This is a genomic window from Streptomyces sp. ST2-7A, from assembly GCF_021390475.1.
Classification (GTDB): domain Bacteria; phylum Actinomycetota; class Actinomycetes; order Streptomycetales; family Streptomycetaceae; genus Streptomyces.
The window spans coordinates 1-115,343 of the sequence record NZ_JAJUWS010000013.1 but is presented as its reverse complement, the minus strand read 5'-3'; the positions used below and the strand labels follow the sequence as shown (position 1 = coordinate 115,343).

87 protein-coding genes, 3 tRNA genes and 1 pseudogene (1 of these 91 running past the window's edge) are annotated in these 115,343 nt (G+C 73.1%); 28 read left to right on the top strand and 63 right to left on the bottom strand.

What is annotated here, in order from left to right; translation table 11 throughout:
• Positions 1 to 23, bottom strand: the beginning of a protein-coding gene (locus LZF96_RS10675) for a hypothetical protein (RefSeq protein ID WP_233869375.1). Its footprint begins 673 nt before the window's first position; only the first 23 of its 696 coding nucleotides appear in the window; it begins with the start codon at positions 21 to 23; its stop codon lies beyond the left edge, outside the window.
• A 300-nt stretch (positions 24 to 323) separates the two neighbouring features.
• On the opposite strand from LZF96_RS10675, the gene LZF96_RS10670 reads away from it, so the two are divergent.
• Both LZF96_RS10670 and LZF96_RS10665 read left to right on the top strand, forming a co-directional pair.
• Positions 324 to 2,270, top strand: a complete 1,947-nt coding sequence (locus LZF96_RS10670) for an ABC transporter ATP-binding protein (RefSeq protein WP_233869372.1) — start codon at positions 324 to 326, stop codon at positions 2,268 to 2,270.
• 189 nt (positions 2,271 to 2,459) lie between these two features.
• Positions 2,460 to 2,837 carry a transferase gene (locus tag LZF96_RS10665; protein WP_308294181.1) on the top strand — a complete coding sequence of 126 codons (378 nt, stop codon included), beginning with the start codon at positions 2,460 to 2,462 and terminating at the stop codon, positions 2,835 to 2,837.
• 119 nt (positions 2,838 to 2,956) lie between these two features.
• Here the strand turns inward: LZF96_RS10665 and LZF96_RS10660 are convergent, their stop codons facing one another.
• From LZF96_RS10660 to LZF96_RS10610, 11 genes are all read right to left on the bottom strand, one after another.
• Positions 2,957 to 6,013 carry a BTAD domain-containing putative transcriptional regulator gene (locus tag LZF96_RS10660; RefSeq protein WP_233869369.1) on the bottom strand — a complete coding sequence of 1,019 codons (3,057 nt, stop codon included), beginning with the start codon at positions 6,011 to 6,013 and terminating at the stop codon, positions 2,957 to 2,959.
• A gap of 83 nt (positions 6,014 to 6,096) precedes the next feature.
• Entirely contained in the window at positions 6,097 to 6,660 is a 564-nt protein-coding gene (locus LZF96_RS10655) for a TadE/TadG family type IV pilus assembly protein (RefSeq protein ID WP_233869366.1), read from the bottom strand.
• Positions 6,657 to 7,094, bottom strand: coding sequence for a TadE/TadG family type IV pilus assembly protein (locus tag LZF96_RS10650; protein WP_233869364.1), 438 nt, complete (start codon positions 7,092 to 7,094; stop codon positions 6,657 to 6,659). The genes LZF96_RS10655 and LZF96_RS10650 overlap by 4 nt, the downstream gene beginning before the upstream one ends.
• A gap of 24 nt (positions 7,095 to 7,118) precedes the next feature.
• On the bottom strand, positions 7,119 to 7,580 hold the full coding sequence (locus tag LZF96_RS10645; RefSeq protein ID WP_267940734.1) for a TadE family protein: 462 nt from the start codon (positions 7,578 to 7,580) through the stop codon (positions 7,119 to 7,121).
• A 25-nt stretch (positions 7,581 to 7,605) separates the two neighbouring features.
• Positions 7,606 to 7,917 (bottom strand): Flp family type IVb pilin, encoded by a 312-nt coding sequence (locus LZF96_RS10640; protein WP_233869358.1) that lies wholly within the window; start codon positions 7,915 to 7,917, stop codon positions 7,606 to 7,608.
• Positions 7,918 to 7,964: 47 nt separating this feature from the next.
• Positions 7,965 to 8,912, bottom strand: a complete 948-nt coding sequence (locus LZF96_RS10635; protein WP_233869355.1) for a type II secretion system F family protein — start codon at positions 8,910 to 8,912, stop codon at positions 7,965 to 7,967.
• Entirely contained in the window at positions 8,909 to 9,997 is a 1,089-nt protein-coding gene (locus LZF96_RS10630) for a type II secretion system F family protein (RefSeq protein WP_233869352.1), read from the bottom strand. The genes LZF96_RS10635 and LZF96_RS10630 overlap by 4 nt, the downstream gene beginning before the upstream one ends.
• 13 nt (positions 9,998 to 10,010) lie before the next feature.
• Positions 10,011 to 11,312 carry a CpaF family protein gene (locus LZF96_RS10625; RefSeq protein WP_233869349.1) on the bottom strand — a complete coding sequence of 434 codons (1,302 nt, stop codon included), beginning with the start codon at positions 11,310 to 11,312 and terminating at the stop codon, positions 10,011 to 10,013.
• A complete protein-coding gene (locus tag LZF96_RS10620) occupies positions 11,309 to 12,331 on the bottom strand; it encodes a hypothetical protein (protein ID WP_233869346.1) in 1,023 nt (340 codons plus the stop codon). Before LZF96_RS10620 ends, LZF96_RS10625 begins: the two co-directional genes overlap by 4 nt.
• A gap of 253 nt (positions 12,332 to 12,584) precedes the next feature.
• Positions 12,585 to 13,226, bottom strand: a complete 642-nt coding sequence (locus LZF96_RS10615; protein ID WP_233869343.1) for a hypothetical protein — start codon at positions 13,224 to 13,226, stop codon at positions 12,585 to 12,587.
• Positions 13,227 to 13,793: 567 nt separating this feature from the next.
• Positions 13,794 to 18,623 carry an FtsK/SpoIIIE domain-containing protein gene (locus tag LZF96_RS10610; RefSeq protein ID WP_233869340.1) on the bottom strand — a complete coding sequence of 1,610 codons (4,830 nt, stop codon included), beginning with the start codon at positions 18,621 to 18,623 and terminating at the stop codon, positions 13,794 to 13,796.
• A 456-nt stretch (positions 18,624 to 19,079) separates the two neighbouring features.
• Between LZF96_RS10610 and LZF96_RS10605 the strand changes: the two genes are divergently transcribed.
• The 6 genes from LZF96_RS10605 to LZF96_RS10580 all read left to right on the top strand — a co-directional run bounded on the left by LZF96_RS10605 (position 19,080) and on the right by LZF96_RS10580 (position 24,066).
• Positions 19,080 to 19,379 carry a WXG100 family type VII secretion target gene (locus tag LZF96_RS10605; RefSeq protein WP_233869337.1) on the top strand — a complete coding sequence of 100 codons (300 nt, stop codon included), beginning with the start codon at positions 19,080 to 19,082 and terminating at the stop codon, positions 19,377 to 19,379.
• A gap of 139 nt (positions 19,380 to 19,518) precedes the next feature.
• The gene (locus tag LZF96_RS10600) at positions 19,519 to 19,980 is read left to right on the top strand and encodes a hypothetical protein (protein ID WP_233869333.1); all 462 of its coding nucleotides are present in this window, start codon (positions 19,519 to 19,521) and stop codon (positions 19,978 to 19,980) included.
• Positions 19,977 to 20,123, top strand: a complete 147-nt coding sequence (locus LZF96_RS10595) for a hypothetical protein (protein WP_233869330.1) — start codon at positions 19,977 to 19,979, stop codon at positions 20,121 to 20,123. Before LZF96_RS10600 ends, LZF96_RS10595 begins: the two co-directional genes overlap by 4 nt.
• Positions 20,124 to 20,692: 569 nt before the next feature.
• A complete protein-coding gene (locus tag LZF96_RS10590; RefSeq protein WP_233869327.1) occupies positions 20,693 to 20,848 on the top strand; it encodes a hypothetical protein in 156 nt (51 codons plus the stop codon).
• The gene (locus LZF96_RS10585) at positions 20,845 to 22,701 is read left to right on the top strand and encodes a hypothetical protein (protein ID WP_233869324.1); all 1,857 of its coding nucleotides are present in this window, start codon (positions 20,845 to 20,847) and stop codon (positions 22,699 to 22,701) included. Before LZF96_RS10590 ends, LZF96_RS10585 begins: the two co-directional genes overlap by 4 nt.
• A gap of 252 nt (positions 22,702 to 22,953) precedes the next feature.
• Positions 22,954 to 24,066, top strand: coding sequence for a hypothetical protein (locus LZF96_RS10580; RefSeq protein WP_233869321.1), 1,113 nt, complete (start codon positions 22,954 to 22,956; stop codon positions 24,064 to 24,066).
• 36 nt (positions 24,067 to 24,102) lie between these two features.
• Here LZF96_RS10580 and LZF96_RS10575 read toward each other — a convergent pair whose 3' ends face one another.
• The 3 genes and pseudogenes from LZF96_RS10575 to LZF96_RS10565 form a co-directional block, all read right to left on the bottom strand.
• Positions 24,103 to 29,091, bottom strand: a complete 4,989-nt coding sequence (locus tag LZF96_RS10575; protein WP_233869318.1) for a DNA repair ATPase — start codon at positions 29,089 to 29,091, stop codon at positions 24,103 to 24,105.
• 118 nt (positions 29,092 to 29,209) lie between these two features.
• Positions 29,210 to 31,303 (bottom strand): annotated as a pseudogene (locus tag LZF96_RS10570) (hypothetical protein); the annotation flags it as partial.
• 107 nt (positions 31,304 to 31,410) lie between these two features.
• Positions 31,411 to 32,055: a hypothetical protein gene (locus LZF96_RS10565; protein ID WP_233869315.1), complete on the bottom strand. Its 645-nt coding sequence runs from the start codon at positions 32,053 to 32,055 to the stop codon at positions 31,411 to 31,413.
• A gap of 528 nt (positions 32,056 to 32,583) precedes the next feature.
• On the opposite strand from LZF96_RS10565, the gene nhaA reads away from it, so the two are divergent.
• Positions 32,584 to 33,963, top strand: a complete 1,380-nt coding sequence (gene nhaA / locus LZF96_RS10560) for a Na+/H+ antiporter NhaA (RefSeq protein ID WP_233869312.1) — start codon at positions 32,584 to 32,586, stop codon at positions 33,961 to 33,963.
• 212 nt (positions 33,964 to 34,175) lie between these two features.
• Complete coding sequence (locus tag LZF96_RS10555) at positions 34,176 to 34,457, top strand: heavy-metal-associated domain-containing protein (RefSeq protein ID WP_374203189.1); 282 nt, start codon at positions 34,176 to 34,178, stop codon at positions 34,455 to 34,457.
• A gap of 1,014 nt (positions 34,458 to 35,471) precedes the next feature.
• Here the strand turns inward: LZF96_RS10555 and LZF96_RS10550 are convergent.
• The 5 genes from LZF96_RS10550 to LZF96_RS10530 all read right to left on the bottom strand — a co-directional run bounded on the left by LZF96_RS10550 (position 35,472) and on the right by LZF96_RS10530 (position 43,203).
• Positions 35,472 to 36,794, bottom strand: a complete 1,323-nt coding sequence (locus LZF96_RS10550; RefSeq protein ID WP_233869306.1) for a citrate synthase — start codon at positions 36,792 to 36,794, stop codon at positions 35,472 to 35,474.
• A 374-nt stretch (positions 36,795 to 37,168) separates the two neighbouring features.
• Complete coding sequence (locus LZF96_RS10545) at positions 37,169 to 39,394, bottom strand: ATP-dependent RecD-like DNA helicase (RefSeq protein WP_233869303.1); 2,226 nt, start codon at positions 39,392 to 39,394, stop codon at positions 37,169 to 37,171.
• 569 nt (positions 39,395 to 39,963) lie between these two features.
• On the bottom strand, positions 39,964 to 40,800 hold the full coding sequence (locus LZF96_RS10540; protein ID WP_233869300.1) for a sugar phosphate isomerase/epimerase: 837 nt from the start codon (positions 40,798 to 40,800) through the stop codon (positions 39,964 to 39,966).
• Positions 40,797 to 41,966, bottom strand: a complete 1,170-nt coding sequence (locus LZF96_RS10535) for a dihydrodipicolinate synthase family protein (protein ID WP_233869297.1) — start codon at positions 41,964 to 41,966, stop codon at positions 40,797 to 40,799. The genes LZF96_RS10540 and LZF96_RS10535 overlap by 4 nt, the downstream gene beginning before the upstream one ends.
• A 61-nt stretch (positions 41,967 to 42,027) precedes the next feature.
• Entirely contained in the window at positions 42,028 to 43,203 is a 1,176-nt protein-coding gene (locus LZF96_RS10530; RefSeq protein WP_233869294.1) for a Gfo/Idh/MocA family protein, read from the bottom strand.
• Positions 43,204 to 43,517: 314 nt separating this feature from the next.
• Here LZF96_RS10530 and LZF96_RS10525 point away from each other — a divergent pair, with 314 nt between their 5' ends.
• Both LZF96_RS10525 and LZF96_RS10520 read left to right on the top strand, forming a co-directional pair.
• Positions 43,518 to 44,687, top strand: coding sequence for a LacI family DNA-binding transcriptional regulator (locus LZF96_RS10525; RefSeq protein ID WP_233869291.1), 1,170 nt, complete (start codon positions 43,518 to 43,520; stop codon positions 44,685 to 44,687).
• 193 nt (positions 44,688 to 44,880) lie between these two features.
• A complete protein-coding gene (locus LZF96_RS10520; protein ID WP_233869288.1) occupies positions 44,881 to 45,408 on the top strand; it encodes an NUDIX hydrolase in 528 nt (175 codons plus the stop codon).
• Positions 45,409 to 45,459: 51 nt separating this feature from the next.
• Here the strand turns inward: LZF96_RS10520 and LZF96_RS10515 are convergent, their stop codons facing one another.
• The gene (locus LZF96_RS10515) at positions 45,460 to 45,669 is read right to left on the bottom strand and encodes a DUF397 domain-containing protein (protein WP_233869285.1); all 210 of its coding nucleotides are present in this window, start codon (positions 45,667 to 45,669) and stop codon (positions 45,460 to 45,462) included.
• On the bottom strand, positions 45,666 to 46,547 hold the full coding sequence (locus tag LZF96_RS10510; protein WP_233869282.1) for a helix-turn-helix transcriptional regulator: 882 nt from the start codon (positions 46,545 to 46,547) through the stop codon (positions 45,666 to 45,668). The genes LZF96_RS10515 and LZF96_RS10510 overlap by 4 nt, the downstream gene beginning before the upstream one ends.
• Before the next feature lie 261 nt (positions 46,548 to 46,808).
• Here LZF96_RS10510 and LZF96_RS10505 point away from each other — a divergent pair, with 261 nt between their 5' ends.
• Together LZF96_RS10505 and LZF96_RS10500 are read left to right on the top strand one after the other, a co-directional pair.
• The gene (locus tag LZF96_RS10505; protein WP_374203188.1) at positions 46,809 to 47,198 is read left to right on the top strand and encodes an ATP-binding protein; all 390 of its coding nucleotides are present in this window, start codon (positions 46,809 to 46,811) and stop codon (positions 47,196 to 47,198) included.
• Positions 47,199 to 47,381: 183 nt separating this feature from the next.
• Positions 47,382 to 47,594, top strand: coding sequence for a hypothetical protein (locus LZF96_RS10500; protein WP_233869276.1), 213 nt, complete (start codon positions 47,382 to 47,384; stop codon positions 47,592 to 47,594).
• Between the two features lie 55 nt (positions 47,595 to 47,649).
• Here the strand turns inward: LZF96_RS10500 and LZF96_RS10495 are convergent, their stop codons facing one another.
• The 6 genes from LZF96_RS10495 to LZF96_RS10470 all read right to left on the bottom strand — a co-directional run bounded on the left by LZF96_RS10495 (position 47,650) and on the right by LZF96_RS10470 (position 53,436).
• A complete protein-coding gene (locus LZF96_RS10495; protein ID WP_233869273.1) occupies positions 47,650 to 48,114 on the bottom strand; it encodes an NUDIX hydrolase in 465 nt (154 codons plus the stop codon).
• A gap of 287 nt (positions 48,115 to 48,401) precedes the next feature.
• Positions 48,402 to 49,670 (bottom strand): FAD-dependent monooxygenase, encoded by a 1,269-nt coding sequence (locus LZF96_RS10490; protein ID WP_233869269.1) that lies wholly within the window; start codon positions 49,668 to 49,670, stop codon positions 48,402 to 48,404.
• The gene (locus tag LZF96_RS10485; RefSeq protein ID WP_233869266.1) at positions 49,648 to 50,757 is read right to left on the bottom strand and encodes a 3-dehydroquinate synthase II; all 1,110 of its coding nucleotides are present in this window, start codon (positions 50,755 to 50,757) and stop codon (positions 49,648 to 49,650) included. Before LZF96_RS10485 ends, LZF96_RS10490 begins: the two co-directional genes overlap by 23 nt.
• Positions 50,729 to 51,571: a 2-amino-3,7-dideoxy-D-threo-hept-6-ulosonate synthase gene (locus LZF96_RS10480; protein WP_233869263.1), complete on the bottom strand. Its 843-nt coding sequence runs from the start codon at positions 51,569 to 51,571 to the stop codon at positions 50,729 to 50,731. The genes LZF96_RS10485 and LZF96_RS10480 overlap by 29 nt, the downstream gene beginning before the upstream one ends.
• Complete coding sequence (locus LZF96_RS10475; protein WP_233869260.1) at positions 51,568 to 53,193, bottom strand: class I adenylate-forming enzyme family protein; 1,626 nt, start codon at positions 53,191 to 53,193, stop codon at positions 51,568 to 51,570. The genes LZF96_RS10480 and LZF96_RS10475 overlap by 4 nt, the downstream gene beginning before the upstream one ends.
• A gap of 87 nt (positions 53,194 to 53,280) precedes the next feature.
• Complete coding sequence (locus LZF96_RS10470) at positions 53,281 to 53,436, bottom strand: thiazolylpeptide-type bacteriocin (protein WP_233869256.1); 156 nt, start codon at positions 53,434 to 53,436, stop codon at positions 53,281 to 53,283.
• Positions 53,437 to 53,742: 306 nt separating this feature from the next.
• Between LZF96_RS10470 and LZF96_RS10465 the strand changes: the two genes are divergently transcribed.
• A complete protein-coding gene (locus LZF96_RS10465) occupies positions 53,743 to 55,401 on the top strand; it encodes a bifunctional 3-(3-hydroxy-phenyl)propionate/3-hydroxycinnamic acid hydroxylase (protein ID WP_233869253.1) in 1,659 nt (552 codons plus the stop codon).
• 115 nt (positions 55,402 to 55,516) lie between these two features.
• Here the strand turns inward: LZF96_RS10465 and LZF96_RS10460 are convergent, their stop codons facing one another.
• The 8 genes from LZF96_RS10460 to LZF96_RS10425 form a co-directional block, all read right to left on the bottom strand.
• Entirely contained in the window at positions 55,517 to 56,254 is a 738-nt protein-coding gene (locus LZF96_RS10460) for an ABC transporter permease (RefSeq protein ID WP_233869251.1), read from the bottom strand.
• Positions 56,255 to 56,268: 14 nt separating this feature from the next.
• Positions 56,269 to 57,126 carry an ABC transporter ATP-binding protein gene (locus LZF96_RS10455; protein ID WP_233869248.1) on the bottom strand — a complete coding sequence of 286 codons (858 nt, stop codon included), beginning with the start codon at positions 57,124 to 57,126 and terminating at the stop codon, positions 56,269 to 56,271.
• Positions 57,127 to 57,221: 95 nt separating this feature from the next.
• Complete coding sequence (locus tag LZF96_RS10450) at positions 57,222 to 58,331, bottom strand: thiopeptide-type bacteriocin biosynthesis protein (protein ID WP_233869245.1); 1,110 nt, start codon at positions 58,329 to 58,331, stop codon at positions 57,222 to 57,224.
• A gap of 98 nt (positions 58,332 to 58,429) precedes the next feature.
• Complete coding sequence (locus LZF96_RS10445; protein WP_233869242.1) at positions 58,430 to 59,938, bottom strand: hypothetical protein; 1,509 nt, start codon at positions 59,936 to 59,938, stop codon at positions 58,430 to 58,432.
• Between the two features lie 16 nt (positions 59,939 to 59,954).
• Positions 59,955 to 61,886, bottom strand: a complete 1,932-nt coding sequence (locus LZF96_RS10440; protein ID WP_233869238.1) for a TOMM precursor leader peptide-binding protein — start codon at positions 61,884 to 61,886, stop codon at positions 59,955 to 59,957.
• A complete protein-coding gene (locus LZF96_RS10435; protein WP_233869233.1) occupies positions 61,883 to 63,628 on the bottom strand; it encodes a hypothetical protein in 1,746 nt (581 codons plus the stop codon). Before LZF96_RS10435 ends, LZF96_RS10440 begins: the two co-directional genes overlap by 4 nt.
• Positions 63,625 to 66,177, bottom strand: a complete 2,553-nt coding sequence (locus LZF96_RS10430) for a lantibiotic dehydratase family protein (protein ID WP_233869230.1) — start codon at positions 66,175 to 66,177, stop codon at positions 63,625 to 63,627. Before LZF96_RS10430 ends, LZF96_RS10435 begins: the two co-directional genes overlap by 4 nt.
• The gene (locus tag LZF96_RS10425; RefSeq protein WP_233869226.1) at positions 66,174 to 67,259 is read right to left on the bottom strand and encodes a hypothetical protein; all 1,086 of its coding nucleotides are present in this window, start codon (positions 67,257 to 67,259) and stop codon (positions 66,174 to 66,176) included. Before LZF96_RS10425 ends, LZF96_RS10430 begins: the two co-directional genes overlap by 4 nt.
• A gap of 270 nt (positions 67,260 to 67,529) precedes the next feature.
• Here LZF96_RS10425 and LZF96_RS10420 point away from each other — a divergent pair, with 270 nt between their 5' ends.
• Complete coding sequence (locus tag LZF96_RS10420) at positions 67,530 to 68,168, top strand: class I SAM-dependent methyltransferase (RefSeq protein WP_233869223.1); 639 nt, start codon at positions 67,530 to 67,532, stop codon at positions 68,166 to 68,168.
• A 37-nt stretch (positions 68,169 to 68,205) separates the two neighbouring features.
• Here LZF96_RS10420 and LZF96_RS10415 read toward each other — a convergent pair whose 3' ends face one another.
• Positions 68,206 to 69,177 (bottom strand): aldo/keto reductase, encoded by a 972-nt coding sequence (locus LZF96_RS10415; RefSeq protein ID WP_233869219.1) that lies wholly within the window; start codon positions 69,175 to 69,177, stop codon positions 68,206 to 68,208.
• Positions 69,178 to 69,250: 73 nt separating this feature from the next.
• The gene (locus tag LZF96_RS10410; protein WP_233869216.1) at positions 69,251 to 70,702 is read right to left on the bottom strand and encodes an NDP-hexose 2,3-dehydratase family protein; all 1,452 of its coding nucleotides are present in this window, start codon (positions 70,700 to 70,702) and stop codon (positions 69,251 to 69,253) included.
• Between the two features lie 180 nt (positions 70,703 to 70,882).
• Between LZF96_RS10410 and LZF96_RS10405 the strand changes: the two genes are divergently transcribed.
• From LZF96_RS10405 to LZF96_RS10380, 6 genes are all read left to right on the top strand, one after another.
• Positions 70,883 to 72,037: an aminotransferase class I/II-fold pyridoxal phosphate-dependent enzyme gene (locus LZF96_RS10405; protein ID WP_233869213.1), complete on the top strand. Its 1,155-nt coding sequence runs from the start codon at positions 70,883 to 70,885 to the stop codon at positions 72,035 to 72,037.
• 5 nt (positions 72,038 to 72,042) lie between these two features.
• Positions 72,043 to 72,783, top strand: coding sequence for a bifunctional 2-polyprenyl-6-hydroxyphenol methylase/3-demethylubiquinol 3-O-methyltransferase UbiG (locus tag LZF96_RS10400; protein WP_233869210.1), 741 nt, complete (start codon positions 72,043 to 72,045; stop codon positions 72,781 to 72,783).
• 64 nt (positions 72,784 to 72,847) lie between these two features.
• Complete coding sequence (locus LZF96_RS10395) at positions 72,848 to 73,915, top strand: glucose-1-phosphate thymidylyltransferase (RefSeq protein WP_233869207.1); 1,068 nt, start codon at positions 72,848 to 72,850, stop codon at positions 73,913 to 73,915.
• Complete coding sequence (rfbB, locus tag LZF96_RS10390; protein WP_233869204.1) at positions 73,912 to 74,874, top strand: dTDP-glucose 4,6-dehydratase; 963 nt, start codon at positions 73,912 to 73,914, stop codon at positions 74,872 to 74,874. Before LZF96_RS10395 ends, rfbB begins: the two co-directional genes overlap by 4 nt.
• Before the next feature lie 84 nt (positions 74,875 to 74,958).
• Positions 74,959 to 76,239, top strand: coding sequence for an activator-dependent family glycosyltransferase (locus tag LZF96_RS10385; RefSeq protein WP_233869201.1), 1,281 nt, complete (start codon positions 74,959 to 74,961; stop codon positions 76,237 to 76,239).
• Positions 76,240 to 76,389: 150 nt separating this feature from the next.
• Positions 76,390 to 76,998: a response regulator transcription factor gene (locus LZF96_RS10380; protein ID WP_233869198.1), complete on the top strand. Its 609-nt coding sequence runs from the start codon at positions 76,390 to 76,392 to the stop codon at positions 76,996 to 76,998.
• A 199-nt stretch (positions 76,999 to 77,197) separates the two neighbouring features.
• Here LZF96_RS10380 and LZF96_RS10375 read toward each other — a convergent pair whose 3' ends face one another.
• Positions 77,198 to 81,007, bottom strand: a complete 3,810-nt coding sequence (locus LZF96_RS10375) for an ABC transporter ATP-binding protein (protein ID WP_233869405.1) — start codon at positions 81,005 to 81,007, stop codon at positions 77,198 to 77,200.
• A 969-nt stretch (positions 81,008 to 81,976) separates the two neighbouring features.
• Here LZF96_RS10375 and erm point away from each other — a divergent pair.
• Positions 81,977 to 82,789, top strand: a complete 813-nt coding sequence (gene erm, locus LZF96_RS10370; protein WP_233869195.1) for an ErmE/ErmH/ErmO/ErmR family 23S rRNA (adenine(2058)-N(6))-methyltransferase — start codon at positions 81,977 to 81,979, stop codon at positions 82,787 to 82,789.
• A gap of 59 nt (positions 82,790 to 82,848) precedes the next feature.
• On the opposite strand, the gene LZF96_RS10365 is transcribed toward erm, so the two are convergent.
• Positions 82,849 to 83,931 carry a DUF2332 domain-containing protein gene (locus LZF96_RS10365; RefSeq protein WP_233869192.1) on the bottom strand — a complete coding sequence of 361 codons (1,083 nt, stop codon included), beginning with the start codon at positions 83,929 to 83,931 and terminating at the stop codon, positions 82,849 to 82,851.
• Positions 83,932 to 84,078: 147 nt separating this feature from the next.
• Positions 84,079 to 84,381, bottom strand: a complete 303-nt coding sequence (locus LZF96_RS10360; protein WP_233869189.1) for a helix-turn-helix domain-containing protein — start codon at positions 84,379 to 84,381, stop codon at positions 84,079 to 84,081.
• A gap of 114 nt (positions 84,382 to 84,495) precedes the next feature.
• On the opposite strand from LZF96_RS10360, the gene map reads away from it, so the two are divergent.
• A complete protein-coding gene (gene map / locus LZF96_RS10355; RefSeq protein WP_233869185.1) occupies positions 84,496 to 85,263 on the top strand; it encodes a type I methionyl aminopeptidase in 768 nt (255 codons plus the stop codon).
• Positions 85,264 to 85,300: 37 nt separating this feature from the next.
• Here the strand turns inward: map and speB are convergent, their stop codons facing one another.
• Positions 85,301 to 86,344 carry an agmatinase gene (gene speB / locus LZF96_RS10350; protein WP_233869183.1) on the bottom strand — a complete coding sequence of 348 codons (1,044 nt, stop codon included), beginning with the start codon at positions 86,342 to 86,344 and terminating at the stop codon, positions 85,301 to 85,303.
• A gap of 145 nt (positions 86,345 to 86,489) precedes the next feature.
• On the opposite strand from speB, the gene LZF96_RS10345 reads away from it, so the two are divergent.
• On the top strand, positions 86,490 to 87,314 hold the full coding sequence (locus tag LZF96_RS10345; RefSeq protein WP_233869402.1) for a phosphatase: 825 nt from the start codon (positions 86,490 to 86,492) through the stop codon (positions 87,312 to 87,314).
• Positions 87,315 to 87,438: 124 nt separating this feature from the next.
• On the opposite strand, the gene tesB is transcribed toward LZF96_RS10345, so the two are convergent.
• From tesB to LZF96_RS10325, 4 genes are all read right to left on the bottom strand, one after another.
• On the bottom strand, positions 87,439 to 88,329 hold the full coding sequence (gene tesB / locus LZF96_RS10340) for an acyl-CoA thioesterase II (RefSeq protein WP_233869179.1): 891 nt from the start codon (positions 88,327 to 88,329) through the stop codon (positions 87,439 to 87,441).
• 122 nt (positions 88,330 to 88,451) lie between these two features.
• On the bottom strand, positions 88,452 to 89,609 hold the full coding sequence (locus LZF96_RS10335) for an acyl-CoA dehydrogenase family protein (protein WP_233869176.1): 1,158 nt from the start codon (positions 89,607 to 89,609) through the stop codon (positions 88,452 to 88,454).
• A gap of 324 nt (positions 89,610 to 89,933) precedes the next feature.
• Positions 89,934 to 90,007: transfer RNA gene (locus LZF96_RS10330), tRNA-Met, on the bottom strand.
• 109 nt (positions 90,008 to 90,116) lie between these two features.
• The gene (locus tag LZF96_RS10325; RefSeq protein ID WP_233869173.1) at positions 90,117 to 90,536 is read right to left on the bottom strand and encodes a Fur family transcriptional regulator; all 420 of its coding nucleotides are present in this window, start codon (positions 90,534 to 90,536) and stop codon (positions 90,117 to 90,119) included.
• A 179-nt stretch (positions 90,537 to 90,715) separates the two neighbouring features.
• On the opposite strand from LZF96_RS10325, the gene LZF96_RS10320 reads away from it, so the two are divergent.
• Entirely contained in the window at positions 90,716 to 92,179 is a 1,464-nt protein-coding gene (locus tag LZF96_RS10320) for a catalase (protein WP_233869170.1), read from the top strand.
• Positions 92,180 to 92,407: 228 nt separating this feature from the next.
• Here LZF96_RS10320 and LZF96_RS10315 read toward each other — a convergent pair whose 3' ends face one another.
• The 8 genes from LZF96_RS10315 to LZF96_RS10280 form a co-directional block, all read right to left on the bottom strand.
• Positions 92,408 to 92,797: a cyclic nucleotide-binding/CBS domain-containing protein gene (locus LZF96_RS10315; RefSeq protein ID WP_233869167.1), complete on the bottom strand. Its 390-nt coding sequence runs from the start codon at positions 92,795 to 92,797 to the stop codon at positions 92,408 to 92,410.
• Positions 92,798 to 93,300: 503 nt separating this feature from the next.
• A complete protein-coding gene (gene hisN, locus LZF96_RS10310) occupies positions 93,301 to 94,101 on the bottom strand; it encodes a histidinol-phosphatase (RefSeq protein WP_233869164.1) in 801 nt (266 codons plus the stop codon).
• Between the two features lie 109 nt (positions 94,102 to 94,210).
• Entirely contained in the window at positions 94,211 to 95,254 is a 1,044-nt protein-coding gene (gene rsgA, locus LZF96_RS10305; protein WP_233869160.1) for a ribosome small subunit-dependent GTPase A, read from the bottom strand.
• Between the two features lie 11 nt (positions 95,255 to 95,265).
• Positions 95,266 to 96,759: a 3-phosphoshikimate 1-carboxyvinyltransferase gene (locus LZF96_RS10300; RefSeq protein WP_233869156.1), complete on the bottom strand. Its 1,494-nt coding sequence runs from the start codon at positions 96,757 to 96,759 to the stop codon at positions 95,266 to 95,268.
• Between the two features lie 244 nt (positions 96,760 to 97,003).
• Complete coding sequence (locus LZF96_RS10295) at positions 97,004 to 97,729, bottom strand: M50 family metallopeptidase (RefSeq protein WP_233869153.1); 726 nt, start codon at positions 97,727 to 97,729, stop codon at positions 97,004 to 97,006.
• Positions 97,730 to 97,869: 140 nt separating this feature from the next.
• Positions 97,870 to 97,942: transfer RNA gene (locus LZF96_RS10290), tRNA-His, on the bottom strand.
• Positions 97,943 to 98,077: 135 nt separating this feature from the next.
• Positions 98,078 to 98,680 carry an oligoribonuclease gene (orn, locus tag LZF96_RS10285; protein WP_233869151.1) on the bottom strand — a complete coding sequence of 201 codons (603 nt, stop codon included), beginning with the start codon at positions 98,678 to 98,680 and terminating at the stop codon, positions 98,078 to 98,080.
• A gap of 317 nt (positions 98,681 to 98,997) precedes the next feature.
• Positions 98,998 to 100,383: a helix-turn-helix domain-containing protein gene (locus tag LZF96_RS10280; RefSeq protein WP_233869148.1), complete on the bottom strand. Its 1,386-nt coding sequence runs from the start codon at positions 100,381 to 100,383 to the stop codon at positions 98,998 to 99,000.
• 756 nt (positions 100,384 to 101,139) lie between these two features.
• Here LZF96_RS10280 and LZF96_RS10275 point away from each other — a divergent pair.
• Positions 101,140 to 101,664, top strand: a complete 525-nt coding sequence (locus tag LZF96_RS10275) for a universal stress protein (protein WP_233869145.1) — start codon at positions 101,140 to 101,142, stop codon at positions 101,662 to 101,664.
• Between the two features lie 454 nt (positions 101,665 to 102,118).
• On the opposite strand, the gene glmS is transcribed toward LZF96_RS10275, so the two are convergent.
• From glmS to LZF96_RS10240, 7 genes are all read right to left on the bottom strand, one after another.
• The gene (gene glmS, locus LZF96_RS10270) at positions 102,119 to 103,939 is read right to left on the bottom strand and encodes a glutamine--fructose-6-phosphate transaminase (isomerizing) (RefSeq protein ID WP_233869141.1); all 1,821 of its coding nucleotides are present in this window, start codon (positions 103,937 to 103,939) and stop codon (positions 102,119 to 102,121) included.
• Positions 103,940 to 104,038: 99 nt separating this feature from the next.
• Positions 104,039 to 104,314 carry a hypothetical protein gene (locus tag LZF96_RS10265; RefSeq protein ID WP_233869138.1) on the bottom strand — a complete coding sequence of 92 codons (276 nt, stop codon included), beginning with the start codon at positions 104,312 to 104,314 and terminating at the stop codon, positions 104,039 to 104,041.
• A gap of 221 nt (positions 104,315 to 104,535) precedes the next feature.
• Entirely contained in the window at positions 104,536 to 105,495 is a 960-nt protein-coding gene (locus LZF96_RS10260) for a DUF4429 domain-containing protein (RefSeq protein ID WP_233869135.1), read from the bottom strand.
• Positions 105,496 to 105,621: 126 nt separating this feature from the next.
• A complete protein-coding gene (locus tag LZF96_RS10255; RefSeq protein ID WP_233869399.1) occupies positions 105,622 to 106,788 on the bottom strand; it encodes an acyl-CoA dehydrogenase family protein in 1,167 nt (388 codons plus the stop codon).
• A 2-nt stretch (positions 106,789 to 106,790) separates the two neighbouring features.
• Positions 106,791 to 107,873 (bottom strand): hydroxymethylglutaryl-CoA lyase, encoded by a 1,083-nt coding sequence (locus LZF96_RS10250; RefSeq protein WP_233869134.1) that lies wholly within the window; start codon positions 107,871 to 107,873, stop codon positions 106,791 to 106,793.
• Positions 107,870 to 110,056: a biotin carboxylase N-terminal domain-containing protein gene (locus tag LZF96_RS10245; RefSeq protein WP_233869133.1), complete on the bottom strand. Its 2,187-nt coding sequence runs from the start codon at positions 110,054 to 110,056 to the stop codon at positions 107,870 to 107,872. Before LZF96_RS10245 ends, LZF96_RS10250 begins: the two co-directional genes overlap by 4 nt.
• Before the next feature lie 83 nt (positions 110,057 to 110,139).
• Positions 110,140 to 111,756: a carboxyl transferase domain-containing protein gene (locus LZF96_RS10240; protein WP_233869131.1), complete on the bottom strand. Its 1,617-nt coding sequence runs from the start codon at positions 111,754 to 111,756 to the stop codon at positions 110,140 to 110,142.
• 113 nt (positions 111,757 to 111,869) lie between these two features.
• Between LZF96_RS10240 and LZF96_RS10235 the strand changes: the two genes are divergently transcribed.
• Complete coding sequence (locus tag LZF96_RS10235) at positions 111,870 to 112,595, top strand: TetR/AcrR family transcriptional regulator (RefSeq protein WP_233869129.1); 726 nt, start codon at positions 111,870 to 111,872, stop codon at positions 112,593 to 112,595.
• Positions 112,596 to 112,728: 133 nt separating this feature from the next.
• Here LZF96_RS10235 and LZF96_RS10230 read toward each other — a convergent pair whose 3' ends face one another.
• Together LZF96_RS10230 and LZF96_RS10225 are read right to left on the bottom strand one after the other, a co-directional pair.
• The gene (locus LZF96_RS10230) at positions 112,729 to 114,486 is read right to left on the bottom strand and encodes a tetratricopeptide repeat protein (protein WP_233869127.1); all 1,758 of its coding nucleotides are present in this window, start codon (positions 114,484 to 114,486) and stop codon (positions 112,729 to 112,731) included.
• A 561-nt stretch (positions 114,487 to 115,047) separates the two neighbouring features.
• Positions 115,048 to 115,121: transfer RNA gene (locus LZF96_RS10225), tRNA-Met, on the bottom strand.
• Positions 115,122 to 115,343 lie beyond the last annotated feature (222 nt).

The following is a 115,343-nucleotide window of genomic DNA, read 5'->3' as shown; positions in this document are numbered from 1 at the left end:
GCGCGCTCCGGGAGAGACAACATGCTCCTGCCATACCCATTCGGAACGCCCCGCCAACTGTCCCCGGCGGGAAATCCGGGTCGGTTTCCGGTCGGAAAACATCGCCGGCGTGTTCCCAACCCATCCATGGGAGACGGTGGTTGGGCGGAGCGCGGGCGAGCTCCGGCTCAACCCCGGAGGGCCGGACGGCGTCCCCGGGTACGCGGGGCCGGCCCGACGGTTGTCGGTGCCGCCCCCCATGATGGGGATCACCGCGCCCGGGCGAACCGGGCCGGGAGGGACGGAGTACGGCCGGCGCCGGGCGCCGTCCGAGGAGGTCGGCGATGAGCGGTACGACGACAGCGGGGTCCGACCGGGGCATCCGTTCCGAGGAGGAGCCGGCCGGGCCGGGGGCGGGGAAGCCGGCCGGGCGGCGCCCCGAGGGCGAGCCGGCCCCGTGGCGGGTGCTGCTGGGCCACGTGCGGCCACACCGTCGCGCCCTGGCCCTGGGCGCCCTGCTCTCGCTGATCACCGGGGCCACCGGGCTGGCGCTCCCGCTGGTCGCCAAGTCCCTGATCGAGAACCTCTCCGCCGAGCGGGCGATCACCGGCGCCCTGGTGGCGATGACCGTCCTCGTACTGGCCAACGCGGTGATCGGCTCGCTGGGCGGCTACGTGCTGCAGCGCACCGCCGAGTCGGTGGTGCTGGACTCCCGGCGCACCCTCGTCTCCCACCTGCTGCGGCTGCGGATCGGCGCGGTGGACCGCAGCGAACCGGGCGATCTGCTGGCCCGGGTCACCTCGGACACCACCCTGCTGCGGTCCGTCACCACCGACTCCCTCATCGGCTTCGGCACCGGCGGTCTGACCCTGGTGGCGACGGTGGTGCTGATGGCGGTGGTGGACGCGCCGCTGCTGGGTGTGACCCTGGGCGTGATCGCGCTCGCCGCGCTGGTGATCGGGGTGATCGTGCCGCGCATCCACCGGGCGAGCAAGCGCGCACAGGAATCGGTGGGTGTGATGGGGGCCACCCTGGAGCGCGTGCTGGGCGCGATGCGCACGATCAAGGCGTCGGGTGCCGAAGCCCGTGAGGAACGGGTCGTGCACGAGGCCGCCGAGGCGTCCTGGCGGGAGAGCGTGCACGCCGCCAAGTGGTCGGCCCTCGCGGGGAACACGGCGGGTCTGGCGATCCAGGCCGCGTTCATCACGGTGTTGGCGGTGGGCGGTGCCCGGGTCGCCTCCGGGGCGATCGACGTGGCCACCCTGGTGGCCTTCCTGCTGTACGTGTTCTACCTGATGGCACCGATCCAGCAGTTGGTCGCGGCGGTGACCCGCTACCAGGTGGGCGCGGCGGCGATCGACCGGATCGGCGAGACCCGACGACTGCCGGTCGAACCGGCCCCCGCCCCGACGACATCGGCCGACGGCGCGGGCGACACGAGTGACGGGACCGGGGCCGGCCCCGCCTCGCTCCGCTTCGACGGGGTGCGCTTCCGCTACTCCGAGGAGCTGCCGGAGGTGCACCACGGCATCGACCTCGACATACCCGCGCGCGGGATGACGGCCTTCGTGGGGCCCTCGGGGGCGGGCAAGACCACGCTGTTCTCGCTGATCGAGCGCTTCCACGAGCCGAGCGCGGGACGAATCCTGCTGGACGACACCGACCTGCGGGAATGGGATCTGCACCGGCTGCGGGCCGCCATCGGTTACGTGGAGCAGGACGCCCCGGTGCTCTCCGGCACCCTGCGGGACAACCTGGTGCTGGGCCACCCCGACGCCGGGGAGGAGGAGATCCGCGAGGTGCTGCGCACCGCCCGGCTCGACGCGCTGGTGGCGAGGCTGCCGGAAGGGCTGGAGACCCGGGTGGGCCACCGGGGCACCCGCCTCTCCGGCGGGGAGAGGCAGCGGGTGGCGATCGCCCGGGCGCTGCTGCGCCGGCCGCGCCTGCTGCTGTTGGACGAGGCGACCTCGCAGTTGGACGCGGTGAACGAGGCCGCGCTGCGGGGGACGGTCGCATCCGCCGCCGACACCACCACCGTGCTGGTGGTGGCCCACCGGCTGTCCACCGTGATGGCGGCGGATCGGATCGTGGTCCTGGACGCGGGCCGGGTGCGGGCGGTCGGCACCCACACCGAACTGGTCGCCGGGGACGGCCTCTACGCCGAGTTGGCCGCCACGCAGTTCCTCGACGGCTCGGAGGGCTCCGCCGGCCCGGACACCCCGGAGGCCGGACCCGACAACGGCCCGGCGGCCGGGGCGCCGCCGGTTCCCGATCCCCCGGGCAGCCGGTGACCGGTCCACCGCTCCCGCCCCGCGTGGCGGCGGCGCCGGGGAACGCCGCCGCCACGGGGTTCGGGCAGCGCCGTGATCCCGGGGTGGGGCGGCTGCTCGCCACACCCGCCGCCGCGAAACCCGACGACGCCGCCACGCAGAGCGGCACCGGCGCCGGAGTGGGCACCGCCCGGCCGCACGACGGCCTCGGTGCCGGCGCGCCCGGTCACCGTGGAGCGGGATGAGGGGTCGGCCCGTCGGGTCGCCGATCTCTTCGCGGACGACGGGCGCGTCGAGGTGATAGCCGGGGACCGGCGACTACTCGAACGGCACGCCCCGTTCGATGCCTTCTTCCGCGACGGCGGGGGCGAACGGGACGCCTCGGGGCGGGTCGTCGACCCGCTCGCGCCGGGCGGTCTCCTCGTCATGGACGACTTCACGCCCTCGTCGCGTTGGCCGCCCCTTTTCGGCGGCGAGGTGGACGGACTCCGCCTCCGCCGCCTCACCCATCCGGAGTTGACCGCGACCGAGGTGTTCACCACCCCGGACGCCTCGGCGATCGTCGCGGCCCGGCGCCCCCGGCCCTGACGGGTTCACCGGCTCGGACGCGCCCTCCGGCGTTCGGGGCGGGTCGGCGGTCCGCCGGGGCCGCGAGGAGCTCGGACCCCGGCGGACGACACAGCGTTGGCGTCGGGAGGCCGTCGGTCTCAGGAGACGGCGTTGTCCTCGACCCGGCGGCCGGGCAGGAACTCGTCCATCAGGGCCCGGGTACGGGCCGGCAGCGGCTGATCGGCCCCGAAGAGCTGCGCGTGGTGGGCGGTGAGCCAGTCCGCCGCCCCCTCCAGCCACTCCCGGTTGCCGGTGGCGTGCGCGGCGCGCAGCAGCTCGTTCCACAGCCGCTCGTCGGTCGGCGCGGCGGCCAGCGCCGAGCGGACCGCCAGGTACGCCTGCTCGCCCTTCCCCGCCGCCAGCTGCTCCTCGGCCAGGCCGAGCGCGATACCCGCGACGAGCAGCGGGTACTGCGCGTCGACGATCTCGTGGTCGAGCCAGGCGTACCCGCCCTCCGCGCGCTGCCCGTCCAGCAGCGGGCCGCGGGCCAGGGCGAGGGCGTCGGTGAGCCGGCGGGCGCGTTCGACGGCGCCGGGGCGGCCGGCGTGGTGGTGGAGGGTGCGCAGCACGTCCCAGTCGGAGACGACCCGGGCGGAGAGGGTCAGCCGACCGTCGGGGGCGGTCGCCAGGCGGGGCGTTCCCTCCGCGTCCTCGCCCAGCCATTCGCCGAGTCGGGCGAGGAAGGCGTCGTGGACGTCCTCGGAGACGCCGCGCGGCCACAGCGCCGCCGCCATCACCCGGGGGTGCACGCCGCCCCGGTGCAGCAGGAGCAGGGCGAGCGCCTCGCGCAGCCGGTCCGCGCGCTCGGGCTCCGGCTCGGGGAGACCGGTGACGGTGTAGCCGCCCATGATCTCGGCGTAGACCTCGGGCTTGCCCCGGGAGGTGAGGTCCACGGTGAAGACGGGTCCGGGGGCGTGCCCGGCGGTGCCGGCGGCGGGCGTGCCGCCCGCGCGGTCGTTCCCGTCGGCGCCGTCGCCGGCGGCGAGGCCGGCGAACAGCTCGACGACCGCCGCCCGCCCGGCGGCGGGGAGCAGTTGGGCGGTCAGTTCCAGTCCCATGTCGGGCTCCTTGAGCAGGCCCTCGTCGGTGACCTCGAACTCCCAGGCCAGGCCGGGCAGGTCGGGCCGGTCGGAGGTCACCAGGTAGCCGATGCCCAGGGGCGCGGAGACCGAGGCGAGCGCGCCCAGGCGCTCCGCCTCGTCCTCGGTGGGCTCCACCCCGACGACCACCAGGTGCGGGGCCCAGTGGTGGCGGCGGGAGGGGCCGGTGCGGCCGGTGAGGATGCTGTCCTGTCCGGTGTGACCGAGGTTGGCGTGGCGGAGGTGGGTCTCCGTCTCCATGACCTCCAGCAGGCCGGCGATGTCCTCCAGGTGACGGACCCGGGTGGGGGCCAGGGCGGTCATCTCGGCGCCGAAACCGACCAGGGTCACGGTCATCCGGTCCGACCAGCCGTTGGTGGCCAGTTCCGCGGCGACCGAGCCGAGCACGGCCTCCCGGTCCCGGGGGGCGCCGAGCACGGAGACGATGCCGGGCACGGCCTCCAGGTTCAGCAGCAGACGGATGCCGTCTCGGGTACCGAGGCTGACCAGGCCGGGGTAGGGGGCCTCCGCCGCGGGCTCCGGGTCGCCGGGGCCGACGGGGAGCCGGGAGCGCTCCAGCGTCCAGTAGGTGTCGCTCTGGCCGGACTGCCAGGGGGCCGGCGGGTCACCGGCCGGGTGCGCGAGCTGGAGGTGGAGTTCGTCGGCGCCGAGCCACGCGGCGTACACGGCGGGCAGGGTGCGGCCCTCGGCGTCCAGGCTGTCGGACAGGCCGCGCAGCGCCCGGTCCAGGAAGACGACGGCGCCGGGGTCGGCGCCCGCCAGGAGCGCGTCGCGGGCGTTGGTCGCGGCGGGGGTCACCGGCTCCAGGTCGTCGCCGACGCCCCGGTTCAGCGTGCCCGCGGCGGCCTGCCACAGGGCCTGGCGACGGGCCCGGCCGAGTGCGACGAGGAGGCCGGCCGCCAGCAGCGGGGCGGCCATCAGGGCGTCGGACAGGCCGCGGCCGGAGTCCCCGGGGTCGGCGGTGCCCGCGTCGTCGACCCGTTCGGCGGGGACCACGGCGTGTTCGGTCTCCCCGCCGCCGGCGGGTTCCCCGGCACCGGGGCCGGTCCAGTCGGAGTGGTCGGCCGCGGGATCGGGTACCGGCGAGGGCTGCGGGTCGTCCCCGGCCCCGCCCGGTGCGCCGGCGTCGGCTCCGGCGTCCCCGGCCCCGGTGTCGGCCGCGGTGTCGCCGGTCTCGCGGTAGTCACGGAACTCGTCGGCCTCGTCGTCCGACATCCCGTCCAGGTCGACGGGGGCCTCGACGAGTTCGCCGCCGGTGGCGTCGGCCGGCATCTCCAGGATCCAGCCGGGTCGGATCAGGCTGGCCTCGGTGAGCCGGGAACCGTCGGGCTGGACCCGGTCCCGGTTGAGCTCGTAGATCTCCTTGTAGCGCAGCCCGTCGCCCAGGTGACGCTCGGAGATGCCCCACAGGGTGTCGTGGTGACGGCCCTCGGGGGGCTGGATGCGGTAGTACTTCGTGGCGTCCGCCGCGTCGGCTTCCTCGCCGCCGTCCTGTTGGGGGATGGCCATGGCACGGTCGGCCTCGGTGATGCCGGGGGCGCGCTCGGCGCGTTCCTGTCCGGGGGTCTGCTGGGCCTCGACGACGGCGGCGGGGCCGCCGGGGTGGTGCCGGTCGAGATCGGCGCCGATGGCGCCCGGGCCCGGGGCGAAGCCGGCGGCGGCCGAGCCCAGGAGCAGCAGCGCGCCGACCAGTTGCCGGGCCAGCAGCTGCCCGGGGCCGGCGCCGGGCACCCGGCGGGGCAGGCCCACTCCGGAGAGGGCGGCCCGCATCTCGACGATCACGCAGGCGGTGAACTGCGCCCAGGCGATCCACACCAGGACGCCCAGCACGTTGAGGAAGACCTCGGTACCGATCTCCCGGGTGAGCATCTCCCAGTTCGGGGCGGTGGTGGGCAGCGGCCAGCCGATGAACCACGCCAGGGAGAGGGGCACGCCGACGACCATGACGGCCAGGGCCAGGAAGGCGGCGATCGCCTTCAACCAGTCGCCGGCGGAGCGACCGACCCGCACGTGGACGGGCCGGGGGCCGCTCCCGGTGGAGGTGCTGCGCGCCATGTGGTCTGCTCCCGTGGGTGGGTTCGGTGCCGGGTCGTTTCGGGGGCCGGAGTCGTTTCGGGGGCCGGGGGGCCGGCCGGGGGTCAGGGGGCCGGCGGGGCGCCGGTGTCGGCGTACGCGGTGGCTCTGCCCTCGGTGGTGAGCGTGTTGAAGAGGACGCCCGCGAAGACCGGTCGGTAGGTCACCACGACGTACACGGTCACCGCGTCCTCCGCCTCCCTCTCACAGTTGCGGTGGGCGACGGACGCGCTGGTCAGCCGGATCGCCCCGACGAACTCGGTGACGCGCGCGTCGCAGTTGTCGAAGTTGATGCCGACCGCGGCGCCGGAGCGCAGCGCCTCCTCGTCGAGGTCCTGGGCGGCGTAGCGGGCGGCCTGCTCGGCGATGTCCATGGCGCGTTCGCGCTGGGCGATGGCCATGCCGCCGTCGACGATGAAGGCGGCGAGCCCGAGGACGACGACGGCGAAGAAGACCGTGATGACCGCGCCCGACCCCCGGTCGGCCCGGGCGGTCCCCGGCGCGTCGTTCCGCGCGCCGGCGGAACGGGCCGGGACTCCGGGACCGGCCGGGTCTCGGTGGGCCGGGTGTCGGTGGGCCGGGTGTCGGCGGGCCGGGTGTCGGCGGGCCGGGTGTCGGCGGACGCTCATCCGGACCTCCGGTAGGGGTCGATGGGCGAGGCCGAGGTGCTGGAGACACTGGTCGTGACGGGCAGCCCGAGCATCGCCAGCGCGCGCACCCGGCAACTGACCTCCACGGTGTAGAGCGAGCCCGGTTCGTGGCCCGAGCCGGTCGGGCGCACCCGCACACTGCCGGGCACGCAGATGTCCCCCAACTGGTCGCCGACCACGGAGTTCGAGGCGCTCGCGGCCTCGCCCGTGGTGCGTTCCAGTGAGCCGGCGCGGGCGGCGTCGCGCGCCGCGCCGTCCACGGCGTTGCGTCCCGAGACCATCTGCCCCAGCGCGACGAGCACCAGGACGAAGGTGATCATCAGCGGCGCCAGCAGCACCATCTCCACGGCCGTGACCCCCCGGTCGTCCGACCGGCGGGTCGGCCGGTCCACCGGCTTCCCGCCGGAGGTCACCGGTGTGTTCCCCCGTCGCACGACTCACCCCCCGTCCGGCACGAAGCGTTCGACCGGTCCCTCGGAGACCGCGGTCACTCCCAACGACATGCCGGGCATGATCGTCGGCACGTTCCCGGTGACCGTCACCCGGACCGTGTACTCGGCCGGCCGCTCCACGTCCACCAGCGGACGGCCGTCGAACAGGCCGCGCCCGAGCTGGTCGATGTACTCGTGGGACTTCTCCCTCGCGGAGCCGATCCAGGTACCGGGGTTGGCGTCGGCCTCGGCCCGCGCGGTGCGCGCCCCCGCCTGCGCGGCGGCCTTCGCCACGTGCTCGGCGAAGGAGTAGAGCGCGAACTGCACCGCCGCGAAGATCATGAAGAACATGAGCGGGGTGAGCACCACGAACTCGATCGCGGACGCCCCCCGGTCGTTCCCGGAGCGTCCCACGACCCCGCCCCGGTCGGCGCCGGGGCCCAGTCTGCGCCGCACCCCGGCGATCATCGCTTCGACTCCGCGCACGACCGGGTCAGCAGTTCTGGGTGTCCTGGACGCCCGCGATGCAGTCGCTGACGTCGCTCGCGCGGCCCTGGAGCGCGGACATGATGATCCGGCCGATGCCGGCCACCAGGCCCACCACGATGGCGGCGATGATGACCCACTCGATGGCCGAGGCGCCCCGGTCCAGCTCCCCCGAGCGGACCCGGCGGTACCGGAGCGTCAGGGAGGCCAGCAGGTATCCCACCACGGGGTGGGCGAAACCGGCGGGGCGACCGCCCCGACCGCCCCCGGTGTCGGTGTCGATTCCGGTGTCGGTGTTCGTCATGTCGTTCCGTCGCATATCGATCGTTGTCCTCTCGCAAACCCTCGGTCGGCCCCGACGCGGCGTCAGATGCCGAAGACCCGCATTCCCGCCGGGAACACCAGGAAGATCAGGAAACCCACGCACAGCAGCAGCTGCGCGACCAGCATGGACTGCGACTTCTCCCCCGCGCTCCCCTCGATCTCGGCCAGTTCGCGATTGCGCATGGTCTCGGCGCGCGCCGCCAGGGAGGTGCGCACCTTGGCGCCGTCGTCGGCGACGAGCGCCAGGGAACTCGACAGGTCCCGCAGTTCCTCCACCCCGACCTCTTCGCCGAGGCGCCCGAGGGCCTGCCACTGGCTCAGGCCGGTGATCCGGGCGTCGGACAGGGCGGTGCGGATCCGCACCAGCGCCCAACTGTCGCTCACCTCGGAGGCGGCCTTCAACGCCTCGGGCAGACCCCGGCCCCCGGCCAGGCTCATGGAGACCAGGTCGAGGTAGGCGGCGATCACCCGGCGGAAGTCCTTGCGCCGGGCGACGGCGTCCCGGCGGACCTCCACGTCGGGCAGGAAGAAGAAGCCGAGCGCGCAGACCAGTGCCAGCCACAGCGGGATGAAGGGGCTGCTGCCGAAACCCAGCATCCAGATCACCCCGAACAGGAACGGCCCGAAGAACAGCCCCAGCGCCGCCATGACGACCTTGGTCGCCAGGAACTCCTCCCAGCCGCGTTCCAGCAGCGCCAGGTCGGCGCGGAGCGAACGCTGTTCCCAACCGCGCCTGCGGTACGCCTCGGAGAGCTGCCGGCCGGCGTTGGCCCGCAGTTCGTCCAGCCGGGAGGGGCGGGCCGGTTCGGCCGTGCCGGGGCGGGCGGCGGGGTGGAAGCCCCCGCCGGCTCCCCGGTGACGCAGCGCGTCCACCCGGGCGATCGTGGAGACCGCGCCGCGGCGGGTCGGCACCATGGCGCGGACCAGCACGTACAGGCCGAGGCCGAAGACCGCCCCGACGATCACCGGGCCGGTGATGTCCGTCGTCACGTCCGGGCCCCCCTTCCGTCCCGCCCCTCGCGACGGGGGGTCCCGTCCGAGGGTCGCCATCCGGTTCCGGTGCCGGCGGTATCGCCCGCCGCGCCCGCGCCGGCCCCCGTTCCGGCCCTCGCGCGGGAGCCCCGTCCGGGCAGCCGGCCGAAGCCGGGCAGCGGGGCCTGGTCGGTGCGACGGTCGGCGGCGGGGACGTTCGCCGCCCGTCCGGCGCCCGCGCGTCCGGTCATGAACCGCTCGGGCACCTGGATCTTCGACAGGCTGCGCATCCACCAGAACCCGAGACCGAACAGCAGGCAGACCACGCCCAGCACGGCCTGCCCCAGCGGGTCGCCGTAGGGCTCCACGAAGGAGGGATTGAAGATCGCCAGGCCGAGCGGGAAGAGCACGCTGACGGCGACGACGATCTGCACGCTGCGCCGGGTGGAGGCGCGCTGGGCCATCACCCGCTGTCGCATGTCCACCTCCTCGCGGGCCGAGCGGGCCAGCGCGCCGAGCACCTCGCGCAGACCGGGGCCGCGCAGCCGCGCGTTGAGGATGAGCGAGGCGATGATGATGTCGGCGGAGGAGTCGTCGAGTTCGTCGGCGAACTCCTGGAGCGCGTCGGAGAGCGGCATCCGCGAGCGCAGCCGGTCCACCAGGTTGTTCAGCGGCTCGCGCAGCGCCGGGGCGGCGGCCCGGGCGGAGGCGGGGATGGCCTGTTCGAGGCCGACGGCCCCGGCGATGGTGTCGCGCAGCGACTCCGTCCAGGAGGCGAGCGCCTCGACCCGCCGCATCGCGGCGCGTTCCTCGGCGGCGCCGCCGAAGAGCCGGTCCCAGGTGTAGACGAGCAGGGCGGTGGCCAGGGCGGCGACCGGCCAGCGGGTGAACAGCAGCACCAGCAGGGACAGCAGCGCGGCGATCATGGTGCGCCGCCCCAGGAAGCGGGCGACCTCGGCACGTCGCCGTTCGGCCCGCTCGCGCTCCTCCATGCTCTTGGGCGGGAAGCCGCGCACCGCCGCGACCAGCAGGGCCAGGCCGCCGCCGACCGCCACGCCGGCGGCCAGCGCGGCGAGGAAGCCCGGGTCGAGGAATCCGCTCATCGGCACGACGCGTTCACCCCCACATTCCGTGGTAGCCGTGTTGGGCCAGCTCGTCGGCGCAGGAGATCGCCGCGGCGGCGCGCGGCACGCCGTCGGGCCCCTCGGCGAAGACCTCGCTGGAGAGCACCCGGCCGTCCACGCCGTTGACCTCGCGCACCGAGGTGACCAGGCGGCGCAGGGTGCCGCCGCGCCCGTAGAGGTTGCGGCGCTGGATGAAGACCACGAAGTTGACCGCGCCCGCGATCAGCATCTGGCTGGCCTCGATCGGCAGGCGCTCGGCGGCTTGGAGGGCGTAGGTGGAGATCCGGTTGAAGACCTCCTGCGAGCTGTTGGCGTGGATGGTGGACAGCGAGCCGTCGTTGCCCTGCGACATCGCGTTGAGCATGGTGACGATCTCGTCGCCGAGAACCTCGCCGACGATGACCCGGGAGGGGTTCATGCGCAGCGAGCGGCGGACCAGTTCGGCCATGGAGATCGAGCCCTGGCCCTCGGAGTTGGGCAGGCGTTCCTCGAAGGCCACCACGTTGGGGTGGAGTTCGGCGAACTGGTCGAGCCCCAGCTCCAGCGCGCGCTCGACGGTGACCAGGCGCTCCTCGGCCGGGATCTCGTTGGCCAGGGCGCGCAGCAGGGTGGTCTTCCCGGCGTTGGTGGAGCCGGCGATCATGATGTTCTTGCGGGCCCGTACGGCGGCGGACATGAAGCTGCCGATCTCGGGGGTGACGGTGCCGTTGCCGATCAGGTCGGCGAGGAAGACCTTGCCCAGCCGGGCCCGGCGGATGGACAGCGCGGGTCGGCGGGTGACGTCCATGACGGCGGAGAGCCGGGAACCGTCGGGCAGCCGCAGGTCCAGCTGGGGGTTGGCGGAGTCGAAGGGACGCGAGGACAGGCCGGAGTAGGCGCCCAGGACCTGGATGAGTTCGACGAGTTCCTCGTCGCTCTCGGCGACCGGATCGCCGCGCGACTCCCGGCCGTCGGCGTAGCCGATGAAGACCTGGTCGCAGCCGTTGATGTCGATGTTCTCGATGTCGGGATCGTCCAGGAGGGGTTGCAGCCGTCCGACGCCGAACAGCGCGGCGTGCACGGCGGCGGCGTACGCCTCCTCGGACCGCGCGTCCAGCGGCGGGCGGCCCTGGGAGATCTCCTCGCGGACGTACTCCTCGAGGACCTGCGCGATGACCGCGCGGGCGTAGTGCCGTTCGTCCTCGGGGGTCATCGCCCGTAGGCCGCTCGTCTGGTCGGCGCGGCGCTGCTCGGCGAGCCGGTCGCCGCTCTCCTGGCGGAAGCGCTTGACGAGTTGGTGGTTGACCTCGCTCATCGGCCCGCCCCCGGTTCGACGGGACGGGGACCGGTCGGGCCGGCGGCCGGCGGGTAGCCGTAACCGCCCGCCGGGGCCGCCGGACCGGGCGGGAAGACGGGGTTCGGGCCGGGCGGGGGCGTGCCGGTACCGGGGGGCATCGCGGCGGGGGCACCGGCCGTCGGGCCACCGGGATGGGGCACCGGCGGCCGACCGCCGGGGCCGCCCGCCGGGGTGAGCTCGGCGTGGAAGACGCGGTGCAGGTCGGCGACGACCTTGCGCGCCGAACGGATCAGCAGCGAGCGGTCCAGACGACCACGCCGCCGCCCCGCCAACTGCTCGGCTCCGGCGGGATCGTCGGCGACCAGGCCCACCACCCGGGCGGGGGCGCCCGCCCCGGAGAGCATCTCGTTGACCTCGCCGGCGAGCCGGTGGCCGCGCTGCGGGTCGGCGACCAGCACCACGCCGAGGCGGGGCAGCCCGGTGTGGGCCGGGCCGGTGCGCCCGCCGTGCAGCTTGTTGCCCAGGGCGATGACGCGGTCCCGGGCCCGGGCCAGGTGCTCGGGGGCGGCGCCGGTGACGACCAGCAGGAGCGTGGCGTGCTGGACGAGCGCGGCGGTCGGGGAGTCGGCTCCGAGCCGTCCGCAGTCGGCGATCACGTCGGCGGCGGCCTCGGGGTGGGGGGACCCGGCGAGGTCGGCGAAGGCCCGGCCGAGGGTGCCCCACTGTCCGGTCAGTCCGGCGGCCTGCTCGGAGGTGCCGAGGCCGACGATCACGTCCAGGCCGCCGGCGACCCGCTGCGAGTGATCCCACAGCTGCTCGGCGGCGATGCCGCGACGGGCGGTGGCGGCGAGGGAGAGCAGACCGGTGCCGGGGTCCAGGGGGCCGCCGTCGGCACGGGAGGCACGGTAGACGAGGTCGCCGCCGGCCGGGTCGGTCTCGGCGAGCAGCACCCGTCGCGGCCACAGCGCGGCCAGGGCGACCGCCGCGGTGGTGACGCCGGGCGCCCCCTTGTCCGCGGCCAGTGCGATCAACGCCATCTGTCTTCTGCCCCTCGTGTTTCGGTGCGGGTCGTTCCGTCGTGCCTCCGCCGCCGGTGCCACCCGCCGGGACCGGGTCGGCCGCTCACCCGGCCCGGGCTCCCCCGCCGGCCCCCGGGTCGGGGAGCCCCGGACCGGAGTCGGGGCTCCCGGATCGGACCGGGGTCGGGTGCGGCTCGATCGGTTCGGGCTCGGTTCGGGCTCGGGTGGGGTCGGGTGCGGATCGATCGGTTCGGATCGGGAGGTGCCGGAATCAGGAGGTGCCGGAGGGGACGATGACCAGCGACACGTCCCCGCCCGAGGCGGCCCGGGCCAGGTCCGGCGCCTCGCCGCGGTTCACCCGAAGGGTGACGGCGAGGTTGTTGCGGCCGGCGACGTCGGACTCGCCGAAGATGTTCTCGACCTTCACCCGCTCGGCGATCACCGTCTCACGGGCGGCGGACTCGTCCCCGGTGCGCTCGTCGCCCACCCAGTAGGCGGCCACCGTGTCACCGGCCTTCAGCCCGGAGGGGAACTGCCCGGCGCGCAGCGAGACACCGACGATGACCTCGTCGCTGCCCAGCGTCTCGTCGGTGGTGAGCATCTCGCCGACCAGCAGGGTGCCGGCGACCAGGTCCACCCCCGGCCGGTAGTCGTCGGCCAACATGCCGCGCTGGCCCCAGCGCACGTAGGAGACGGCCTCGTCCTCGGCCACGAGCACCGGCGCCATCGCGGAGTCGGGAATGGGCTGTCCGGCGGGCACCCGCTCGGTGATCTTGATGACCTCGATCCGGTCACCGGCGCGCAGCACCAGCGTGGCGGCACCGAGGGCGCCGATGAGGATCAGCAGGACCGCCAGGGCGGCGAGGGCGGGCTTGCGTTCGCGCGGAGGCGTCGGCAGGCGATCGGCCGGCATCGGTGCCCCCGTCGTGACGGGCCTGTTCGCATGCGCGGCAGCCCGGTCCCGGGTCTTCACGCCACCACCCCCGCGGTCGACTCGCGCCCCGACGGGCGCTTCGGGGTTCGCGGGCACCGGGTCGGGCCCGTGAACCGTGTCTCGGTTGTTCTCGTGTCCTCGTCCCCGGCGGGATCACCCCGCGCGTCCCCGGCGCCCGGTCCCCGACGCGGTCGGTGCCCCGTACGGTCGATCGGTGTCGGAGGTCGCCCACCCGTGCGGCACACCGGACGCGGTCGGTCTCCCGGACGCGGCGGGGGTCGGATTCCCCGATTCCCCTCGTGGCCACCCCTGTCGGGCGGACAGGACGCTCGAACGGTATCAGCCGCCCGAGTGGCGCTACAACGACAGGGCCGTCACACCCGTGCAACAACCATTCACCGCGCGGTGATCGCCCGGCGCCCCCGACGGCCGCGCCGGGACGCCGTGTCCGGCCCGTCCAAAACAGGTTCCGGGAGCACCGGCGTCGACCGGGCGCCGACCGGGGGAGGGCGGGTCGGGATCGCGTCCGGTCCCGCCCTCCCCCGGTCATCCCGGCACCGGCAGACGGACCGTCATCGGTATCCCGTCACCCAGATGGAGGATCCCGCTGCCCGGCTGCGGACGTTCCACCGCCACGCTGCGCGCCAGCTTCGCGCCGATCAACTCGCCGTGTCGGTGCGTCTGCGGGGAGAGCAGCAGGCCGCGGCGGGCCTTCTTGACCTCCGCCTGCCAGCCGCTGAAGCCGCTGCACACATCGGCGGCGTCACCGCCGAGCACCGTGCAGATGCCGCGTTCGCTCCCGCGCACCACCATGGCGCGCAGTTCGTCCTCGGCGTCGCGGGTACGGCGCAGTTCCTCCGCGTCGTCCATCATGAAGACGATCGGCTCGGCGGGTGAGGCGGAGGCCACCGCCGCGGCCACCTCCTCGTTGGTGATCTTGGTGCCGCGCAGCACGGACAGCACGCCCTCCTCACCCTCCAGCGCCTCCAGCGGCGACTGCCGCGGCGTGGAGAGCACCAGGCGGACGCCGTTGCGCAGGAAGGAGCGGGCCATGTGCATCAGCACGGTGCTGCGGCCGGACTTGGCCGGTCCCGCGACGACGAAGGACGGCAGGCCGCCGGCCATGTCGGGGCCGAAAGCCGTCAACTCGTCGCCGCCCACGCCGACCAGCGCCCACAACCGCGACCCGGAGGTCTCCGGGTCGCGCATCCCCCAGGCGTCCGCGAAGGTGAGGTTGGCCGGCAGGACGTCCACCCGGAACGGCCGCCGGGCCCGCGGTACCCCGGCGTCCCGCTCCCGGGCCGCCTCGCCGATGGCGGTCAGCGCCGCCGCCTGCCCCTGACCCGACAGGTCGTCGCCCAGGACCGCGACCTGTGCCTCGCCCCCGGACTGGCCACGGAACATGCGGCCGGCCGGCACCTCCTCGGGGATGTCGCGCGGACGCAGGCCCGCCGCCGAGTAGTCGGTGCGGTCCTGGAGCCGGAAGGTGTACTTGTCCTCGGCGAGGCTGCTGATCCGGCCGGTCAGCACCCGCTGGTCACCGGTGATCACGACGTGCACGCCGACGCTGGCGCCCTCGCGCATGATGAAGAACAGTTGATCGGTCAGGGCGCCGGTGTCGATCTCGCCCAGGGAGGGCAGCCAGCCCTCCCAGCGGTCCACGAACAGCACGATGTGGGGCAGGCGTTCGTCCGGCGGCGCCGCCGCGCGCTGTTCCCCGATGTCGGCGAGGGCGTCCCGGGCCAGCACCTCCTGCCGGCGGGCCACCTCCCCGTCCAGCCGTTGGAGGAGCCGCTTGGCGCGGTCCACCTGGTTGCGGCCGACCACCGCGCCGCAGTGCGGCAGCCGGGTGAGGACGTTCAACGCCCCGTTGCCGCAGTCGAAGGCGTAGAGGTGGACGTCCCGGCAGGAGTGGGTGCCGGCCAGGGTGCCCGCGATGGTGCGCAGCAGCTGGGAACGGCCGGTGCGCGGGGCGCCGGCGACCAGCAGGTGCCCGAAGGACGCGAAGTCGACCGCCAGCGGGCGGCGGCTCTGCCGTTCGGGAACGTCCTCCACCGCGAAGGCGGTGGCGGGCAGCGCGCCGGCGGACGCGGGGGCGGGCAACTCGTCCACGCGGACCGTCTCCGGCAGCGGGTCCAACCACGGGCGGTGCTGCCGGGGGAAGCCCAGGGCGCGGTCCGCCTCGATGACCGCGTCCACCAGGACCCGCAGGTCGGTGTTGGCGTCGTCCTCGGTGCGGGTGCCCTCCGGGCGTCGGAGCGCCTCACGACCCAACGCGTTCCAGTCCAACTCCTTGGACCAGGGCCGGGAGACGGCCGGGTCCACCGCACCCGGCCGCCGACCGCCGACACGGCCGGACTGGAAGGGCACCAACGAGGAGGCGCCCAGCCGCACGTAGGCGCGGCCCGGCGTGGACTTGGCGATCAGGCCCGCGTCGGGGGCGTCGATGACGTCGGTGGACTCGCCGGCGTCGGTGACGCGCAGCGCGATCCGCAGGTTGGTATTGGCGCGGATCTCCGGGGAGACCACCCCGGAGGGCCGCTGGGTGGCCAGCAACAGGTGGATGCCGAGGGACCGCCCGCGCTGGGCGATGTTGACCAGGCCCTTCACGAAGTCCGGCAGTTCGCGGACCATCGAGGCGAACTCGTCGATCACGATGAGCAGGCGGGGCATCGGCCGGTGCCGACCGGGCTCGCGGCGGGCGAGGTCCTGGTGGTCCTCGATGTCCTTGGCGCCGACGGCCGCCAGGATGTGCTCGCGGCGGGTCAACTCGGCGCCCAGCGAGCGCAGCGCCCGCTCCACCAGGTGGTTGTCCAGATCGGTGACCATGCCGACGGTGTGCGGCAGTTGCACACAGTCCTTGAACGCGGACCCGCCCTTGTAGTCGACCAGGACGAAGGTCATGTTCTCGGGCGTGTTCGCGACCGCCAGGGAGGCCACGATGGTCTGGAGCAGCTCGGACTTGCCGGAGCCGGTGGTACCGGCGATCAGTCCGTGCGGGCCGTCCCGGCGCAGGTCCAGGGCGAACGCCCCGTCGTAGGACTCGCCGATGACGGCGGTGGTGGACTGACCGTCGAAGCGCCAGCGGGCGGCGATCGCCTCCGGCGTCGGCGGTTCCAACTCCATGACGTCCAGCAGTCGGCTGGAGGAGGGCAGGCCGGCGCCCTCGACCTCGCCGCTGATGTCCCTCAGCGGTGCCAGGGACCGGGAGATCAGGGCGCACCAGTGGGGGGAGACCAGGTCCGGCAGCACGCCGCGGATCGGATCGGCGCCCTTGCGCTCCACCCGCAGGCGGTCCGGGACGGGCGCCGCGCCCTCACCGGTCCGGCCCCGCGACGGGTCGCCGGCGGCGGGTCGGCCGGTGGCGGGGCGGCCGGTGGCGGGGCGGCCGGGAGCGCCGAAGCCGGGGGCGCCGCCGGGGAACCCGCCGAAGCCACCCTGCGGCAGCCCGGCCCGGAACTGCTCCCACGGGTTGGCCGAGGGGTCGGGCCGGGGCTCGGCCACGGCGACCGCCTGGCACTCGCCGGGCAGGAAGCGCTCCTCCTCGTCCAGGCACAGGGAGTGGATGCCGACCGATGGCCCCTCCTTGAGCAGCCGGATCACACCCGGCAGCGTGCGCATCCGCCGCGAACCGTCGAAGACGATCACGACGTCCGGGTCGGAGAACTCGGCGGTACGGGAGCGGGACTTCTTCGCCGCCTTGAGCCGGCCGTCCAGCAGCCCGGTCAGCTCCGCGAGACGGGCACCGACCGTCTCGGCGTCGGTGCCGATCAGTACGTTGGTGTTGCGCTCGGACTCGGGCCGGGTGTGCGGCAGCCAGCGCACCCACTCCCAGTCGTCCCGGCCGGTGGCGTCGGTGAGCAGATAGAGCTGGACGTCGTTGGGGCTGTGCAGGGCGACGAGTTGACCGACGGCCCAGCGCCCCATGGCCCGCGCCATGCCGCCGGGGGCGGCCAGGCCGACCACGCCGTGCTCGCGCATCGGGATGGTGACCGGCGCGTCGGGGATCTTCCAGGTGACCTCGCGCTTGTGGTCGTCCTGTTCGGGATCGCTGAGGATCACCTCGGAGTCGAGGTCGCAGGTGCCGACCCGCAGCAGCAGGTGGTCGTCGTCGCTGCGCCGGCGCTCCCACAGGCGGGTGCGCGGGCCGGTGGCGGCGTTGAGCACCACGGCCGGGTCGGGGGCGGCGTGCCGGCGGGTGAACCGTTCGGCCGCCAGGGCCTGCTGGGCGTCGCTCTCGACCCGCTCCTTGGTCTCCTCGTACTCCTTGACCCGTTCGGCGTACTTGCGGCGGGCGTTCTTCGTCGACATGAAGTAGTTGGCGAAGAGCATGATCGGCGAGAGCACCGCCATGATCAGGAAGACCCAGCGGCCCAGCAGCAGCGCCAGGGTGACCGCGCCGACCAGGGGCACGAAGGCGAGCACCCACGGCAGCGGGCGCTTGTCCGGCTCGTCCGGCGGCTTGGGGAGGCGGAAGTGGGTGGGGTGCTTGGGCGGGATCAGCCGCGGGGGCCGGTTGTAGTCCAGTCCGCCGCCGTCCTCGGAGGGCCGCAGGGCGGCGTCCGGCGGGAAATAGGGGGCGACCTCCAGCAGGGTGTCGCCGACGGCGAGTTGACCGCCCAACGGCCAGGGGATCCGTTCCACCCCCTCCTCCGGCTCCGCGCCGTCGATCCGGACGGCGGCGTCGCCGTGGACGACGACGGTGCACGAACCCTCGGCGTTGACCCGCAGGGTGAGCGCCCGACCGGCCAGGGTCGGGTCGGCGATCCGCACCGCGGTCCCGGAGGCGGATCCGATGTCGACGCGGCCGACCCCCAGGCGGTGCACGGCGCCGGCCGCCGGCCCGCCGACGACCCGCAGTTCGACGAAGCCGTTGGGTTCGCCGGGCGGGCAGCCGTCGGGGGTGTGCAGGCTGACGACGGTGCCCTCGCGCAAGGGCGACTCGGCCAGCGGGAGTCGGGGGTCCACCGGCGCGCCGTCGACGTAGATCGGCGGTGGGCCGGCGGGCGCCGCGCCGCCTCCCGACCACGGATGCGCCGCACCGCCGGGATGGGAGTGGGCGGGGGGTTGTGCGTACGGGTGGGCCCGGGGCGCGCCCCGGGGTGGGGCGTGCGGAGCGCCGAACGGCGGGAGCGCCCCCGGGTGTCCGGGCACCGGGGAGCCGGAGCCCTGCCGCTGATGCGGTATGCCGGGGGGCCACCCGGCGCCACCGGGGGCGGCGTGCGACCCGGTCCCCGAGGTCGGTGACCATCGACTTCCGGTCAACTCGAGAAGTTCCGGCACCAGATCGCCGACGGCGGTGCCCGGATCGGCGTCGAGCACCGCGTCCGCGCGATGGCCGCCGATGGGGTCCACGACGGTGAGGGTCAGGCGCACGGTGGGTCCTTCCGGGGCGCGGTGGGGAACGGACCCGGGCGGGTCCGCCGGGGGCGCGGGACGGGAAGCGACGGCGGGGCGGACCCGGCGGGACCGGGGTCGGCCCCCGTCGTTGACCCCGGTCCCACCGGGAACGCCCGTTCGGCCGCCGCTCGGCGGGACGCCCGGGTGTTCCCCTCCGTCGTGTCCACTCTCGGGCAACATAGCGGAGTCCCTCAAGGGCGAATCCGCTCGGTCCCGCTCCGCGCCGGCGCCGGTGTCCACACCCCGGCCGGTATCCGCCGGACCGTTCCCCTGTCACAGACCTGTACGAGCCGTACACCCCGGGTGTACCCCGTACCCGTCCGCACGTAGGCTGGCGCCGGCACGAGGGGGCAGCCGAGGGGGCTGCCGCAACCCACCGCACCGCGGGGTCGCCGCGCGGCTCCCCCGCACCGGCCACGAAGGGGGTAGGCGATGTCCGACATCGGCCTTACATATCAGGACATGCACGACGCCGGGGACCACCTGATCTCCGAGCACGAGCGTCTGGAGCGCGAACTCGACGACCTCAAGACCTACGTGGACAACCTGGTGGAGGACGGCTACGTCACCGCCGAGTCCTCCAAGGCCTTCCAGGAATCGTACGAGGAGTTCAGCACCGGGGTGAAGCAGACCCTGGAGGGCATGCAGGGCATGGGCAACTTCCTGCACGCCGCCGCCGACGGCTTCGAGGAGCAGGACGTCAGCCTGAAGAACGCGATCCAGGGGAACTGACCCACCTCCCACGGGCGTCACACGGTCCGGGGACGGCCCACCGCCGCCCCCGGACCCTCGCGCGCCCGGGCGGGGAACGGCCTACCGGGACCGGTGGGCGTTCGGGGCATCGGGAGTTGACGACGATCGGGGAGGCGATGTGGCCGACGGCGAGGGCATCCGGGCGGATCTGGACCGCATTCGTGAGTGTTCCGAGGCGCTGACCGGTATCCACGAAGCCTTCTCCAACGCCGCCAACCCCCTGGACGGCGCCGACCGCACCACCGTGGGGTCACAGGAACTGGTCGACGTCTTCGACGAGTTCGAGGACAACTGGCGGCTCGGACGGGAGAAGCTCCTCGCCGAGTTGGAGAAGCTGGCGGGCATCACCGAGTTCGCCGCCGAGTCCTACGAGGCGGTCGACCGGGAACTCGCCGCCGCGCTGCGCGCGAACGACGAGGCGATGGTGCCGGACACGGTGACCGGTCAGGAGATCTCCGCCGCGCTCGGGGGAATGCCACCGCGTCGGCTCTCCTTCCTCCCCGTGCCCCGGACACCGAACAACACCCTCACCTGGCCGGCTCGTCTGGACCCGGACATCCGGGCGTTCACAATGAGTTGAGCCGGATCGACCCGAAGGTTTTCCGCGAACCGGCCACCGGGGCGGCCGTCCAGAACTTCAACTCCCGGGTGGCCGCCTGGTGGGTGTCCACCGGCACCGGTACGGGGGCCGGCTGGTGGGCGTTCAAGAGGACTTTCGACTGATCCCACCGGGTCCCGAACCCCCGTGACCCGGTCGTACCGCGGACGAGGAACGGCGAATGACACCGCGACAGGATCGGGACGACTCGGCGGGCGCTCCGGAGGGAGCCGGAGAGGCTTCCGACCGCGAACCGCCGATGCCGATGGTGCGCTACCGCATCCTCCTCCCCGAGGAGTGGTACCGCGTCCCGCTCTCCACGGAGGAATGCGAGGAGGCGGTGGACAGACTGGTGCGGCAGCGCTTCAGGGGGGTGGACAACGCCCCCACCTCAAGGCGAGCGCCCGAGAAGAGCTGCTGGAGAGCGCCGGGGACGCCTGCCGGAACGGAGGACTGGAGATGTACCCGTGTCTCCGGGGCGCGAGACCTCTCACCATCCCGGCCTCCCTGTTGATCACTCTCCTCCCCCGTCCGCGATTCCCGCCCGTTCCGGGGAGGAACTCCTGGAACACGCCGAGGCAACGGCCGAGCCCGGTACCGAGGTCGACGTGATCGATGTGCCGTCGGGTCCCGCCCTGCGCGTCCGGCGCCGGGAGGCACCCCACCTCAGGCACCTCCCGGGACGCCCCACTCGGTGGCCTTCGACCACCACCTTCCGCTCCCCCACACGGACGGCATGCCGCTGTTGTCCTTCAATACGCCTCTACCGGCACTCGCCGACGCCCTGACCCGGCTGTTCGACGCCGTGGCCCGTTCCCTCGTCCGGGTCGGGGAAGAGGAGTCCTCGTGACCGACCGCGTCCAACTCCTGATGGAGTACCCCTCCCCGTGGTTCGAGTTCCCGCTCGACCCCGACATCGACCCGGATCGATGGGCCGACGCGAAAGCGGAGGAATTGGCCCTCGCCGCCGAGGGCGAGGATGTCCCGGAGATCACCGGGATTCTCCGTCCCAACGCCTCGGCCCTGTCCGCTGAGCTCCGAAGCCGCGTGTCGGAGTACCGCAGGAGTGCCCCGACCCGGGCGCTGGGGTGCTATCCACCGGGAGTGGACACCAGCGATGTCGGTATGGAGATCTCCTGGTTGAGCCCGGACGACGGGAGCGAACAACCGGAAGCGCGTTCCCTTCTCGATGCCGAGGGCTTTGTCGATCTCGGCCGTTTCGCCGAGCGCGTCGCCGTCCACGAATTGGGGGACCCCCTGATGGAATCAGCCGGGAAGACGGGAACCGGTGTCGTACCGGTACCCGAGCCCGCGTTGCGGCCCGCCGCCCGGGGGCGAGGTGCCCGGGGAGCAGCCCGCCGCGCCCGGATCTTCCTCCGTCCGGGGGAACTGGTCGCCCGGAACGGCAGGGGCGGGGAAACACGGGTACCGGTCGGTCCGAAGGGCGTCACACGCGCCGTCATGATCGCCGAACCGGAACGCCGGACCGGCGACGGCAGCGTGTACGAGCCACTGGGACGGCCCGGTTCGCGCGGCACGCTCCTCCTGCTGGACATCACCGGTCGCTGCCGAGCCCGGCTACGGGTCGATGACTGGTTGCCGGAATCCGACTTGCTGCCCGCCTCGGCGCCGCTGGGGGAAGCCATGGCCGAACGCACGGGATTCACCGCCCTGTGCGAGGCGGCGGGTCTGCCGTTGAAGGTCGTTCCCAATATCCACCATCGGGATCTCTCCGAAGCCGGGGGCGACGCCGCGCCGGTGCTCTCACCGGCAACAGGGGTCTTCCCCGGGTGGTACCGGGTGACGCGGTGCACCGGAGCATTGGTGTGGTTCGTCTGCTTCGCGCTCGGCACCTTCGCCGGCCCGACCGCGTTCACGGCCCTGGTCGCCGCCCTCGCCGCCCTCTCCGCGCCGATCGCCCGACTCGTGCTGCGGGGTGTCGTCACGGTGCGGGAACGCCGCATCCCGGCACTGGTGGACAGCATTTCTCCCGCCCCCCGCTCCGGTGTCTCCCGACGTTTCCTGCGCACCGCCCGGGTGGGTGCGGATGGGCAGGACCTGGTGATCGTCGACGGGGTCGGGCACACCCATCGTTTCGCGCTGCGCGGTCCACTCGCGATCCGAAGGCTGGTGCGGGTAACCGGCTCGGCGGACGGAACGCCGGCCCGGCTGGAGTTCCGGGATTCCGGTGACAGGACCCGGGCAGCCCTCCCCGAGCAGGACTGGTTCTCCGGCCCGGAGGGCTCGGAAAGACGCGAGCGGTTGCGTCGGCTGCTCGGGGTGCCGATCGTCCACGAGGAAACGCACCGTTCGGGCAGGCCCGGGGCCCGCGTTGGAGAGGCCGATCGGACGAGGCGTGACGCCGGGGCGGCGTTCGCCTCGGCCCTGGCCCAACCGGGGGCGGGTGCCGCCCGACGCGGATCGGCCTTCCCTCGCACCATCGCCGGCCCCTCGTCCTCGATCTTCCTCGTTCTCTCCCCGGCCTTCGCGATGATCTTCGCTTTCTCGGCCCGGGGCGAGGACGGGGCTCTCGACACCATGGCCGGCACGGCGCTGGGGGTCGCGATCGCCGCCTGGGTCCTGGCGGCACTTCCGCCACTGCACCACCTGCTGGGGAGTGTTCTGTGGTGGGAGCGCCCGGCATCGGCCGCTTCGAGCCCGCGGGAGGCCCCGGGTGGACGGGGAAACGCCGGGCGGCGATGAGGGCGATGAGAAGGGGAGGGGTGGGCGCGGTGCTCGGGCCGGGGGTCGTGGCGGTGGCGGGACTCGCCGTCGTCATCGGCCCGCTCCGGTTGTCGACCTGATCGGTGGGGCCGTTGTTCCCCTCCTCGTTTCCCTCCCTCCAGCGGGTCTCCGGTACCGGGTCGGTGGCGTGTGCACGAAAGCGGTTGCGGGTGTGTCCCGATCCGGCGACAGCCATGGCCGGCGGCACGGGGCCCTTCTAGGGTCTGCGCCATGAGTGTTCCGCCTCCGCCTCCTCCCCCGCCCGGTGTGCCGCCGGGCACTCCCCCGCCGGGCGACGACGGTCGGCCGGGGGCCACCGGTCCGCAGCAGCACCCGTGGCTCGCGAGCGGCCCCCCGACGCAACAACCGCCGCAGTACGGGGCGCCGGGCCCGCCGAACCCCTACACCCAGCCCACGCAGGGCTGGGCCGTGGCGCCCACCGTCGTGCCGGGCGGGCCGGGCAAACCGCCCTCGGACCGGGGGAAGCTGATCGCGGCCATCGCGGTGTCGGTGGTGCTGGTCATCGGCGTGGCGGTGGCGGGGGTCGTGGTGGTGCGCGGCGGCGGCGCCGAACCGGTCGCGAGCCCCTCGCCGACCCCCGAGCCCGAGCCGGAGGAGACCGAGCCGGAGGGCGGCGGCAACACGCTGCGCCCCGACGACCCGCGTTCGGGCACCCGGGGCGACATCGAACCGATCGTGGCGGATGACTGGTTGGTGCAGACCAACACCAAGCGGTCGCTGGCCTTCGACGTCCCGCCGGAGTGGTCGACCAACAGCGAGGACACGTTCGTCTACATCGAGGACGAGCGCGAGGGAGTGGAGGACGAGGAGGAACCCGAGCCGGAGGAGACCGCCGGAGAGGAGGACGAGGACGAGTTCGACTTCGACTTCCCCGAGCCGAACATCCTGGTGGGCATGTCGGCGACGGCCATGTACGGCGAGAACTGGTGCCCCGAGCGCTGGACCTCCCGGGTGATCGCCGGGTCGAAGGGCAGCCTGGGCGCCACCGGCACCGCGAACGCCGCCACCTCCGAGGCACGGGACTGGGCGTTCTCCTCGTACGACCAGTACCAGGAAGGCGACTTCGAGATCACCGACCCCGAGCCGTTCACCACGACCGAGGGGTTGGAGGGCCACACCGTGACGGCCACCATCTCCGGCGGCCGGGAGGACCCGGAGGACGCCTGCGACTGGACCGAGGGCAAGGTCGTGGCGTTCTCCTACCGCGACGCCCGGGCGGACCTCGCCACCTGGATCCTGGTGACCGACACCGGTCACGACGAGGAGATCGACGACGAGTTGATCGAGACGATCATGGGAAGCCTGCGCCGCTGGGACGGCTGACGGGTTCCCGGAACGACGCGACGCGTCGACCGGCCGTCACTCCCGGAAGGAGCGCTTGATCTCCTCCCAGCGGGCCGCCTGTTCCGGCGTGACGCGTCCGCGCAGCTCGGCGAGTTTGAGCAGGTTGGCCTCCGCCCCCGAGGTGAGGGTCTGCGCCTCGGCCAGGTAGTGGTCGTCGATCACCGCCTCCACCTCCTCGTCCGTCATCACCGGCACCAGGCGCTCGGCCAGGCGGTTGGTGTTGCGGTAGGAGCCCTGGAGGCGGAACGGCGGCTCGGTGCGGTGGGCGTCGTCCTGCGTCGCGGAGGCGATGTAGGCGGCGTTGACCCGCAGCGTGGTCCGTCGCACCAGGAGCAGCCGGCCCAGGACGGCGAGGATCTGCTCGAGGTCGGCGGCGCCGTAGGGGTGGGAGAGGTGCTCGGCGTCGGCCGTGGCGTCGCCGCGGGCCAACCGCACCAGCAGGTCCACGTCGGCGGGCTCCCGGCCCGCCAGGGGTGCGAGGACGGGGTTGGAGGTGAGGGCGTTCTCGATGTGGGAGAGCGCGAACAGTTCCTCCCGGCCGGAGAGGACGTCCCCGAGGTTCCACACGTCGGCGCGGTTGGCGAGCATGTCGGGCACCCGGAAGCGGGTGCCGCCCCCGGTGAAGGGGTTGCCGGCCATGCAGACGGCGAACCGCTTGCCCCGCAGGTCGCGGGTGACGGCGCGGCCGTCGGCGCCGACGCCGTCGATTCGGCGCTGCGCGTCGCACAGCGGGATGAAGCGCTGGAGGAGTTCGGGCGAGCAGTGCTGGATGTCGTCCAGGTAGAGCAGGACGTTGTTGCCCATCTCCAGGCCGAAGTTGAGCTTCTCCACCTCGCGGCGGGCGGCGGCGTCGGGGGCGGCGGCCGGGTCCAGGGAGGTGGTGCCGTGACCCAGCGCGGGACCGTCCACCTTGACCAGGACCAGGCCGAGTCGGGACGCCACGTACTCCATCAGCGTGGTCTTGCCGTAACCGGGCGGTGAGAGCAGCATCAGCAGGCCCTGGCTGTCGGTGCGGCGCTCCTCGCCGGCGGTGCCCAGCTGTTTGGCGAGGTTGTCGCCGATCAGCGGCAGGTAGACCTCGTCGATGAGCCGGTTGCGGACGAACCCGGACATCACCCGGGGGCGGAAGGACTCCAGCCGCAGGCGCTCGCGCTCGGTCTCCAACAGGGCGTTGCGGCGACGGATCCAGGCGCGGTGGGCGGGGACCCGGCGGCGGCGGAAGCGTTCGGTGCGGGTGAGGAACTCGTCCAGCCGCACCTCGATCCGACCGCCGCGCACCCGGGCGTGGGTGCCCAGCAGCCCGTCGACGCCGGCGGAGAGCGGGACGTCCAGCGGCCGGTGCAGGAGGGGTTCGCCGTTGCCCGGTTCCGCGCACAGTTCCAGGGCGACGGCCTCGGGAACGTCTCCGGCGTCGCGGTCCCGGTCGGCGGCGAAGGCGGCGAGCCAGGCGTCGGCGAGTCGGCGGGCGGCCGTCGGGTCGCCGTCCAGGGCGCGCAGGTCCTCGGTGAACTCCTTGGCCCCGTCGGTGCCCAGGGCCAGGCGGAAGTCCTCCAGCAGGGCCCGGGCGCCGGGGCCGGTGACGAAGGCCGGTCGACGGCCGGTGCCGGGGGCCGCGTCCGCCGGGCCGGCGGCGGCCAACTCCTCGAAGAGGTAGGCGCCGGCGGTCTCGGCGCGGGCCGCCGGGTCGTCCGCGGCGGGGTCCTCCGGGACACCGGCGGGCGCGGCGCCGGCCGGGGGGCCGACGGGTTCGGTGGCGCGGGTGAAGGACTCCACTCCCGCGGTCAGTTCCGCGCGCAGGTCGGCGACGGCGGTGCCGGTACCGAAGAACCGGCGGGCCCGGCCCAGGGAGTGGGCCCGGGTCAGCAGGGCGCGACGCGCGGCGGGGTCGGTGCCCATGCTCCAGAAGAACTGGGCGTCGGCCCGCGCCCGGGGCGGGAAGCGCAGCAGGTCGGCGCCGGCGTGCAGGCGCAGCAGGACGGCGAGCAGGCGGGCGGCGTCGTGGTCGTGGACGCCCCGGTCGTGGCCCTCGTCGTAGGCGGCCTCGGCGGCGCGCCGCACGGTGGGCAGCAGGGCCCGGGTCAGTCGTTCCAGGTCGGTCGCGGTGAGCTCGGCCCCCGGATCCAGGAGGTCGCCGACGGCGACACCGGTTCCGGTCTCCTCGGCCGACAACCGCCGCACGGTGTCGGCGAGTGCCCCGGCGCCGTGCTCGGCCAGCAGTCCGGCGGCGAGGTGTTCGGCCCGGTACACCGACGGTGACTCGGAGACCAGCGGCTGGTCCCAGAAGACCCGGGTGCCGGCGAGCGAGGGGTCGGTCAGGGGCGCCCGGTAATCGGTGCCGGTGATGGTGAAGGCGAGGGTGTCGCCCACCGGCACCAGGGTCAGGTCCACCTGCTGCTCGGTGACGGCGAAGGCGTGCCGGCCCAGTCGCACGGTGCCGTCGGGGCCGTACAGGTCGGTGCGGTCGCGCAGCGCCCGGACGGCCTCCTGACGGATGGCGGCGAGCCGGCCCTCCAACTCCCCGGCGCGCACGGTGTCGCCGAGTTCGCGCAGTTCCCCGGCGGCGGTGCGGACCCGGCCCACCAGGGGGTCGCCCGCGAACCAGGCGTTGACCTCGTCGAGGTCGGCGAGCGAACCGGCGCGGCGGGAGACGGTGGCCAGGACCCGGTCGGCGCCGTCGGCGACGCGGCGGGCGTGCCGGGCCCGCTCGTCGAGTTGGGCCTGTTTGCGCGCGGAGAAGGTCTCGTAGATCTCCTCGCGCTGCTCCTCCAGGCGGGCCAGGAACTCGTCGAAGGTCCCGAACCGGGCTTCCAGGTTCTCCAGTTGCAGCAGCAGTCGGCCGAGTTGCTCGTCGCACTCGTCGGGGGTCCCGGCGGAGGCGAGGGCACCGGTGACGGCCTGTCCGAGGAGGGCGAACTCGGCGGCGAACTCGGCACGGCCCTCGCGCTCCAGCAGTTCGCGGCGCCGGCCGTCGAGGACGGCGCGCGCCCGGTTGACCGCGCCCAGCACCTCGCCGACGCGCTCCAGCAGGCCGGTGCGGACGGCGGCGTCGGGGATGTCGAGGCCGCCGACGACGTCGGTGACGGTGCGCAGCCCGTCGGCGTGCCCGGTGATCTCCTCCCCGATGGGGTCGGCGTCGGCGGTGCGACCGATCGCGGCGGCGCGTTCGCCGAGGGCGGCGATCTCGGCGGCGGGGCCCTCGAAGGCGTCCTCGCGGGAGAGGAAGGAGACGGCACGGCGACCGGTGGCCTCCAGCGCCTCGGCGAGGTCTGCGACGAGGGCGTCGACGGCCTCGGAGTCGATCCGTCGCACCTCGCGCAGGCTCTCGGCTCGGCCCTGCGCGCGGCGCAGCGCGGTGAGGAGTTCGACCCAACCCCCGGCCTCCCGGGGGGCCTCGCCCCGGGACCGGCGGATGAGGGAGAGGGCCTCCTCGCGGGCCCGGTCCAGGGACTCCGCGGCGTGGCGGCGCTGCTCGACGACGCGGCGGTACTCGTCGATGACCTGTTCGGCGGTGGCGTGGAGGGTCGCCAGCGGCTCGTGCAGCGCCTCCATGCCCTCCAGCGGCATCCAGTGGTAGCGGTCGGCCAGCCGCGCGCAGGCGGCGACGACGGCCTCGAAGACGGCGGTGTCGGGGGCGAGTTCGTCGGCCATACGGGCGACGGTGAGGGCGTCGGAGACGCCGCGGACCAGTTCGGCGTTGCCGACCCGGGCGAGCGGGCCCTCTCCGACGGGGCGCTCGGCGTGGTGGGCGTCGGAGACGAAGGGCGTCTCCCAGACCTGCACGGGGTGGACCCGTCCGGGTTCGTCGTCCTCGGCGCGGAAGACGACCATGGTGCCGTCCTCGAAGAGCGAGTACCCGTGGGTCACCAGCGGGGTGGCGACCTCCTTGCGGATGAGGTTGTAGGGCAACAGCAGGGTGCGGCCCTCGGCCCGGGCGTGGAAGACGTACAACACGTCCTCGCCGTTGGGCGAGCGCAGGGTGCCGGTGTACTCCAGGTCGGTGTCGTCGGCACCGGCGGTGGCCAGGACCCGGGCGGCGGAACCGGGCGGGGCGGCGGCCAGGTAGTAGCCGCCGGGGAAGACGATGCCCTGGTCCTCGGGCAGGGCCCGGCAGGCGAGGCCGATGCCGTCGAGGCGCACGACCTCCTTGGTGCGGGTGTTGTACACCAGGTGGCGCGGGGTGTCCTCGTTGTAGGGCAGGACGCGCAGCAGGATGAGCGCGCCCACCCGGGCGCGGGAGACGTCCGCGTCGGCGAGGGACTGCAACGGCTCGTCGACCGGCTCGGAGAAGACGTCGCGCCCGGTGTCGGTGTTGTCCTCCACCCGGACGGTGAGTCGGCCGTCCAGGGTGCTCACGAAGAGTTCGCCCTCGACGGCCACGTGCGGCCGGTCGCCGGTGACGTGGTCCTCGCGGGTGGTGGGGATCCACTCGAAGTCGTGCGCCGGTGGGAAGACGTGGTCGCGCTCGCCCTTGGCGTCCACGTAGTGCGGGGTGCCGTCGGGGTCCAGCCGCCAGCGCAGCACCCGGATGTCGGTGAGCCGCTCGCCGGTTCGGAAGACGGCGAGCAGCAGCCCTTCCACGTGCCGCAGTTGGAGGAGTTCGGCCTGCCGGTAGTAGCGGAAGAGGCTGTCGAAGTCGCGCAGGAATCCGGGATCGTCGAGCAGGCCGGGGAGGGCGTCGAGGGGTTCCGCGGTGAAGCGGGCGCCCTCCGCGCCGGGGTGGTGGCGGTGCAGGCCGAAGACGTCCCCGACCTCCGTGGTGGGCTTGAGCCCGAAGCGCACCTGGTAGCCGGCCAGCAGCAGGCCGCCGACCTGCGCGATGTCGCGGGGCACGCAGTTGTGCTCGGTGCGCAGCCGGTCGGAGACCACCGGGCGCAGCTCGGTGCTGCCGAAGGTCTCCGTCCTGCGGGTGTTCAGTCGTTGGGCGCGGCGGGCCAGTTCGGCCGCGGCACCGGTCATCCGGTCGCGGAGCACCTCGTAGGTGCCCGCGTCCATCTCGCTGCTCATCGCTCTCCTGCCGGGCGGGTGGGTGCGGCGGGCGGTCTTCCGAGGGGGCGGAACGCCGGGCGCCGGGGCGGACGGCGGGGCCGGTCGGGATCGGGGCGCGGGCCGGGAGACCGGAGCCCGCCGATGCCGAGAGCGCCGAGAGCTTCGTGTCGGCGAGCCCTGAGGCGCGGACGCTCTCCAGGAGCTCCCGGGCGGCCCCCGCCTGCGGTCCGCCGTCGGAGATCAGTCGGGTGAGCAGTCCCGCGAGGGTGAGGTCGCGCAGACCGGCGGCGCCGAGGCCGGAGACCATCCCGGCGAGGTCACCGGTGAAGGTGGAGCTCTCCGCGTCCAGCCAGGGGCCGGCCATGGCGCGCACGCTCCCGGAGTTCTCCACGAAGCCGTCCACCGCCTTGCCCGCCGAGATCGCGTTGACCAGGCGGTCGAAGAACATGGACTCGCCGCCGACGATGTCGATCTTGGCGTTCTCCAGGCCGGTGGCGATGAGGCTCGCCTGGGCCTCGGCGATCTGTCGCTGCACGTCGACCCGGGCCAGCCGGACGTCCTTCTCCGCCTCCAGCCGCAGGCGGAACTCCTCGTGCTCCCGGCTCGCGGCGTCGAGGGCGGCCATCGCCTCGGCCTTCTCCTTGAGGCCGTCGGCCTCGGCCTGCATCTTCTCGCGCAGCGCCTCGGCCTCGGCCAGACCCATCTCCTTGGCGGCGTCCGCCTCGACTCGGCGGGTGCGGGCCATGGCGTCGGCGGTGCGCTCCTGCACCTCGGCCTCGGCCAGACCCATCTCCTTGGTCGCGTCCGCCTCGACGCGGCGGGTGCGGGCCACGGCGTCGGCCATCCGCTCCTGCACCTCGGCCTCGGCGAGGCCGGGGGCGGCGGCGTCGGCGCGGCGGCTCTCGGCGAGTCGGATCGCGGCGGCGGCGTCGAGGTCGGCGGTCTTGCGCCGCGCCTCGGCCATGGTCAGTTCCTCCTTGGCGCGGTGCGTGGCGGCCTGCTCGGCGGCCTCGGCGGCCTTGATGTCCTTGACCAGTCGCTCCTGCGCCTCGGCCTCGGCCTGGATGATCAGCGCCTGTCGGTCGCGCTCGGCCTCCTCGACGGTGCGCAGCTTCTTGATCTCCTCCTCCTGCTCCGCGACCGTCTTCTCCACCGCGATGCGCTCGCGGATGACGTCGGCGATCTCCCGCTTCTCGCCCTCCAGCTCCTTCTCCTTGGCCATCCGCCGCAGCTCGGTCTCCCGTTCGCGGGCGATGACCTCGAGCTGGCGCTCCTTCTCGATCCGCTCGTTCTCCACCGCCACCACGCGCTGGCGGTTGAGCTGGGCGACGGCGACCTCGCGCTCGCGGTTCTCGTTCTGGACGCCGAGCTGCTCCTCGGTCTTGATCGCGGCGGTCTGCGAGCGCAGGCGCTCCTCGGCCTGGACACGGGCGACCTCGGCCTCCTCCCGTGCTCGGACGGAGGCGATCTCGCGCTGCTGGCGGATCTCGGCGTCGGCCTGGCGGCGCTCGAGTTCCAGGACGGCCTCGCGGGCGTCGACGTTCTGCCGGGTGATCTCCTTCTCCTCGTTGCGACGGAAGTCGTTGGTGAGGATGTGCTGCGCGGCGGTCAGCTCGGTGATCTTCCGGATGCCCTGGGCGTCGAGGATGTTGTCCTTGTCGAGCTGGACCAGCGGGGTCTGCTCGAGGTAGTCGATGGCGACGTCCTCCAGGCGGTAGCCGTTGAGGTCGCGGCCGATCTCGGAGATGATCCGCTGCTTGAGCTCGTCCCGCTTGACGTACAGGTCCTCGAAGTCGAGCTGCTTGCCGACGGTCTTCAGCGCCTCGGAGAACTTCGCGTTGAACAGCAACTGGAGGGTGTCCTGGTTGCTGGCCCGTTCGGTGCCGATGGCCTGGGCGACCTTGATGACGTCCTCGACGGTGTTGTTGACCCGCACGTAGAAGGAGATGCGGATGTCGGCGCGGATGTTGTCCTGGCAGATCAGGCCGTCCTTGCCGACCCGGCTCAGCTCCAGCGTCTTGACCGAGATGTCCATGACCTCGGCCTTGTGCAGCACCGGGAGGACCACGGTGCCGGTGAAGGTCACGTCGACCTTGCGCATCTTGGAGACGATCAGCGCCTTGCCCTGTTCGACCTTGCGGAAGAGACGGGTCATGGTGAACAGCAGCACCAGCGCGATCAGCAGGATGACGGCGATGAGGATGCCGAGTCCCTGCGAGGCGATGTCCATGGGTTTCCCTCGGGTCCGGTGCCCGGGTGGTGTCCGGGGCGGGGCGGGGCGGCGCGATGGGCGGGCCGCGTTCGGTCGGGTCGGGGACGGGGGCCATCGGGGGCCGCTCAGCCGAGGGGATCGGCGGCGGCGCCGGCCGGGGCGACCCGGTAGAAGTCCCCTTCGGGGTCGTAGTCGTAGATGAGGACGGTGGTGCCGGGCGGAAGGGGCTCGGCGCCTTCCTCGCCGTCGGCACGGATGTCGAGCAGGGCGGTCCCGCCGTCGGGGAGGGACACCAGTCCCTGGCCGAACTCGGTCGCCGAGCAGCGCACCCGCACCTCGCACAGCAGGCCGACGAGGTCGGCGTTGCGGGCCATCGCGGCGAAGCCCGGTACCCGGCGCAGCAGGCGGGCGAGCAGCCAGGTCGCCTGCCAGCCGGCCCACAGGGCCAGGACGAGTACGCCGATCCGGGCCAGTGGGTGTGCGGTGGCGGCGGTGCCCACGAGGGCGACGAACCAGGCGACGGCGATCACGCAGGAGAACACCACGGTGACCGGAACGCCCCCGAGGCCGAGGGCGGCGAGGAGCCCGGCGAAGCCGCCGGCGCCTCCCGTGTCCCCCGCGCCGTCGGACGCGTCGGTGCCGGCGGCACCGAAGAGGTCGCCCCCGAGGCCGGTGAGGGCGGCGAAGAGCCAGTAGCCGATGACGACGACCAGGGGGAAGGTGAACAGGACGACCGGGAACTGCGTCGCGGTCGCGAAGAAGTCCCCCATGTCGAGCCCCGTATCCCCCGTGGTGATGACGCCCACTTTTATACGCCACGGGGTTCCGCGCGGGAACACCGGGCCGCCTTCACCCGTTGTGACGCCGGGCGGGACCCGAGCGGTTCCCGCCTCCGGGGGAGACGTGTCACCGGGCCTCTTCCTCCCGGGGAGGGCCGGTCGTCGGCGTGTCGACACACCCCGTTCGCCGAGCACCCCTCCCACCGGGGTGAGGGGTGTCACCCGGGAAAATGTGGCCCCCGGGGCATTTTCGGCCGTCTGCGTGGTAGTGAGATCTCGTGGACGGACGACGCGCGGATCGGGAGAGGACGCCGGCGCGCCGACCGCGACGTCACCGGACCCCACCCTCGGCCCTCCGCCGGGGGCGACGGGTAGGGTGATCGGAACAAACCCGCCATATCGAAAACACGTTCTACATTCAAAAAAACGTTCGTCGGGTGCGATCGGATCCGGCCGGCCCCATCACCGGCACGTACCGCCCGCCCGCCCGTTCCCGACCGCCTTCGGAGGCCCCCGCTGATGACGCCCCCGTCCGCACCCAGTTCCGACGTGCCCGGCGAGTACCGGGAGCGCGATCGGCGGTCCATCGCCGAGTTCCTCCGCCTGGAGGTCTCCGGTGGCCTGATGCTGCTGATCGCCGCGACCCTGGCGCTGATCCTCGCCAACTCGCCCCTGGGCGACGGCTACGCCTCGGTCCGGGACCATTATCTGGGCATCTCCGAGCTCGGCCTGCGGATGTCCATCGGCCACTGGGCGGCGGACGGCCTGCTCGTGGTCTTCTTCTTCATCGTCGGCATCGAGCTCAAACGCGAGATGGTCGTCGGCGAGCTGCGCAACCCGGTCGCGGCGATCCTGCCGATCGTCGCCGCGGTCGGCGGCATGGCGGTCCCGGCGATCTTCTACGCCGTGGTCGTCGGCGCGCAGGGCGGCAACATGGACGGCTGGGCGGTGCCGATGGCCACCGACATCGCCTTCGCACTCGGCGTGTTGGCCGTCGTCGGGCGCAGGCTGCCATCGGCGCTGCGCACCTTCCTGCTCACCCTCGCGATCGTGGACGACCTGATCGCGATCACCGTCATCGCCGTCTTCTACACCTCGAACCTGAACCTCCTCGCCCTCTTCGGCTCCTTCGTCGGCCTGGCGGTCTTCTGGTTCCTCCACCACAAGGGCGTGCGCGGCTGGTACATCTACGTGCCGCTGGCGCTGGTGATCTGGGCCCTGATGTTCAACAGCGGCGTGCACGCCACCATCGCCGGTGTCGCCATCGGCATGCTGCTGCGCTCCACCCCGCGCGAGGGTGAGAAGCACTCCCCGGCCGAGCACGTCGAGCACATCGTGCACCCGTGGTCCGCCGGCCTGGCCGTGCCGATCTTCGCGCTCTTCGCGGCCGGTGTCGTGATCTCCACCGAGACCATCACCGGACTGCCGCAGCAGCCGGAGGCGCTGGGTGTCGTGACGGGGCTGTTCCTCGGCAAGATCGTCGGCATCTTCGGCGCCAGCTGGCTGATGGTGAGACTCACCCGGATCAATCTCAACCCGGCCCTCAAATGGGCCGACATCGCCGGCGCCTCGATGCTGGCCGGCATCGGATTCACCGTCTCGCTGTTGATCGCCGAACTGGCCTTCACCGAGGACATGGCGCTTCAGGAGAACGTGAAGGCGGCGGTCCTGCTGGCCTCGCTGCTGGCCGCGGTCGGCGCGAGCATCGTGCTGGGCATGCGGAACCGGCAGTACGCCTCCGCGGAAGGCCCCGAGGGCCCGGGCGGACCGGGCGAGGGCCCGGCCGGCGTCCCGGCGGGCGACGACGGCTCCGGCGGCGGCGCGGCCGTCCCCCCCTCCGGGTCCGAGGGGACCGGGGCCGGCGGGGACGGCGGCGTCCCGGCGCGTTCCGGGAGCTGAACGAAGGACCGGTGGGGGCGTGACACGCCCCCACCGGAGAGGGAAGGGGCCCCGGGGGCGGCACGTGCCGCCCCCGGGGCCCCTTCCGCGTGTCCGACCGACCGCCCCACCCGTTTCCCACGCCCCCGACACATCCCGCCCACTCCGCCCGGCATACCCACGGGGGGTATAGTGGGTCGCTCGATGCCGCCGATCCGTGCCGGAGCGACGGCATGGCGGGCGGACCGTCCGCACCGGCCGGTCGACGGCCGAACCGCGAGGAGGAAACGATGAGCGAGACGACCCACCGGACCATCTGGAAGGTCTCCGGGATGACCTGTGGCCACTGCGAGAAGGCGGTCTCGCAGGAGCTGTCCGCGCTGCCGGGGGTCACCTCCGTGCAGGCCCGCGCCGGCGAGGGGCTGGTGACGGTGGAGTCGGACCGTCCCCTCGAGGAAGCCGCCGTGCGGGCCGCGGTGGACGAGGCGGGGTACGAGGTCGTGGGGACCGCCTGACGGCCCCCACGAGGCGCGGGGCGGGGTGCACGCCCCCTCGGGGCACCCGCCCCGCGCCCCCGGAGCCGTACACCGGTGGCCGGGGACGGCTTCGCGCGCGCGAGAACATCGGAAGCGGCCCGGGGACGGGACGGCGGGAGCCGACGGCCCGCCGGATGACGCTTCCCGCGACGGGCGACCCGGGGGCCGCACCGGAAAGCGGCCGGGTGGCGGCGAGCGGCCGGGAACGGGGACCACAGCGGCCGCCCGACCCACCGGGGGGACGCCCCCGCGTCGGGGGCGGGGACGGGACGGCGGGAGCCGACGGCCCACCGCAGGACGCTCCGCCACGGGAAGCCCGGGACCACGCCGGCCGGGGCCGGTGGGTGGCGGGGTGCCGCCCGATCGTCGGCACCCGGGGCGGGGACCCGGCCGTACCCGGCGGGGCGGCGGGGCGACCGCGGGAAGCGGCGGACACGGGAAATCGGGGAAACGGAGCCCGGAGGCATCGGCGGTCGGTCGGATGGGACGACTCCGGTCACCGGATCGAGTCTCTCGACCGGGGAGGCGTGCTCGATCCGACCAAAGGAAGGCGCCCCACGCCGAGTCCCCCCACAGGGCCCGGACGCGAGGCGCCTTGTGCCGTCGGCGCAGAGCGTCCCCCCACGGGACCCCGTCCGAACGGCTGCCGACGTGGGTCCAGCCGAAACCACGTCGATCTCACTCCATTAGACCGACCCGGGGGCTCCGAGTTGCCCTCAGTCATGTGTGATCTGAGTCACATTGCATGATCGTAATCACTTCACCACGGTACGCGATCATCCCGGCCACCCCGGGAGTGCCGCTCGCTCCCGGCCCCCACCCCTTCCCCGCGCGCCTCGACCGCCCGCACGTGCCCCGGTGCCGGGGCACGTGCGGGGCGGGAACAACCCACCACGGGGCCCGGAACGCCGAACGGGGCCCGTTCACCCATTCGGGCGAGGCGGACCCCGGCGGACGGGACCGACCACCGGGGGAACATCCCGGTGGTGTCGTTCAGCGCTGCTCGACCGGGATGTAGTCCCGCTCGACCACGCCGGTGTAGATCTGCCGCGGGCGGCCGATCCGGGAACCCGGCTCCTTGATCATCTCGTGCCACTGGGCAACCCAGCCGGGAAGCCGGCCGAGCGCGAACAGCACGGTGAACATGGTGGTCGGGAAGCCCATGGCCCGGTAGATCAGGCCGGTGTAGAAGTCGACGTTCGGGTAGAGGTTGCGCGAGACGAAGTAGTCATCGCTCAGCGCGCGCTCCTCCAGCCGCAGCGCGATGTCCAGCAGCGCGTCGTCCTTGCCGAGCGCGGAGAGCACGTCGTGGGCGGCGGCCTTGATGATCTTCGCGCGCGGGTCGAAGCTCTTGTAGACCCGGTGGCCGAAGCCCATCAGGCGGACGCCGTCCTCCTTGTTCTTGACCTTCTCCAGGAAGGTGTCGGCATTACCGCCGGCCTCCCGGATCTGCTCCAGCATCTCCAGCACGGCCTGGTTGGCGCCGCCGTGCAGCGGGCCCCACAGGGCGTTGATGCCGGCGGAGATGGAGGCGAACAGGTTGGCCTGGGAGGAGCCGACCAGCCGCACGGTGGAGGTGGAGCAGTTCTGCTCGTGGTCCGCGTGCAGGATCAGCAACTTGTCCAGGGCCCCGACCACCACCGGGTCCAGGTCGTACTCCTCGGCCGGGACCGAGAAGGTCATGCGGAGGAAGTTCTCCACGTAGCCGAGGTCGTTGCGCGGGTAGACCACCGGATGCCCGATGGACTTCTTGTACGCGTACGCCGCGATGGTGGGGAGCTTGGCCAGCAGGCGGATGGTGGAGATGTGCCGCTGGTCCTCGTCGAAGGGGTTGTGGCTGTCCTGGTAGAAGGTGGACAGCGCGCTGACGACGGAGGAGAGCATCGCCATCGGGTGCGCGTCACGCGGGAAGCCGTCGTAGAAGCGCTTCACGTCCTCATGGAGGAGCGTGTGCTGGGTGATCTCGCCCCGGAAGGCGGAGAGCTGGTCCACGGTGGGCAGCTCACCGTGGATGAGCAGGTAGGCGGTCTCCAGGAAGGTCCCGTGCTCCGCGAGCTGCTCGATGGGATACCCGCGGTAGCGCAGGATGCCCTGCTCGCCGTCGAGGTAGGTGACGGCCGATTGGTAGGCCGCGGTGTTGCCGTAACCGGAGTCCAGGGTCACCAGACCGGTTTGGGCCCTCAGCTTGCCGATCTCGAAGCCACGGTCACCGACCGTGCTGTCCACCAGCGGGAAGCGGTACTCGCCGTCGCCGTACCGCAGTACCACTGCGCTGTCGTTGTCACTTGCGCGGTGTTCGCTCACGTCATCCCTCACCGACGTAGTGCCTCTTCTTCGAGGTGCCCTGACTGGTTCCACTCTCCCCCATCCGGGGCCACTTGGTGCACTCGGGGTCGCCAATCGACCCCTTTCCTGGCACGCCGTGCCGGAACGGTACCGGACAAATGCCGTAAAAGCTCCCACTGTGCACCCGGCGGTCGCGCGGACGCCATCCGGAAGCCGTGCCGACTCATCGGATCGTCACTCGAACAGCCGATCCGATCCCCCTCGGCTCGCACCGACCCCTGCTCCGCCCGGCTCCGCATCCGTCGTTCGCCGCCCGCCCCCGGAACGGCCCGGCGTCCTCTCGGATCGGCGATCGGCACGGCACCTCCCCGCGTCACTCCCCGTGATCCCCGGCCGGGCGCCGGTCACACCTCCCCGGCCAATCTGTGGTCCAGCGCGGTGAACCGACGACCGGCCGACACCGTGCGCACCGCCTGCCCCAGCGCCCGCCGCGACCCCACCAGCACCACCAGTCGCTTGGCCCGGGTCACCGCCGTGTAGAGGAGGTTGCGCTGCAACATCATCCAGGCGCTCGTCGTCACCGGGATCACCACGCAGGGGTACTCGCTGCCCTGCGAACGGTGCACGGTCACCGCGTAGGCGTGCGCCAGCTCGTCCAGCTCGGAGAAGTCGTAGGGCACCTCCTCGTCCTCGTCCGTGCGCACCGTCAGCCGCTGCTCATCGGGCTCCAGGCCGACCACGACGCCCACCGTGCCGTTGAAGACGCCGTTGGCCCCCTTGTCGTAGTTGTTGCGGATCTGGGTGACCTTGTCGCCCACCCGGAAGATCCGACCACCGAAACGCTTCTCCGGCAGGCCCGGCCGGGCCGGGGTGATCTCCTGCTGCAGCAGACCGTTGAGCGCCCCGGCCCCGGCCGGGCCCCGGTGCATGGGGGTGAGCACCTGCACGTCCCGACGGGGGTCCAGCCCGAAGCGGGCGGGCACCCGACGGGCCGCCACGTCCACGGTCAGCCGGCCGGCGGCCTCGGTGTCCTCCTCCGCGAACAGGAAGAAGTCGTCCAGGCCGGTGGTCAGCGGCGGGGTGCCCGCGTTGATGCGGTGGGCGTTGGTGACCACCCCGGACTGCTGTGCCTGCCGGAAGATCCGGGTCAGCCGCACCGAGGGCACCGGCCCACCCTCCGCCAGCAGGTCGCGCAGCACCTCCCCGGCCCCCACCGAGGGCAGTTGGTCCACATCCCCCACCAGCAGCAGGTGCGCGCCCGGCGCCACCGCCTTGACCAGCTTGTTGGCCAGCAGCAGGTCCAGCATCGACGCCTCGTCCACCACCACCAGGTCGGCGTCCAGCGGACGGTCGCGGTCGTAGGCGGCGTCCCCGCCGGGCTTGAGTTCCAGCAGTCGGTGGACGGTGGACGCCTCCGCGCCGGTCAGCTCGGCCAACCGCTTGGCGGCCCGGCCGGTGGGGGCCGCGAGGACCACCCTGGCCCGCTTGGCCCGGGCCAGCTCCACGACCGAGCGGACCGTGAAGGACTTCCCGCACCCCGGACCGCCGGTGAGCACCGCCACCTTCTCGGTCAGCGCCAACCGGACCGCCTCCCGCTGCTCGGGCGCCAGATCGGCGCCGGTGCGACGGGCCAGCCACCCCAGGGCGGCCTCCCAGTCCACCTCCGCGAAGGCGGCCAGGCGGTCCTCCGGGTGCTCCAGAAGGCGGGTGAGCTGCGCGGTGAGGGAGACCTCCGCCCGGTGGAAGGGAACCAGGTAGACGGCCGTCAGCGAGCCCGAGGGGTCCTCCGGGTCCGGCACCCGCTGTCGCTCCACCCCCTCCCCCTTCTCCGCGAGTTCGCCCAGGCACTCGATGACCAGGCCGGTGTCCACCTGGAGCAGCTTCACCGAGTCGGCGATCAGCCGCTCCTCGGGCAGGAAGCAGTGCCCCTGGTCCGAGGAGAGGGAGAGCGCGTGGCGCAGCCCGGCCTTGACCCGCTCGGGACTGTCGTGCGGGATGCCCACGGCCTTGGCGATCCGGTCGGCGGTCAGGAAGCCGATCCCCCACACGTCGGCGGCCAACCGGTAGGGCTCCTCGCGCACCACGGTGATCGAGGCGTCCCCGTACTCCTTGTAGATCCGCACCGCGATGGAGGTGGAGACCTCCACGCTCTGCAGAAAGACCATCACCTCCTTGATGGCCTTCTGCTCCTCCCAGGCCGCGCCGATCAGCGCGGTGCGCTTGGGGCCGAGGCCGGGCACCTCGATGAGCCGCTTCGGATCGGCCTCGATCACGTCCAGGGTGTCGGTCCCGAAGTGGTCCACGATCCGCTCGGCGGTCTTGGGGCCGATGCCCTTGATCAGACCGGAGCCCAGGTAGCGGCGGATGCCCTGGACCGTGGCGGGCAGGACGGTGGTGTAGTTGTCCACCTGGAACTGGCGGCCGTGTTGGGGGTGACTCCCCCAACGCCCCCGCATCCGCAGGGACTCCCCCGGCTGGGCGCCCAAGAGCGCGCCGACCACCGTGATCAGGTCCCCGCGACCGGCGTCCACCCGGGCGACGGTCCAGCCGTTCTCCTCATTGGCGTAGGTGACGCGCTCCAGAACACCTTCCAGCACCGCGCCGCCCGATACGCCACCACCACTCGACATGCCCCGACGGTATCGGGCCGGGCCGACAGCCGGGGCGCCGCCGGGAAAGGTGGGGAGGAGGGCTCGGGGCGCGGTCCACCGATGCGGGCGCCGGCCGCGCCCGGACCGGAGGCCGGGCCGGGACGGAGGCCGGGCCGGGCCGGGGTCCGGGCCGGGACGGGGTCCGGGCCGGGGTCCGGACGGGGTACCGGGCGGAAGCGGGACCGGGATTTCCCGGAACGCCTCCGAAAACATCGACGCGGGCCGGGGAGCACCCGGGAACATCCGAAGGGCCCGGTGCGCCGGGCCCTTCGATCCCCTCCTGCTTCCCCCGATGCCCGGTACGACCCGCGACCACACGAAAGGGTTGCACAACAGAGCGTATTTCTTTGGGGAAAGTTTCTCACCCATGGCGACAGGGCGGTCGCACGGGGGCATGGGGACCCGAAACGGGCGCGCTCCACCCCGGCGCACCCCGGCCCGTGCCGGTGCGCGGGCCGGGGCACCCACCCGGGGCGGTCCGTCCGTCGGGGGACGGCCCGCCCCGACCGGTGGTCCGGTGCCGGTCCACGGTCCGGTGCCGGACCGGCTCAGATCGCCGCCCGGAACCGCTCCACCGTCTCGGCCAGCAGTTCGCGGCCGTCGCGGGCCCAGAGCTCCTCGTTGAACAGCTCCACCTCGATCGGCCCGGTGTACCCGGTCGCGTCCACCCGCTCGCGGAACCAGCGCATGTCCACGCAGCCGTCGCCCACCTGGCCCCGGCCGTTGAGCACACCGGCCGGCAGCGGGGTGATCCAGTCCGCCAACTGGAAGGTGTGGATCCGGCCCTCGGCACCGGCCCGGGCGATGCCGTCGGCCACCCGGTCGTCCCACCACAGGTGGTAGGTGTCCACGGTGACCCCGACCGTCTCGGCCGGGAACGGCGCGGCCAGCTCCAGCGCCTGGTCCAGCGTGGAGACCACGCACCGGTCGGAGGCGAACATCGGGTGCAACGGCTCGATCGCCAACCGCACCCCGCGCTCCGCCGCGTACGGCACCAGCTCGGCCAGCGCCTCGCCGATCCGGCCCCGGGCCGCGACCAGCGCTTCGCCGTCCCGGCTGCCCTCCGGCAGACCGCCGGAGACCAGCACCAGGGTGTCGGTGCCCAGCGCCACCGCCTCGTCGATCGCCGCCCGGTTGTCCTCCAGCGCCCGGGCGCGCCCCGCCGCGTCTTCGGCGGTCAGGAACCCGCCCCGGCACAGCGTGCTGACGGACAGTCCGGCCTCGCGCACCAGCTTCGCCGACGCCTCCAGGCCGTACGCGGCGACCGGCTCGCGCCACAGCCCGACCCGGCCCACGCCCAGCTCCCCGCACGCCTCGACCAGTTCGGGCAGGGAGAGCTGCTTGACCGTCATCTGGTTGATGGAGAAACGCTCCGGGGCGCTCATCGGGGACCTCCGTCGAAGCCGTGCACCGCCAGCAGGCGCCGCATCCGGTCCTCGGCCAGGGTCGGGTCCGGGAACAGGCCCAGACCGTCGGCCAGCCGGTAGGCGCGCACCAGGTGCGGCAGCGAGCGCGCCGACTGCAGGCCGCCCACCATCGTGAAGTGCTCCTGGTGGCCCGCGAGCCAGGCCAGGAACACCACGCCGGTCTTGTAGAAGCGGGTCGGCGCCTCGAACAGGTGCCGGGACAGTTCCACCGTCGGGTCCAGGATCTCCCGGAAGCCCTCGGTGTCACCGGTGTCCAGTACCCGCACCGCCTGCGCGGCCAACGGCCCCAGCGGGTCGAAGATGCCCAGCAGCGCGTGGCTGAAGCCCTGCTCGTCGCCGGCGATCAGCTCGGGGTAGTTGAAGTCGTCACCGGTGTAGCAGCGCACGCCGTTCGGCAGCCGGCGGCGCAGCTCGACCTCGCGCCGGGCGTCCAGCAGCGAGATCTTGATGCCGTCCACCTTGTCGGGGTGTTCGGTGATGATCGACAGGAAGGTCTCGGTGGCCTCGTCCAGGTCGGAGCTGCCCCAGTAACCCTCCAGCGCCGGGTCGAACATCGGGCCCAGCCAGTGCAGGATGACCGGCTCGGACGCCTGTCGCAGCAGCCGTCCGTACAGGTCCCGGTAGTCGTCGGGGGTGCGGGCGGTGGCGGCCAGCGCGCGGGAGGCCATGACGATCGCCCGCGAGCCCACCCCCTCCACCAGCTCCAACTGCTCCTCGTAGGCGGCCCGCACCTCGTCGACACCGGCGACCGGGCCGGTGAGCTGGTCGGTGCCCACGCCACAGGCGATGGTGCCGCCCACGGCCTTCGCCTCCGCCGCCGAACGGCGGATCAGCTCGGCGGCGCCGGCCCAGTCCAGGCCCATGCCGCGCTGGGCGGTGTCCATCGCCTCGGCCACGCCCAGGCCGTGCGACCACAGGTGGCGGCGGAAGGCGAGGGTGGCGTCCCAGTCCACGGCGGCCGGGCCGTCGGGGGTGGTGTCGACGAACGGGTCGGCCACCACGTGCGCGGCCGAGTAGACCGTGCGGGAGGCCGGCGGCCCGCCGGCCGGGGCGAGCGACGCGGGTTCGGTGCGCGGCTCGTAGGGGTGCGGGGCCCCGTCGGGGCCGGGCAGCAGAATCGTCACGGGGTCCGTCCTCGAAGGCGATGGGCGCGGGGTGCGGCGGGTCCGTGGACCGGGGCCGGGATCACAGGGTCAGCTCGGGAACGTCCAGGCGCCGGCCCTCGGCGGCCGAGCGCAGGCCCAGCTCGGCGAGCTGCACTCCCCGGGCGCCGGCCAGCAGGTCCCAGGTGTAGGGCTCGTCGCACACCACGTGGCGCAGGAACAGCTCCCACTGGGCCTTGAAGCCGTTGTCGAACTCCGTGTTGTCCGGCACGTCCTGCCAGCCGTCGCGGAACCGCTCGGTGACCGGCAGGTCCGGGTTCCACACCGGCTTCGGGGTGAGCGCGCGGTGCTGGACCCGGCAGTTGCGCAGACCGGCGACGGCCGAGCCCTCCGTGCCGTCCACCTGGAACTCCACCAGCTCGTCGCGGTTGACCCGCACCGCCCAGGAGGAGTTGATCTGCGCGACGATCCCGCCCTCGAGCCGGAACAGGCCGTAGGCGGCGTCGTCGGCGGTCGCGGCGTAGGGCTTGCCCTGCTCGTCGCGGCGCTCGGGGATGTGGGTGGTGGTCAGCGCCTGCACGCTCTCCACCCGACCGAACAGCTCGCTGAGCACGTACTCCCAGTGCGGGAACATGTCGACGGTGATGCCGCCGCCGTCCTCGGCACGGTAGTTCCACGACGGGCGCTGGGCCTCCTGCCAGTCGCCCTCGAAGACCCAGTAGCCGAACTCCCCGCGCACCGACAGGATGCGGCCGAAGAAGCCGCCGTCGATGAGCCGCTTGAGCTTGAGCAGGCCGGGGAGGAAGAGCTTGTCCTGCACCACGCCGTGCTTGATGCCGGCGGCGGCGGCCTGCCGGGCCAGGTCGAGGGCGCCCTCCAGGCCGGTGGCGGTGGGCTTCTCGGTGTAGATGTGCTTGCCGGCGGCGATGGCCTTCCGGATCGCCTCCTCGCGGGCGAGGGTGACCTGGGCGTCGAAGTAGATGTCGATCGAGTCGTCGGCCAGGACGGCCTCGAGGTCGGTGGAGACGGCGGTCTCCGGGTCCAGCCCGTGGGTGACGGCGAGCGCCCTCAGGGCGTGCGCGCGGCGGCCGACGAGGATCGGCTCGGGCCAGATGACCCGGCCGTCGCCCAGGTCCACGCCGCCCTGTTCGCGGATGGCGAGGATCGAGCGGACCAGGTGCTGTCGGTAGCCCATGCGTCCGGTCACGCCGTTCATCGCGATCCGGACGACCTTGCGGTCCTTGGCCGCCTGCGTCATGAGGGTGTCCCTTTCAGTGGTGGTTCGGTGCCGGCGCGGCCGTGCCCCGCCGGGGTGGTCGGCGCGGGGCGCCGGGGTGGTGCACGGGGATGTGCGGGTTCCGGGGGGTTCCCGGGGTCCGGGGTCGACCGCGCCCGGAGGCGGGGGCCCGGACGTCGTTCCCCGTCCGTGTCCCCGCCCCGATGCGGCCGCCCGGTGATCGCCCCACCGGACAACCGCATCGTAGTAAGCGCTTTCTACTCCGGGGAAAAGCTAACCTGCCCCCAGCGCCCTGGCAAGGGCGCGTCCGCTTTCTTTCAGCCGGAGGGCAAGGCATGGCAGTGACGCTGGCCGACGTGGCGGCCCGCGCGGGGGTCTCCGCCGCGACCGTCTCCCGGGTGCTCAACGGGAACTATCCGGTCGCGGGCACCACCCGCAGCCGGGTGCTGCGGGCCGTGGAGGAGCTGGAATACGTCGTCAACGGCCCCGCCAGCTCGCTGGCCGCCGCCACCTCCGACCTCGTCGGGGTGCTGGTCAACGACATCGCGGACCCCTTCTTCGGGATCATCGCCGGGGGCGTGCAGTCCAAGATCGCGCCGGTGGACGTCCCCGACGCGCGCGGGCGCAAACTGGCCGTCGTCTGCACCACCGGTGGCTCCCCCGAACAGGAGCTGACCTACCTCACCCTGCTCCAGCGCCAACGCGCCGCGGCCGTCATCCTCACCGGCGGCGCGGTCGAGGACCCCGCCCACCAGGTCGCCCTCGCCGCCGCGCTGCGCCGCATAGAACGCGCCGGGGCCAGGGTGGTGCTGTGCGGGAGGCCCCCGCTCGACCCGCCGGTGCGGACCGAGGGGGCCGACGACACCGCACCGCCGACCGCCGGTGGGCCCGGGGGCGCCGAGGTCCCTCTCCCGCACCCCGCCGAACTGCCGCACCCCGCCTGCCTGGCCTTCGACAACCGGGGCGGAGCACGAGCCCTCACCGAACACCTGATCTCCCTGGGCCACCGGGAGATCGGCTACCTCGCCGGCCCCGCCGAACGCACCACCACCCGGCACCGGATCGAGGGCCACCGGGCGGCCCTGGAGGCGGCCGGACTCGCGGAGGGGATCGGGGACCGCGTCGTGCACGGCCGCTTCGACCGGGACTCCGGCTACGAGGGCGCCCGTGAACTGCTGCGCCGGATGCCCGGACTGACCGCCGTCGCCGCCGCCAACGACACCGTCGCGCTGGGGGCCTGCGCCGCGCTGCGGGAGGTCGGTCTGCGGGTGCCGGAGGACGTCTCCGTCACCGGTTTCGACGACCTGCCGTTCGCCGCCGAGGCCGCGCCGGCGCTGACCACCGTCCGACTACCGCTGCACGAGGCGGGCGCCCGGGCCGGATTGCTCGCGCTGGGGGTGGAGGAACCGCCGCCGGGCGGTGTGGCCGTCATCGACGCGGAGTTGCGGGTGCGCGCCTCCACCGCGCCGCCGCCCTCCGGTCCGCGCCCGGCGCGGGCCGGCTGACCGGGCGGGCGGGCGCCGGGGCGCCGGGGCGCCGGGGCGCCGGGGCGCCGGGGCGCCGGTGGGGAGTACCGGGTGGCCGGCGGCGACGGTCGGGGGCGCGGAGTGGGAGGCGCGGAGAGAGTCCGGCGTCGCGGGGGTACCGGGCACCGGATGCCCCTCCCGGAAGGCGGGACCGACGCCGTACGCTGCGGCCATGACCACCACCGGCGCCCCCGACCCCGTGCCCGGACCTCCTCCGTCGACGCCCCTGGCCACCGGGCCGCTCGGCATCGCGCTGCTGGACTTCGCCCGGACCCCGGAACACCGGCCGCCGACCGACCACGCCCTCACCTACGTCCTCACCGCGCTGTGGCACGGCGACCGGTTGCTGCTGGTACTCGAACGGGAGCGGGGCTGCTGGGAGTTGCCCGGCGGCGGCATCGACCCCGGCGAGACCCCGCGCACGGCGGCGGCCCGCGAGGTACGGGAGGAGACCGGGCTGGTCGTGGCCGCCGACGACCTGCGGTTCGTCGGCTTCCCGTACACCACGCTGGTCGGGCACCCGCCCTCGCGCGGGGCGCTGTTCACCGCCGCGATCGCCGATCCCGGGGCGCTCGGAGCGGTGCCCTTCGCGCCGAACGACGAGATCGCCGCCACCCTCTGGTGGGACGGCACCACCCCGCCGCCGGGCGGACGACTCCAGACCGTGGACCTCCACCTCGCCGCCCTCACCCGGGAGTGATGCCCGGCCCGGCCATGCGAGACGAGAGACCGAAGGCGCGTACGCCGGGGATCAGGAACCGGTGGCACCACCCGTGACACCGGCCAGGAACACGCCCCATGCCTCGCGGGGAGTCCGAATGGCCCCTCGTACCGTGTCCTTGCTGTCCCGCACCGCGACGTGGGTTCCGTCCACGTCCCGCATCTCCACGCACTGACCACCATTGTCGGCGCTGTGGCTGGACTTCCGCCACGCACCGTCGGCCCCTCCGGATCGGGTCATCGGGTTTCCACCACTTCTTCCCTCAGCTCACGCGCGTAGCGCGTGAGCAGTTCCATCGACTGCCGCGAGGAAAGGGCCGAGGCCCGTAGTTGGTCAAAGGCCCTCCGGTACCTCTCGACACTCGCATCCTCCTCCAGGTACAGAGTGCCGTCCAGGTAGTCGATGGACACGATGTCCAGTTCCAGCGGATCCGGATAGCCATGGATGGCGAAAGCCCCATCGAGACCGGCGTGCCACCCTTCCCCGAACGGGATGACCTGGATGGTCACCTCCGGCGGCCGAGCCCTTTCCCGAAGCGCTTCCAACTGCGAGGCCAGAACCTCGGGTCCACCGACCCGTCGGCGGAGAACCGCCTCGTCCAACACACAGACGAATCCCGGAGCCGGACTCCGGGCGAAGATGCCCTGTCGGGCCATGCGCATCTCAACCCACTTCGAGATCTCGGCTTCACCGGCGTCCCGCTCGGCTCCCCGGATGACCCGACGGGCGTACTCGGGAGTCTGTAGCAAGCCGGGAATCAGAAAGGGCTGGTAGACGTGGATCCGCACCGCATCGTCCTCCAGGTCCAACCTCTCCTGAAAGTTCTCGTCGAGATCCTGGCCGCACTGGTGCCACCACCCCTTCCTTCGCCCCTGTCGCGCCAGCTCGACCAGAGCCGCGACAGTGGCTCGATCGGTGACGCCGTACAGATCGAGCAGAGCCTCAACTTCGAGACGGCGAACATTCATGCGCCCGTTCTCGATGCGGGAGAGCTTGGGCTTGTCACCATCGATGCGTTGCGCCGCCTCCTCCATCGACACCCCTGCCGCCAGGCGGAGCCGCCTGAGGACAGCCCCGAGGCGCTTGCGACGGACGGTGGGACGGGTCCGGGGGACCATCACGAACGCACTCCTTCATGGGTGAGGCTCGACTGACACCGGCTCAGTCGGACACGCCGACGCTACCAAGCGCCACCTCTCCGATGTCATGAAACAACATTGTTCTTCGGGCATGTTGTTTTTCGGCACCCTTGAGGGCACTCTGTTCCCATGACACAGAGCGGTCAATCGGTAACCCAAAGTTCTTCCTTGTCCGACTTCGGGTCGCGAGGCGACGGCGCGCCCCTCACCTCCACACCCGAGAAAGCCTCAGCCGGGACGGTGCCGTACTCATGCGCGACAACCGCGTCCCCGGAAGTGGTGCGACGCCTACGGGAGGAGGTCGCGTCCCTGGTCCGGGGATGGGGTGGTTGCCCCGACGCCGTGGCACTGGTGCGACTGGGCGTTTCGGAACTGATCACGAATGTGATCAAGCATGTCGAGGATCCGAGGTGTCGCTTGGAGGTTCACCACCTCGGAAACGAAGTCCGGGTACGGCTGTTCGACAGGTGTCGTGAGGTTCCCGCGGTGACGATCCCCGCGTGGAGTGCCGAAGGCGGGCGGGGCCTGCTCCTGCTTCGGGACATGACCACCAGCCTGGGCTACACCTGCGTGCCCGGAGGAAAGTGGGTCTGGTTCACCGTGCCCATGGAGCCCGTCGGGCAATCATGAGCGATGAGGCGGAGCGGACACCATCCAGTCCTTCGGATGCCTCATCGCATGTGCGGCAGGCTTTCTTTTCGACTCGGGCACCGCTTCCCGACCCCTGATCACGGAGGCGGGGCCGCGGAACATTCACCCTTCCGCGCCTCTCTGAGGGTGACCGTCGGGGAGAGAACCACGCGGGCGCGCACGTTGCAGGAGGCGCAGTTCGCGGTGATGGAAGCTCTCACCGACCTCCTGGCGCGCGATCCCGAGGGTGCGTCGCAAGGGGTTCTGATGGCCAAGCGCGCCTTCTCCGAGGGCACCGTGCGCCACGCGCTGGAGAGCGGGCGGATGTGGCGGACGGTCGTGGTGGTACTCGGCGATCCGGTCCCGGTGGGGATCAGGAAAACCCGCTGGTGGTGAGTTCCGCGCCCACGTCGCCGGTGGGGCGCGGGCGCCCGGAGGCGGGTACCCCGAGTCAGCCGGTGCCGGTGTGGTGGAGGGCGAGGAGGTCGCGGACCTCCGGGGAGACGGGGTGGTGGTCGTCGTCCGGGGCGGCCCAGACGGCGGCGTCGTGTTCGGCGAGCCGGAGGTCCCCGTCCGGGGCGACGCGCACCGTGAAGGTGAACTGACGGGTCGCCCGCCCGCTCCCCGAGCGGTAATCGAACGTGCCGAGGTACTCCTCGACGGCGGTGACGGTCAGTCCGGTCTCCTCCCTCACCTCCCGACGCAGCGCGTCGAGCGGGTTCTCGCCCGCTTCCACGCGTCCCGAGGGGAGTTCCCACAGGCCGGGGAGGTGGTCCTCATCGGCCCGGCGGCGCAGGAGGAGAACACGCCCCTCGTCGTCGGCGACAACGGCACCGACCACGTGTCGCTCGACACCGTCCCGCCGGGCGGCCCCGGTCAACTCGTCCATCAGGTCGGCATCCACGAGAAGCGACACGGGATTCGCGTCCTTTCGGCCGGGGACGGCGCCCGCCCCGGGCACCCCGGCCAGGATAGGGCCGTCACGCGCGGGTGGCCGGGTCCGGCGAACGAGCCCATCCGTTCGGCCCCTCCGGACGGAGCGTCGCCGAGCCGCGGGGCCGCCGCCGTCGGGTGACGGGACCGGAGCCCTCGGGCCGGTTCCCTTCGCGCCGAACGACGAGATCGCCGCCGCCCTCCGGTGGGACGACCCCGCCCCGCCGCCGGGCGGCCCGCTCCGGACCGTCGACCTCCACCTCGCCGCCCTCAGCCGGGGGCGGGAACTCCCTCCGCGGTGACGGGTCGGCGGGTCGGGGGGCGTCCGGCGGCGACGGCCATCGCGTCGTGGCCGTACCACCGGGCCATGGAGCGCAGGTCCCCGGCGTGCCGCAGGGCCGCGTCCCGGGCCCGCTGCGCCTCTCCGTCGGGCAGGTGTGTCGCGGCGGTGGTGCCACGGGAGTCCCGTTGCAGTTCGGTGGTGCGCGGCAGGCGCAGGGACTCGTAGCGACGCAGGGCCTCCGGGACGCCTGCGCGGTCGACCCGGGACAGGCACACCGCGAGTGTCAGGGCGTCCTCGACGGCCTGGTTGGCGCCCTGGGCCAGGAACGGCAGCATCGGGTGGGCGGCGTCGCCGAGCAGCGTGACCCGGTCGGAGGACCAGGCCGCGAGCGGTTTCCGGTCGTACAGGGACCACCGACCGGTGCGGGCGGCGGCGGCGAAGAGGGCCGAGACGGTGTCGTTCCAGCCCCGGTAGGCGGCGGCGAGTTCGGCCGGTTCCCCCTCGGTCGTCCACGACTCCGGCTCCGCCTCCCCCACCGGCACGGTGGCGACGAAGCTCAACCACCGCCCCCCGGAGACCGGATAGCAGACGCAGTGCCGGCCGGGCCCGAACCACAGCGTGACGCGCGGGGGGTCCGCCGCCTCCGGAACCCGCTCGACGGGTACCAGACCCCGATGGACGACGTGGCCGGAGAACACCGGCGCGTCGCGCACCAGCGTGCCCCGCACCACCGATCGGATGCCGTCCGCGCCGACCACCGCGTCCGCCCGGTGCCCGGTGCCGTCGGCGAACCACAACAGGGCCCCGTCCGGCAGGGACTCCACCCCCACCACACTCCGTCCCCTCCGCACCCGGTCCCCCGCCACGCCGGAGAGCGCCTCGTGCAGGTCGGCACGGTGCACCGTGAGGTAGGGCGCCCCGTACAGGCGCGCGCATTCCTCACCGAGCGGCAGGCGGGAGAGCAACGCGTCGTTCTCCCAGCGGCGGATCTCGCGGGCCACGGGGCGCACCGCCCGCTCGCGCAGGCGCGGAGCGAGACCGAGCCGGTGGAGCAGGCGCACCGCGTTCGGCGCCAGTTGCAGCCCGGCGCCCACCGGGGAGAACTCCCCGGCCCGCTCGAAGACCGTGCACGGCACGCCGACCCGGGCGAGCGCCGCCGCCAGCGTCAGACCGCCGATGCCGGCACCGACGACGGCGACCCGGGGACGACCCGGGTCCCCGGGGGCCGGTGCCTCACTGCTCGCGGCAGAACTCATCGATGGGGTACCCCACGTGCCGGTCGGCGGTCGGGAGGTGGCCCAGGATCCGGTCACCCGGACGCAGTTCGGTGCTGTTGAGCACCGCGCCGGCGGGACCCAGCACCCTGACGTGCCAGTCGTCCTGGAGGATGAGGTTGACCTCCTGCCCGTTCGGGGCCTTCGCGTCGACGGAGATCAGCGGGCGCGTCTCGATCTTCACCCGGCCCACGGTGACGACCCGGGTCTCGCCCTTGACGTTGACCGCGAGAACCCTGCTGCCCGACCTCAACTCGCTGAGGTAGCTGGTACGGCCGTGATCGGAGATGGTGTAGGAGTGGATGGCCCCGGCGTTGACCCGGAAGGGCCGGGTGGGCATGTACGGAAGCGGGTGGGTCTCGCTGACGCACAGCATCATGCCCTTGGAGTGCGAGCCGACCAGGATGCCCTCGTCCTTGCCGAGGTAGGAGCAGGTGTCCACGCAGGCGCGCTCCCCCATGCCGATGTGGGCGGTGGCCGTCACCTCCAGTTCCACCAGGTCGATCTCGCCGGTCCGGCTGGTGGCCGCTCTCTTCAGCGCGGTGGCCGCGCCGGGGGCGTGCGCGGTCAGCAACACCCCGTCGGAGCCGTGCTCCAGACAGCCGAGAACGACCTCGGCCTCCTCGATGTCCCCGGCGAGGGTGACGACGGCGCCGGAGGCGTCCGCCGCCGCGGCGATGACGATCTCCAGGGGGATCTTCGTGGGGTCCCGGAAGTGCAGGACGCTCCACCGCTCGGTGCGGGCGGCGCGGATGGCCTCGTCCAGGCTCTCGGCGTCGGTGATCTCCACGAAACGACCGAACTCGATCCCGGGGTGTGTCGCGGCGGCCTCGGCCCGCTTGCCGGGCCCCCCGGGGAGGATGACGAGTTCCGCGGGTCCGGGGTCGGCCGGAACCTCCCCGTCCTCGGGGATCAGCACCTTTTTGACGGTGGGTGGCACGTCGAGGAGATCGGCCGGGTCGGAGGCCACGAGGCCGTCGATGCGCTGATGCGCCGCCTCCTCGACGATCGCCTCCCGGGCGGCTCCCGCCGCCCGGATGTCAAGCCAACACAGCTTTGTTGTACTCACTGCCCCGCCCTTCCATCACATGGTCGATGTTCTCCGTGGGGAGACCGTGGACCAGACCGGCCACCCGGGCCGTCATGGCCCGGGGGTCGGGGGCCCGGAAGATGTTCCGTCCCATGGCGATACCGGCGGCGCCGCCGAGCAGGGCGCCGCGAACGAAGTCCGCCACCTCGGCCTCGCTGTCGCGGGGCGGTCCGCCCGCGCAGAGCAGGGGAATGGGGCAGGCGGCGGTCACGTCGAGCATCTCGGCCGGGGTGTGGGCGCAGGGGGCCTTGACCATGTCCGCGCCGAGATCGGCGGCCAGGGTGACGGCGTGCGCGACGAGGTCGGCGTCCCGGGGATCGGTGATCCGCGGCCCGCGCGGGTACATCATGGCCAGCAACGGCAGGTTCCACCGATCGCACAGGTCGGCGACCCGACCCAGGTCGGCGAGTTGTCGGCGCTCGTCCGAGGAGCCCATGTTGACGTGGACGCTGACCGCGTCGGCTCCCCAGCGCAGCGCGTCCTCCACGCCCGTGACCATGTATTTCGCGTCCGGGTCCGGGGCGTGGGCGGTGCTGGCGTTGAGGTGGACGATGAGCGACATGTCGGCGAGCCGGGCGGGGTGGATGTGTCGCAGACTGCCCTTGTGCACGACGACCGCGTCCGCGCCGCCCTCGGCGAGTCGACCGCAGAGCCGATCGATCGTGCTGCCCCGCGGCACGACGGGACCGTCGCTGAGGGAGTGGTCGAGTGGGACGACCAGCAGGCGCTCGGGATGATGGTGGTGGAGCCGGCTCAATCGCAGTGCCCGGGCGAAGTGATGGTGCGTGATCATGTCGTTCCCTTCCACGATGAGCCGTTGTCCGGCTTTCCCCCGGTGCGGGAGCGCAGGCCTGCCCTGTCGGGCTTGCCCCGCTCGGTGAGTGGCAGCACCTCCCGGAACGTGATCTCCGTCGGGGTGTGCAGGGGTGAGAGCGTCGTGCCGACCAGGGAGCGCAGCTCGTCCGCGGTGGGCGCCGCACCGGGGCGCGGCACGACGATGGCGTGCACGTACTCGGTCAGGTCCTCGGCCCGTACGCCGTACACGACCGCCTGCGCCACACCGGGGTGGGTGAGCAGGGCCTGTTCGACCGCCGTGGGGTGGATCTTCAGACCCCCGCTCTTGATGACCTGGCCCACCCGGCCGTCCAGGTGGAGGTAGCCGTACACGTCCCAGTGGCCGAGGTCCCCGGTACGGAGCCCGGTCTCCTCCGGATCCGGCCCGGTCGGCCAGGTCGGCGCCGGATCGGAGAGGTAACCGTCCATCACCGTGGGGGCCTCGACGACGACCTCGCCGGTTTCGCCGCGCGGGACCTCCGCACCGGTGTCGGGATCGCGTATCACGACCCGGACCCATGGGAACGGACGGCCGACGCTCGACAGGAGTTCCGGTTCCCGGTGGTCCAGGGGCGTCAGACCACTGATCCCACCGGCCTCGGTGGTGCCGTAGAGCTGGATGAGACAGTCGCCGAACACCCGGTGGGCCTCGGCGATCCTGCGGGGTGAGGCGGGGGTGCCGCTGTAGACGACGCGACGCAGCCGGGACAGGTCGGTGTCCGGCAGTGCCGGGTGGTCGATCAGCGCGTAGAGGTGGGGAACCGCCAGATAGGCGTCGGTGATCGTTCCGCTTCCGAAGGCCCGCAGCACCTCCCCGGGGTCGAACCCCTCGTGCAGGACGGCACGGCCACCGTCGCACAGCACCGCGTCGACCATGGAGCCGACCGTGTGGGCGAGGGGGGTGACCACGAGGATTCCCGTCCGTTCCCCCGGCTCGGTGCCGCCGGGGAAGGAATTCACGATGGCGTTCCAGGTCGCGAAGGACTGCACGATGCCCTTGGGTTCCCCGGTGCTGCCGCTGGTGAACGCCACCACGGCGCGGCGGGCGGGATCGTGGGCGGGGAGGTCACCGGGTCGGACGAGTCCGTCGTCCCCGGAGGTCGCCGTGCCGGGGGCGCGGGTGCCCACGCCGACCAGCCGGAGCGGACCGGGGGCGCGTCGGACCAGTTCGGCGGCCTGTTCGGCGTGTCCGGCGTCCGTCACCAGCACCGTCGCCCCGGTCTCCGCCAGGACGCGCAGTCGGGTGTCCGTGGAGAGGGTGACGGTGTCGGATCGGGGGTTGGTCGCGCGGATGTGGACCACGCAGGCCCCGAGCAGGTGCGCTGCCCAGCGGGCGGCGGGCATCGCCGGATGGTTCGGCTCGGTGAGGACGGCGACCGTCGTGCCGGGGCCGGTGCCCACCCGTCGCAGCGTGGCCGCCAGGGCGCAGACCTCCCGGGCGAGGGACGCCCCGTCCGAGGACTCCCGGGGCGTGCGCAGCACCTCGTCACCGGGGCGCCGGGAGAGCCGCCACAGGAGACGGAGGACGTAGTGCTCGTGCCGGGCCCAGGCGTCCGGTACATCGGCTATCGGAAATGTCACGGCCATCCGTTCCGGGCGAGAGCCGACAGGTCCTGTGGTGCCCGCGCGGGTGTGTCACCCGCGCGGGCACCTTCCCCGTGCTGCGCGTCAGCAGCAGCAGCAGGAGGAGGAGGACGAGGAGCAGCAGGTGAAGTTCATGCTGGAGGCACCCATCTCCGGCAGCGCGACGCTGTCCGAGATCTCCAGGGTCTCCAGCTCCTCGATGTCGAAGCTGTCGAAGAGCTCGTCGGTGGAGGTGCTCATGGGGGTGTCCCTTCAGGTGATGGCGAAGCCGGCCGGCGGATTGACAGACCGAATGGTTGCCGCACGAACCGGGACCTGCAATCGCCGCCGCCCCGAAACTGACATTTATCACCGGTTCACTTACACGCGTCATCACCGTGCAAAGCGTCCATGGTCGTCCTCTCCGGGGCCGGCCTACGATCTTCCGCCGGGGCCCGGAGAGGCCCCGGCCGAGGCCCTTCGCGGCGTGCGGTGGCGCCCTCCCGGTCCCGGGAGCCCCCGCGCGCCCCCGGCCCGGAAGCGAACCCCGTCGATTGGAGATCACCGATGACCGGTTCGTCGCGAGGGGTCGAGGGCGAGGGGGAGCCGGGCGCGGACGTCCTCGTCGTCGGCTGCGGGCCGGTCGGCCTGGTGCTGTCATCACTGCTGGCCCGCCACGGACTGCGGGTGACCGCCGTCGAGCAGTGGCCCGAACCGTACGCGCTGCCCCGCGCGGTGGCCTTCGACGGCCCGGCCGCGCGCGTACTGGACTCCGCGGGGGTCGCGGACCGCCTCGGCGGGCTCACCGAACCCTCCGAGGACTACCGGATCGTCAACGCCGAGGGGCGTTCCCTGCTGCGCATCCCCCTCCGGCGGCGGGGGCGCCATCTGTGGCCGGACTCCACCTCGGTGTACCAGCCGGGACTCGAGGCGGTCCTGCGTGACCGGGCGGCGGAACTGCCGTCCCTGCGTGTGGTGCGCGGCCGACGGGCGGTGGGGTTGCGTCAGGACGCCGACGGGGTGGTCCTGGAGACCGAGGACGTCGCCACCGGCGATCGACACACCCTGACCGGGGCGTGGCTGGTGGGGTGTGACGGCGCGAACAGCTTCGTGCGGCGGGCCGCCGGCATCACCGGCACCGACGCCGGCTTCTCGCTGGACTGGATGGCGTGCGATGTCGTGCCGCGCGAACCAGGCGCCTTCCCGCCCGCCAACCTCCAGGTGGCCGACCCGGACCGACCCCGGGTGGCCGTGTCGGCCGGTCCCGGACACCGCCGCTGGGAGTTCATGCGGCTGCCGTCCGAGGCGGGGCCGGGCTTCGAGACCGAGGAACACGCCTGGCACCTGCTGTCGCTGTTCGGGGTGTCGCCGCGGAAGGCGGAACTCGTCCGTCACGCGGTCTACACCTTCGACGCCTGGAACGCCGATCGGTGGCGGGTGGGCCGGGTGCTGTTGGCCGGGGACGCCGCCCACCGCATGCCGCCGTTCGCCGGCCAGGGGATGTGCTCGGGCTTCCGGGACGCGGCCAACCTGGCCTGGAAGTTGCGGCTGGTACTGGAGGGCGTGGCCGGCCGGGACCTGTTGGACACCTACGGGGTGGAACGACGGGAGCTGGTGGGGCACACGATCGACCTGTCGGTGCGTCTGGGGCGGATGATCTGCGTGACGGACCCGGAGGAGGCCGCCGCCAGGGATCGGGCGGCGGTGCCGGACCGGGGTCCCGACCACGACCCGGCGGAGGCTCCGGCGGAGGCCCCGGGGGAGGTTCCGACCACGGGGTTCCTGCACCGCACCGGGGACGGGCCCTCCGTCCCGGGGACAGGACGGCTCGCGCCCCAGGGGCGGATCGGCCATCGGGGCCGGACGGGGCGGGCGGACATCGTGTTGGGCGACGGGTTCCGGTTGTTCTCGCGCGGGGAGCCGGCCGAGACCCTCGACCCGCGCCTGCTGGAGGCACTGCGGCACGTCGGCGGGCGCGCGGTGCGGGTGGTCGCCCCCGACGACCCGGCGGCGGACCGACCGACCGGGGATGTGCTCGTCGACCTGGACGGGGTGTACCGGTCGTGGCTGGCGGAACTCGGGGCCGAGGCGGTTCTGGTGCGGCCGGACCACCACGTCTACGGGATCACGCGAGACCCGGGCGGGACGAACGGGCTGCTGGCCGGTTTCGTCGCGCGCCTCGCCCGTTCCCGTCGGGGAGGCGGGGGCGGGGAACCCCGAGGGTGACCCGGACGGTCCGCCGTGACCGGCCCCACCGCCCCGGACCGGAATCGGAGCGGCGGGAGCGCCGCGCCCGGGGAGAGAGGAAGACCCCTCCCCGGGCGCGGCGCTCCGGCACCGGTCAGCGGAACCTGCGCCCCTCGTCCCGACGATAGGCGTAGACCGCCAGAGCGGCCATCGCCAGGGTCCACAGCACGAAGGACGTCAGCGCGACCGCGTCGATCCGGAAATCACCCACCGCGGCCCACATGAGTTCCACTGCGCCGCGCGTGGGCACGTACGGCGCGATGGTTTGGATGAACCCCGGCGCGTCCTCGGGCCCCGAGAGCAGGCCACCGGCGAACGCCAACGGGAAGAAGAGGATCTGGACCACCGCCAGGGCCGCCTTGATCGGCAGCAGGTAGCCGATGGCCAGTCCCATGAACGTGAAGGGCAGGGAAGCCACCACCACCACGGCGATCGCCATGACGAAACGCGCCGGCGTGGTGGTGGCGGGGGTCAGCAGTGCCGCGATGACGACGACGGGAAGGAGGGAGAGCAGCATCATCAGCACCCCCGTGAGGATGCGGCTGGCGAACTGCGGCCCCGGCCCCACGGGCAGGGTGCGGGTGTAGGGCTCCCACGGTTGGGCGCGGTCCTCCGAGACGCCGATGCCGTGGCCGAACAGGTTGCTGATGATGACCGCGAAGATCACCATTGAGGCGGTGGCGAACGTGGCGCCCGCGGGGTCGTCCCCGGTGTTGGGCACGACGAAGAACAGCATGGAGGCCGCGGGGAAGAACGCGGCGCCCAGCATCGCCATGGGGATGCGGCTGACCTGGAGCAGCTGATAACGGGTGTGGACGAGGGTGAGTGACACGCGGCTGTCTCCGGTCAGTTCGCGGACAGGGTGAGGAAGGCTTCTTCGAGGGTGGTGGGTCGCACCTCCAGGCGGGAGAACGCGGCCCCGCGCCCGACCAACTCGCGCACCAGTCGGTCGGCGTCCGAGGTGAGCAGGTGAATGCGGTCCCCCTCGTCCTCCCGGCTGATGACCCCCGGCAACTCCGGCAGGTCGTCGGCGGTCAGGCTCACCCGGTGCACGTCGGCCAGACCGCGAATGGCGTCGATGCTGTCGTCGGCCAGCACCCGGCCCTCCACGACCACCACGACGCGCCGGGCCAGCGCCTCCACCTCCTCCAGGTAATGGCTGGTCAGCACGACGGTGCCGCCGCCCCGGTGGAAGTCCCGGATGCGCTCCCACAGCGTGTGACGGGCCTCGACGTCCAGTCCCGTCGTGGGTTCGTCGAGCACCACCAGTCGGGGGCGGCCCACGAAGGCCAGGGCCACGGCCAGTCGCCGCTTCTGACCACCGGACAGGCCGCCGGTCTGCCGGCGCGCCAGATCCGTCAGTCCGAAACGCTCCAGGAGCTCGTCCCGGTCCTCCGACTCGGGGTAGTGGGCGGCGACGAAGTCGACGACCTCCGAGACCCGCAGGGTGGCCGGGAGGCCGGTCTCCTGCGGGGTCATGCCGATGAACCGGCGGTTGGCCGGCACCCGGGGGTCGCCTCCGAACAGTTCGCACTGCCCGGAGGTGGGCCGCCGCAGTCCCACCAGCAGGTTGAGGAGGGTGGACTTACCGGCCCCGTTGGGACCCAGGAGTCCGATGAGTTCGCCCTCGTTCACCGTCAGGTCGACACGGTCGAGGGCGGTGTGGTCACCGTAGACCCGGGTGAGCCCGCGGGCCCGTATCACCTCCGCCCCCCGCGCCCCGGCGGCATCGGGTCGATCCGCTCGGCTCTCGGTCCCGGTCGTCGGGCCTTCCGTCTTCGCTGCTCCCGGGGTGGGTGTCATCGCTGCTCCTGAGAAGAGGAGAACGCGCCGGTACGGGAACCGGCGTGCTCCGTGGGGCGGGGGGTGGACTCCGATGTATCGGTGCCGCGGGGCGGATCGTCGCCGGGCCGGTGGGTGGGAAGGTGCCCGAGGAGGTCCTCGGGGGCGGGGGTGGGACTGGGAAACATCTGGGCCGATCGCGCGTAGGTTTGCAACTCCTCCGCCATACCCAGTCCGAGCCGGTTGTGCAACATGTGCACGTGGGAGGAGACGAGTTGGCCGGGATGCCCGGGTGAGAGTTCCCGGGCGGCGCGCACCAACGAGACCAGGGCGCGGTACCAGGGGGTCAGGGGACTTCGGTCCCCCGGGTCCCCGGCCGGTGCCGGACGGGGTCGTTCCCGCTCGGCGGTCACCGCCGCCCCACACAGTCGGTCCACCCGGTCGGGCGGGTGGCCCGCGTCGATCACCCGGGAGCGCCAGGCCGCCAGGCCGAAGTGGTGGAAGGCGGCCTCGTCCTCCGGGTCCTCCAGCGCGTGCCCCGCGACCAGCACCGCCCGCAGGGCCAGCCCCGCCCTGGCGCCCGTGGAGGGGGCACGGCGCAGGAACGCCGCGATCAGTTCGCTGGAGAGCCGGAACAGGTGCTCCGAGGCCGGCATCAGCCGCGCCCCTCCGTACCGTTCGAGCTCCGGTTCGTAGACCGCGCGGTGCACACCGGGCGGCAGCATCTCCCGCACACCCGGATCGGAGCCCGGGATCCCCTCCCCGAGGGCCAGGCGGGCGGCGACGGCCCGGTGGGCGTCGGCCCCGATCGGTGTCTCGTCGTCGCGCAGGCGCCCGGCCGCCCCGAGGCCCTCGGTCAGCGCCGCCTCCACCCGCTCGGCCTCCGAGGCGTCGAGATCACCGATCCGCAGCCGCACGTGCGGACCGGCGTGCCAGTAGCGGATGAAGAACCACGGTCGGCCCGGCAGGGTGGCGACGACCGGGGAGACGACCTCCGTCACCACCCTGTCGTGGAGGGAACGCGCGGGCGAAGCGGTGTGCAGGTGCCAGGCCCGCCAGGTCGTGCCCGGCGCGTCCCCGGGGGGTGCCGGAGGAAAATCGTGCGCCACGCTGTCTCTTTTCGTCACGTTTCCTTCACTGCGGTTCATCGCGATTCGTCGCGGTGGTTCACGGTTCGTCCGTGGTGCCGGTGGGAGCGGGGCCGGCCCGGGCCGGGGATGTCCGGTCACATCCGCAGGTCGAGGGCGGGAAGGGTGTGCCGCGGAGTCCCGGTGATGATGGAGAAGACCACCATCTCGTCCGGTTCCAGCCCGAGGATCGACTGGGCGGAATGTTCCCGGAACGCTTTGACGGGGCGGGCGTACAAGCCCGCCGCCGCTGCCGCCAGCGAGACCCCCTGGGCCGCCCAACCTGCGGCGTACTGGGCGGTGTTGAAGGCGCCGGCACCGAACCGGCGGACGAACTCCCGGGGCCGCACGGTCAGAAACCACAGGGCCGTCGCGTGCCGGACGTCGCACCCGCTGGCCGGATTCGCCGGGTACCCGTAGATCTCCTCCATGCGGGTGGCGGCGGTGGGGTCCTCCCGGTGCGGCTCCACCGCCCCCTCCCGCAGCCGGTACACGCCGTCGGCGTGGCCGTCGACCGCCTGGAGCACGCAGGTGACGCGCAGCGCGGCGAGTACCTCGCGCAGCAGGTCGCCCGGTGGCGGCACGGACAGCCAGCGGGCCGCGTCGTGCACGACCTCGGCCGGTACCCGGCGGCGGCGTCCACCGGTTCCGTACATCCCCCGGGGCATCCCGCCGGAGGTACGCCGCCACATCGTCTCGGCCCAGGTCCACGCCCCCTCCGGGGAGGCCGTCGGGACGGTCGTCGTCACGGTGGCCGGCTCCACGGGGGCGCTCTCCTCCTGGGCGCGGTTGATCGTGAGCACCTCGGTCAGCACGGGGTCCTCGGGGAGTTCGACCTCGCTCCGGGTTCCCCCCGGGCCGGTCGAGGGGGGCGACGGGGACGGATCGAGCTCCACCGTCAACGGTAGGGTCCACTCACCGGAGGGAGTCAGTCCGTAGGCCGCCAGCCCGGCCCGGGCCCCCGGACCGGGCAGACCCACCCGGCCCGGCACCCCGAACAGTTCCATGCCCAGGCACAGCTGACGCAGGCCGATGCCCAGTTCCAGGTTGACCAGCGTGCCGCGGAACCACTTGTAGGAGGGGGGCAGGCGGGTGTAGCGGCCCGCGAGCACCACCTCCCGACGGCCGGTGTCCCGCACCGCGTCGGGCAGGGTCGTCAGCCCGTGCCGGTAGGGATCGAACACCCGGCGCCGCGCCCCGTCGTCGACGAGCACGTGCACGGGGAACCTCCCTCGCACCGAGGGCGCGACCCGGTGGTCGTCGAACGGGTTGTTCGGCTCCCGACGCTGCAACCCGAAGCCCGCGACCAGGGCGTGTCCCAGCGGATCGGTCACGGCCACCCCCACCCGACCATGGGGGAAGGAGACCCCTTCCAGCAGCTCACAGGTGCCCCGGGGAAGCGGCACCCGCGGCTCCCCGGCGACCTCGTCCGCCAGTTGCGACGCCACGTCGGTCTCCGACAACGGCTCCTCCGTTCCCACCCCCTCACGGGTCAGGGGCAGATCGACGCCGGTGGCGTGCGCGAACCACCGGGCGTCGCGGGAGAAGATGTCGGCGTCCTCCGGCAGCGGTGGTTCGGCGGTGTGCCGTCGGGTCGCTGAGGTCATGTGGGCTCCCCCTGCCTCATGGGAACGGATGCGGATCGTAGGGGGCCGTGCCGTGCTCCTGCGGGGTGCCGGCCAGCGCCGCGGTCAACCGGGGCAGATTCACCAGCCGTTGCTGGGTGTGGCCGAAGCACATCGGGATGATGCCGGGCACGGCCGCCTTGACTGCCGCCAGTCCGAGATCGGCGTGGTCACGGGTGGTCAGGTCGACCAGCACGACGCGGTCCAGCCCGGCCGCCGCGTACAGCTCCCGGATGTGGTCCAGCGCCCCCCGGACGTGACCGCCCGAGGCGCGGCGCACCCGCTGCGGCCACTCGGGGAACGCCTCCTCCAACGTCATCCGCGGCCCGCCGAGAACGGCGGTCACCCGTTCCAGTTTCTCGGGCAGCGTGTGCAGTCGGATGTGGTCCTCCATGTCCGTGACCAGCCACGGGTCGGCCAGCATCTCCTCGGCCCGCGCCCGGTTCCAGTCCATGCGGTCCGAGACGATCTGCCCCAGTTCCCACAGGGCTCCGCGCACCGCCACGTGCGGGTGGAGACCGGAACCGGCCGAGGCGAACGTGGCTGGGTAGGCGTTCACCTCGTTGACCGCGAGGGCCCACACCACGGGCACGTCGATGTCCCGGGTGGCCCTCAGCAGGTGGACGGTGAAACCGTGCGAGACGATCAGGTCCACCAGTCGCCGGCTCACCGGGTCGGTCACCGAGGAGAGGGTGATCTCCGGCAGGGGCCGGGCCCGGTGCCACCCGAGCAGGAAGGCATCGCGTTCGGCCAGTTCCAGCAGCGAGTGCAGGGCGGCCTCCTCCGGACCGGAGCCCAGGGCACTGCCGCTGGAGGACTCGTGGAAGAGGTGTCGACGGGGCGGGGCACCGGCCCGTCGTGCGGCGTGTCGCGCCCGCCGGTAGCGGTAGTCGTACTGGAAGAACCCGATCTCGGCGGGGACCAGCAGGGCCCGACCGGTGTCCGCGTCGTGACCCCACACCCAGTCCATGGGGGTGTCGGGGGTCATCCGACCGGCCAGACAGGCCGGATGCGCCAGCTGCTCCTCCGTGTACTCCCCGAAGGTCGCCGGGTCCACCGCCACCTCCGCCACCTCGCGGTACGACAGGTCGGTGAGCACCGGCTGTTGGTGGGGAAAGCCCGCCATCCGCTCGTAGGTCTCCAGGACCGCGATCGGTTCGGCGGCGGCGAAGGTTCGGGCGCGGCCGTACCCCATCGCGATGGAGTCGGGCAGCACGGCCTGGCTCATCGCGAACGGCGCGGTCAGCTCCCGCTGCACGGCCAGCACCGGACCGAAGCGGGGGTCCACGACCCGCTCGCGCAGCGTCTCGCGATCCAGCAGCGGGGTGCCCTCGGCCCTGCGCCCCGGGTCCTCCGGGTGCGCGGGGAGCCGGGGGAGCTCCGGGGCGGCCGGGGGGCTGTCCGGATGCGCCTCCCCGGGGACGGAGGAGCACAGCGGGCAGGCGAAGTTGCGCGTCACGCGGTGACGTCGCGACCCCCGCGAGCCGAGGGCGTACAGCCCTCCGGGATCCAGTGTGGCGGGATCCACCCCCCGCAGCAGCGCGGTCACCATCTCCGACAGCAGCGGTCGGCGCGGCACCACCCGTGACACCGGCCGCGCGAGGTCGTCCACCAGCGGGTGCGGGATGGCGGTCCGGGCGCGCACCTCGGCGCAGCCGGCGCAGCCGCCGTCGGTACCCGGCACCCAGCGCGGCCCGATGAACACCTCGTCGTCGTGGAGCCGCACCGAGAGGTGTTCGCGTCCGGCCCCGGCGGCGGCGCGCAGCATGTCGCCCTCCCACCGCGCGTCCCACCCGGTGCCCAGGGAGACCGTGCCGCTCACGGCCCCGAGCAGCGGCCGCAGAACCTCCTCCCAGCGCTCCGGGATCCCGGGGAACGCGTCGGCGAGGGCGGGGGCCACGAACAGCCCGGCCTCCCGGACGGCGGTCACGACCCGGCTCCGGCCACGGTGTGGACCTCGACGCCGCCCCACCACAGGGGCGGCTCGCCGAGCACGGGGTCCCCCGGCCGGGGCACACCCCGGTATTCCACCCCCGTCACCGCGGCGTGCTCGGTGAGCCGCTTGCGCAACTCCGTGAGCACCGCGCCGTCGGCGAAGAGGAGGGCGTCGGTGTGGGCCCCGTCCGGGACCCTCCCCCCGCCGGGCACGGCGTCGGCCCGGAGTCGCGCCAGCAGCGCGGCCAGGGCACCGCCGAGGGCCTCGGTGTCGTTCCGGCCCCAGCTGGGGCCGCCTCCGGCCGAGGGGTCCCCGTCGACCTCCACCCGGGCCAGTCGCCAGTCGAGGGCGGGGTGGTGCAGCAGGGTCACCGTCAGCGGGGTCGCGCCCTCCTCTTCCTCCAGGGCCCTCAGCAGCGGCAGCAGTTCCCGGGGGGCGGGGTCCCCCGGGTTCCACCGACGGGTGGACAGCGGTACGGCCTCCTCGGCGAGCAGCCGCAGCACACCGTCCAGGAGCCAGTGCTCCTCGGTGAGTCCCGCGGCGGCGACGCCCTTCCCCCCGCACCGGGCGCGCAGAGCGGCCAGGGTGACGGCGACGGTGGCGGTCCGCTGATCCCGCGCCCACGCCACGACCGTTCCGGGGCCACCGGGTCGGTCGCCGGACTCCCTCAACGCCAGCGGCAATTGCGGCAGCTCTGCGCCGGGCGTCGGGGCGAACAGGCCCGTCCACCGGGAGGTGAGGGCGGTGACGGCCTCGACCGCGGCGTCGGGGTCGGGCACGGGGTCCGTCCCGATGGTGTGGAGCGTGCGCGGCGCCGTGGATCCCGGGTCGGTGACCGTCGCCACGGCGACCGGGTCCGCCGCCATGGCACTGCCGTGCAGCACGTGCGCCTCGCCGGTGTCACCGGTGGTCAGCGCCTCGAACAGCGTCTGCCCGGCGATCGCGCCGGACAGCGCGTCGGCCGCGGGGTGGGGAAGCGGTTCCTCGTCGCCGGCCCACTCGTCGGCCCGTCGTGCCAGTTCGCGCGGGAGCGGGTGGGGGGCGGTCCCCCGGTGGGGCGGGCCGACGATCACGACCCGTTCCCCGACGCTCACTCGTACCACAGGCGCGTCCGGGACGACCCGGGAGGCGATGCCGTCGGGCAGCTCATCGGGGTCCGTTCCGGCCGGGGGGTGGTACAGCACGGCGTCGATCCGGGCGGGCAGGTCCTCGGGACGGTCCGCCACCGTGGCGCCCAGCCGTTCCGCGGTGGCGGCGACGGCCTCCCGGTCGGCCGCGGCCAGCACGATCCGGGTCACTCCCGCCCGGTGCAGGCCGCGCGCGGCGGGCAGCGTCACCTCCGCGGGCCCGTACAGCAGCACCCGGGCCGCCCTCAGCCGCGCGAAGACCGCGTACGGATCGGCCGCCACGGCCTCGATGTGGGCCAGCGCCTCGGGGTGACGCGCGCGGAGCTCGGCGGAGGGTTCCGGTTCGGTGAACGCCCCCGGGTCCAGGAGCAGATCGCGGCGGGCGAGTTCGGCCGTGATCCTGCGCACCACCGGGCGGGCCCGCTCCGAGCCCAGGGCCGCGACCAGTTCGTCCTCCGTGGCGCCGTCCTCCAGGAGGGGCACGCAGACGTCGAAGACGCCGTACAGCTTCGGCGGGCCGCCGAAGACGAACTGGGTGCGCGGACCGCTGAGGTACACGCCGTTGGGCACCGGCGCGTAGTGGAGATGGGGGCGGGCTCTCATGCTCATATCGGCTTTCCTCCGTACTGGAAGGACCCGTTGGCGGTGCGTCCGATCTCCACCACCCACTCCGCGGCGCGCGGGGCGTCACAGACCCCGGGGAGCGCCTCCTCCACGTATCCGGCCCCCCGCCGCTCCCGCATGCGCGGCAGCACGCGCACGCCCAGTGCGCAGGCCAGATCGACGTACTGCGGTTTGTCCCGGCCGCGTCGATCGTCCCCGTCGCCGCCGGGGGCGCGATCGGTCACGTCGAGCACCGTCTTGAGCACGACCTCCTCGGGCACCCCGTGCCGGGCGCGCCACCGCTGGAGGGCGAGCAAGCGGTCGCGGTCCTCCGGTCCGGTCGCCATCACCGCTTCCAGTTCCTCCCCGCCGTACCAGCGCCGGCGCGCGAGGATCGCGGAGCCCACGGAGAACCGCGGGCAGCGCCGTGTGTCGCGGGTGTCCCCACCGACGGTCGTGTGCCAGTCGTGAACAAGGTCCTCGCGCAACTGTCCTCCGGCGTAGAGCCAGTTGGCCAACCGCAGCGGTGGCGGGTACATCTCGGGATGACCGGTGCCCAGGGTCAGCACGATGACCCGGCGCCCGTCGGTGTCCCTGACGGCCAGTTCGTCGGTGTCCGGGTCGTGCACCAGGCGCAGCGCGTACCAGTCGTCGGGCTCCAGCGCGTCGTCCAGGACCCGGGGGTGGGCGTTGACGTTCAGCCGGTGCAGGCCGGCGTCCTCCACCACGCGGTTCCCGGTGGCGCCGTAGTACCGCGGCAGTCGATCGGCCAGGTGGTCCAGGGCCCGACCGCCGAGCGCGCGGTCCGCTCCGAGGAACCGGCCGTGCAGCATCCCGTGTCCCGCGTAGGCGTCGTTGAAGACCAACTGTTGCCGCCAGGTCTGGACCAGGACGCCGTACGCCAGGGGTTCGCGGCGGAAGCGGTCGGGAATGCCGGCGACGAGGTCGTCCACTCCCGCCGCGGTCCAGGTCAGGTCGCGTCCCTCGGCCCCGGCTGCGGTGAGGTCGGCGCGCAACCGTTCCGTCACCCGCTCGCGCAGGGTGTACAGGCGTTCCAGGGAACCATCGGCGGGTCCGAGGTCGGCCGGCGATTCCGTCTCCAACGCCATGCCCCGGCGGTACACCTCCCGGACGAGGTGGTCGGCGTTCGGGACGAGCGGGATGTCGGCCCCGGCCCCGAAGCGCTCGACGAAGGCGGCCGACAGCAGGGCCCGGACGTCGTGCAGCATGTCGAAGGCCGAGAGCAGCCGCACCCCGGCGGCCAGGTCCTCGAGTTGCGATCGCCATCGCGCGGTCGACACCCGCAGCCCGCTCAGGAGGGTGTCCTCCTCGACGGGGATCTGGGCCGGGCGACGCGCCACACGGCTCAGCTCCATGAGGGATGCGCGCAGGCTCCCCAACTCGACTGTCTGTTCGCCGGGGGACGCGTCGGCGACCCGGGGCAGGGCTTCCGCGATCCGGTGCAGCAGGGGAGCGGCGGGGGACTCCGGGGCTCGCAACAGGTCCGTCCACTCGGCGCCGCCGTCCTCGGGCCGGGCCCGCGTGCAGAGGATTCCCGCGTCCACCGCCTTGCGCACCGCGCCCATCGCCTGCTCCGGGGCGCAACCCGCCCGGGCGGCGAAGTCGGCGACCACGGCGTCGAAGCGGCGCGGTCCCATGGCGGTGACTTCCAGCAGGGCCAGCACCGTGGGGGACAGCGGCGCGGAGAGGCGGCGCATGCCGTCCCCGTCCGGGCGCAGGAAGTACAGGCGGCCGGCGTCGGGGGCGATGTCGGCGGTCGGGGGGAGCTGCACGAGGGTGGCGGGGTCGAGGGTCCGCGGCGGCACCTGGAGACCGCCCATCACGTAGTCGAGCATCGCCCGGTCCAGCCCGGGGAAAGAGGTCATGCCCTCGAACACCGGCGTGTCCGGACCCGGCCCGTCGGTCTCCGGCACGGCGAGTCCGACCGCGGTGAACCGGGTCAGGGGGCTGGTGCGGACCATGGCCCTGGTGACGTACTGGAGCAACCCGCGTTCGGTCTTCCGCAGCCGGGCGGACGGGCCGCCCGGCCGGGCCACGGCGGCCCGGTAGCGCTCGGCCCCCTCGCCCGCCTCCCGGGCCACCAGGGCGAGGGAGCGACGAAGGTCGTCGTCGGCCAGCAGTTCGGCCAGCCGGGTCCGCTCGCGGCCGATGGCCTCCTCGTGGCACTCCGCCACCTGTCGGCGTGCCGTGTCCCGACGCGCGCGGACCTGCCGCCAGTGCTCCACACAAGGGCGCTCGACGATCAGTTCGGCCCGTGGTGTGCGGTCGTTGTGAACGGCCCGCCGCAGGGCGATGAGGCGGCCGCGGAGATCCGGGTCGGTGGTCCCGCCGATCTCCGCGTGCAGCTCGTCGGAGCAGCGCTCCGCGGCTTCCCGCACCCCCCCTTCGGCGTCGTGCAGGGCCCGTACGGCCCGCAGGAGTTCGGGGTCGGCCAGTCGCGTGCGGCGCAGCGGGTTGAGACGGAGCATCCACAGCGGCTCACCGGCCTCATCGGGGTGGCCCTGCCTCCCGGGCTCCGGCTCCGCCCCCGTCACACGGCCTCCTTGGTGTCGCGAGACGCCACCCGCTCGAGGCGTTCGGACCACGGCTCCCCGAGGACCCGGTCGACCAACTCCGCGATGGCGTGACAGAAGTAGTAGCGGTGCATCGGCGGCAGTCCGAGCAGCGGCAGCTGTTGGTAGAAGAGGTTGACGACCAGTCGGTAGGAGGCGAACCACTGCGGGGGGTCGGCGATGACCCCCGAGGCGTCCACCGCGCGGTGGAAGGCGCTCGGCTCGTGATCCGCGGCCCCCCTGCCGCCGGGCGGGCCCATGGTGTCGGTGTCGAACCCCGGCCCGAGCCCGTCGACGACCGCCGGGGTGAGGTCGCCCCGGGCCACCGCGCCGTCGAAGAGTCCCGTGCAGTAGGCGAAGGCTCGCCCCCACTCCGCGGTGCGGGGGTCGGGGCGACCGGCCAGGGCGTTCTCGACCACCGGGAGCAGTCCGGGGGCGTCGTCTTCCAGGCGACGATCGAAAGCCGGACGCGGGTCCTTCCCACCCGCGGTCCAGGCGAGGAAGGCCTCGGCGTGCGAGCGCAATGAGAACACGCCGAAGGCGGCCCCGGCGTGGTGGGCGTCGGCGAGTGCGACGAACGCCTCCGCGACGTGCAGGGTGGCGTCGACCGGTGGGGCCGCGAACGCCTCGACGGTGCGCAGCAACGGTTGGTTGAGCCGGCCCAGGGCGAGGGCCCGCAGGTCGTTCAACGGCGCGGGCCACCCCTTCTCGTCCTCCGCGGACAGGAACTCCAGGGCTCCGTGGTCACGCATCGGCAGGTACGGCGGTGCGACATTCTCCAGGCGGCCGAACTCGCGGGCCCGGTTCAGGTACTCCTCCTCGGTCATGGGCCGGTCACCGGGGGGCCCGGCGTCCAACCGTGAGGCGAGCTCCCGCCAGGGCAGTTCGGAGCCCCGTCCGGGCTGGGCGACGATGTCCACGTGGGGGCCGTGCAGCCACCCCCGACGGATGTGGACGACGCCGGCACCGTGGTCCTCGCGCAGGGCCCGGCAGGCAGGGAGGACGGTCCGGGCGAGCCAGCCGGGGGTGAGGGGGGCACGGGTGTAGAGGCGGAGTCCGGTCACGGCGGACGGATCCGCGGGGACGCCGGCCTCTGAAACGCTAACGGTCACACTGACGCACCTGTTCGTGGCTCGGTGAGAGGAGGTCGGTCATGCGGGCTTCCGCGGCAGATCACCCGGCTGACGTGGGTCATGATGCCCGGGGCGTTCTCGGCCCATCAACGGCCCGTCCGGACTTTGCTGACATGTGTCACGTCCCCCGATGACATCCATCATGGTCCCGTCGGGAGGGCTCCTGGTTAGGCTCGCAACAAGGCCGCCGGAGGAGGGCAATTGAGCGAGACGCAGGGGGTGGGCACCCACCATGACCTGCCGCGCGGCAGCGGCGTGGAGATCTTCGAGGAGCACTACGCGGGCAAGCCCGGCGCCGGGTGGGAGATCGACAGACCGCAGCGGGCGCTGGTGGAGCTCGCCCGCCGGGGCGTGTTCCGCGGACGGGTGCTGGACATCGGCTGCGGCAGCGGTGACAACGCCCTGATGCTCGCGGAGCGGGGGCTGGAGACCACCGGGGTGGACGCGGCTCCCAGTGGCATCGAACTGGCCCGGGAGAAGGCGGCGCGACGCGGCCTCGAGGCCCGTTTCCTGGTGCGGGACGTGCTGCGCCTGAAGGAGTGGGGGGAACGGTTCGACACGGTCCTGGACGTCGGTCTTTTCCACTGTTTCCCGGACGAGGACCGCCCGGCGCTGGTGGAGGGCGTGTCGGCGGTGACGGTCCCGGGGGGGCGCTACGTGCTGATGTGCTTCAGCGACCGGCAACCGGGGACCCGGGGACCGCGCCGGGTGTCGGAGCAGGAGATCCGCACCGCTTTCGCGAGGGGATGGCGCATCGAGGTGTTGCGACCGGTCGAACTGGAGGTGGCGTTCGAGCCCGGCGTGGCCCGGGCCTGGCTGGCCGTCATGACCCGGCGGTGAGCGGAACGTCGTCGTCCCGCTCACCGCGTCCCCCGGTTCAGTCGGTCCAGGGGGTGGCGGCCGGTGGGGGGAACAGCTCGTCCAGGTGTGTCGACACCTCCGCGTCGAGCGGGTCGTCGAGGGCGGTGAGCGCCCGGGTCAGATGGTCGGTCGTGCGCGGACCGATCACGGCGGCGGTGACGCCGGGACGGGAGAGCAACCAGGAATGCGCCACGTCGGCGGGCTCCCTGCCGAGTTCCGCGCAGAACTTCTCGTACGAGGCGATGGTGTCCGTGTGGTGCTCCAGGGCCACCTGCGCCCGGCCCTGGGCGGACTTGACCGCGGTACCCCGACGGAGCTTGGCCAACGCGCCGCCGAGCAGGCCGCCGTGCAACGGCGACCAGGCCAGGACGCCGATGCCGTGGGCGCGGGCGGCGGGGATCAGCTCCATCTCGGCGTGGCGGGTGACGAGGTTGTAGACGCACTGTTCGGAGACGATGCCGAGGAAGTTCCGACGCCCGGCCTCCCCCTGGGCCGCCGCCAGGTGCCAACCGGCGAAGTTGGAGGAGCCGACGTAGCGGATCTTGCCCTGTCGGACGAGGGTTTCCATGGCCTGCCACACCTCCTGCCACGGGGCGGTGCGGTCGATGTGGTGCATCTGGAAGAGGTCGATGCAATCGGTGCGCAGTCGACGCAGGGAGGCCTCGCAGGAGGCGATGATGTGCCGGGCCGACAGGCCCCCGTCGTTGGGCAGGTCCGTCATGGGGTGGAACACCTTCGTGCCCAGGACCACGCGCTCGCGCCTCCCGCCTCCCCGGGCGAACCACTCCCCGATGAGTTCCTCGGTGAATCCCTTGTGAACCTGCCATCCGTAATGGTTGGCGGTGTCGAAGAAATTCACCCCCTCCTCCAGCGCGCGATCCATGAGTGCCAGGCCCTCTTCCCGGGTCGTCCGCACGCCGAGGTTGAGCGTTCCGAGACAAATCGGACTGACCCGCAGGGCGGTGCGCCCAAGATTCACGTAACGCATGACCATTCTCCTCCCGATGTTTCAACCGATGCCACGGGTCCGGGTCGCGATGTTCCCGGTTCGATTTTCCCGATCAGGCCCCGACCAGGCTGCGCAGGCATGCGATGAGACTGCGCGCCTGCACGTTGACATAATGACTGTGGAGCAACAGCCCCGAGAGCTGCGAGAGCGTCATCCAGCGGTAATCGGGGTCACCGTGCGAATCGTGATCGATATCCGTCCGAATGATGAGGTATCGGTTCCTGGCATGGTGGAATCGGCCACCCTCCTCGGAGAGGGTTGCCTCGAAGAGAATATCTTCGCCCGACGCCTCCAGTACATGCTCGAGATATCGAGGAAGCGCCTCGGGGGGAAGGTCCGCGTAATTCTCCGGCGTGCACATCACGGTGGGGCCGAGTTCGACCACGTCGAGATAACCCGGTTCGACACCGGAGTGGACCAGGACGTGCGGAACGCCATTTATCTCCTTGACGAGGAAGGCCACGATCCCGAGCCCGCAGGGCTCTATCATCGGTTGTGACCACTGGCGGACCTCCCGCTCCCCTGCATCGAGAACCCGGACCGCCATCACGCGAAAGAACCGTCCGCTCTCGTGCGCGATCGAGTACTCGTCCCGTCGCCATTTCTCCACGGCGCGCAACGGCATGAGCGTGGCATCGACCCGGTGCCCGGTCCGTGATTCGGTGATCCAACTGAGAATGTCACCGGTGGAGTGCAGGGCGTTCCCCCCGCCGACCGCCGCCGGCGCACGAGTCCCGGAGCCGGCGGCGGGGGAGACTCCCCGAGGGTCCGCCGGATCGGTGAACGGCAGGCAGGACAGCACGGTACGGATGTCCATGTTCAGCAGATCGTCGCAGTTCAGAAGCGCATGAAGCTGCCCGATGGTCAGCCAGGCGAAGCCGTCGACAAGCGGCACGTCACCAGTGGTCTCAACCACCATGTTGCGATTGCGCTTCTGGTAGAACCAGGCCCCCTGCTCCGACTGCAGGACATCCGCCACGACCCGATACGGACCGGTTTCACGGAAATACGAAAGGTAGGGGACGGGGCGCCCACCGTGCACCCGGGTGTAATTGCTCCGAGTGGCCTGAACCGTCGGGGAGATTTGCAGGCCGTTGCTGTTACCCGGCTCCGCCTTCATCTGAACCAGACAGTGCAGAACACCGTTGAAATCCTTGACCAGAAGCCCCAGGATTCCGATCTCCGACTGATTTATGATGGGCTGTGACCAGGCCGGAACCGGCGCCCCCTCCACCAGCACCGACAATCCCTGCACGCGGAAGAACGCACCACTCTCGTGAACCAGGTCCCCGGTTTCGGAATCGGTGCGCCACCCGTCGAGGGAATCCAGGGGGATTCTCTTCACCCGCGCACCGCGAGCTTTCCGTTCCGCGTAACGACGATGAAATTCGTCAAGCGGGACGAGCGCCCCATCGTTCACGACCGAGGCCGACTCCGCAATGCGCGGAGCGATCGGTCGGTCGTCGGCTACACGCGACAACCGAGAGGGCAGGAGCTGGGACATGGAAAACTCCCGGGAGTCGTCCGAGCAGAATGGCCCGACCCTAACCGTTTCCGGCCGCCGCGTCACCGGTCGCCGGGAGGCCGACGCGGCATCCATCCGACGCAACACCAAATGAGAACATGCGGGGTTGCACATGACAAGGCTTGTGTGATGGGGAGTCACCGGCCTTATGATCGTGGTGTGGACGACAGACACACGCTCCCCCATCCGCTCCACGTCGGGCGGCCGAACCTCGGCAGCCGTGATCGCCTGATGGAACGTCTCAACGGCGCGCTCGACCGCTTGTACCTGACGGACGGTCCCCTCGTCCGCGAATTCGAGAATGAGCTGACGGGGATCGCGGCCACACGACACTGTGTGGCGGTCTGCAATGCGACGACCGGTATTCAGATCGCGGCCCGGGCCTCCGGCATCAAGGGGGGCGACGAGGTCATCGTCCCCGCCTTCACCTGGGTGGCCACCCCGCAGGCCCTGGAGTGGATCGGCGTGGTTCCCGTGTTCTGCGACGCCGACGAGGAGACCGGCAACATCGACCCGGCACACGCGGAGCGACTGATCGGCCCGCGCACCCGGGGCATCCTCGGCGTGCACGTCTTCGGCCGCCCCTGCCCGGTGGACGACCTGGAGGAGCTGGCCCGCCGGCACGGGATCACGCTGCTCTTCGACGCCGCGCACGCCCTGGGCTGCACGTACCGCGGCCGGCCCGTCGGTGGCTTCGGCGCGGCCGAGGTGTTCAGCTTCCACGCCACCAAGTTCGTCAACAGCTTCGAGGGCGGCGCGATCGTCACCGACGATCCCGAACTCGCCGAGCGGGCACGCGCCATGCGGAATTTCGGCATCGGCCCCGACGGCACGGTCGGCTCCGGGGGCACCAACGCGAAGATGAACGAGGGTGTCGCCGCCATGGGTCTGACGTCACTGGAGGTCATGGAGGACCTCATGGTCACCAATCGGGAGCACCACCTGCGTTACCGGCAGGGTCTCGCCGGGATCCCCGGGGTCTCGGTCCGACAGCAGGCCCCCGGGGAACGCTCCAACCACCAGTACCTGGTCATCGAGGTCGACGCCGCCCGGGCCGGCATCCATCGGGACGAGTTGCACGCCGCCCTGACGAGCCGCAACGTGCTCTCGCGCCGCTACTTCGCCCCCGCCTGCCACCGGGTGGAGCCCTACCTCGGTGATCCGGCACGCCACGCGCCGTTGCCCCTACCGCGCGCCGAGGCGCTCTCCGAGCGGGTCCTCGCGCTGCCCACCGGCACCGCCGTGTCCGAAACGGACGTCAAGGCCGTCTGCGCCCTCATCCGGGAACTCGTCCCCACCGACGGGGGCGGGTGAGTCCGGTGTACCAGGAGGATTTCGCCGGGATCTACGACCTGGTGTACCGCGCCCACAGGGACTACGCCCGGGAGGCCCGTACCCTCCGCGAACTGGTCCGCGACCGTCGGCCGGGGGCCTCGCGGCTGCTGGACGTGGGGTGCGGCACCGGGGAACACCTGCTGCGGCTGCGCGGGGATTTCGAGGTGGCGGGGGTGGACCTCTCCGTTCCCATGGTGCGCGCGGCCCGGGACAAGTTGGGTCCGGACGTTCCGTTGACCGTCGGCGACATGCGCTCCCTGGCCCTGGGGACGCTTCACGACGTCGTCATCTGCCTGTACAGCGCGATCGGTTACGTCGCGGGCACCGGAGAACTCCGGGCCGCCATCGGGCGCATGGTCGACCACCTGGTTCCCGGCGGCGTCCTGATCGTCGAGCCCTGGATCCTCCGGGAGAACTGGAACGGGGGCGAGCTGGCCCGGGCGTCGTTCGACGGAAACGGCTTCGCCATCTCCCGCATGGGACGGTGGACCACGCGCGAGGGCCGCAGCCGGGTGGACATGCACTACCTCGTGGCCACCGACGACGGGGAGGTGCGCCACTTCATCGATCACCAGGAACTGTGTCTGTTCTCACTCGCCGAATACGAGGCGGCCTTCGCCTCCGCCGGTTGCGCGGTGGAGTACCTGCCGCGGGACTACGGGGACCGAGGCGTCCTCGTCGGCGTGCGGCGTGACACGGACGGGGACGGGGGCGGGGAGGACTGACCTCCTCGCGCCACGCACCCGGGACCGTCCCACGGACCTCACCATCACTTCGGGGGGAGAAGAAGTGAAAGCACTCGTTCTGTCGGGCGGATCGGGCACCCGCCTGCGCCCCATCACGCACACCTCCGCCAAACAGTTGGTGCCCGTGGCCAACAAGCCGGTGCTCTTCTACGGCTTGGAATCGATCGCCGAGGCCGGCATCACCGAGGTGGGCATCGTCGTCGGTCACACCGAGGACGAGGTGCGGGAGGCGGTCGGCGACGGCTCCCGCTTCGGCCTCAAGGTGACCTACATCCGCCAACGGGAGCCGCTGGGGCTCGCCCACGCCGTGCTGATCTCCCGGGAGTACCTGGGGGACGAGGACTTCGTGATGTACCTCGGCGACAACTTCATCATCGGCGGCATCACCGGGGTGGTCGAGGAATTCCGGCGTTCCCGCCCGGCCGCCCACATCCTGCTCACCCGGGTCCCCGACCCGGGTCGGTTCGGGGTGGCCGTCCTCGACGAGCGGGGCGCGGTGATCGGCCTGGAGGAGAAACCCGAGCACCCCCGGAGCGACCTGGCCCTGGTGGGTGTCTACCTCTTCTCCTCCGCAGTCCACGAGGCCGTACGTGCCGTCGAGCCCTCCTGGCGCGGCGAACTCGAGATCACCGACTCCATCCAATACCTCATCGACTCCGGGGCCGATGTCCGCTCCGATGTCATCGACGGCTACTGGAAGGACACCGGCAACGTCGACGACCTGTTGGAGGTCAACCGAACGATCCTGGAGGGTCTCGAGCGCCGCGTCGACGGCGAGGTCGACGAGAACTCCCAGATCATCGGGCGGGTCGTGATCGAACCCGGTGCCAGGGTCATCGGCTCCCGCGTCGTCGGCCCCGCCCTCATCGGGGCCGGAACCACCGTCACGGACTCCTATATCGGGCCGTTCACCGCCGTTTCCGAACTCTGTCGCATCGAGAACAGCGAACTGGAATTCTCCATCATGTTGCGTGATTCCTCCATCATCGGCCTGCGCCGCATCGAACGCTCCCTCATCGGGCGGCACGTTCACGGCGTCGCCGGTCCCCGCACGCCTCATGCCCACCGGTTGGTCCTCGGCGACCACAGCACCTTCCGGATCAGCTCATGACCGGACCGCGCCTCCTCGTCACGGGTGCGGCGGGGTTCATCGGCTCCACCTACGTCCGCAACCTCCTCGCCGACCCGGCCCGGGACGTGCGGATCACCGTCCTCGACCGCCTCACCTACGCCGCCGGGCTCGACAACCTCGACCTCGGGGACCCACGGCTGTCCTTCGTGAAGGGGGACATCCTCGATGAACCACTGGTCGACTCGCTGATGGCGGGGGCCGACCAGGTGGTGCACTTCGCCGCCGAATCCCACGTCGACCGTTCGATCACGGGAGCCGCGCCCTTCGTCCGCACCAACGTCCTGGGTACACAGGTGCTCCTCGACGCCGCGTTGCGCCACGGCACCGATCGCTTCATCCACGTCTCCACCGATGAGGTGTACGGCTCCATAACGGAGGGCTCCTGGTCGGAGGACCACCCGCTGGCTCCCCGCTCGCCCTACTCCGCCTCCAAGGCCTCCGGCGATCTGCTGGCACTCGCCTACCACCGAACCCACGGACTGGACGTGCGCGTGACGCGCTGTGCCAACAACTACGGGCCGCGGCAACACCCCGAGAAGGTCGTTCCGCGTTTCATCACCCGCCTGCTGGAGGGGCGCACCGTGCCGCTGTACGGCGACGGCCTGCACGTGCGCGAATGGCTGCACGTGGACGACCACTGCGCGGGCGTGGAGGCCGTCCGGAACCACGGCGCACCCGGACGTGTCTACCACTTGGGCGGGGGGGAAGAGTTGACCAACCGTCGGCTCACCGCCCTGTTGTTGGCCGCCTGCGACACGGACTGGAGTCGCGTGGAGTATGTCGAGGACCGCAAGGGACACGATCGGCGCTACTCGCTCGACTGGTCGCGGGCCCGCCGGGAGCTCGGCTACCGCCCCGTCCGCGACCTCCGCACCGCCCTCGTCGAGACCGTCGCCTGGTACCGGGACAACCCCTCCTGGTGGAAGCCACGGATCTGAACCCTCTCGTCCCGTCCGCGTCCGCTTCCGGTTACCGCCCCCACCCGCTCACCGCCCCATGGGCCACCGCCCGGGAGGACAATGATGCGCGCCCTCTTCACCACGCTGGCCAAGGAGTCACACCTCCACAACCTCGTTCCCCTCGCCTCGGCCCTGCGCACCGCCGGGCACGAGGTCGTCGTCGCGAGCCAACCCGAACTCGCCGCCTCGATCTCCCGCAGCGGTCTGACCGCCGTGCCGGTGGGCAAACCCCTGCACATCCAGCGGCTCGCCCGGCGAACACCCCGCTCGGCGATGCTCAACGGTGGCACCGCCATGATCAACGAGACCCGGCCCGAGAGGCTGACCCCGGAGTACGTCCACGACCTGCTCCGTACCAGCGCCTCCTTCTACGAGGTCATGGCCGACCGCGTCATGACGGACGACCTGGTCGACTTCGCCCGGAGCTGGCAACCCGACCTCGTGGTCTGGGACGCCATGACCTACTCCGGCCCCGTCGCCGCACAGGCGGTGGGCGCCGCCCACGCCCGTATCCTCTTCGGCCTGGACCACTGGGGCAGGATCCGGGAGATCTTCCACCGGCAGGCGGCGGACCCCACCGGGCCCCGGCTCCCCGACCCCCTGCGCCACTGGCTGTCGGGCAAGCTCGCCCCCTACGGCACCGGATTCGACGAGGAGACGGTCACCGGGCAGCTCACCATCGACCCGATGCCACCGTGGATGCGCTACCCCGTGAACCTGCCCACGCTCCCGCTGCGCCACATCCCCTACAACGGTCCGGCCGTCATCCCCAACTGGCTGCGGCACCCGCCCACCCGCCCCCGGGTCTGCCTGACTCTCGGCATCTCCCTGCGCGGCATGCTCGACGGTCGGATGTCCCTCACCGACCTGCTCGACGCCGTCGCCGACATGGAGGTGGAGGTGGTCGCCACCCTCGATGCCGAACAACTCGCCGAGGTCCGGGTGCCGCCGAACGTCCGGGCCGTGGACTTCGTGCCCCTCAACGCCCTGCTCCCCAGTTGTTCGGCCGTGGTCCATCACGGCGGCGGCATGACCCGGGGCAACGCCATGGCGCTCGGCATCCCACAACTCATCGTCCCCAACTGGCTCTGGGACGAGGAGGAGTTCGCCCGGCGGTTGGCGGATCGGGGAGCCGCCCTGATGCTCACGACCGAAGAACTGACACCGGAGCGCCTGCGCAAGGACCTCGAACGCCTGCTGGAGGACCCGTCCTTCGGCGAGGCCGCCGCGCGGGTGCGACGGGACGTGAACTCGGTGCCCTGTCCCAACGCCGTCGTACCGACGCTGGAGGACTTCGTCTCCCGGCACGGCCGGGGGGCGACGGAAAATCGGAGACCCCGATGACCTCGTCCACGAAGAGACCCCATCGCCCGATGTCCGTGCCGGCGGCCGGAGTGGCCCCGACCGTCGGGGAATCGCCGGAGCCGCGTGCCGGATGTCATCCGACGGGGGGTGATTCCGGTGAGAACCGCAGGGGACGCACACGGGGGTGACATGAGCATACGAGTCATGCTGGCCGGCGATCATCGACTGATCCTGGAAGTACTCGCCGAGACACTGGCTCTGGTCCTCGACTTCCGGGTCGTCGACATCGCCTGCGAGAACGAGAAGATCCTCACCACGGCCGTGGAGGCGAAACCCGACATCATGGTGCTGGGATCGGGCGCGCTCGGGGACCCCGGCCTGGATCTGGTCCAGGATCTCCGGGCACGTGTGCCGTCCTGCGGCATCGTGCTGCTCGCGGCCGAACCGAGCCGCCCCCTGGTGACCCGGGCGGTGAACGCCGGTGTGCTCGGCATCGTCTCCAAACAGGCGGAGCTCTCCTGCCTGATCACCACCCTCCGGGGCGTGGCGGCCGGCAACCTGGTCATCCCACCCGGGGCACTGGGCGATTCCCCACCCCGTGTCCCCCGACCTCTCAGCGACCGGGAGACGCAGATCCTGCGGCTCACGGCGACCGGGGCGTCGATCAAGGAGATCGCCCGGGAGATGTATCTCGCCGCGGGCACCGTGCGGAACCTCAGCTCCGCGGCGATCAAGAAGTTGGAGGGGCGCAATCGCTTCGACGCCGCCCGCATCGCGGCGGAACGCGGCTGGCTCTGAGCGGCGTTCCGCTTCCGCGTGGCCCCGATGACGCGTCGTACGGGAAACCGGGGCACGGGGTCCGGCGGGTGGGGCGGGGCGGGGGACACCGGGTCACGGGTTCTCCCCGGGACATGCCGGGAAATCCGGAACGGCGATGACCCCCGCCCTCCACCCCTTCCCGGGCCGGGGTCCCTCCCCCGGCCCGGGATCCACCACCTCAGGGGGTGGGGGTCACGCCGACCGGTTCGCCGGTGTAGCTGCGCCACAGTTCGGTGTACCGGCCGCCGGCGCTCAGCAGTTCGGCGTGGGTACCGTCCTCCACGACCCGTCCGTCGTCCAGGAGCACCACCCGGTCCGCCCTGGCCGCCGTGGTGAGGCGGTGGGCGACGACCAGGGTGGTGCGCCGCCCGGCGAGCCGGTCGGTGGCCTCGTTGACCAGCGACTCCGTGGCCAGGTCGAGGGCGGCCGTGGCCTCGTCCAACAGCAGGATCCTCGGATCGACCAGCTCCGCGCGGGCCAGCGCGATGAGCTGCCGCTGACCGGCGGAGAGGTTGCGGCCCCGTTCGGCGATCGGGTGCAGGTAGCCGCCGGGCAGCCCGGCGATCATGTCGTGCGCGCCGACCGCCCGGGCCGCCGCCTCCACCTCGGCGTCCGTGGCGCCGGGTCGTCCGTAGGCGATGGCGTCGCGGACCGTGCCGGCGAACAGGTAGGACTCCTGAGGTACGACGCCCAGCCGGCTGCGGTAACCGGTCGGGTCCAGTTCGCGGATGTCCCGCCCGTCGACCAGCACGGCCCCCGAGGTCGGGTCGTAGAACCGGGCCACCAGCTTGACCAGGGTGGACTTCCCGGCGCCGGTCTCGCCGACGAAGGCGACGGTCTGTCCGGCCGGGATGGTGAGGTCCACGTCGATCAGCGCGTCCGGGGCGTTCGAGGAGGCGGTGCCGTAGCGGAAACCGACCTTCTCGAAGCGGATCTCCCCCTCCACCCGCTCCACCGGCAGCGGCCGGGCGGGGGGCGGGGTGGAGGTCGGTTCCCGCAGCAGCTCCTGGATGCGGCCCAGCGAGACGGTGGCCTGCTGGTAGCCGTCGAAGACCTGGGAGAGCTGCTGCACCGGCGCGAAGAACAACTCGATGTACAGCAGGTACGCCACCAGGGCGCCCGCCGTCAGGGTTCCGGCGGCGACCCGGCCGGAGCCGAGGATCAGCACCCCGGCGGTGGCCGCCGTGGCGAGCAGTTGCACGAAGGGGAAGTAGATCGAGATGAGCCACTGGCCCCGGACCCGGGCGCGGCGGTAGCCGTCGGAGCGCTCGGCGAACCGGGCCTCGGCGGCGGCCTCGCGGCGGGATGCCTGCACCAGGCGCAGGCCGGAGACGTTCTCCTGCAGGTCGGCGTTGACGCCGGCGACGCGTTCGCGGGCCAACTCATACGCCTTCACGCTGGCCCGGCGGAAGAAGACGGTGCCGATGACCAGCGGGACGAGGGTCGCGAGGACCACCAGGGCGAGCTGCGGATCGATGACGACGAGGGCACCCAGGATGCCGAGGAAGGTCATGATCGACACCAGCGCCTGCACCAGCCCGGTCTGCAGGAAGGTGGTCAGGGCGTCGACGTCGGTGGTCATCCGGGTCATCACGCGGCCGGTCAGCTCGCGCTCGTAGTAGTCCAGGCCGAGCCGCTGGAGGTGCGCGAAGATCTTGGTGCGCAGCGCGTACAGGGCGCGTTCGCCGGTGCGGCCGACGGCCCGCAGGCCGCCGTACTGCACGAGCCACTGGGCGAGCACCACCCCCAGCGCGATCGCGGCGGCGACCAGCACGGCGTCCAGGGCGCCCCGGGTGACGCCCTCGTCGATGCCGTGCCGGATGAGGATCGGCAGCAGCAGCGCGGCTCCCGCGTCGGCGATCACCAGCAGCAGCGCGAACATCAGCGGTCGGCCCAGGCCGCTCAGCAGGCGGCGCAGTCCGTAGGAGTCCTCCGGTCGGGCGGCCCGCTTCTCGTCGATGTCGGGGAGGTCGTCGGCCGGGGGCAGGGCGGCGACCCGCTCCAGCAGTTCGGGGGAGGCGGGGGCCCCGGCCATGGCGGCGGCGAAGCCCCCGGGGGAGCCGGGTGGGGGCACGGCGGCGCCGGGTGACGGGGCGGGCCTCTCGCCCTCCCGGGTGCCGGCGTCGGGGTGGTCGTCGGGGCGGCGCCACAGTTCGGGGGTGACGCCGCCGACGGGGGCGTGCCCGGCGTCGCGGTCGGCGGCGTCCGCGATCCCCCCGGCCGCCCGCGCGAGGAGGGCGGCGGGGTCCCGCTCGGTGCCGGCGAGACGCTCGGGGTCGGCGATCAGCGACCGGTACAGCGGGCAGCGCTCCTCCAGCTCCTCGCGGGTGCCGACATCCACCAGCCGTCCGGCGTCCAGGACGGCGACGCGGTCGGCGAGCAGCAGGGTGGAGCGGCGGTGGGCGATGAGGAGGGTGGTGCGCCCGGCCATCACCTCGTTCAGCGCCTCGTGGATCTCGTGCTCGACGCGGGCGTCCACGGCCGAGGTGGCGTCGTCCAGGATCAGCAGCCGGGGGTCGGAGAGCACGGCGCGGGCGAGCGCGATGCGCTGCCGCTGGCCGCCGGAGAGGGTCAGCCCCTGTTCTCCGACGACGGTGTCCCAGCCGTCGGGCAGGGCGCGGATGAAGCCGTCGGCGCGGGCGACCCGGGCGGCGGCGCGCAGGTCGGCGTCGGTCGCGTCGGGGCGGGCGTGGGCGACATTGGCGCGCAGGGTGTCGGAGAACAGGAAGGGGTTCTCCGGGACCAGGCCGATGGCGTCGCGCAGCGAGTCGATCGTCAGCTCGCGCAGGTCGTGGCCGCCGAGGCGGATGGTGCCGGTGTCCGGGTCGTAGAAGCGCGGGAGGAGTTGGGCGATGGTGGACTTGCCGCTGCCGGAGGTGCCGACCACCGCCAGGGTCTCCCCCGGCTCCACCCGCAGGGTCAGCTCGCGCAGGGCGGGCGGGCCGGGGCGCTCGGAGCCCTCGGCGCGGTAGCCGAAGGTGACGGCGTCCAGTTCGACGGAGGCGGGGGCGTCGGCCGGCAGCGGGCGGGCGTCGGGGCGCTCGGCGATCTCGGGCCGGGCGTCGATCAGCTCCAGCACGCGCTCCACGCCGGCGCGGGCCTGCTGGCCCATGGTGAGGATGACGGTCAGCATCCGCACCGGGCCGACCAGCATCGCCAGGTAGGTGGAGAAGGCGACGAAGGTGCCCAGGGTGATGTCGCCGCGCACCGCGAGCCAGCCGCCGAGGGCGAGCATCGCGACCTGACCGAGGGAGGGCACGACCTGGAGGGCGGGGGTGTAGCGGGCGTTGAGTCGGACGGTGCGCATCCGCCCGGCGAACAGCCGGTGGCTCGCCTCGCGCAGCTTGCGGGCCTCCTGCTCCTCCTGGCCGAAGCCCTTGACCACGCGGACGCCGCCGACCGCGCCGTCCACGACACCGGCGACCTCACCGGCACGGCCCTGGGCCCACCAGGTGGCGGGGAACAGTCGCAGTCGGCTGCGGCGGGCGATCCACCACAGCGCGGGCGCCACGGCGAGGGCGACCAGGGTCAGCACCGGGGACAGGGCGACCATGACGATCAGCGAGACCAGGAACAGCATGAGGTTCCCGATGGTCATCGGCAGCATGAACAGCAGGCCCTGGATGAGCTGGAGGTCACTGGTGGCGCGGCCGACGACCTGGCCGGTGCTCAGCTCGTCCTGCCGGCGCCCGTCCAGGCGCATGATCGAGCCGAACATGGCGGTGCGCAGGTCGTGCTGGACGTCCAGTCCGAGCCGGCCGCCGTAGTAGCGGCGCAGGAAGGTCAGGACGTAGACGACGCCGGCGGCGGCGAGCAGCAGACCGATCCAGCCGGCGAGGCCGGGGCCGTCGCCGACGATCACATCGTCGATGATCACCTTGATGATCAGCGGCATGAGGGCCATCACGCCCATGCCTACCAGCGAGGAGATCAGCGAGATCAACACGTTGCGCCGGTGGACCCAGCAGTAGCCGGCCAGCCGACGGATCCAGCCGGGGGCGGGATCGGGATCGACGGGCCCGTCGTCGGGTACGGGGACGGGGCCCCCGGGATCGGGGCCGCCGGGATCGGGGCCGCCGACCGGGTCGGCGCCGCCGACCGGGTCGGCGCCGGGCGCGCCGGTGCCGGCGGGGGCGCCCGGCGGTGCCGTGGCCGCCCCGCCGGCGGGGTCCGGGGTGTGCCCGGTGGTGCGTTCCCGTTCCTCGTGCCCGCCTGCCGTCACGCCGGATCCTCCGTTGGGTCGTTTCGCCGTGGTGGTCGTCTCGCCGTCGCCGCCGATTGCTCCGAAGCGCACAACGTCCCGGACCCGTCATTTCATCCCGGGGGCGTGATCGGGATGCGGGGTGGCGGATGCCGGTGGGCGCCTCGGTAAACGGGATGCGTCACGGGGCCCGGCCGACTACGGTCCGTGCCGTGGGATGTTTCGCGGCGATCATCGAGGGCTCTGTTGCCCGCGCCTCCGCGCGGCGCGCGACACGGGGCCCCCTGCTCGTCGCGCGTCCGCGCGGCCGGCGCCCGGCCCGGGTCCGCCCGATCCGGTCCGGCGTCGTCCGAGCCGACCGTTGTCCCCCGAAGTGACCCGTCCCCGTCGTGATCCCCGGATGATCCCCTGACGCCGTGATCCCACCGCGTCGGGGGCGCGTCCGGTCGGGACGGTGACCGGGGTATCGCTCCGGCGTCCTCTTCCCTCCTCCCTCTCCCGGTACCACCCCGTTCCCCGGTGTCCGCGCGTCGCGGAACGCGCCGGGGCGCCGTGACGGGTCCGGTGGGGGATCTCTCGGAGGAGGCAGTCCCGTCCGCTCCGGCGTTCCGCCGTGACCGTCCGTTCCGTCGTGGCCCGGGCCGTCCGCCGTCCCCCGTTTCCCGGGGACGGGCGGCCGGCCCCCTCGGCGCGCTCCGGCGCGCCCGTGCGCGCGGTGCCGTCCCCGCCCGTCCTCCCTTCCCACGAGGACACGCCATGGCCCGCGATCGACACCGCGCCCGATTCCGTGATCACAGACGAGCGACCCTGTCGCAGAACTTCCTGCACGACCCCGCCGCGCTGCGCATGATCGTGCGCGCCGCCCGGCTCGACCCCGACGCGCTGGTGTGGGAGCCCGGCGCGGGTGAGGGCACACTGACCCGGGAGTTGGCCCGCCGGGCCGGTCGGGTGCGGAGCTGGGAGATCGATCCCGCCCTCGCCGCCCGGCTGCCGCACCGGCTGCGGGACCTGCCGAACGCGCGTCCGGTGCGCGGGGACTTCCTGCGCGCCCGCCCGCCGCGCGAACCGTTCGCGGTGGTGGGCAACATCCCCTACTCCCGCACCACCGACATCGTGCGGTGGTGCCTGGCCGCCCGGACGCTGCGCTCGGCGACGCTGCTGGTCCAGGAGGAGTACGCCCGCAAACGGGCCGGGGCGGGCGGTCGGTGGACGCTGATGACGGTGCGCGGTTGGCCGGAGCACTCCTGGTCGCTCGGCGGGCGGGTGTCGCGGCACCGGTTCACGCCGGTGCCGCGCGTGGACTCGGCGGTGCTGCGGATCGAGCGCCGGACGGTTCCGCTGGTACCGGTCGGGGCCCTGCCCGCGTGGCGCGGGATGGTGGAAGCGGGCTTCGCCGGGGTCGGCGGCTCGCTGACCGCCTCCCTCGCCCGGCGGTACGGCCGACGAGCGGTGCGGGAAGCGTGCCGGGCGGCCGGGGTGCCGTTCGACGCGCCGGTGGGGTTGGTCTCCCCGGATCGGTGGCTCGTCCTCTTCCGGACGCTGGAGCCCGGGGTGGCCGGGCCGCGGTGAGCGGTCCCGGCACGGTGCCGGGCGCGGGGTCGCCCCCGCCCGGCACCCGGCGGGTCGCGCTAACCGAGCCAGTGCGCGAACTGACCGTGGGGAGCGGTCCAGGCGATCGGCCGGCCGTCGAGGGCGAGCAGGAAGGGGGAGCGCGTCTCCCCCGCGATGCCCTCCGGAACGGGCGGCACACCCTCGGCGTGATCCGGGTAGACGCCCGGGGACTCGTTGCACAACCAGTGCGCGGGCGAGTCGAGCACGGTACGGGCGAAGGCGTCGCGTCCCGCGCGGTCGAGGTACATCAGCACCGCGCTGTGGAAGACGACGGGGGTGGTGCCCAGCGGGACCCGGTCGATCAGCCCGGCGACGGTCTCGTTGAGGTCGCCGCGCAGCACCGGGGGCGGGTCGGCGGCGGCCACGCGCAGGGCGGCCGCGAGCCGTTCGGCGCGGGGGCGCTGCCATTCGCCGGGCCAGACCAGGGAGGTGAGCCAGCGGGCGTCGTCCGGGTCGGCCGGGTTCAGCGGGTTGAGGTCGATGCCGGCGCGCCAGGCGACGGCCGGGGGTTCCTTCGGCACCGGGACCGGCCCGGAGAGCCCGCAGTCCAGCACCACGGGGCTCTCGACGGGGCCGATCGGCGGGAGTTCGCCGTCGGCGTCCCGGTAGCGGTACCGGTAGCGGTCGGGTTGCAGGCACAGGCCGGCGGAGGCGCCGACCTCGATGAGCGCCAGGGGTTGCGGGAGCGCGGCGAGGACGGGGAGCAGCGCGGCGCAGCGGCCGACCTCGTTGGTCTGGGTGCGGCGCTCGGTCATCACGGCGGCGACACGGTCCCAGTGGGCGAGGGTCCACTCGCGGAAGGCGGGCCAGGTGTCGATGGGTCCGTCGAGGAAGCGGACCGCGCCGAAGAGGATGTTGGGCTGCCGTTTGATACGGGGCATGGTAGCCAGCCGGTCGATCAGCTCCGGGTCGTCGGCGACGCCGGCGGCGAGGGCGCCGTAGAGCGGGGAGTTGCCGGGCGCCTCGTGCTCGGCGAAGTCCCGGTACCAGCGGGAGGCGTGCGCGGCGGCGTCCTCCGGTCGCGCCGCGTCCTCCGCCCGCGTCCCGTCGGTGGCGTTCGGGTCGCGTGGGCCGTTCGTCCCGGGTGTTCCGGTGGTCATGGTGCCCCGTTCGTCGTCGTCGCGGGGTCGGGACGGCGCCACCGGGTCACGGCGGAGCCGGGGCTCCCGACCCGAGCCCTGGTCCCGTCGTCATTCCCCTCCTCCGCTCCCCCCAGACATGGCCGGATCGGGCGACGGGCCGGTCGGTCAGGCCGCGCGGTCGACGGCGACCCGGGTGACGGAGGGTCCGACGTCGGTGGGTTCGGCGACGGCGGCCACGGAGGCTGCCAGCACGTCCAGGGAGAGGTCGAGAACGGTGGCGAGGGCCGCGATGGTGGCGAAGGCGGGGGTGGGCGCCCGGCCGGTCTCGATCTTGCGGAGCGTCTCGGCGGAGATGCCGGCCGCCGCGGCGATCTCCGGCATGGGGCGGTTGCCGCGTGCCTCGCGCAGCAGCCGACCGAGGTGCCGGCCGCGCTCGCGCTCCAGGGGGGTCAGGGGATTGCGCACCATGACACGATCCTAGCGTGCGTGATACTTATACCGGTATAAGAATTGGCCAGGTCGTTCCCCCGGGGAGGGCCGGACGCGTCGTGCCCCGATGTCGGGGGACGGAAGGAGAACGCGATGGTGGAGATCAAGTCGGACGCGGCGATGGACGCGATGCGGGAGGCGGGACGGGTGGTGGCCCGGGCACTGGCGGCCGTGCGCGCGGCGGCGGTACCGGGCGTCCGCCCGGTGGAGTTGGACGAGTTGGCGCGGGGGGTCATCGAGGAGGCGGGGGCGAAGCCCGCCTTCCTGCACTACCGCCCGTCCTTCGCCCCGACCCCGTTCCCGGCGGTGATCTGCGTGTCGGTGAACGACGCGATCGTGCACGGGATCCCCGGCCGGAGCCCGTTGCGGAAGGGGGATCTGGTGAGCGTGGACTGCGGCGCCGTGCTGGACGGCTGGACCGGGGACTCGGCGATCAGCTTCACCGTCGGCCCCGGCCGGCCGGAGGATCTCCGCCTGGTGGCGGCCGGTGAACGGTGCCTGGCCGCGGGCATCGCGGCGGCGGTGCCGGGGGCCCGGATCGGCGACATCGCCCACGCCATCGGGCGGGAGGGGCGGGCCGCCGGTTACGGCATCCCCGACGGTTTCGGCGGTCACGGCATCGGCCGGCGGATGCACGAGGACCCGGACGTGCCCAACGAGGGACGCCCCGGACGGGGGATGCGACTGCGCCACGGCATGGTCCTGGCCATCGAACCGATGCTGCTCGCCGGCGGGCGCGACGACTACCGACACGACCCGGACGGTTGGACCCTGCGCACCACCGACGGCAGTCGCGCCACCCACAGCGAGCACACCGTGGCGATCACCGACGCCGGCCCCCGGGTGCTCACCCTCCCCTGAGCACCCGGGGTGTCGACCACCCGAACACCGGTCCCGCTCAGTCCCCCCGTTCGGCGGCGATCCGCCGGGCCATCAGGGTGGTCAACTCGTAGGCGGTGTGCGAGGCGGCGACGGCCGTCATCTCCGCGTGGTCGTACGCCGGCGCCACCTCGACCAGATCGGCCGAGATCAGCCGCAACCCGGCCAGGCCGCGCAGGATCTCCAGCAGTTCACGGGAGGTCAGCCCACCCGCCTCGGGGGTACCGGTGCCCGGCGCGTGGGCGGGGTCCAACACGTCGATGTCGATCGACACGTACAGCGGACGGTCGCCGATGCGCTCGCGCAACTGCTGCACCACCTCGTCCACGCCCCGGCGCATCACGTCGGCCGAGGTGACGATGCCGAAGCCCATCCGCGCGTCCTCGTCGAGGTCACGGCGGTCGTAGAGCGGGCCGCGGATGCCGACGTGGGAGAGGGCGGAGGTGTCGAGGATTCCCTCCTCGACCGCGCGCCGGAAGGGGGTGCCGTGGGTGTAGGCGGCGCCGAAGTAGGTATCCCAGGTGTCGAGGTGGGCGTCGAAGTGCAGCAGTGCCACCGGCCCGTGGCGGCGGGCGGCGGCCCGCAGCAGCGGCAGGGCGATGGTGTGGTCACCGCCCAGGGTCATCAGACGGGTTCCGTCCGCCATCAGGGCGTCGGCGGCGGCCTCGACGGTCTCCACCGCCTCCTCGATGCGGAAGGGGTTGGCGGCGATGTCCCCTGCGTCGGCGACCTGCGCGAGGGCGAAGGGCGAGGCGTCCTGCGCCGGGTTGTAGGGGCGCAGCAGACGGGATGCCTCGCGGATGGCGTTGCCGCCGAAGCGGGCGCCGGGACGGTAGGAGACACCGCTGTCGAAGGGGACACCGACGACGGCGACGTCGGCGGTACCGACCTCGTCGAGGCGGGGCAACCGGGCGAAGGTGGCGGGACCGGCGTAGCGGGGCACCCGGGAGGAGTCGACGGGACCGCGCGGGGCGGTCGCCCCGGTGGGGGCGTCGGTGGACGTGGGCTCCGGGGTGCGGGGGGTTCCCGGGGTGCCGGGAACGCTGTTCGGTGGGGTCTCCATGGGGTGAGGGTAGGCAGCGGGGACCGGGATTCGGTTCCGCCTTTCCGGCGGAACCGGGGTCACGTTTTGGACACCCGGGCAGGCGCTCACGCGGGCGTTCGGATCGCGGGGTCACAATGGGCCCATGAACTCGGTCCCCCCGGCCATGTCGGCCGCCCTCGTCCCGCCGGGCCCGCCGGTTCGGCCGGTGCCCTCGGCCCCCTCCCGTTCCGAACTGCTGGACCATCTGCTGCGCACCCGGATCGCGGGCGAGGTGGCCACCCCCCGGGAGAACAACCTCTCCCACTACCGGGAACTGGCCAACGGCAACCGCTACTACTGGCTCGGGGTGGAACTGGGCGACCGCTGGAGCGACGAGCAGGACGTGCTCGCCGTGATGGCGGAGCGCTGCGGCGTGGACGAGGACCCCGCCCATCGGCAGGGGCAGGACACCATCGACCCCGAGCTCACCGTGGCGGCGCTGGACCGCACGGCGGAGGTGCTGCGCCGGACCGCGGAGTCCGGCGGCCGGTTCCTCTCCGCCACCGGGCATCCGGGCGGCCTGCTGGACACCCACTCGCGGGTGACCGCCGCCCTGGTCGCGGCCGGGTGCGAACTGGTGCGGGTGCCGCTGGGGTTGACCGCCGACGAGGGTGTGGTCACCCAGTTGGCGGGGGTGGCGATGTACGAGCGGGGGGCGTCCCTGTGGCACACCCACTCCCCCGCCCCGATGGCGGAGATCCTGCGGGCGCTGCCGCAGGAGGGGGAGCCGACGCCTGATCTGGTGATCGCCGACCACGGGTGGGCCGGGTGCGCGGCACAGCACGGCATCGAGACCGTGGGGTTCGCGGACTGCAACGACCCGGCGCTGTTCCTGGCCGAGGCCGAGGGAACACTGGCCGTGTGCGTGCCGCTGGACGACCACGTGACCGATCCGCGGTACTACGAGCCGATGACGGCGTACCTGCTGGCGGCGGCCGGCCTGGAGTGAGCCCCGCCCCGGGCCATGTGCCCCGGAGTTCCGGGCGGCCGTCCCGACGCCGGTGGCGGGACGGCGGTCCCGGCCGGGACACGGCGTGGCCGGGGTACGGCGGGACCTTCCGGGAACGGTCGGGTCAGGAACGGTCGCGGGGGACGCGCACGACACCCTCCTGTATGACCGAGACCGCGAGCCGGCCGTCCCGGGTCCAGATCTGTCCCCGGGCCAGACCGCGCCCGTTCTGCGTGGTCGGGGCGTCGGTGTCGTACAGCAGCCACTCGTCGGCGCGGAACGGACGGTGGAACCACATGGCGTGGTCGAGGCTGGCGCCCACCACGTCGCCGACCGTCCAGCCGCCGCGCCCGTGCGCGAGGAGCACCGAGTCCAGCAGGGTCATGTCGGAGACGTAGGTCGCCAGGCAGAGATGGACGACGGGGTTGTCGTGGACACCCTGGATCTTGCCGTCGGTGCGGAACCACACCCGCGAGCGCGGCTCGCGCGGCTCCCCGACGGTGGCGTAGGGCGGTTCGACGGCGTAGCGCAGGTCGATGGCGCGGCGCGCCTCGAGCAGCAGCGGCACCACGTCGGGGTGCATGAAGGTGTCCGCGTACCGGGGCAGCAGCTCGTCGGCGGTCGGCAGCGACTCCGGGTCGGGCGCCCCGGGCATCTCCTGCTGGTGCTCCAGGCCCTCCTCGTGCACCTGGAACGACGCCGAGAGGTGGAAGATCGGCTGCCCGTGCTGGACGGCGACCACCCTGCGGGTGGTGAACGACCGGCCGTCGCGGATGCGGTCCACCTGGTAGACGATCGGGGCGCCGGGGTCACCGGGGCGCAGGAAGTAGGAGTGCAGGGAGTGCGGCAGCCGGTCGTCGGTGACCGTGCGGCAGGCCGCGACCAGCGCCTGGGCGGCGACCTGACCGCCGAAGACCCGGGGGATCACCGAGGGGTGGCTGTCGCCCCGGTAGATGTCCTGCTCGATCCGCTCGAGATCGAGCAGGTCGAGCAGGTACTGGAGGGTGTCGTTCATGGAACAAGTTCTACCCGATGCGGGTGGGACCGGCCGGCCCGGTACGGGCTTCCCGGTCGGGGGCCCGGGGGCGGCCCCGGGGGCGGGGGCCGCCGGTGTGGACGGCCCCGCCCCCGGGTCGTTCACAGGCCCATCGACTTGGCGATGATCGAGCGCATGACCTCGCTGGTCCCGCCGTAGATACGGGTGACCCGGGTGTCGGTGTACATCCGCGAGATGGGGTACTCCCGCATGTAGCCGTAGCCCCCGTGCAACTGGAGGCACTTGTCGATGACCCCGGCGGCGCGCTCGGTGACGAAGAGCTTGACCGCGGCGGCGTCGGCGGGGGTCAGCTCGTCCGCCTCGTCGGCGTCCAGCGCCCGGTCGATCAGCGACTGCATGGCCAGCACCTCGGTCTGACAGTCCGCCAGCACGAACTTGGTGTTCTGGAAGGCGGCCACCGGCTTGCCGAAGACGGTGCGCTCGCGCACGTACGCGTCGGCGAAGCGGATGGAGGCGGCGGCCTGGGCATAGGCGTACAGGGCGATGCCCAACCGCTCCCGGGGGAGGTTGTGGGTGAGGTAGGAGAACGCCTTCCCCTCCTCGCCGAGCCGGTCCTCCACCGGCACCTTCACGTCGGTGAAGGAGAGTTCGCCGGTGTCCGAGGCGAGCAGCCCCATCTTCTCCAGCTTGCGGCCCACCGCGTAGCCCTCGGATTTCGTGTCCACGACCAGGATGGTGATACCGGCGCGGCGGTCGTCCGGGTCCGGCGGCGAGGTGCGGGCGCAGACCAGGACCCGGTCGGCCTGGACGCCACCGGTGATGAAGGTCTTGGCGCCGTTGAGCACGTAGTGGGTGCCGTCGGCGGAGAGCTTCGCGGTGGTCTGCATCCCGGCCAGGTCGGAGCCGGTGCCCGGCTCGGTCATGGCGATGGCGGTCATCATCTCGCCGGCCGTGAAGGGAGGCAGCCAGCGCCGCTTCTGCTCCTCGGTGCCGTACTGGAGGAGGTAGGGCAGGCAGAGGGCGGTGTGCACCGAGGAACCACCGAAGCTGACCCCGGCGCGGGCGAGTTCCTCGGTGATGACAGCCTGGAACTTGAAGCTCTTCTCCCCGGCGCCGCCGTACTCCTCGGGCACCTCGATGCCGAAGACGCCCAGTTCCCCGAGCTTCTTGTAGAACTCGCGGGGGACGTGCCCCTGCGCCTCCCACTCGGGGTAGGCGGGCACGACCTCGGTCTCGATGAAGTCGCGCATGGTGGCGCGGAACGCCTCGTGGTCCTCGTTGAACACCGTACGGCGCACGGGTGCCTCCTGGTCTCGGCCCGGCCGCCGGGGCGGGCCCTCCTTGGGTCCGGTCGTGGGCCAAGCGCCGTCCCCCCACCGCCGGGCCGGGGAGCCCGAGGGGCGGAATCACTGTCTAAGCGCTTGCTCAGTTGCGAGGCTACTCCGCCGGCGAGCGAGGGACAAGGGTCGGCACCGGCACCGGCGGGCCACCCCCACCGGCCGACCACCGCCCCCTCACCGATACGAGTGACCCGGATCACCGCGGCGACCCCGGCGGACACTCCCGGGCAACACGACGAGGGCCCGGATCCGATGAATCGGATCCGGGCCCTCGTCCTTCAGTAGCGGGGACAGGATTTGAACCTGCGACCTCTGGGTTATGAGCCCAGCGAGCTACCGAGCTGCTCCACCCCGCGTCGTTGTGTCTTCACTGTAGAGGGCCGGGGACCCGCAAAGCAAATCCGCGTGAACGGCGGGTCGCGCCGGATCGCGGGACGCCGACCGGGAGCCGACACCGACCGGCGCTCAGGAGGCCTGCGCGCAGCCGGGGCACCGGCCGTAGTAGGTGACCGTCACCTCGTCCACCGCGAACCCGAAGCGCTCACCCGACGGCAACGCCGCCATCAGGTCGCCCTCGGTGCGCACGTCGCGGATCATTCCGCAGCCGGAGCACACCAGGTGCTGGTGCTCCTGGTGGACATTGGGGTCGTAGCGCTTGGCCCGCCCGTCGGTGGTGACCTCCACCACCTCGCCGAGCGAGACGAGCTCGCCGAGGGTGTTGTAGACGGAGGCGCGCGAGATCTCCGGCAGGCGTTCCACGGCGCGGGCGTGGACCTCGTCGGCCGTGTAGTGGACGTGCTCGCCGTCCAGCACCTCGGCGATGACCCGGCGCTGCGCGGTGAGCCGCCAACCGCGGTCGCGAAGTCGCTGTAGCAGGTCACTCATGCACTCCACCCTAGCGTGAGGCCGTTTCCGGCGATATGGGGTACAGGTCCGGATCCTGTACGAACGTCGATCCCGTATGAATCGAGTACCCGTCTTGACTTGGACATAGTCCAATATAGGATTCGGTAGGACACGGGCCAAGCCCCGTGTCCGACACGAAGACCCGAAGGGCGAGATATATGACCGAGCAGATCACAGCAGGGCCGCTCACCACGGAGGCCGGTGCCCCGGTGGCCGACAACCAGAACAGCGAGACCGCGGGCGTCGGCGGCCCGGTCCTCATCCAGGACCAGCTGCTGATCGAGAAGCTGGCGCACTTCAACCGTGAGCGCATCCCGGAGCGCGTGGTCCACGCCCGCGGCGCCGGCGCCTACGGCACCTTCACCGTCACCGCCGACGTGACCCCTTACACCCGGGCGAAGTTCCTCTCCGAGATCGGCAAGGAGACCGAGGTCTTCCTGCGCTTCTCCACCGTGGCCGGCAACCTCGGCGCCGCGGACGCCGTCCGCGACCCGCGCGGCTTCGCGCTGAAGTTCTACACCGAGGAGGGCAACTACGACCTCGTCGGCAACAACACCCCGGTGTTCTTCATCAAGGACGCCATCAAGTTCCCCGACTTCATCCACACCCAGAAGCGCGACCCGTACACCGGCTCGCAGGAGGCGGACAACGTCTGGGACTTCTGGGGTCTGAGCCCGGAGTCCACCCACCAGGTGACCTGGCTGTTCGGCGACCGCGGCATCCCCGCGAGCTACCGCCACATGGACGGCTTCGGCTCCCACACCTTCCAGTGGACCAACGAGGCCGGCGAGGCCTTCTGGGTCAAGTACCACTTCAAGACCGACCAGGGCATCAAGAACCTCACCCAGGCCGAGGCCAACCGGATCGCCGGCGAGGACCCGGACAGCCACCAGCGCGACCTGCGCGAGTCCATCGAGCGCGGCGAGTACCCCTCCTGGACCGTGCAGGTCCAGATCATGCCCGCCGACGAGGCCTCGACCTACCGGTTCAACCCGTTCGACCTGACCAAGGTCTGGCCGCACGCGGACTACCCGCCGATCGAGATCGGCAAGCTGGAGCTGAACCGCAACCCGGAGAACATCTTCGCCGAGGTCGAGCAGTCGATCTTCTCCCCGCACCACTTCGTGCCGGGCATCGGCCCCTCCCCCGACAAGATGCTCCAGGGCCGGCTGTTCGGTTACGGCGACGCCCACCGCTACCGCGTCGGCATCAACGCCGACCACCTGCCGGTGAACCGCCCCCGGGCCACCGAGGCGCGCTCCCACGGCCGGGACGGCTTCATGTACGACGGTCGCCACGATGGCGCCAAGAACTACGAGCCGAACAGCTTCGGCGGTCCGGCGCAGACCGACCGTCCGATGTGGCGGTCCACCCCCGTCTCCGGTGACACCGGCAACCACGAGGCCCCGGTGCACGTCGAGGACAACGACTTCGTCCAGGCGGGCAACCTCTACCGACTGATGTCGGAGCCGGAGAAGGAGCGCCTGATCGAGAACCTGTCCGGCTTCATCGCCAAGGTCTCGCGGGACGACATCGCGCAGCGCGCGATCGAGAACTTCCGCAAGGCCGACGAGGACTACGGCAAGCGGCTCGAGGTCGCGGTCCAGGCCCTGCGCGGCTGACGACCCGCTTGCCGTACCGCTCCCCGTCCGGCACGGACGCCCCCGGGCTCCGGTCGGGCGGGGCATCGGACGGGGGCATCCATGACGACCCGGGTCGCCGGGCGCGTCGCGAGGGGACGGTTCACCGTCCCGGACCGCGACGTCCGCGACCCGGGTCGTCGCGCGTCCGGGGGCGGTCGTCCCGTGACCGGCGTGGTCCCGATGGTCGGGCTCCCACCGGTCGCCGCCCTACACCGCGGCGGTGGGGACCGGCGTCCAGCAGCGGACGATGTCGCGCACCGAGACGATGCCCACCGGTCCGCCGTCCCGTAGGACGATCAGATGCCGGAAACCCCCGGAGGTCATCGCGGTGGCGGCCTCCGCGAGGGTCCAGGAAGGGGCGGCGAAGACCACGTCGGTGGTGGTGTGGGCGCCGGCTCGCTCACGGTCGGGGTCCTGCCCGGCGCCCACCGACCGCAGCACGTCCCGCTCGGTGAGGATGCCCACCCCACAGGTCTCGGGGTCCAGGACGACGGCCGCGCCGACCCGACGGTCGGCCATCAGGCTCGCGGCTCGGCGCAGCGTGTGTTCCGGACCGATGGTGAGGACGAGCGTGCTCATCGCGTCGCGTACCAACATGGGGCACACCTCCGGGGTGTCGGCCGGGCCCGTGACCCGTCGGGACGCCCTCGGAATGTCAACCGCCCTGCGACGAGGTGTCGTTGGAGTGCGGCCGGAATGCCGGCGGCGTGCCCGGGGACCCGTTCGGGAACCTTTTCACAAGGTCACAAGCGGGGAGAGTGTTCATCGTCACACGACCCCGGGAGGCCGACAAGGGGGCGGGCGACGTGAGAGGGGTGAACGGTCCCGCCGGGGGCGCCGTGCGCGCCCGGTACCCGGCGCGGAACACCGCCCGGGCGCCGGGTACCGCGCCGCCCCGCCGCCCCGACCGGTGGATCCACCGGTCGTCAGCCGGGCACGCCGACAACCGGTCGCGTGACACCCCCTCGGGAACGGCCGCGTTCCCGTCGCCGGCCCGGCCCGGTTCCACCCCTTGTCGCCCGGGTACTCCGACAACCGGTCGTGCAACAACCCGTTGGAGACGGCGGCGTTCCCGCCGTGCATCCCGTCCCGGCCCGGTTCTACCCCTTGTCGCCCAGGTACTCCAACAACCGGTCGTGCAACAACCCGTTGGAGGCGGCGGCGTTCCCGCCGTGCACCCCGTCCCGGCCGTCGAGCCCGGTGAACCGGCCCCCCGCCTCCTCGACGATCACGGCGTTGGCCGCCATGTCCCACATCGACAGCTCCGGCTCGGCGCAGATGTCCACCGACCCCTCGGCGACCATCATGTACGGCCAGAAGTCGCCGTACGCCCGGGTCCGCCAGCAGTCCCGTCCCAGTTGCAGCAACCCTCCCAGCCGGTCGCGCTCCTCCCAGCCGGTCAGCGAGGAGTAGGCGAAGGAGGCGTCCTCCAGTCGGGACACCCGGGAGACCGTCAGGCGGGTCGCCGAGCTCAGGCTGCGGCCGCTGTAGGCGCCCCCGCCCAGCGCCGCCCACCAGCGCCGGCCCAGGGCCGGGGCGGAGACCACGCCCACCACCGGGCGTTCCCCGCCCTCGACCACCTCCATGAGGGCGATCAGCGTCGCCCACACCGGCACGCCCCGAACATAGTTCTTGGTGCCGTCGATCGGGTCGATCACCCAGCGGCGGGGACCGCTGCCGGCGGTGCCGTACTCCTCGCCCAACACCGCGTCACGGGGTCGGGCCCGCCCCAGGATCGAGCGGATCACCTCCTCCGCCGCCCGGTCCGCCTCGGTGACCGGGGTCATGTCCGGTTTCGTCTCGACCCGGAGATCCAGGGCTTGGAAGCGCTCCATCGTCGCCGCGTCGGCGGCGTCGGCGAGAACATGGGCGAGACGCAGATCCTCGTGGTGGTCGGCCATGCCCGCTACCGTATCGGCCCCCGGCGCACCGGCAACGGTGGAGGTCCGGCGCGAACCGGGGCGGGACGGGGCCGATCGGGGATCGGGGCAGGGCCGCGGCCGGAAAGGATCAGTCGCCCTCGCGGCGCTCGCGCGTCGCCAGCAGCCGGCGCAGGGACTCCAGCCGCCGCGGGTCGGCGTGGCCGGTCGCGACCCATTCGTCCAACGCGCAGTCCGGTTCGTCGTGGCCGCAGGCACGCGGGCACCCCTCGGTCCCCGGCTCCAGGTCCGGGAAGGCGAGGATGACCCGCGAGGGGTCCACGTGGTGCAGACCGAAGGACCGCACGCCGGGCGTGTCGATCACCCAGCCCTCCGGTGTCCCGTCCCCCGCCGACAACGGCAGGGCCAGCACGGAGGTGGTGGTGTGCCGGCCGCGCCCGGTCACCTCGTTGACCCGGCCGGTGGCCCGACGTCGCTCCGGCACCAGGCCGTTGACCAGGGTGGTCTTCCCCACCCCGCTGTGTCCGACCAGGACGGTCGCGCGGCCCACCAGCAGGTCGCGGACGGCCGCGATCACCCGCCGGGTCGCCTCGTCCGGGTCACCGGCGTCCCCCTCGTGCAGGGCCGTGGTCACCACGCAACGGATGCCCAGTGGGGCGTAGCTCTCCAGCATCGTGTCGGCCGGGGCCAGGTCGGCCTTGGTGAGGATCAACAGCGGTTCCAGACCGGCGTCGTAGGCACCGACCAGGCAGCGGTCGATCAGCCGGGGGCGCGGCGGCGGGTCGGCCAGGGCCGTGACGATCGCCAACTGGTCGGCGTTGGCCACCACCACGCGCTCGTAGGGGTCGTCGTCGTCGGCGGTGCGGCGCAGCGCGGAACGGCGCTGCTCCACCCGGACGATGCGGGCCAGGGCGTCGCGGTCGCCGGACAGGTCGCCGACCAGGGCCACCCGGTCGCCGACCACCACTCCCTTGCGGCCCAGTTCGCGGGCCTTGATCGCGACCACCGGCCGCTCCCCCACCCGGCAGGTGATCCGTCCCCGGTCGACGGTGGTGACCATGCCCTCCACGGCGTCCTCGTGGGCCGGGCGGCGGTGGGTGCGCGGGCGACTGCCCTTGCGGTCGGGGCGGAACCGGATGTCGTCCTCGTCGGTGTGCTTGCCGTAGCGTCGCATGCCTGTCCGCCTCAGCCCCGGGGCGCGGCGGTCGGGAGCCTGCCGGCGAGCATCGCCCGCCAGCGGGACCGGAATTCCGCGATCCCCCCGCCGACGGCCTCGCCGATCGGGTCGTCGCCGGGCTTCCCGCCGCGTCCGGGGTCGGCCACGTCGATCGCCGGGCCCGTGGTCCGGAGGGCGGCGGGGGTGCCGGAGACCAGGTCCAGCAACGCGGCGACGGCCGCCCGCCGGGGATCCGCGGTGCGCGGTGGGACGCCGCGCAGCGGACGCGGACGAATCCGCAGCACCGTACCCGGCGAGCCGCCCGCCGTCGGCACGTCGGGGGCCTCGGTGATGTCGGCGCCCAGCGCGAGCAGGTCTCCGATCACGGTGTCCGGCACGTCCGCGCGACGCACCCGCAGCACCGACCCGCCCTCGGCGAGGGCCGCCAGCGCCACGATGCCGGCCACCCAACCAGCCCCCGATCCGGTCGCGGCCGCCGCCGGGTCCCGCAGGTCGAGCTCCGCTCCGCGCAGCGGACCGGAGCCGGTGACCGTCAGGCCGTGGTCGTCGACCGAGCACCGCCCGCCGAGGGCGGTCAGCACGTCGGCCAGCGCGTCGGTGGGGCGGCCGATGCGGGCGGGCCAGTCCGGGACGGTGATCCGTCCACCGGTGACCATCGCGGCGGAGAGGAAGGGCAGGGCGGCGACCGGGTCCGGTTCGATCACCACGTCACGGCCCAACAGCGCGCCCGGCGCCACCCGCCACACACCGGACCGGCCGCCCGACTCGGGGGCGTCCACCCGGGCCCCGGCGGCCCGCAGTGAGGCGACCACCGCGCCCAGGTGCGGCAGCCGTTCCGGGGGCGTGCCGGGCCCCTCGGCGGAGGGAACGTGGTGGATCTCCACGCCCCGGTTGCAGCGCGTACCGCACAGCAGCAGGGCGCCGGCGGTACGGGGGTCGGCCGCCACGTCGAGGGCGACCGGGCCACCGTCCAGCAGGCCGGTGCCGTGCACGGTCAACGGGAAGGCTCCCCGGCCGCCGTCGTCCACGCGGGCCCCCAGGCCGCGGAGCGCGGCGATGGTCCCGGCGGGGGAACCGGAGGCCGGGTCGGGGGTCCCGGTCAGCCGTACCCTCCCCTCGGCCAGGGCCGCGAACGGCAACAACAGGCGGGCGGCCCCGAGGCCACCGGTGACGTCCACCCCGGCGGGACCGTGCGGGGCTGCGGGGATGACCCGCCAGGACTCCCCGTGATCACCGGGGACCCCGGCGTCCGGGGCGGTGGCGGTCGCGGAGGAGACGGTCTCCTCGACCCCGATACCCAGGGCCCGCAGGGCCTCGGCGACCAGGAGGGCGTCCCGGGTGCGCGGCGGACGGCGCAGCCAGCCCGGCTCGGCGGCGAGCGCGGCCAGGATCAGCGCGCGGGCGGTCACCGAGCTCGCCCCGGGCACGACGACCGTGGCGTCCACCACGCCGGGGGCGGGTGGGGCGGGCCGGAGAGCGGTGCCTGCGGTGGAGTCCGTCATGCGGGCCACTTTAGTGTGTCACCCAGTGTCATCGCGCGGCGATGACCCCGTCGAATCGATGCCGAGCGGGGCGCGGAGGGCGGAGGGGCGCGCCGGCGGGAGCACGGAGCCGATCCGTCCGACGCCGGGGAGCGGCGGTCCACCGGGGAGCGGTGCCGGGGAGCGGTGCCGGGAGTGGGAGGGGCGCCGGGGGCGCTCGATCGGGAGGGGCGCCGGGGCGGGAAACCGGGACGGACCGGAGCCGTCAGGCGAGCGCCCCGGGATCCAGCAACATACTGCCGCCCAGCAGCAGACAACCGATCGACACCAGGTGGAAAACGAACACCCAGAGCCCGGCCGGCACGCCGGTCAGCCGCGAGAGCTGGTCGGCGTCGGAGTCGGGGGCGCCGCCGCGTCGGCGCTTGCGCTGGAGTTCGAAGACCGGCCGCACCCCGCCCACCAGCAGGAACCACACCACCAGGTAGCCGAAGGCCGCCTGGACGGCGGGATCGGTGAGCCAGGAGACGAGGAAGAAGAGGCCGCCGGTGAGGAGGACCGTCAGTACGCCGTAGACGTTGCGGATCATCGGCAGCATGACCAACAGGAGCGCGGTGGCCCCCCACAGCAGGAGGGTCAACCGCCCGGCCCCCAGCAACGCGGCCCCGCCGAGACCCAACAGGGAGGGCGCGGTGTAGCCGGCGGCGGCGGTGAGGATCATGCCGGGGCCGGTGGGTTTGCCCCGCGAGACGGTCAATCCCGAGGTGTCGGAGTGGAGTCTGATGCCCTCCAGGGAACGGCCGGTCAGCAGCGCCACCAGCCCGTGCCCACCCTCGTGCGCGATGGTCACGGTGTTGCGGGTGATCCGCCAGATCGTCCACGGACCGATCAGCACCAGGGCACCGACCGCCGTCGCGAGCACCAGCCACAGCCCGGGGTGTGGCTGGGTGCCCGTCACCCGGTCCCACAGTCCGGCGATCTCCGTCACGTCCACGTCTCGCCCATCGCGTCCGCCGGGTCCGTGCCGGACCGGCCCCCAACCGGCTTGCCGGACCCCGCTCGGGCGCGGGATCCGGGTAAGGAGAACGGGCCCCCGTTCCGCCTGGGCGGAACGGGGGCCCGATCCCTTCACAGGGTGAGCGACGGGACTTGAACCCGCGGCCACCTGGACCACAACCAGGTGCTCTACCAACTGAGCTACGCCCACCACGACCGGGTGTTTCGGGGGATTCCCGCCCCGGCCACAACGAGTGTACAGGGTGTCGGACCGTGCTCGTGCCGGGGTTTTCCCCGGCGTGGCAGGCCCGCCCCGCACGGCCGCGGACGGCCGTTCCCGCGAACCTCAGTCGGCGGGCAGGACGTGTCGCTCGGCGATCCGCCGCGCGGTGGCGGAGTCGGGTCCCGGCTGTTCGACGAAGACCGCCTCGCGGTAGTAGCGCAGCTCGGCGATGGACTCGCGGATGTCGGCGAGCGCCCGGTGGTTGCCGTTCTTCTCGGGGCTGTTGAAGTAGGCGCGCGGATACCACCGGCGCGCCAGTTCCTTGATCGAGGAGACGTCGATGATCCGGTAGTGCAGGTAGCCCTCGAGCTCGGGCATGTAGCGGGCGAGGAAGCCGCGATCGGTGCCGACGGAGTTGCCGCACAGCGGGGCGCGACCGGGCTCGGGCACGTGCTCGGTGATGTACTCCAGTACGCGGCGCTGGGCGTCGGCGAGATCCGTGCCGGCGGGCAGTTCCTCGAGGAGTCCGGAGTCGGTGTGCATCCGCCGCACGATCTCCGGCATGGATTCCAGGGCCTCCAGGGGAGGACGGATAACGATGTCCACCCCGTCCCCGAGGATGTTCAGCTCGGAGTCGGTGACCAGCGCGGCCACCTCGATGAGTGCGTCGTCGTCCGGCGAGAGGCCCGTCATCTCGCAGTCGATCCACACCATGCGATCGTTCATGCGAACACCATACGACCCCGTCATACGAGCGGGGGGTGTCGCGTCCGGGGTCCCTCCGACGGGCCCGTCGGAGCCGGGCAGGCGATCGTCCCCGGCGGGGTCGGCTCCGGGCCGGGGTCGTCGGGCGGACCCCGGAGGACATCGGACGACGACGGAGTGCCGATGGATCGACGACGGAGTGCGGGGCGCCCCCGGACGGGCACCGCGCCCGACGGTGGGGACACGCCGGAGCCCGGCTCGGCGGCGTGATCGGCCGACCGAACCGGGCCGCTCGGCCTCACGTCCCGCACCCGGGGTGTCCCGGTCCCCGGATCGCCTCAGGATGCCGGGCGGGGCCGCTGCGCCGGGAAGCGGGGCGACCACCCGTCCCGGGTCGGCTTGCCCCGACCGGGTGCCTCACCGACCCGGGTCCGGTCCCCCGACCGCTGTTCGCCGGGGCCCACCGGGCCGGCGGGCCCGTTGGCCCCGTGGCCGACCGGATGGTGTCCGCCGGGGCGGGCCACCGCTCCGCCGACCTCACTCTCGCCGGCTCGCCCCGACTCGGCGCCGGACGGCGCCCGACCGCTCTGGTGACCGACCTCGGGTCGGTTCCCCCTGGCGGGGGCCGGAACGGTCGGCTGCGAAACCCCCTCACCCTGTCCCCGGGACTGCCGCCGGGCCCGGTAGGCGGCCCGGTAGGCGGCGGGCGAGGACCCGAGCTGACGACGGAAGTGACCGCGCAGCGCGACCGGGGAACGGAACCCGCAACGGCCCGCGACCTCGTCCACCGAGTAGTCGGAGACCTCGAGCAACCGCTGCGCCTGGAGGACCCGTTGGGTGATCAGCCACTGCAGGGGAGCGCTCCCGGTGAGGGACCGGAAGCGCCGGTCGAACGTGCGACGGCTCATGTAGGCGCGGGCGGCGAGGGCCTCCACGTCGAATTGCTCGTGCAGGTGTTCCAACGCCCAGGCCACCACCTCGGCCAACGGATCGGCACCGATGTCCTCGGGTAATGACCTGTCCAGGGGCCGCTGTTGACCCGCCGATTCGGCGGGTCCCGCCGTACGGCGGATCGGCAGCACCAGGCGCCGGGCGAGGGCGTTGGCGGCCTCCGCGCCGTGGTCGGCGCGCACGATGTGCAGGCACAGGTCGATCCCGGCGGAGGTGCCGGCGGAGGTCAGGATGTCGCCGTCGTCCACGAAGAGTTCGCGGGGATCGACGTGGACCGAGGGGTAGCGCTTGGCCAGTGTCGGCGCGTACATCCAGTGGGTGGTGGCGGGTCGGCCGTCGAGCAGACCCGCCGCCCCCAGCGCGAACGCCCCGGTGCACAGGCCGACGATGCGCGCGCCCTCGGCGTGGGCCCGGCGCAGCGCGGCGAGGGCCGGGGTGGGAGGCGGTCCGGTGATGGACCGCCAGGCCGGCACGATCACGGTGCCGGCACGGGCCACCGCACCCAATCCGTAGGGGGCGCGCAACTCCAGACCGCCGGTCGTGCGCAGGGGGCCCTCCTCACCGGCGCAGACCAACAACCGGTAGCGGGGGACACCGGCGTCCTGTCGGTCCACTCCGAACACGGAGAGCGGGATGGAACTTTCGAACATGGGACTGCCGCCGAACAGCAGCACCGCGACGACTTCGCGGCGCCGCCGGGTGGCGAGCCTGTCCGCCGCCGGTGGGCGGGGCCCCCTGGCGACCTCGGGGCCGTGCGTTGGGTCCTGGCTCATGCTCCTCAGTTCCCTCGGTTGACGCATCCTCTCGGTCCTGCACGTTTCCCCCGACCGTGATTGCCAAGATCGAATCTACTGTGTCGGATGGGGTTGGCGGGACTGCTTCGCCACTCAGCACTAAATCGACATGACCACGTGGCGTGAAGCATTCGATCAGGAAGCGTTCCACGCCTCGGCAGTTGGCGAAAGTACGCATCCCCCCGGCGCCCGAGGGAGGGCCGGGGGGCATCGGGAAGTTGGCCGAAAACAGGAGGCGTCGAGTTCCGGCCGGCCTTCATCCGGCGGCGCGTGAAAACCGCCGGTGACGGCGCCGACGTCCCACGGGCGGACGCCGGGTGGGCGCAAAACGTCCCCCGACCCCCTTCCACGGGCGGCCGGGGAGGGGCGGGAGGCCCCCGACAGGACCGGCGATTCCGCCATGGACCCCCGCACGATCCTCACCATGCGGACACAGACGTTCACGCAGAGGCACGAAACGTTTCACCGGATATCCCCCGTCACGCGGCCGACCCGGGAGCGGTATGTTGCTCCGTCCGAACCGGATTGAGGCACGGATTCGGGGGCATCACCCTGCCGAAGACGTATCCTGGAGGTGAGAGACCGTGGGACACCCGACCCCGGAGTACCTCTCCGCGGGACCCCGAGGGCTCGTGGACTCCCCGGCGACGGGGGCTCCCATGGCATCCGGGACCCACACCTCCCCCACCACCGACCGCCGAGAGGCCCTCTCCCCGAGACACCTCCGAGACTCCCATGGTCGTCCCAGAGCTTCCCGAGCCCGCTGACCGCAAACGGCCCGTCGCCGAGCCGACGGATCCCCACCGGTCGGCCGACGAGTCGTGCACGCCGCGCGACCCCGCCTTCCGCCACGGCGTGGTGGTGGGGTTCGACGGATCCACCTCCAGTGAGCGCGCCCTGGCCTACGCGGTCGGCATGGCCCGCCGCTCCGGCTCCGGTCTGATCATCGTGCACGTGGCCAATCGGCTGCCGTCCACACTGTGGGCGGGGTGCGAGCCCCCCACCCTGATCGACGTACCCGATCACCGCACCGAGGTGCTGGGCCTGGAACTGGCCTGCGCCGACCACCTCTCCGAGATCCCCTGGGTGCTGCTCGAACGCGGCGGGGACATCTGCCACGAACTCCGCGAGGTGGGACGGGAGTACGCCGCCGACGCCATCGTGGTGGGCTCCACCCGGGGCGTGCTGGGGCGGATCCTGGGCACCGTCTCGGGGCGCCTGGTCCGGCGCGCGGAGCGCCCGGTGGTCGTCATCCCCTGAGTCGTTCCCCCGAGCCCGCGCGCATCCCGGCCCGGCCCGCTCCCCGACTCGCCCGCCGGACCTCCCCCGGCCCCCCGGTCCCCGCGCCCCACCGGCGCCCGGGCCCGTCCCGCACGCCCCTCGACGGGGATTTCCCCCTCCCCGGAGGTGGATTGTGCGTTTGTGATGGGCATACACCACTCGACAAGGTCGACGGAGGCCCGCAGACGTGCCGCCGCGCGGGAGGTGACGGACCCGCCGGTGGCGACCGGGCCGGCGTATGGGCGACGCCGGCACCAGCGCGGTCCCCGGGGCGGCGGACCGGTGGCATCCGCTTCCCCGGGGGCCGACGCGCGTCCGCCCCCGCCGACGCACGGCGGGGGCGGACGGGTCCGGCCACCGTCCGGCGCCGGGCGCGCCGCCCCGCCGGACGCGGGATCGACGCGCCCGGCGGACCGGCGTCGCGGACATCACGTCACTCGACGGTCACCGACTTCGCCAGGTTCCGGGGCTTGTCGATGTCCCGACCCAGCGCCAGCGCCGTGTGGTAGGCCAGCAGCTGGAGCGGGATGCCCATGAGTACCGGGTCCAGCTCCGGCTCGTTGCGCGGCACGACGATGGTGTCGTCGGCCTTCTCCTGCTCACTGTGGGCCACCGCGAGGATGCGCCCGCTGCGGGCCTTGATCTCCTCCAGGGTGGCGCGGTTCTTCTCCAACAGCTCGTCGTCCGGGACGATCGCGACGGTCGGCACGTCGGGCTCGATGAGGGCGAGCGGGCCGTGCTTGAGCTCGGAGGCCGGGTAGGCCTCGGCGTGGATGTAGGAGACCTCCTTCAGCTTCAGCGACGCCTCCTTGGCCACCGGGAAGCCCCGCACGCGACCGACGAACATCATGCTCTTCGCCTCGGCGAACTCCGCCGCCAGCTTCGCGATGTGCTCCTCGTCCTCCATGATCTCGGCGATCTGGCCCGGCAGCTTGCGCAGGCCGTCGATGATCCGCTTGCCGTCGGTCACCGACAGGTCCCGGATCCGGCCCAGGTGGAGGGCGAGCAGTGCGAAGGCCACCGCCGTGTTGGTGAAGCATTTGGTGGAGACCACGCAGACCTCGGGCCCCGCGTGCACGTAGACGCCGCCGTCGGTCTCCCGGGCGATCGCGCTGCCCACAACGTTGACCACGCCCAGTACCCGGCCGCCCTTGCGCTTGAGCTCCTGGACCGCCGCGAGGGTGTCGTAGGTCTCGCCGGACTGGCTGACCGCGATGTAGAGGGTGTCGGGGTCCACCACCGGGTTGCGGTAGCGGAACTCGCTGGCCGGCTCGGCGTCGGCGGGGATGCGGGCCAGCTCCTCGATCAGCTGCGCGCCGATCTGTCCGGCGTGGTAGGCCGAACCGCAGCCCAGGATCTTGACCCGACGCATGGTCCGCGCCTCACGGGCGTCGAGGTTCAGACCGCCGAGGCGGACGGTGGCGAAGCGGTCGTCGAGCCGGCCGCGCAGCACCCGGTCCACCGCGTCCGCCTGCTCGGCGATCTCCTTGTGCATGTAGGTGTCGTGGCCGCCCATGTCATAGCTCTCGGCCTCCCACTCCACGGTGGTGGGCGAGGCGGCGGTGCGGCTGCCGTCGGTGGTGTAGGTCCGGTAGTCGTCGGCCTTCAGGGTGGCCATCTCGCCGTCGTCGAGGGTGATCACCTGACGGGTGTGGCTGATCAGGGCGGCGACATCGGAGGAGACGAGCATCTCCCGGTCACCGATGCCCAGCACCACGGGGGAACCGTTGCGGGCGGCGACGATGCGGTCGGGGAAGTCGGCGTGCAGGACGGCGATGCCGTAGGTGCCATCGATGTGGCGCAGCGCCTCGCGGACCTTCTCCTCCAGGGTCGGGGCCTGGGAGCGGGCGACCAGGTGGGCCAGTACCTCGGTGTCGGTGTCGGAGACCAGCTCCACGCCGTCGGCGGCCAGCTTGGCCCGCAGCTCCGAGGAGTTGTCGATGATGCCGTTGTGCACCACGGCCACCCGCCCGTCGGCGTCGGTGTGGGGGTGGGCGTTGACGTCGTTCGGGGCGCCGTGGGTGGCCCAGCGGGTGTGGGCGATGCCGCAGTTGCCGGCGAAGCGGGCGGGGACCTTGGCCTCCAGCTCGCGGACCCGGCCCTTGTTCTTGACGGTCTTCAGCCCACCGCCTTTGCCGGAGCTGTGGATCGCGATGCCGGCGGAGTCGTACCCCCGGTACTCCAGGCGCTGCAGCCCCTCCAGGAGCAGCGGCGCCACGTCACGCCTGCCGATGTAGCCGACGATTCCACACATGCGGGTTCCTCCTGGTGCCGGTGGGGCGATGGTGCGGGCCGGCTTCCGGGGACGGAGCCGGCGGGGACGGGACGGTGGTCGGGTGCGGGCGGGCCCCGGTCAGCCGTAGACGATGCGGCGCAGTTGCCGCAGCGACAGCTCGGGCGGGGCCACCGCCCGGTGGCGCAGCTCCTCCGAGACCACCTCGAAGATCGCCGCGTTGCGCAGGCCACGGGCCTGAAGTTCGCGGTGGCGTCTGCGCACGTAGTCCTCCACCGTCTCGTCGAAGTAGGCCAGGACGTCGAGGACCACCCGGACCGCCTCGCCGCGTCCCAGCGGCGTGGTGCGGATCAGGTGGTCGATCAGGTCCTCGTGGGACGTACGACGGCCGAGCACCCCTTGATAGTGGGAACCGAAGAGGACTTTCGCAACAACCCTGCCCGATATCGGGCACGAACGTGTCGCGGACGACAGTCTCGATGGCATCGGGCGCCCCGGGGACATACCACGCCATTCCGCCGCTCCCCGGCATCACCGGGCATCACCGGGCATCACGACGCGCGAGGCGCGTCCGGCACATCACCCGGCGCGCCCGAACACCCCGTCGGTCACCAACCTCACAGACGGTCGAGCAGGGCTCGCTTCGCGCGGGTGAACTCCTCCTCGGTCAGCACACCGGAGGAGCGCAGTTCGCCGAGTTCCCGAAGTCGGCGCAGCACCGCGTCGGGGTCGTGGCCGTCCTTCCCCCCGGCCCCTCCGGCACCCCCCTCCGGGCCCGCCGGGGCCGTCGGCTCCCCCGCCTTGGTGAGGAGTGGGGGCATCGGGGCGTCCGCTCCCGGCGACGCGCCGGCGTCCGCCCCGTCGCCGACCCGGGGATGGGGCAGGCGGGCGGTGACCGCCGCGGCGAGGAGGGCGACCTCCGCGGTCTCCCGCCGCTCGCTGAGCCCCCAGAGAGTCACGCAGTTGGGGTCGTGGGAGGGCTTGACCTCGACCCCGGGCCCCACCGGCCGGACGCGGAACCACCCGCTCTCCCAGCGGGCCCGGGACCACTCCACCGCCGCGACGTCCCGCAGCGGCAGCACCCGGGTTCCGGCCGACTTCTTGCTCTCCTCACAGGCCCACCCCCATTCGATGCGCAGGACACGCCCGTCGAAGGTGACCTTGCCATCACCGCCGCTCACCACCCGGGGCACCGAGGGGCCGGGCAGCAGCCACCGGCCGGCGGGTTCGTCGACCGGTATCCGCTCCAGCAGCAGGGCGGTGCGGACTTCGTCGACCAGGTACTCCGCCGTGCCCGTGCGTTCGCTTTCCACCGCCAGGGCATAGGGGGTGGCGTCATCCGCCAGGCGTCCCGAACAGGTGTGGTCGAGGGGGTCGGCGCCCTCACGCAGCCGCAGGCGCAGCCGGGCACGCCGCCGCCCCGGCTCCAAGGAGATGCCCGCGATCGCCTCCAGCGGCACGGCGATCTCCCCCAGCCCCGTGCGCAGCGGGTGGACGTTCCGACCGGTGCCCGGCACCAGGCGCAACCGCTCGCCGTCGAAGTCCCATGTGCCGTCCCGCTGGATGAGCTCCGCCATTGGCTCATTGTGGCAGGCCCCGCCCCGGTGGCGGCGCTCCCCCCGGTCCGGCCCGTTCCGGTGTCCGCCCGCCGGGGCGTGCCGTCCCGGGGCCCCGTCGGCGGGGGCCCGGGACGGCACGAGGGGTCAGCGCCCCCCGGAGCCCGTCAGTTCGCGGGCGATCAGCATCCGCTGCACCTCGCTGGTTCCCTCGCCGATCTCCAGGATCTTGCTGTCCCGCCACATCCGGGCGACCGGGTACTCGTTCATGAAGCCGTAGCCGCCGTGGATCTGGGTGGCCTCCCGGGCGTTGGTGACGGCGACCTCCGAGGAGTGCAGCTTGGCGATCGCCGCCTCCTTCTTGAAGGGCTCGCCGGCCAACAGACGGGCCGCCGCGTCCCGCCAGGCGAGCCGGGCGGTGTGCGCCCGGGTCTCCATGTCGGCGAGCTTGAAGGCGATGGCCTGGTTCTCCCCGATCGGTCGCCCGAAGGCCCGACGCTCGGCGGCGTAGCGCACCGACTCGTCCACGCAGCCCTGGGCCAGGCCGGTGGCCAGCGCCGATATGGCGATCCGACCCTCGTCGAGGATCCGCAGGAACTGCGCGTAGCCCCGGCCCTCCGCCCCCAGGAGGTTCTCCAGCGGCACCCGGACGTCGGAGAAGGAGAGCTCCCGGGTGTCGGAGGCGTTCCAGCCGACCTTGGAGTAGGGGGCGGCGACCGTGAAGCCGGGGGTGCCGGAGGGCACCACGATGGTGGAGATCTCCGGGGAGCCGTCGGACTTGCGGCCGGTGACGGCGGTGACCGTCACCAGGTCGGTGATGTCGGTGCCGGAGTTGGTGATGAAGCTCTTGGTGCCGTTGATCACCCAGTGGTCGCCGTCGCGCACGGCGGTGGTGCGGGTGCCCGAGGCGTCGGAGCCGCAGTCGGGCTCGGTCAGCCCGAAGGCGCCCAGCGCCTCGCCGGAGCACAGTCGGGGCAGCCAGCGACGCTTCTGCTCCTCGGTGCCGAAACGGAAGATCGGCATCGCTCCCAGGGAGACGGCGGCCTCCAGCGTGATGGCGATCGAGGAGTCCACCCGGGCCAACTCCTCCAGCACCACGCACAGCGCCAGGTAGTCGCCGCCCATGCCGCCGTATTCCTCGGGGAAGGGGAGGCCGAACAGTCCCATCTCCGCCATCTCCCGCACGATCGGGTAGGGGAAGGCATGCCGCTCGTAGTAGTCGCCGATCACGGGGGCGACGACCTCCCGGGCGAACTTCTCCACGGTGCGGCGGAGTTCCTCGTGCTCGGTGGGCAGCCGGTGCTCCAGGGCCATGGTCACGGCTCCTTGTCGTGGTCGGTGGGGGCGGCCCGGCGGGTGGGGGCGGCCCGGTCGGTGGACGCGTCTCCCCGGGTGAGGGCGCGGAGGGTGCGGGAGGGGCCGGGTCGGCCCAGGCGTTCGGCCATCCAGTCGCCGGTGGCGGCCAGTCGGCGCAGGTCGATCCCGGTCTCGATGCCGAGGCCGTCGAGCATCCACAGCAGATCCTCGGTGGCGAGGTTGCCGGTGGCGCTGCGGGCGTAGGGGCAGCCCCCGAGGCCACCGGCGGAGGCGTCCACGGTGGTGACGCCGTGCCGCAACGCGGTCAGGGTGTTGGACAGGGCCTGGCCGTAGGTGTCGTGGAAGTGCACGGCGATCCGGCCGGGGGCGATTCCGGCCGCGTGCAGGTCGGTGAGCAGCCGGGCGACGTGGCCCGGGGTGGCGGTGCCGATGGTGTCGCCCAGGCTGAGCTCGGAACAGCCCATGGCATCCAGTCGGCGGCAGACGTCCACCACCCGGGCCGGGGCGACCGGGCCCTCCTCGAAGTCGCCGAAGCACATCGAGAGGTACCCGCGCACCCGCAGTCCCTCGGCCCGGGCCCGGGCGACCACCGGCTCGAAGCCGGCGAGGGACTCGGCCACCGTGCGGTTGAGGTTGGCCCGGGCGAAGGACTCGGTGACGGCGGCGAACACCGCGATCTCCCGCACCCCCAGGGCCAGCGCGCGGTCCAGGCCCCGGGCGTTGGGCACCAGGACGGGCAGCCGCACGCCCCGGTCGACCAGGTCGGCGACCATCGGGTACAGCAGCTCGGCGTCGGCCAATTGGGGCACCCAGCGGGGGTGGACGAAGCTGGTGGCCTCCACGGTGTCCAGACCGGCGTCGACGAGGCGGTGGATGAACTCGGCCTTGACCTCCACGGGAAGGATCGCCGCCTCGTTCTGCAGGCCGTCCCGCGGGCCCACCTCGTGGACGCGCACCCGGCGGGGCAGATCGGGATCGGGCACCCGCTGGGGCAGCCCGGCGGGCGGGCCCGGACGCGCGACGCCGGCGGCTTCGGGGCCGCCCGCGGGCCTCCCGGGGGAACGGTCGGTGGGCGGGGTCATGTCGGATCGCCTCCCGGGGTGGTGCCGCCCGGCGCGGCGGTCGACCCCGGGGCTCCCGATGCCCGCGGGGCCGCTTCCGGTGCCGGGTCCGATCCCGCGTCCGATGTCGGGTCCGGCTCCACCACGACCAGCTCCTGGTCCATGGCCACGGCGGTTCCCGCCGCCACCCGGACCGCCGTCACGGTGCCCGCGCCGGGGGCCCGGATGACGTGCTCCATCTTCATCGCCTCGACGATCAGCAGGGGTTGACCGGCGGTCACCCGCTCCCCCGGCCCGGCCTTGACGACGGTGACCGTGCCGGGCATGGGCGCGGTCAGGGCGGCGGCACCCGCCGCCGCGCCGCCGCCGGCGGCCGCCACCGGGTCGTGGTCGGCGACCGGCCACGCCTCACCGTCGCGGGCGAGCCCGGAGCCGTCGGGGGCGGTGTGGAAGCGGTGGACGACGCCGTCCACCTCCACCCGCACCGGACCGGCGGAAACGCCCTCGAGAAGACGGGCGGGCACCTCCGGGCCGTCGCCGACACGCAACCGGGCGTCGCGGGCCCGCCCCCGGACGGTGACGGTCACCGGGTCGTGGCCGGGAACCCGAAGGTGGTGCGGGGTGCCGGCGGTGACACCACCCAGTCGCCAACCGGTGGGCAGCGAGAAGGGGTCCGCCCAGCCGGCCGGCGCGTCCCGACGGGCGGCCGGCTCCAGGGCGGCGTGCCGGAGCAGTGCCGCCGTCGCGTACACCTCGGACGGCACGACGGTGGGCGCCAGGCCGGCGACCAGCGCCGGGGCCTCGCGGTCCACCAGGCCGGTGTCCAGCGTCCCCTCCCGGACCTCCGGCACGTCCAGCAGCCGGCGCAGGAAGCCGGTGTTGGTGTCCACGCCGATGACCACGGTGTCGGCGAGGGCCGCGCGCAGCCGGCGCAGCGCGGAGGCGCGGTCGGGGCCGTGGGCGATGATCTTGGCGAGGAGCGGGTCGTAGGCGGTGCCGACGGTGTCGCCGGCCGCGATGCCGGAGTCCACCCGCACGCCAGGTCCGGTGGGTTCGCGCAACTCCCGGATCGTGCCGGCGGAGGGCAGGAAGTCCACGCCCCCGCCATCGGTGGCCGGACGCGGGGTCTCGGCGCAGATGCGGGCCTCCACCGCGTGGCCGCGCGGGGCGAGGGCCGCCGGGTCGGTCGACAGGGGCTCCAGGGACTCGCCGGCGGCGATCCGCAGCTGCCACTCCACCAGGTCCAGCCCGGTGACCAGCTCGGTCACCGGGTGCTCCACCTGCAGGCGGGTGTTCATCTCCATGAACCAGTGCGAGCGGGGGTCGTCGCCGGGGACGATGAACTCGACGGTGCCCGCGCCCCGGTATCCGCAGGAGCGGGCGGCGCGGACGGCGGCCTCCCCCATGACATGGCGGGTCTCCTCGTCCAGCAGCGGACTGGGGGCCTCCTCGACGATCTTCTGATGGCGGCGCTGCAGGGAGCACTCGCGCTCCCCCAGGTGCAGGACGTTGCCGTGGTCGTCGGCGAGCACCTGGATCTCGATGTGCCGGGGGCGATCGATCCACCGCTCCACCAGGAGGGTGTCGTCGCCGAAGGCGCCACGGGCCTCACGCCTCGCGGCGGCGATCTCCTCGGGCAGCCGGTCCGGGTCGCGGACCAGCCGCATCCCCTTGCCGCCCCCGCCGGCCGCGGGCTTGATCAGCACCGCCGCGCCGATCGCCCGCGCGGCCTCGATCAGCTCGGCGTCGGACAGACCGCTGCCGGAGGAGCCGGGCACCACGGGGACACCGGCGGCGGCCACGGTCTCCTTGGCCCGGATCTTGTCACCCATCAATTCCACGGCGGAGGCCGGCGGGCCGACGAAGACCAGGCCGGCGTCCGCGACGGCGCGGGCGAAGTCGGCGTTCTCGGCGAGGAAGCCGTAGCCGGGGTGGATCGCGCCGGCGCCGGTGCGCTCGGCGGCCTCCAGCAGCCGATCGATCCGCAGGTAGCTCTCGGCCGCGGCCCGGGGGCCGATGCGGACCGAGGTGTCGGCCTCCCGGACGTGGAGGGCGTCGGCGTCGGCATCGCTGTGGACGGCGACGGAGCGCAGGCCGAGCCGGCGCAGGGTGCGGATCACCCGGACCGCGATCTCGCCGCGGTTGGCGACCAGCACGCTGTCGAAGGCGGCTGCGGGGCGGGGCACCTGCTGTCGGGGGGCCACGGGGCGGTTCACCTGCTTTCGGGGGGACGGGCCCGGGGTCTCCGGGGTCGGGGGACGGACGGGATCGCGGCGGCGCTCCGACCTCACATGCGGAACACACCCCAACCGGGCTCGCCCAGCGGCGCGTTGGCACAAGCGGTCAGGGCCAGGCCGAGGACGGTGCGGGTCTCCAGGGGGTCGATGATCCCGTCGTCCCACAACCGGGCGGTGGCGTGATAGGCGTTCCCACGGGCCTCGTAGTCGGCCCGGATCGGCGCCTTGAACTCCTCCTCCTCGCGCTCGGACCACTCCGCGCCCCGGGCCTCCAGTTGGTCACGCTTGACGGTGGCCAGCACGGAGGCGGCCTGCTCACCGCCCATCACCGAGATCCGGGCGTTGGGCCACATCCACAGGAAGCGGGGCGAGTAGGCCCGGCCGCACATGGAGTAGTTGCCGGCGCCGTAGGAACCGCCGATCACCACGGTGAGCTTGGGGACCCGGGTGCAGGCCACGGCGGTGACCATCTTGGCGCCGTGCTTGGCGATGCCACCCGCCTCGTAGTCCCGGCCGACCATGAAGCCGGAGATGTTCTGCAGGAACAGCAGTGGGATGCCGCGCTGGTCGCACAGTTCGATGAAGTGGGCGCCCTTGAGCGCGGACTCCCCGAAGAGGATGCCGTTGTTGGCCACCACGCCGACGGGGTGGCCCTGAACGCGGGCGAAGCCGGTGACCAGGGTGGTGCCGTACTCGGCCTTGAACTCGTGGAAACGGGAGCCGTCGACCAGCCGGGCGATGACCTCGCGCACGTCGTAGGGGGTGCGGGGATCCACCGGAACCGCCCCGTACAGGCCCTCCGGATCCACGGCGGGCTCCTCCGCCGGCTCGACGGACCAGGGCAGGGGGCCCCGCCGGGGCAGTCCGGCGACGGCCGATCGCAGGATGCCCAGGGCATGCGCGTCGTCCTCGGCGAGGTGGTCGGTGACGCCGGAGATCCGGGAGTGCACCTCGCCGCCGCCCAACTCCTCGGCGGTGACGACCTCACCGGTGGCGGCCTTCACCAGCGGGGGCCCGCCCAGGAAGATGGTGCCCCGCCCCCGCACGATGACGGCCTCGTCGCTCATCGCGGGGACGTAGGCGCCGCCGGCGGTGCAGGAGCCCAGGACGGCGGCCAACTGCGGGATGCCGCGCTCGGACATCCGGGCCTGGTTGAAGAAGATGCGACCGAAGTGGTCGCGGTCGGGGAAGACCTCGTCCTGCAGCGGCAGGAAGGCACCGCCGGAGTCCACCAGGTACAGGCAGGGCAGGCGGTTCTCCAGGGCCACCTCCTGGGCCCGCAGGTGCTTCTTGACCGTCATCGGGTAGTAGGTGCCGCCCTTGACGGTGGCGTCGTTGGCCACCACCACGCACTCGCGGCCCGAGACCCGGCCGATACCGGCGATCACACCCGCCGCCGGGGCGTCGCCCCCGTACATGTCGTGCGCGGCGAGGGGCGCCAGCTCCAGGAAGGGGGAGCCCGGGTCCAGCAGGGTGTCCACCCGATCGCGGGGCAGCAGCTTGCCGCGCGCGACGTGCCGGGAACGGGCGGCCTCCCCGCCGCCGAGCCGGGCCGCCGCCAGCTTCTCCCGCAGGTCGGCGACCAGCTCCCGATGGGCCTTCTCGTTCGCCCGGCGGGCGGCGGAGTCCGGCTCCGCGCCGACCGCGAGCACCGGTGCCCGGCTCATCCGACCAGCTCCCTCACGCCTCCACCCACCGGCCGACCCGCCGACGGGTTAATGACCGTTAACGTCGGAATCCAGGTTAACGCCCATTAACGCCGGCTGTCTACAATGGATCCATGCACGGCTCGCCTCCCGGACCCATCGCCGCCGACACGCCCGCCGACGCCCCCGCCGACACCCCCGGGCGCCCGGCCCGGCGGTCCTCCGGCGGCACCCGGCGCGAGCAGATCCTCCGCGAGGCGTCCCGGCTCTTCGCCGACCACGGCTTCCACGGCGTCGGGGTGGACGAGATAGGGGCGGCGGTCGGCGTCAGCGGTCCCGCCCTGTACCGGCACTTCGCCGGCAAGGACGCGATGCTCGCCGAACTGCTGGTGGGCATCAGCGTCCGGCTGCGGGACGGCGGCGAGCGCCGGGTCGAGGAGGCCGCGGCGGCGGGCCGGTCACCGGCGGAGGCACTGGACGCGCTGATCGCCGGCCACATCGAGTTCGCGCTGGACGACCGGGCCCTGATCACCCTGCACGACCGGGAGCTGGACCGCCTCCCCGAGCGGGACCGCAAGGAGGTCCGCCGGCTGCAGCGACAGTACGTCGAACTGTGGGTGGAGGTGGTCGGCCGGGTCCACCCGGAACTGACCGAGCGGTACGCCCGGGGCGCGGTGCACGCGGTCTTCGGCCTGCTGAACTCGACCCCCCACCTGTCCGCGCGTCCCGGCGCGCTGCCGGACCGGGCCGGCACCGCGGCCCTGCTGCACCGCATGGCCCGCACCGCGCTGGCCTCGGCCGCCGGAGTCGGCGACGGGGGGACCGACGGCCCGGACGACCCCCGGCCCCGGCCGGGGTGACCCCCGGCCACTGGCCGGGGCCGGCGCCCCGCCGCGCGGGTCCCGGGTCCCCGGACCCGCGCGGCGAAGGAGTCACCACGCGGTGCGGGGCCGCCCCGGAGGGAGGGCCCCGCGCGCGCCGGCCCGGCCACCGTCAGGCCGTCAGTTCGCCCGTCAGCGCGTCGCGCAGCCGCGCCGCCCGCTCGGCGACCCCGGCCGGCCCCAGCTCCACCGCCCGGGCACTCCACTCGCGCCCCTCGGCCAGGTCACCGCGTCGGGAGGCGAGCAGCGCCAGGTGCAGCGCGGCCCGGCCGTGGCCGGCCTCGGCGGCCCGCTTCCACCACATCGCGGCCTCGGGCTCGGCACCCTCGCGGGCGAGCAACAGCCCCAGGTTGAAGGCACCGTTGCGGCTGCCCTCCTCGGCGGCACGCCGGTACCAGTCGGCCGCCTCGACCAGGTCACCGCGCTCGGCCGCCCGGGTGCCCAACCGCACCCGGGCCCGGCGGTGTCCGCGCTCGGCGGCACGGCGGTACCACCGCTCGGACTCGGAGGCCTCCGGGTCCGCGGGCCCGCCTGCGCCCCGAACCGGCCCGCCGGGGCGCAGGAGGATCCGACCATTGGTGCCCAGCCCCGGATCGGTGTCCGGGTCGGTCTCGGTGCCCGGGCCGGACGGCGGGTCGTCCTCCCCCGCGCGCTCCAACCGCTCCAGCCGCACCGCCAGGCGGAAGGCGCCCTCCACACTGCCGCCCTCCGCCGACCGCCGCAGCATCCGGTCCGCCTCGGCCCGCTCGCGCGGGGTGCGGGACTCCCGCAGGCCGGTGAGCGCCACCTGCAGGGCCGCCTCCGCGTGCCCGGCCTCGGCTGCCCGCCGGTACCAGCGCAGGGCCTCGGCCCCGTCGTCCCGCTTGGCGTGCAGGATGCCCAGGTTGAAGGCCGCGTCCACGCTGCCGGCCTCGTCGGCACGGGAGAACCACGGCTCGGCTCCGTCGGCGTCCCCGCGCTGGAGCAGCAGCACCGCGAGGGCGTTGGCCGCCTCCCGGTGCCCCGCGTAGGCGGCCCGGCGGTACCACTGCTCGGCCTGCACCATGCGCCCCGAACCCGCGCACAGCAGCGCCAGGTTGAAGGCGCCGTTGATGTCACCGGCGTCCAGGGCCGCGCGGTACCAGCGCTGGGCCTCCTGACGGTTGCCGCGCCGGGCGTGGAGCGCGCCGAGGGCGTTGGCCGCGGTGCCCTCGCCCTCGCGGGCGGCGCGCAGCCACCAGTTCTCGGCAGCCTCCTCCTCGCCCGCGTCACTCAGCAGGAACCCCAGGGAGGCCGCGGCCCCGGCCTCCCCGGCCTCGGCCGCGTCCAGGTACCAGCGCATCGCCTCGGTGGTCTCGCCGCGCCGTTCCAGCAGCGCGCCCAGTCGGTGGGCCGCACGGCTGTGACCGCGTGCGGCGGCGAAGCGGTACCAGGTCTCGGGGTCGTCCGACAGCGGGGCGTAGCGGAACGCCGCCTCCCGGTGACCGCGCTCGGCGGCGATCCGGAACCAACGTGCCGCGCCGTCCGCGTCGTCGTGGTGCAGGAGGTCGGCGAGCGCGTAGGCTCCCGAGTCGTGGCCCCACTCCGCGGACTGGCGCAGCCAGTACTCGGCCGCGGTGTCGTCCCCCTGCTCGCGGTGCAGACGCCCCAAGGCGTGCGCGGCGGCGGCGGAACCGGCCACCGCCGCGGTGCGCCACCAACCGGCGGCCTCCTCGGCCCGACCGGTGCCGTGGAGGAGGACGCCGAGGTTGTTGGCCGCGCTGCGGTCACCCTCGGTGGCGGCGACGCGCAACAGCGTCTCCGCACCTTCGAGATCCCCACGCCGAAGACGGGCCGCACCCTCGCGGGCCGCCTCGTCGGCGCCGGTCTCGAACCCCGCCCTGTCCCCCATAAGGACCATACTCGCACCACCCGAAACGCGCGTACACCGAGAGTACCCACACCCGGTGAATTCACTTAGAGGTTTATCGACTTCCCGACATGACAACAGTCAAACGCTGCAACAGGCGGCAAAAGGGCACCGATTGGGTCTCGGGGACACCTCGGCGGACATCGTGGCCGCTCACGGGCCCGCCGACACCACACCGGCATCACACCGACGGGTGACGACCCCGATCATGGAACACCCGTCGCAGGGATGACACGCACCGTCGATCGGACCGGCCGGAGCCCGCCGGATGGTGCTCCGGAGCCGGGGCCGAACGGGGCGTCGGGGCACGTACCCTCGACCGCGGCCACCGACACGGGCGAGTTCGGGAGGCGGGACGGGAAGCTCACACACCGTCACATGCGGGACGCGCCGAAGCGGGAAACCGGCCGGCCCCGGGGTGTGGTCACGGGCCGCCCGGGGCACGGAGGAGGACACACCCGGTCGGGCCGCGCCGTGCGACATCACGCGGAAAGGGCCCGGTGTTCGTGTCTGTGACACGAACACCGGGCCCTCACCTCTGCGTAGCGGGGACAGGATTTGAACCTGCGACCTCTGGGTTATGAGCCCAGCGAGCTACCGAGCTGCTCCACCCCGCGGCGTGGGCCCCTCGGGAACCCCCGAGGAACGACTTAACTCTAACACGCCCCGGAGACGTCACCTCACCACCGACGCCCCGAGTACCTCAAAGACCCCGGGCGCCCCAAAAGTTCCCACACCGCACCCCCGCCCCGGGTCCCGACCGTCCCCGGTGGGTCCGGCACCGGTCCGCTTCCGCCCCGGGGCAACGGACGGCCGGCCACCCCCGCGGTGCGCGGGGG

Coding starts and splice junctions, on each gene's coding strand:
- LZF96_RS10385 (WP_233869201.1), top strand. CDS start 74,959: ATGCGCGCCCTCTTCACCACGCTGGCCAAGGAGTCACACCTCCACAAC.
- LZF96_RS10415 (WP_233869219.1), bottom strand. CDS start 69,177: ATGCGTTACGTGAATCTTGGGCGCACCGCCCTGCGGGTCAGTCCGATT.
- LZF96_RS10315 (WP_233869167.1), bottom strand. CDS start 92,797: ATGTTGGTACGCGACGCGATGAGCACGCTCGTCCTCACCATCGGTCCG.
- LZF96_RS10235 (WP_233869129.1), top strand. CDS start 111,870: ATGCACGGCTCGCCTCCCGGACCCATCGCCGCCGACACGCCCGCCGAC.
- LZF96_RS10625 (WP_233869349.1), bottom strand. CDS start 11,312: ATGAGCGAGGTCAACCACCAACTCGTCAAGCGCTTCCGCCAGGAGAGC.
- LZF96_RS10280 (WP_233869148.1), bottom strand. CDS start 100,383: ATGAGCCAGGACCCAACGCACGGCCCCGAGGTCGCCAGGGGGCCCCGC.
- LZF96_RS10320 (WP_233869170.1), top strand. CDS start 90,716: ATGACCGAGCAGATCACAGCAGGGCCGCTCACCACGGAGGCCGGTGCC.
- LZF96_RS10470 (WP_233869256.1), bottom strand. CDS start 53,436: ATGAGCACCTCCACCGACGAGCTCTTCGACAGCTTCGACATCGAGGAG.
- LZF96_RS10465 (WP_233869253.1), top strand. CDS start 53,743: ATGACCGGTTCGTCGCGAGGGGTCGAGGGCGAGGGGGAGCCGGGCGCG.
- map (WP_233869185.1), top strand. CDS start 84,496: ATGGTGGAGATCAAGTCGGACGCGGCGATGGACGCGATGCGGGAGGCG.
- LZF96_RS10275 (WP_233869145.1), top strand. CDS start 101,140: ATGGTCGTCCCAGAGCTTCCCGAGCCCGCTGACCGCAAACGGCCCGTC.
- glmS (WP_233869141.1), bottom strand. CDS start 103,939: ATGTGTGGAATCGTCGGCTACATCGGCAGGCGTGACGTGGCGCCGCTG.
- LZF96_RS10240 (WP_233869131.1), bottom strand. CDS start 111,756: ATGAGCCGGGCACCGGTGCTCGCGGTCGGCGCGGAGCCGGACTCCGCC.
- LZF96_RS10445 (WP_233869242.1), bottom strand. CDS start 59,938: ATGACCTCAGCGACCCGACGGCACACCGCCGAACCACCGCTGCCGGAG.
- orn (WP_233869151.1), bottom strand. CDS start 98,680: ATGAACGATCGCATGGTGTGGATCGACTGCGAGATGACGGGCCTCTCG.
- LZF96_RS10615 (WP_233869343.1), bottom strand. CDS start 13,226: ATGCCGGCCGATCGCCTGCCGACGCCTCCGCGCGAACGCAAGCCCGCC.
- LZF96_RS10575 (WP_233869318.1), bottom strand. CDS start 29,091: ATGAGCAGCGAGATGGACGCGGGCACCTACGAGGTGCTCCGCGACCGG.
- tesB (WP_233869179.1), bottom strand. CDS start 88,329: ATGAACGACACCCTCCAGTACCTGCTCGACCTGCTCGATCTCGAGCGG.
- LZF96_RS10670 (WP_233869372.1), top strand. CDS start 324: ATGAGCGGTACGACGACAGCGGGGTCCGACCGGGGCATCCGTTCCGAG.
- LZF96_RS10365 (WP_233869192.1), bottom strand. CDS start 83,931: ATGACCACCGGAACACCCGGGACGAACGGCCCACGCGACCCGAACGCC.
- LZF96_RS10605 (WP_233869337.1), top strand. CDS start 19,080: ATGTCCGACATCGGCCTTACATATCAGGACATGCACGACGCCGGGGAC.
- speB (WP_233869183.1), bottom strand. CDS start 86,344: ATGGAGACCCCACCGAACAGCGTTCCCGGCACCCCGGGAACCCCCCGC.
- LZF96_RS10325 (WP_233869173.1), bottom strand. CDS start 90,536: ATGAGTGACCTGCTACAGCGACTTCGCGACCGCGGTTGGCGGCTCACC.
- rfbB (WP_233869204.1), top strand. CDS start 73,912: ATGACCGGACCGCGCCTCCTCGTCACGGGTGCGGCGGGGTTCATCGGC.
- LZF96_RS10515 (WP_233869285.1), bottom strand. CDS start 45,669: ATGACCCGATCCGGAGGGGCCGACGGTGCGTGGCGGAAGTCCAGCCAC.
- LZF96_RS10565 (WP_233869315.1), bottom strand. CDS start 32,055: ATGGGGGACTTCTTCGCGACCGCGACGCAGTTCCCGGTCGTCCTGTTC.
- LZF96_RS10545 (WP_233869303.1), bottom strand. CDS start 39,394: ATGTCGAGTGGTGGTGGCGTATCGGGCGGCGCGGTGCTGGAAGGTGTT.
- erm (WP_233869195.1), top strand. CDS start 81,977: ATGGCCCGCGATCGACACCGCGCCCGATTCCGTGATCACAGACGAGCG.
- LZF96_RS10520 (WP_233869288.1), top strand. CDS start 44,881: ATGACCACCACCGGCGCCCCCGACCCCGTGCCCGGACCTCCTCCGTCG.
- LZF96_RS10630 (WP_233869352.1), bottom strand. CDS start 9,997: ATGAGCGGATTCCTCGACCCGGGCTTCCTCGCCGCGCTGGCCGCCGGC.
- hisN (WP_233869164.1), bottom strand. CDS start 94,101: ATGGCCGACCACCACGAGGATCTGCGTCTCGCCCATGTTCTCGCCGAC.
- LZF96_RS10645 (WP_267940734.1), bottom strand. CDS start 7,580: ATGATCGCCGGGGTGCGGCGCAGACTGGGCCCCGGCGCCGACCGGGGC.
- LZF96_RS10300 (WP_233869156.1), bottom strand. CDS start 96,759: ATGACGGACTCCACCGCAGGCACCGCTCTCCGGCCCGCCCCACCCGCC.
- LZF96_RS10620 (WP_233869346.1), bottom strand. CDS start 12,331: ATGGCGTTGATCGCACTGGCCGCGGACAAGGGGGCGCCCGGCGTCACC.
- LZF96_RS10510 (WP_233869282.1), bottom strand. CDS start 46,547: ATGGTCCCCCGGACCCGTCCCACCGTCCGTCGCAAGCGCCTCGGGGCT.
- LZF96_RS10380 (WP_233869198.1), top strand. CDS start 76,390: ATGAGCATACGAGTCATGCTGGCCGGCGATCATCGACTGATCCTGGAA.
- LZF96_RS10260 (WP_233869135.1), bottom strand. CDS start 105,495: ATGGCGGAGCTCATCCAGCGGGACGGCACATGGGACTTCGACGGCGAG.
- LZF96_RS10655 (WP_233869366.1), bottom strand. CDS start 6,660: ATGAGCGTCCGCCGACACCCGGCCCGCCGACACCCGGCCCGCCGACAC.
- LZF96_RS10530 (WP_233869294.1), bottom strand. CDS start 43,203: ATGACGCAGGCGGCCAAGGACCGCAAGGTCGTCCGGATCGCGATGAAC.
- nhaA (WP_233869312.1), top strand. CDS start 32,584: ATGACGCCCCCGTCCGCACCCAGTTCCGACGTGCCCGGCGAGTACCGG.
- LZF96_RS10345 (WP_233869402.1), top strand. CDS start 86,490: ATGTCGGCCGCCCTCGTCCCGCCGGGCCCGCCGGTTCGGCCGGTGCCC.
- LZF96_RS10660 (WP_233869369.1), bottom strand. CDS start 6,013: ATGGCGCGCAGCACCTCCACCGGGAGCGGCCCCCGGCCCGTCCACGTG.
- LZF96_RS10480 (WP_233869263.1), bottom strand. CDS start 51,571: ATGATCACGCACCATCACTTCGCCCGGGCACTGCGATTGAGCCGGCTC.
- LZF96_RS10580 (WP_233869321.1), top strand. CDS start 22,954: ATGAGTGTTCCGCCTCCGCCTCCTCCCCCGCCCGGTGTGCCGCCGGGC.
- LZF96_RS10540 (WP_233869300.1), bottom strand. CDS start 40,800: ATGAGCGCCCCGGAGCGTTTCTCCATCAACCAGATGACGGTCAAGCAG.
- LZF96_RS10525 (WP_233869291.1), top strand. CDS start 43,518: ATGGCAGTGACGCTGGCCGACGTGGCGGCCCGCGCGGGGGTCTCCGCC.
- LZF96_RS10490 (WP_233869269.1), bottom strand. CDS start 49,670: ATGAGTTCTGCCGCGAGCAGTGAGGCACCGGCCCCCGGGGACCCGGGT.
- LZF96_RS10250 (WP_233869134.1), bottom strand. CDS start 107,873: ATGACCCCGCCCACCGACCGTTCCCCCGGGAGGCCCGCGGGCGGCCCC.
- LZF96_RS10410 (WP_233869216.1), bottom strand. CDS start 70,702: ATGTCCCAGCTCCTGCCCTCTCGGTTGTCGCGTGTAGCCGACGACCGA.
- LZF96_RS10360 (WP_233869189.1), bottom strand. CDS start 84,381: ATGGTGCGCAATCCCCTGACCCCCCTGGAGCGCGAGCGCGGCCGGCAC.
- LZF96_RS10255 (WP_233869399.1), bottom strand. CDS start 106,788: ATGGCCCTGGAGCACCGGCTGCCCACCGAGCACGAGGAACTCCGCCGC.
- LZF96_RS10640 (WP_233869358.1), bottom strand. CDS start 7,917: ATGCGACGGAACGACATGACGAACACCGACACCGGAATCGACACCGAC.
- LZF96_RS10435 (WP_233869233.1), bottom strand. CDS start 63,628: ATGAGCATGAGAGCCCGCCCCCATCTCCACTACGCGCCGGTGCCCAAC.
- LZF96_RS10230 (WP_233869127.1), bottom strand. CDS start 114,486: ATGGGGGACAGGGCGGGGTTCGAGACCGGCGCCGACGAGGCGGCCCGC.
- rsgA (WP_233869160.1), bottom strand. CDS start 95,254: ATGCGACGCTACGGCAAGCACACCGACGAGGACGACATCCGGTTCCGC.
- LZF96_RS10555 (WP_374203189.1), top strand. CDS start 34,176: ATGGCGGGCGGACCGTCCGCACCGGCCGGTCGACGGCCGAACCGCGAG.